Consider the following 115,343-nt stretch of genomic DNA (forward strand, 5'->3'; position numbering starts at 1 on the left):
AGGAGTTGTCGTTAATGAAGATTCAAAAGCAAATTTAAAACCTATCGTTGGCGTAACTGTAAAATGGTTAGATGGTCCAGCATTGAGCACCAAGACCAATGATAATGGTGTATTCAAAATCAAACACGAAAAAGGAAACCAAAGATTAATTTTGTCGCATACCGGAATGCAATCTGATACTATATTGGTAAAAAATCTTCACGATGTATTAGTTGTACATGCTCAAAATAATATACTTTCAGAAGTCATTGTTTCCAGGAATCGTAAATCAAACTATATCAATGCTTTATCACCAAATAGGCTTGAAGTGATAACAGCAAAAGAACTTTTTAAAGCCGCGTGTTGTGATTTAAGTGAAAGCTTTGAAACAAATGCCTCTGTTGATGTCGTAAGTAACGATGCTGTAACAGGTAGTAAACAAATACAAATGCTTGGCTTAAGTGGAATTTATACACAATTAACGGTAGAAAACTTACCTGGCCCTAGAGGATTTGCAACCCCACTAGGGCTAAACAGTATATCCGGAACTTGGATAAATTCAATCAACATTAGTAAAGGGATTGGTTCTGTCGTAAATGGTTATGAAAGTATGGCAGGTCAAATCAATGTAGAATTAAAGAAACCCAATGATACAGAGCGTTTATATTTTAATGCCTATGCTAATAATATGGGACGTACAGATATAAATCTAAACGTAACACAAAAGCTAAATGATAAATGGTCAGTAGGTTTATTATTACATGAAAACTTTATGTATAATAAAAACATGAACTTTAGCAAAAATGGCTTTAGAGATGTCCCTGTAGGGAATTTATTTTCAGGAATAAACAGATGGCATTATGAAGATAGTCAAGGTATTATCGCACAATTTGGAATTAAATATCTCAAAGATGACCGTACAGGAGGACAATTAGATTTTGATAAGAAGTTAGATAAAGGAACGACAAACAGATATGGTTTAGGCTTTGACAATCAACGCATAGAAGGCTTTGCAAAAATAGGATATGTATTCCCCGAAAATAAACTTCGTAGTATAGGCTTGCAATTAGCAGCTTCTAACTACCGACAAAATAGCTATTTTGGACAAACTACATACCTTAATAAACAGACAAATGGCTATGCTAACTTAATATTCCAAGATGTAATTGGTAGTGTATTTCACAAGTATAAAGTTGGTGCTTCTATAAGTTACGATGATTATAATGAAGATATAAATATCTACAACTTCAAAAGAAAAGAAACAGTTTCTGGTGCATTTGCAGAATATACTTTTAGTCCTTCTGAGAAATTTGATGCTGTGTTAGGATTGCGCCAAGATTATAATTCTTTGTATGGTTGGTTTACAACACCAAGAGCTGTACTACGTTATGCTCCAAATCTAGGAACAACTCTTCGCTTCAGCTCTGGCAGAGGACAAAGAACAGCCAATATATTTGCGGAGAACATGAGTTTATTTGCTTCAAGTAGAATTATAGATTTAGCAAATATCGCCAATAAAGAAAATGCTTATGGTCTTAAACCCGAAGTATCTTGGAATACAGGGGTTAGTATTGACCAAAAAATTCAATTATTTAATAGAGAAGCAGGTTTCTCTATGGAATTATTTCACACCAATTTTAAAAATCAAGTTATCATAGATTTAGAGAATCCAAGAGTGGTATCATTCTATAACTTAACTGGTAAATCTTTCTCTAATAGTTTACAAACAGAATTTCGATTTATGCCAATAAAGCACCTAGAAGCTAAATTTGCCTATAGATTGTTAAATGTAGAAACTGACTATGAAAATGGGCGCTTAGAAAAACCATTAATTGCTAAGCATAGAGGATTTATGAATCTAGGATACAGTTTACACAGCGGATGGAACTTTGATTACACATTAAATATAGTAGGTAAAAAAAGGCTTCCTTCAACGGTAGACAATCCTATTGAATACCAAGTAGCCACTTATTCAAAATCGTATGCTACGATGAATGCTCAGGTGTCAAAGAGCTTTGGTATAGATAAAAATTTCACTGTTTATCTTGGAGTAGAAAATCTAGGTAACTACTACCAGAAAGATCCTATCTTAGCAGCTGAAGATCCATTTGGTCCCTATTTCGACACCAATTTACTTTGGGGCCCATTAGTAGGGAGAATGTTTTATTCTGGAATTAGATATAATATTAAATAATAAAAGGGGCTTAAAGCCCCTTTTCTATTTTAATTAATTCCTTATATAATTGACTTGTAGGTAAGCCCATCACATTTTCGTATGTTCCATTGATATGTGCTACCCCAATCCTACCTATCCATTCCTGAATTCCATAAGAGCCAGCTTTATCAAATGGTTTATATTTATATACATAATAATCTATCTCTTCGTCAGATAGTGTATTAAAGACAACTTCAGTTTTACAAGTAAAACTTCTTATAACATTATTAAATAATATAGCTACTCCTGTATACACTAAATGTACATTTCCACTCAAGTCTTTCAAAATACTTTTTGCCTCATTACTAGTAAGTGGTTTACCTAAGACACGTCCTGTCGAATCTACAACCACAGTATCTGCAGTGATTATAAGTTTATCGTTAAAGGCTATTGTATTAAAAGCTTGTAATTTCTTCAATGCTATAAATTCAGCAGCATCTTCAGGTAAAATATCATGAGGCATAGACTCATCTATACTTTTTACAAGCACTTTAAAATCTAGATCCAAGGCACTCAATAACTCTTTACGCCTAGGGGACTGTGAGCCCAACACAATAGGGAATGTTTTAATTTTATTCAATAACATTGTCTATTTTATATGCTTGTAACTAATACATCCTTATGCCACTTATCTTGCAACTTTAGCATTTTTTCGATTATCTCACGAGCTACCCCTTCTCCTCCTTTTTTGGTAGAAACATAATCGGATAAATATTTGATTTCTTCAATCGCATCAGCAGGAGCAATTGCTACGCCAACTTCTTTCATACAAGCATAATCAGGCATATCATCTCCGATAAACATTACATCTTTACGATCAATATCGTATTTTAACAAGAGCGTATTTAGTAGCGTCAGTTTATCTGATACGCCAATATGAATTTCTTGAACGCCCAGATTTTCAAAGCGCTTAACTACCCCTAGGGATTTTCCTCCAGTAATAACAAAAATCAATACATTTTGTTTTACAGCATATTGGATAGCATAGCCATCCTTTACATTAAAAGAGCGTAGCTGTTCACCTTGTTCATTCACTAAAATATCACCATTTGTCAGGACACCATCCACATCCAAGACGACGCATTTTATAGTTTTTAAAGTCGTATATATCATAATAATACCACAAAGTTAAGTATAAATTATAGGAATAAACAGCTTAATATTACTCATATTAGCCACTATATTATCGACTTAAACCAGAAAAATCACAATTGTGTCAGAAAAAGGTTGTTTCTGCAACTTTTAGTGTATAAAGTATTGACACGTGTCAATTATTGACGTACCTTTGTATTAACAAATCCGAAGTAATATTCAGAATTGTTACTAGAATAGTCTTTTCATAATTTAGGTTTATAATTGGTTAGTAGCAAACCTTGGCGCCCATCGTCAAGGTTTTGTTTTTTACTACCTTCCAGATTTATAAACTATTATTTACTTCTATCGTTTCCTTTAGGATTAGAAATACTAGATCTCATATCAGTGTCAGCTTGAATATTTTGCATTTTATAGTAATCCATAACCCCAAGATTACCATTCCTAAATGCTTCTGCCATAGCTAATGGAATCTGTGTTTCAGCTTCTATCACTTTCGCTTTAGCCTCTTGTGCTTTAGCACGCATTTCCTGCTCATAAGCAACCGCCATCGCTCTTCTTTCTTCAGCTCTTGCATTTGCAACTTTAAGATCAGCTTCAGCTTGATCCGTTTGCAATTTGGCACCAACATTTTCACCAATATCAATATCAGCAATATCAATCGATAAGATCTCAAATGCAGTACCTGAGTCAAGTCCCTTTGACAAAACAGTTTTCGAAATACGATCAGGATTTTCTAAAACTTGCTTATGACTTTCAGAGGAACCAATCGTGGTTACAATTCCTTCTCCGACACGAGCTAATATCGTTTCTTCCCCTGCACCACCAACCAATTGGTTAATGTTAGCACGAACAGTTACTCTAGCTTTAGCAATCAATTGAATCCCATCTTTTGCTACTGCAGCTACAGGTGGTGTATTTATGACTTGAGGATTAACGGATAATTGCACCGCATCAAATACATCTCTACCTGCTAAATCAATTGCCGTTGCAAGCTTAAAATTTAGTGGAATATTGGCTTTATCAGCAGATATAAGTGCTTTTATAACTTTATTCACATTTCCTCCGGCCAAATAGTGAGTTTCGATTTCATTAGATGTCAATTTTAAACCAGCTTTTGAAGAAATGATCATTGCATTAGTAACCAAAGAAGGTGGAACTTTACGCAAACGCATCAATACGAGGTTTAACAGACTAATTTTAACGTTTGACAATTGTGCCGTAAACCACAAATTGACGGGGAGTAAATAAAGCAGTAGAAAAAATGCTATTATTCCACCTACTATAGTAATTATTACAGAAATTTCAGGGTTCATACTAAGAGTTGTTTATATATACCTACTAATATATATATATTAAACCATAAATCGGACCCCAAATGAAATATCTTAAGATAAAAAAAAATATATTATCATATTTTTATCCCTCCTAAAAGCAAACTTCAGTAATTACATTATTAAATGTAATCTAGTTTAAAATATAATTTCGTAACTTTATTGATCAACAAAATAACTTTTATTTATGAAAAAATTATTCATCATTCCTGCCTTAGCTCTAGCTATATCTTTTGCTTCTTGTGGAGGTAACACTACATCATCTACTACAGATAATCAAAATGCTACTGAAGAAACTGTAGTAACTGAAACTGCTGAGACTATTCCTGGTTTAGAAAATGTAACTATTTCAAATACATGGACTGTAGAAGGAAATGATCAAATGAAATTTAACACACAATTAATACGTGTAAAAGCTGGTGAAGATGTAGTATTAACGTTAAAAAACACAGGTACTATGCCAAAAGAATCAATGGGTCATAATTTAGTAGTTTTGACACCAGGAGTTGACTTAGCTACATTTGGTGGTGAGGCTGCTGCTGCTGCTGCTAATGAATATATACCACAATCATCATTATCATCAATTATAGCACATACCAAATTATTAGGCCCTGGTGAAGAGGATAAAATCACATTCAAGCTAGATAAAGGCACATACGATTATATTTGTAGTTTTCCAGGTCACTACGGTGTGATGCAAGGAAAAATAGTTGCAGAATAATATAAATAACTACAAGAAAAGGCACATTTAGTGCCTTTTTTTGTGCGTATAAGTTAGGTTAACTTACTAATAACTGTTAACTTTGTACAAAAAAATATAAAACAGCAATCATGCAATACGACGTTATAGTAATTGGTAGTGGTCCAGGTGGTTATGTATCCGCTATCCGTTGTGCTCAATTAGGTCTTAAAACAGCCGTTATCGAGAAATACAGCACTTTTGGAGGTACATGTTTAAATGTAGGATGTATTCCTTCAAAAGCACTTTTGGATACCTCAGAGCACTTTCACAATGCAGCACATGCATTTGGTGACCACGGTATCTCCTTAAAAGATCTTAAAATTGACGTTAAAAAAATGATTGAGCGTAAAAATGATGTTATCGCTCAAAATACAGCAGGTATTACTTACTTATTCAAAAAGAATAAAATTGATTCTTTTGAGGGTTTAGGTTCATTTGTAGATAAAAATACCATCAAAATCACCAAATCTGATGGATCTACCGAACAAATCACTACAAAAAACGTAATTATTGCTACAGGTTCTAAACCTACGGCATTACCATTTTTACCTGTTGATAAAAAACGCATTATAACTTCAACTGAAGCTTTAAATTTAACAGAAATCCCTAAACACTTAATCGTGATTGGTGGCGGTGTTATTGGTTTAGAATTAGGTTCTGTTTATGCACGTTTAGGTGCTAAAGTATCAGTAATCGAGTATGCGAAATCTATCATCAGTACTATGGATGGTGGTTTAGGAAAAGAATTACAACGTGTTTTAAAGAAATCTTTAGGTATGGAATTTTTCTTAGGACATAAAGTAACAGGTGCTACATCAGAAGGAAAAACAGTTAAAGTGACAGCGGAAGACTCTAAAGGTCAAGCCGTAACATTCGAAGGCGACTACTGTATAGTATCTGTTGGCCGTGTAGCGTACACTAAAGATTTAGGATTAGAGAACATTGGTATTACAACAGAAGAAAGAGGTAATAAGATCACCGTTAATGATCATATGCAAACTTCAGTAGAAGGTGTTTATGCAATTGGTGATGTTGTTCGCGGAGCAATGTTAGCGCATAAAGCTGAAGATGAAGGTACTTATGTAGCTGAATATATCGCTGGACAAAAACCACATATTGATTATAACTTAATACCAGGTGTAGTTTACACATGGCCAGAGGTTGCTTCAGTCGGTCAAACAGAAGAGCAATTGAAAGAAGCAGGTAAAAAATATAAATCAGGTTCTTTCTCATTCAAAGCATCAGGACGTGCCAAAGCATCGGGTGACACAGATGGATTCGTTAAAGTATTAGCAGATGCTGAGACTGACGAGGTATTAGGTGTTCATATCATCGGTCCACGTGCGGCGGATATGATTGCGGAAGCTGTTGTTGCTATGGAATACAGAGCATCTGCAGAAGATATTGGCAGAATATGCCATGCTCACCCAACATATACAGAAGCAATAAAAGAAGCTGCTTTAGCTGCTACAGCAAACAGAGCAATTCACGCATAATAAGATTTTTACCTATATAAAAAAGGCAAGATCAATTCTTGCCTTTTTTATTCTTCAATAATAATCATATGAATTTTCATACTAGAAAATGGATAAAACCCGAAGATCTCAATCCTAATGGCTCACTCTTTGGTGGAACATTATTACGTTGGATCGATGAAGAAGCTGTGATATACGCTATAGTTCAACTAGGGAATCCACACGTGGTTACCAAATTTATATCTGAAATTAACTTTGTAAGCTCGGCAAAACAAGGAGATATAATTGAATTAGGTATTACAGCTACACATTTTGGCACGACATCGCTTACAATGCGCTGTGAGGTAAGAAATAAAATCACTCGAAAAACAATTCTTTCTATAGAAAAATTGGTATTTGTGAACTTAGATGCAGAAGGCAATCCTACTGCACATGGCAAAAAAGAAATTACCTATGCTTATATGAGCATAGAAACGAATCCGAAAAAAGAAAATAAATAAAATAATGAGCCTTTTATCCGGCTCATTATTTTATTATCTCCTACCCTTACATGAAAAATGTACAAATATTCTTTTCAGAGATATATCTCTTTATTTACTAATTGAGATACGAAAATTATTTATTTCTCGCCTTCTATTACCTTTTTGAGGTCTATTTCCACCCAAAAAGAAAATATTGGTATTAATGAAACGACGAAATATTTTAGCACTCTGCTAATCTTCCAATTAAAACTTTGCCAACACATTAATAACAATATAACAAATACCACGACAAGAAAACCATGAATGGAACCTGCTATTCTAACAGTTCCTAATCTAATGTCCTCCGGCACTTCCATAAAACGTGGCAAAATATACTTTACGGGCATAGCTACAAAAAAAAGTATAACGGTAGATATAGCTTCCAATAGCGCAATAAATCGAAAAATTCGTAACATAAATGATTTTAGTTGTTTGCTTGTAAAAATAAACCAATAAATGAGATACACCTAATTAAGACTACAATATTTACCACGAATTGACAAAAGATACTATTGCTGAATACCACGACTAGTAGTTAACTAATCAATCTAAAAAGCATAGCGCATAAAATTTAAGGTAAAACCAACATTTGATAAGCAATAAATCTTGCCATTCGCTCATGCCCTAGTGTATTTGGATGAAGAAGATCATTATCTTTATCTGCAAAGAAAATAGCATTGGATTCCATCAAAGGTTGCAGATTTACAGCGCCAAATAAGTCAACCACAGGAATAGACCACTGCATAGCTGCTGACTTCAATGCGTGCACATAATCGTCTATAAATAAACCTTCTGCATTTGCGTGTCGTTCATCAGGCTGAACATTATATAGGCTAAACTGCGCAAATCCTCTATGCATAGGAGTCAATACAATTATTTACTGCTCGGGAAATTTAGATTTAAGATAATGAAATACCGTATTAATTCGCCCATAATAGGACTCATGATTTAAGGTAAATGTCCTCCTCTTACGCTCAACACGATTACCATTATGATTTACAAATACATAATCCTCTTTAAATAAAGTGCCTAAAGGTACACTTGAGTTAAAATCATTTGTACCTGCAAAAAGCACAATAGTAGATAAACTATCAATGCCATCAGCTACCAGTGCTTCCGATTGCTGTAATAAATCCTTCCAAGTATGACCACTTTTACCATAGACATATGGCGCTATTGATAACCAATCAACTAGATACTCCCAATATAAATAATTAGTACCTATACGTTTTTTATCCGTTATTGAATCTCCCAGAAAAGCAACTTTCCTACCATTCCATTGGCTATTATATAATCTATTCTTTTCTTGTGACGATAGAGGTATTGAAGAAACAGCTTGTGCTAACACATACTGGCAACTCAGTAACCATAATAGTATATTTACTAATATTCGCATATTATAGGCTATTTTATTAATTAGGTATCACTAATATAACAAAAGTATCTACATAAATATTAAGTAGTAAAATACATATAAAAAATCATAAACAGACTTTAAGTATAAAAACTGTAATGAAGGCTATAACCACTAAAAAATAACAACACTGACATAAATTTATTTGTTTTAGTCATTTAGCATAAGCATAATTCTCGGTAAGATAAAAAAAAAGTGTATTTTTGGATAATTAATACTAACATAGAAATTAAGATAAAAAACTATATGAACTACGACATCATTGTGATTGGAAGTGGCCCAGGTGGCTACGTTGCAGCTATCCGTGCTGCTCAATTAGGTTTTAAAACTGCCGTTGTAGAGCGTGAAGCTTTAGGCGGTATTTGTTTGAACTGGGGTTGTATTCCTACCAAAGCGTTATTAAAAAGTGCACAAGTATTTGAATACTTGCAACATGCCGAAGAATATGGCATTAAAGTACAAGGTGGTGAAGCTGATTTTGGAGCAATCGTAAAAAGAAGTCGTGGTGTTGCAGAAGGCATGAGTAAAGGTATCCAGTTCTTGATGAAAAAGAATAAAATTGACGTCATCATGGGTACTGCTAAGATCAAAAAAGGTGGCAAAATAGAAGTTAAAGCAGCTGATGGCAGCAGCAAAGAATATACAGCAAAACATACTATTCTTGCTACTGGAGCACGTTCTAGAGAACTTCCTAACCTTCCTCAAGATGGTAAAAAAATAATTGGCTACCGACAAGCAATGAACCTACCTACACAACCAAAATCATTAGTAGTGGTTGGATCAGGAGCGATAGGTGTTGAATTTGCCTATTTCTACAATACTATAGGTACAAAAGTTACTATCGTAGAATTTATGGATAGAATAGTACCTGTTGAAGATGAAGAAGTGTCAAAACAATTAGAAAAATCACTTAAAAAATCAGGAATAGATATTCTAACCAAATCAGAAGTAACTTCTGTAGATACATCAGGAGCATTATCAAAAGTTACTATCAAGACTGCTAAAGGTACAGAAACAATCGAAGCTGAAGTTGTATTGTCAGCTGTAGGGATCATGCCAAATATTGAAAATTTAGGGCTAGAAGAAGTAGGAGTAAAAGTAGATAAAGGACGTGTGTTAGTAGATGATTACTACAAAACTAATATCGATGGTGTATACGCTATAGGTGACATTGTCAAAGGTCAAGCATTAGCACACGTAGCATCAGCTGAAGCCATTACTTGTATTGAGAAAATTAAAGGTTTACATGTAGAACCTATCAATTATAACAATATACCTGGATGTACTTACTGTTCTCCAGAGATCGCTTCAGTTGGTTATACTGAAAAAGCTGCTAAAGAAGCAGGATATGAAATCAAAGTTGGAAAATTCCCTTTCTCAGCATCAGGCAAAGCGTCTGCAGCAGGAGCAAAAGATGGATTCGTAAAAGTTATATTTGATGCTAAATATGGTGAATTCTTAGGCGCTCACTTGATTGGTGCAAACGTAACAGAAATGATTGCTGAAGTAGTTGTAGCTCGTAAATTAGAAACAACTGGTCATGAGATCATAAAATCTGTTCACCCACACCCAACAATGAGCGAAGCAATTATGGAAGCTGCCGCTGATGCATATGGCGAAGTTATTCACTTATAGTCAATAAATAACATTATATAATAAAAATCCTGAGTAAAAATTACTCAGGATTTTTATTATTATATATTTTCTCTTTACTACCTACGACCAGTGTATATATTATAAACAACTCCAACTGTAGCATTTAATAACCCATCGAAATTTCTTCCTCCCACTTCACCATCTACCTTATCTCGGAAAAATGAACCTGTAATATCTAAACTTATAGCAAAACCATCATTTAATTTATAGGTTTGTAAAACACCTAAATTAGGAGAAAAGCTAGTACCACCTTGTTTGTTGGTCGCTGAAATAAATCCTAATCCTGCATAAGGTATTAAGTGATACGCTCTATCAGGATCATAACCATAGGCATCATTTGTAAAATCAAACATGAAATCAGCATGAGCGGTAAAATAATTAAACTTTTGATACCACAAATCGTCTTGAGCACGATACAATACTCCTGTTGATAATCCATTTGTTCCACCATATTGTGTAAGCCCTTTCATCTGACCAAACCTAGCATTTACACGTACAGCAAACACATCGTCAATCCACTTTCCACCAGATGCATTGATTACATATGATATCCTTTTACCCACACCAATTTGTTTATCATGATCTCCAAAATAAAGACTTGGCCCTACTCCTATGCTGGCAAACCAATGATTTTGTTGATAGCCTTTTGCCCTAACCTGATAGAAGGAGGGTTTATTTTTCTCGGTATCATCTTTCTTTAATTCATTGTTTGCATAAATTGATGTGATAGACATCCCAGCAATAATAATGATTGTGAAAAATACTTTCATAGTATAATATAATTTAAGATTATTTTTTTGTGTCTTAAAGTTTAAAAAATAATTAATAAAAATAACAAATATTAACTTAAAACCAATAAATTTTCGTAAATATTTTTTATTCAAAGTTAAGATAATTTATAAACAAATAAAAACGATTATTGTTATATATTAATCACTACGAATTTTAAAAAAATACAATAACAAATTTTTACCTTCGTATCTATGATGTTGAAAGCAAATAATATTCAAAAATCTTACGAAGAACTACCAATTTTAAAAGGAATAAATTTGGAAGTAGGTAAAGGAGAAATAGCATCTATTGTTGGCGCATCTGGAGCAGGAAAGAGTACGCTGCTACACATTTTAGGTACTTTAGATAGACCAGATAGCGGTGATTTAGTTATAAACGGTATAAGTATTAATAATCTGAACGAAAAAGCATTAAGTGCATTCCGAAATGAACATATTGGTTTTATATTTCAGTTTCATCATTTACTACCTGAATTTACTGCTTTAGAAAATATCTGTATTCCTGCATTTATTAAAGGTCTTTCAAAAAATGAAGCTGAAATGAAAGCACATGAGCTATTAGAAATGTTAGGCTTGAGGCATCGTGCCAATCATAAACCGACTGAGTTATCAGGAGGAGAACAGCAGAGGGTTTCAGTAGCTAGAGCGTTAATTAACAATCCAGCTATAATATTAGCAGATGAACCATCGGGTAATTTAGATACGGAAAATGCCACATCCTTACATAATCTATTTTTCAATTTAAGGGACACAATAAAACAAACATTCATCATCGTGACACATAATGAGGGATTAGCAAATATCTCTGACAGGATTATTAATATCAAAGATGGTCTTATAATTTAATTTATTTTAATGAACAATATACTTATTACTGCAGGAACTACGTCATTAGCGTTTAAAGTTAAAAACCTAATAGCCAACGATTTTAATGTTTCATTAGGTACTGCAGAAGAAATACCATCTATATTTGAAAAAAACTATATAAAACTACCTAAGGAATCTTCAAATAGTTATATAAATGAAACATTAAAAACATCATTAGATAATAGTATTAATTATTTATTACCATTAACAATAAGTGAAGCTTTAATACTAAGTCAAAATATAAGCTTATTTGAAGAATATGGAATCACGATATTAATACCTCCATTCAATGTATTAAATTCAATAATTACAACAAATTTACCTGATAAGGAGATGAACTTATCCTTATTAAATAATGGCTATGACTTCATCAAACAAAAGCAAACACCTTTAACTATTAGTGGATTAGGTATTTTATCAGATTCAGAAATTGATTTTATTTTAGTTATTTTGTAAAATGAAGGACTTCATAACTTATGATAAAGAAATGTATCTATTTGATTTAGATAACATTATATTCCCTAAGCGAGATTATTTAGTTCAAGTATACTATTTGTTTGGTAGCTTCTACGAATTTACGGAAGGAAAGGCTACAGCGAATGAAATAGCGCAATTTATGTCAAAAATATACGACCATCATGGAGAGGAGCACGTATTTGGGGCCACAAAAATAATGTTCGATATAGATGACAAATATGAGGAAAACTTTAATAGGCTACTCGCTAATGCACAATTACCGATGAAATTAGAAGTAATACCTCATTTCAATGAATTACTGCTTAATCTAACTGAAAACAACAAAAAAATAGCGATTCTAACAAAAGGAAACCCTATTGAGCAACTCAATAAAATTAGATTCATCGATTGGGAATCCATAAATCTAAAAAAAGAGACATTAAAAATATATTTTGTCGATGAACTAGAATTTAGATCTCTTGATCCAATAGAATTCATTGCTACTGAACATGGTATGGAGTCTAATCAAATAAATTATATTAACCAATTATAAAAAATTAAAATATGAGACTACCTTTATCAAGGATTTTATTTATTATCCTCATATCTACAGTAACTATATTTAATTCTTGTAAAAAGAATACTCCTACTCCAGAAATAGATCCGTATGCAATTGATAAGTCGCAGACTTATTTATCCAACAATTATGAAAATAACTTAAGAGATTCAATATGGTATTATTACAAAATATTATCATTGTGGCAAGAAGTTATTCCACCCACTAATACGGCAGAACTAACTAAGCTGGACGAATTAGGCTACATCCGTAATAATTATACGCAGTATTTTAATACTGGAGATGATGTATTAGAATATCTCAAAAGTTTGACAAAAAATAGATATCCAAATCGTACTCCAGAGTCAAATTATGATTGGTATAGCTTTCTTGACAGAGGTGGTTCTGTAAGTTCTGGTATCCAAGAAAATGCTACTTCTGGATTAGGTATGTCTGTTTTTTATTTACAATCAGAAACTAGTGGTACGAATGCTGATTTATACATCAAATATATAGAGACAAATTCATCTGCATTTGACGCTGGACTCCAAAGAGGAGACCAGATAATTAGTATTAATAATGACACAAAGTTAGATTATGATTACCAAAAATCTATGGACTTCGTTCCATTAAATGGTTACTTAAATTCCAATTCAATTACTATCAAAGTACGTAAAGCGAACGGAAATATAGATGAAAAGACACTTCGCTATAAAAATTTTACTAGTAGTCCAATTCTTGCTAGCAAAGTCATACCTCTCAAGTCTAAGAAAGTAGGATACTTTCTTTTTAATTCATTTGCAAGTATTAGATATAGGGGTTCTATTACATCATTTTATACTGATATTCAAAATGCTTTTTCAAACTTTGAACAACAAGGAATCAGTGATCTGATTATAGATTTAAGGTACAATGGTGGCGGTGATGTTGAAACTGCTGAATATTTTGCTAATCTAATTGCTCCCGCGAAAGAAAGCGGTAAACTGATGTATTCGTATACTGTTAATAATACGATTAAAGAATGGGGATGGCTGAATGAAGGAGATGAATTTGCACCTATCAAATTTCAAAAATCAGGTAGTTTGAATATAAATAGTATATATTTTCTAGTTTCTCCAAATACAGCATCTGCAAGTGAGCTATTAATTAACTCATTAAAACCTGTTATGCCGACCTACCTAATAGGAACGTATACGGTGAATGACAATAACGTTACGGTTGCAGACAAGACTTATGGCAAACCCGTTGGATTTTTCGGTTTACCAGTTGTAAATGATAATCTCGAGTTATATGTTACCTCCTTCAAAATGTATAATAGAAGTGGTGAAGGCGATTATTTCGACGGATTAACAACACATAACAATGTATGGGAATTTCAAAATTTTGAAGATTTTGGTAATGAAAATGAATCTATGTTAGCATCAGCTTTAAACCACATTGAAACAGGTTCATTTACGAGCACTTCTTTAAAAGCGACTTTAAAAAGTAATAGTACAAAAATCAGTAGTAAAGAAATACCAAACACAAAATCTAGTAACATCAAATCAGGTATGTTTAAGTTTAAAAAGCAAAAATGAGAATAATTAATTATCTTTGGTTATCCTTATATAAGTAATTATTTCTGTATGAATAAGCCGGGCAAGCCAACTACTATAAAGGAAATAGCCAGAAAGTTGAAAATTTCGCCTTCTACTGTCTCAAGAGCATTAAATGACCATCCTAGCATTGGATTAGTAACGACAATGCGTGTAAAAAAGATGGCGGAAGAATTAAACTACGAGCCTAATCAAACGGCAATTTTCTTTAAACAACGGAAGACCTTTACAATAGGTGTAATTCTTCCTAAATTATCTGAACCTTTTTTTTCTTCTGCGATCAGCGCAATAGAAACAGTCGCTGAAGATAAAAACTACACCGTTCTTCTTGGTCAATCATTAGATGATGCCGAAAGAGAATTAAAAATTATTAATACCTTTAAAAAGCATCGCGTTGATGGAATATTAATGTCATTAGGTAAAAATACAAGTGACCTTAGCTTTATCAACATGCTAGAAAGTGCTGAAATACCTGTTGTATTTTTTGACTGTGTACCCCCAATATCCAATATCAACAAGGTGTATTGTGAATTGAATTCAGGAATAGAAGAAGCTATCACAGCATTTATAATCAGAGGGCACAAAAATATAGCACTTATCAATGGTCCTGAAAGATTATTAGCAAGTATGGAAAGAACATCTTCTTTCAAAATGATACTTGAAAAAAACGGCCAGAAATATAACGATGATTTCGTTGTCCATACCGATCTAACTGAGGAAGGTAATATTGCTGCTATGGAAAAATTATTAAATCAATTTGAACGCCCCTCAGCAGTTGTTTCATTTAATGATTTTGTGACGTTAGATATCATTAAATTGGCACGACAAAAAGGATTAAACATTGGTCAAGACATACATTTTATAAGCTTCGCTAATTATCCGTTATGGAATTATATGGAGAATCCTCCATTAGGTAGCATAGAACAATATCCTGGGGAACAGGGGAAAACTGCTGCCGAAATATTATTTCACATATTAGATACTAAAGAAGAGATAGAACCTCGGGAGGTTATTTTTAAATCAAAATTAATACTAAAATAAAAGGCTATTACCCGCATTGGCATGAAGTAGCTTAATAATACAAAAACGGCAAGTCTATGTGTAGACTTGCCGTTTTTGTAGGAAAAATAAAATACTAGTTTTTAAAAATCGATTTTATTTTCCCCAATATACCTTCATTTTTTTCTAATTCATAACCATAGGTATAACCATAACCGTAACCATAACCATAACCATAACCATAACCTTGAGAATTTTTAGAAATACCATTCAACAAAACTGCCATATTACTTAATTTTTTACTGGTATAAATAGCCTCAATTTCAGGAAGTTGACGTTTATCCAGTTTTCCTGATCGAATCACAAATATGGTCAAATCTGATACCCTATCAATAATATATGCATCTGCGATAATCTCAACAGGAACACTATCAATAACTATATAATCATATTTTCCTCTCAATTCAGTTATTAACTCGTCCAAGCGATTCGTTATTAAAAGCTCTACAGGATTGGGCGCTATCATACCAATAGGTATAATATCTATATTTTCACCAATATCAGTTTTATAGATTATCTCATCTAAGGAGACTTTGTGATTTGCCAAATAATGACTAATCCCCTTATTAACAACAACCTTAGATCTATTGGAAAGCGTACCTTTACGTAAATCTAAATCTATCATTAATACAGATTTATTTAGATATGATAAAGTCGCTGACAAATTTAAAGCATTAAATGTTTTACCCGCACCAATATTAGAAGAAGTTATAGAGATAACCTGCGGAGGAATATTATTTAATGCCATAAAACTAATATTAGTTCTAAGAATCCTAAAAGCCTCTGTTAATTGATCTCTTCCATGTGCAGATACAGAGACCGAACTTCCTGTCTTCTTTGAAAGTCCCAATTGCAAAGGAATATCTCCTAAATAAGGGATAGTCAACTCCTTTAAAAGATCACCTCTACTACGAACCTTAGTATCAACAATTAACCTAATTAATAAGATTACAATAGGTAACAATAATCCTATAACCAGCCCTAAGCCGACTTTCGTAATCTTATCTGGAGCAATTGGACTACTCACACCAGTAGCTGGATCAATAATCTTAATATTATCATCACTCATTGCTTGATTGAGGGAATTCTCTTCTCTTTTATTCAACAAAAATAAATACAGATTCTCTTTAACTTTCTGTTGCCTTTCTACAGATAGGACAATTCGTTCCTTAGCAGGTACTTTAATAGCTTTATTTTTAGCTAGATCTTCTACTTTACGAATGGAATTTATTTTTATGCGAAGTCCTTTAATATTATTTTCTAAAGTACGTATTAAATTTTCCTGCATAACTAATAAACTAGCATCCAAATCTATAATAACGGGATTTGAGGAATTAGTATTTCCTAATAATCTATTCCTTTTCAAAAATACAGTATTATATTCGGTAATTAAGCTTTCCAAATTAGGTTCGACCAATCCGGTATTACTAGGTATTAAGCTCACATCCTTGATAGATTTAGCAATATACTGCTGCATCAATTCCATTAAAGCTAAAGTAGATTCTAATTCATCAGCTTGACTTTCGTAACGATTCATTTCGCCAATAGCTATTCCCCCAACAGAACGAATATCTTGTCCTTTATTAGAGGTCTTAAAATTCTGTAATTCTTCCTCTACACCAGAAAGTTCTCTTTCAATTATATTAATCCTTTCACGGATAAAATCAGCCGTATTTTTACCAATACTATTTTTATCCTGTAACGAAAATTCATTATAAATCTGAATCAAATCATTCAATATTGCAGCTGCTCTCTTAGGGGATGAATCTTCCATTGAAATTTGTAGTAAAAACGCATCATCACCCATTTGTAGAATAGTCAAATTACCTAAAAAATATCCTACTAAACTTTCAGTAGTAGATTTTTTAATTTTCACAAAACTAGCTTTAGACGGATTAATAGTGTTTGTATTTGAGACAAACTTTAATCTGCCAACTGGGGTGGTTACATCATTATTAAGCAAGCAAATTATTTCTTTTGAATTAGAGTCTCCATTAAAATTTGAAACCTTTATTTTATTTTCACCTATAATTTCTACATCCAATGAAAAACTCTCATCTGAATATGTACTATCTAACTCTAACAAGACTGGGGAATCTGTATATAACTCTACATCTCGTAAACCTTTCTTTTGGGTATAACTAATTGACGCAGAAGCACGCTCAATCGTTTTCCGCATTAATTGCTTTGATTTCAATTGTAAAATCTCATTTGCAATATTTACCATATTTATAGATGACCCTGCTCTCGTAATAGAAGTACTACGTGTATTTGACGGTGACTTTATCATCACTGTCTGGGATTGTCTAAATATATAATTGGATGTACTATAATCATAGTAAAATATGCTGACAAAAATTATCAGAGATAATACAATCCATTTCCAATGAAATAAAATATACTTGATTAGATCAAGAACATTTATTGATTTACTTTCATTTTTACTGTCCATTGTTATCTTTTAATTAAAGCTATACTTGTAATTGTCATAGAAATTACGCCTAAAAATATACCCATAACCTGCCATAGAGACTGTGTCCCTGGTGATATTAATTTATTTTTTTGAGGTACATATACGATATCATTTTGCAGAAGATGATATCCTTCTGTGTTAAACATATCATACTCTTCCATATTTACGATTAGTAACTTTCTTTCACCATTCTGTTCTCGAATTACCTTAACTTTAGTAGCATCAGCATGTAAATTTAAACCTCCTGCCTGAACAATAGCTTCTAATAATGTTATCTTACCATCTGTTACATTTAAAACAGAATTCTCAACAGTCCCCATAGTCATGATTTTAAAATTCAAAAGATTCACTTTTACGAGAGGATCTTCTATATAATTATTATCTTTTATCATTTTTGAAATAAGTTCTTTTATTTCTTCCATTGATAAACTTGATACTTTAATTTTACCAAAAACAGGAAAATCAATATTTCCATCACTATCGACCAAATAACCATTTTCAAAAGAGTTTTCAGCGTTAACACCTTTAACAATTTCAGATTCTAGTGTTAAAGAATATCCCCCCAACTCTGTGTTAAAAGGAGCGGCTAACTCTCTATCTTTTGAATAAATCTTTATTGATAAGCGATCATTGGGTTGAATCTTTAATGCTTCGGAAACCTTAATATTATATAAAGAATCTGGGGTCATATTTTTTACATATTGAACTTTTTGCATCAGACATGATGAAAAAAAGAATGGCCCTAATAAAATTAAAAAAAGTAATATCCTATTCATAACTTGTATTTTTTAACTTAATTCCATTAAAAGAAATATATGCAGCCTCTGGGCTTACATCACAATCCATCATACCTATCGGCACAACTTCAATTATTGATTCAACTGTATCTACCATATTATTAAATATTGTCTTATTCCATCGAATCGCTGAACAACTAGGTAATAGCATAATCAATGATTCAGTATTTTTCTTTATTTCAAATTTATTTATTTTCGCTTGCTGTAACCTGATGAAGCCCCGTAATCGTACTTTCAAATTACGGTAACAAGCCGTCTTCCCACTCCATGGTGTTCCATATATAAAAACCTCATTATTGTCAAAGATTCTAATCGCAGGATTATCATCGTTTAATAAATTGAAATCAGTAAAATTTTTAAGCCAAAGTTGGCTATGTGTGCTTTTACCAGTGCCACTTTTCCCTAAAAAGGCATAAGCTTCCACACTATTCCTTTCGACTACAGAAGCGTGTATCATGATTGTTTTGTAGGCAATTACCGCCTGCCCAAAAGCAACCATTATAAACCAACCTATCAATGAATAGGAATCCTCTTCCGAACTCCCTAAATAGATACTAGAATACTTAAACTCTTTAGTACTATTCATACATATTTTTGAGGCTTCCAAATTGCTCTTCATAGTAGTAATATAATAACTATCACTCTCTTCAAAGCTAAAACCATCTCCCCAAATCGGTGAATTATTAGAAAGAACTTTTAGCTCTCCAAGCACTTCAGGAATTTTATCAAAGCATATAGATACATATAATATAGGCGCTGTATCTATTTCGTTTTCTTCTATTAAAAAATCTTTAAAACTTGGGATATATTCTTTAAGAGAAAAGTTTGCTGGAACTTTTATAGATAGAATATGATCTGCTATTTTAAAAAAGATATTATGTGTCATATATCAAATTAATTCATGTAATATTTATGACTACAATAGGCTGCTAAATGCAGGTCATGCGTCACAAATACAAATATTTTATCCTTACTAAGGATTTTCAAACGCTCCATCAATCGTATAGAAGTATCTTTATCTAATGAAGAAGTAACTTCATCAAAAAGCCATATTGAACTATTTCTTAGGAGTGTTCGTGCAATTGCAATCCGCTGCGCTTGACCTTCGGATAAACCATAGCCAGATTCACCTACTAATGTATCCAAGCCATCGGGTAGATCATACACAAATTCTGAGCAAGAATTAAATAAAGCGGTATGAATTTTATCTTCAGAAATATGCATATCACCTAAAAGCAAATTTTCACGTATTGTAGCGGAGAATAATTTATCCCCCTGCGGAACATACCCAAAACTTGAGCGATACTTTGGACTCAACTCCACAATATTATGCGCTAAATGAAGCTTTATTTCTCCTTTTTGTGGTTTTATAACAGATAGTAATAATCTTATTAAAGTAGTCTTACCCCTACCGCTAGCACCTACTATAGCTGTACTCTCTCCTTTGACTAATTTAAGATTAACATCTTCTAATACATTTTTGTCATCATATCTAAAACTCAGATTCGATATTTCTAACATTTGAAAATCTTCCGTTGCTTGGTGAGGTATTAGAATAATATCCTTGACACTCTCAACTACCTCATGTACACGTTCTAACGAAACACGAAAGGAAACAAAGCTTGGCAAGAAACTTAATAAACCCAACATAGGTCCCTGCACCCTACCTACCAATTGTAAGAAAGCAGTCATTGTTCCAAATGATATTGTGCCGGCATGGAGACCAACTACGCCCCATACAAAAGTCAATAAAAATCCTCCACTACCTATAACTTTTACAATTGATTGAGAAAGTATAGAAAAGTTCAAAACATTAGTCTTTAACAGCAAAATATCAGCTTGTGTACTATTCATTTTTGATAATCTTTCATGCTCTATGCCTAGTGTCCGAATTAACATCCGAAATTTTAAATTTTCATTAATTATATGGCTTAAAGTCCCTTCTTTAGATTTTAAAGATTTATTTAATTCCCTAAATTTCTTATAATACAGCTTAGAGAGTAGTAATAATGGTGTAATCACTAATATTATTAAAGCTAATCTTTTATCCATCAGCCACAAAACACTTAGCGATGCTACTAATCTAATAATGGTAAGCGTAAAATTAGGAAACACCTGAGTGATCATTTGGATAACTTCAGTAACATCCTTTTGCATCCTAAATTGAAGATCACCAGTACTCCATTTTTTGATATAATCCCAACTTCCATACATCTGCGTTATGCTGATTTCATTCTGTAAATCCCTCAACATCCTCATTTTTCCTATTTCATTACTTTTAGTACTAATCAATTTAAATACTATACCTATTGCTATCATTGCTATTGACCAATACAAGGAATTCATCATATTTAGTTTTTGCCCTGCTACAGCAAAATCTATTGCGCGCTTCGACCAAATAACAAACATCAATGAACTAGCAATCAGTAACAGCTCGGCGCCATAAAAGAGTATAAAAGATATTTTATAATTCTTTGATAGTTTATAACACCATTTCAACTGATATAATAATCCTGAACTAACCAATACGTAATGCTTTAAATCTTTCCACAAAATGTACTATTGGAAAACTCAAAGCTTCATAAGGAGCTAATAAAAAATAGGTCCTAAAAGAATATAATAATTTCTTAGATTTGTTTTTCCTTATTATTAAATTGTCACTATTCTTAGTATTAAAGTTTTCATCAAAAAATCCAAAATTACCTGTTGATAAGATTTCTTCTGCCATCCATTTAGATGTTGTATATGGCTTGATTGCAAAAGGAAGGCTTTTTTCGGGAAGTCCTAAATAATTTACTAATAGATGATGTAATACATGAATCCATTTGATAATTCCTATATCTTCATAAATCTTATGAAGCCATTGTTTATCATATTTTGTTTCCAATTTTGCATATAGCACAGCCGAGTCACAAAATTGCCTAAGCCCAATACCAAATGATAAAAGATGCTTTAGTATATGTAAATTAACCTGCAGAATATTAATATTAGGAGGTAGAATATAATATGAATCTACTTTACCTCTATTCTTTAAAAAATCATTCTCTACATTTTTTAATCTATAGCGCGCAAATGGATTAAAAACATCAAAAAGTTTTGTGTGGTGTTCCACTTCACACTGTTTCCAATAATAATTAGAACTATCTATTGTAGGTTTACTAATAAGAATATTTTGATTACTAAGCGCTTCTTCAACTAGCTTGCTATCATTTTCATTATCAAAATACCAATCAATATCACCACATACTCTATGTTTGGGTTCTACATAGTAGCTAGCGACGCCCTGCCCTTTAAGCAAAATCGGTTTAACGTTTAAGCTATTAAAAAATAACACTTGTTCTTCAATGCAATTATTCATCTTCTTATTCGTTATTTCTATTCTATTAACTTTTACAACCCAAGTCAATAGAATGATCCGAGAAGGTAAATTATCTTGAGGTAAATTTTGTATACCATCATAAACTATTCCTTCCACAGTCTGCGCTACCGCAATATTGTATAACAAATTCCACTCTGTGTCCGTAAGAGGAAAACACATAAGATTATCAACGGGAGTACCCCATAATCCTGATCTTAATAAAGTAAAAAATGCTGTTACAACATTACTATCTAACATATAACTAACTTTCTAATAAATCTTCTTTAGAGAAATTCTCAATTAAAATAGTCGCATCCATAAGAGCTTGACTAAACTCGACATCATAATTATCAAAAATAACACCTGCAATTACCTGAATATCAAACTCTATACCCTGCAGTTCATTCCATATAAATGCAGCTGTTTCGTTCAATGTATATACTTTAGACATATCTACTACATCTTGACTAGGGTCAACAATTACATGCTCATCCCCCATCTTCCTTAATATTAGATCACTCCTTAATTTCATTCTATTTTCATTTAAATAACTTAGCATAAACTTTCCTAAGGGGTCTCAAACAGTACCATATGACTCCTAATAATCTAGAATAAATACTTGTCAAACTGATTACTCTATTAGATCTAAATAATTTAACTGCTATTGCTAATATATTTATAGCTTCAATTTTCTCTATTTGACTTAGATTATTATCACCTGCAATAAAAACACAGCTATTTTTTTTTCGAATGACCCTGTGTAATACATAAGCTCCATTATATTTGGCAAGTATTATATCACCGAGCTTTATCGTAGAAAAGCTGATATTTGTTAACAAAATAGCATCTCCATCAAACAAAAATGGCTGCATACTAGATCCTGAGATATTAATTTTAACATGTTTACCATTCTTTATCAATTCAACAACTGATCCTAATAGAATATCATTTGATAACTTTATTGCGTTGGTTACTTTTTGTTGCTCCATATAGATATCGGCATTTAAATTTACAAAAATTAAAAATACCTTTCGTTGAATAAGTTAAATTTTAATCCTTAAGCAAGAGTGTGGTTGTTTTTTATTGCTGTAAAACATTATCATACAAACACATACACCTAACAACCATTGAATTTCTTGTAAATAAAGTTTCATACCTTTCAAGACTAGATTTAGAAATTCTATCATAAAAAACACGATCTGTACTTAATTTTATTAAAGCCTCAGCAATTGCCTTTTCGTCACAAACAGGTACATTAATTCCCGAAACATTATTTTTATTTACCCAACTCACCCCAGAAGCTTCTATATCAGTAGAAATAATTGGTTTTGCACATGACATTGCTTCTATCTGAACTATAGCAAAAGCCTCTGTCTTCAAAATCGAACTCAGCACAAATGAATCACAAGCTTGAAAATAAGCATATGCTTCTTCATCAGAAACAAAGCCTAATAGCTCCACACGATCATTTAAATTCAGGTCGTCAATCAACTTTTGTAAAGAATCGTGTAACGGGCCTTTACCACCTATCATAATCCTATAATTATCCTCTAAAAACTGTGCCGCTTTTATCAAATATTCAAAACCTTTGTATTCAACCAACCTTCCTAATGAAAAAACTAAAAATTTACCTTTATTTTTAGCTTTTATTTCATCCACTAATTGTGAATTAGAAACTATAGGATTTATGCCGATTGGAATATAATCTGTTTTTTGTTTAACATGCTGAAGAAATGGAGACCTATCTACATAAACAGGAGTAGTTCCGACAATGATATCAGCTCTGTTGATTAACCAGGATTGAAGCGGGCTATATATTTTTAATAGGCTTTTTTGCTTTAAGATATCACTATGCCAATGCAATACAACCTTGCCTTTATATCCAGCAAGGAAAAGCGAAAGAGCTGCCATTGGATCGGGATGATGAATATGTACTATATCATAATCCTTGGCTATTTTCCTTAACTTACTGATCATAGATGGGGCTAACATAGTGGCCGCAAATTTGACCTTAGTAGGAACTATTATCACTTTAGCGAAAGAATTAATAACTAAGTCACCTGCGGGATAATCTTCTGTGGATGCACATAACATATCGCAATTAATCCCGCGCTGAGCCAAGCCCAACATTAAATCATACATTACCTTTTCAACTCCACCCCGTATAGGGTAAAATTTACCTAATTGCAATACTCTCATTTAAGCTAATAAAAAATGAATTATTTTAATAAAATTGAAAACAAATCTTCCCAAGATTTGACAACAGGCCCCTTAATTGATTTCCGAGGGATAGGTTTTAAAAAACTGGAATCCCCATTTATCAGATTTCTCATTTTATCTGCCAAATCACGTTCATCAGTTGGCTCAAAAAAAGCCGTATATCTAGCGCCTTCTGCTGTCTCGTGGGCATACGGTAAATCTGCAAGAAGCATAGGCTTATTCAATTGACTATATTCAGAAATTGGTAATCCCCAAGATTCAATTTTAGAAGGAAAAATTAAACAATTTGAATCTTCATACAATTTAAATAGGCTATCTTTTGGCATAAAACCTGTAAAATGCAAATTTTCTAAATGCCCCCAATTCTTAAACAACCAATTGGCATACTTATTCTCATTACCTTTAACAGTTATAGATACCTTAAAGTTTGAAATATTATACTCTTTTATTAAAATATTTACCGATTTACAGATAATTTCAAAATTCTTATGACTATTAGGGGACCCCGCAAATACAAAAGAATACATATCATTTATTACGGTTTCAGATTCTTCCATAAAACCTAAAAGAGGAGATTCAGGTCGAGCAACAATAATTTTTGACACTGGTACGTTAAAAATGGTATGCATAGCTTGTCTAAACCAATCCTGCTGTACTACTAAGTAGTTATTTTTATGAATATTTGTTCGGTAAATAAATTTGGTGAAAATTGCAAATAGCGCAATCTTTGGAGCGAATATTAAGTCATGTAATCTCCATTTATAATTAAAGTATGAATTATGACAGTACACAGCCCTTCTCTCTGCTTTTACAGTAGGAGAAGTATCGTGCAAAGAAAACCAAAGATATACTGGATTTAAGCTCTTTGATATGTTATTCATGGAGACATATTCATACCACAATCGATTAATCCATTTCTTTTTTGGCCATTGTGTCTCGATATATTCAATATTAGGGTAATCAACAAGGTTTTTATCAAACACAACAGCTACAATCTTGTATTCTCCATGGTCGGCTAATTTAGACAAATAGCTTAAGCATTCCCTTAAAATCGCTAATGTACCCGCTTCCACTAAATTGACGGCTGATATAACAATAAGTTTCTTATCCATATCTAATAAAGTAAATCATCAAACAATGAAGTCCATCTTTTCATGATTTCATGCTCAGAAAAAGATGCTGAATTTAGTTTAGATTTTGTCCCCATCAACTTTCTTAATTTTTGATCTTGAATCAAATGAATTAACTTTTGAGCGATTGAATTAATATCTCCTTCAGCTACCAAATATCCATTAACACCATCTTTTATTATATCACTTGGTCCGCATTTACAAGCATAAGATACTAGCGGTAATCCACAGTTCTGTGCTTCTAAAAGCACCATTGGTAATCCTTCATAACGTGAAGTCATCGCTAAGATGGAGTGTGTGAGGTAAATATTTTCGATATCCCTTGTTGGTTCCTGGAGAAAGATTACATCTTCCAATCCAGAATCAAAAATCATTTGTTCAAACTTGTTCTTTAATGGTCCATGACCATAAATATTTAAAATCCAATCTGGATTACTTTTATAAACAATTTGCCATGCCTTTATTAAATCATCAAAACCTTTTTGGTAATCATAGCGGCCTACTGCAAGAACTTTATTGTTTTCTAATAGTGCAATTTTATCGGTCACAAAACTATTAGCATTCGGAATGACAACAATATTTTTCAAATCACCCCAATATGTTTTATCTTCATTGGTAAGTACAACGAAGCGGTCATAATTTTGTACATCTCGTATATCGTTTCTACTTCTGTACCTATCTACCCATTTCAAAAGACCTTTCCTACCATATTGTAAGCGTTTATATCTTGAAAAATGAATTTCTAAAATTTTTTTACTCCCATCTTTAATCTTATACAAAAAAGAGGAATCATTATCAAACATAGAAATTACTATATCAGCTTTAATTTCAAGAAGCTTTTTTTGTAAAATTTCTTTATGGTTACTTTTCTTTTTAAAATAAGAAATGATCTTACCCAACACATTACGACTAACGCTATCCGTATAATTAATACCGAGATCAATACATTCAATCCTACGATCCAATTCAAAATAGGGTGAACGATTCTGTTGATCTGTCGTTATAATAACAATAGAATAGCCTTTTCTAACTAAAAAGTTAGCCTTATTCGCGAGAACCCTTTCCATTCCACCCGAATTATAAGTCCCAAGAATACTATATACTATTTTCATCTAACACCTCTAATTCTTGTTGAGCATCTTCACTTGTAGAAAAGCTATCAATACAATAAAACAAAGCAAAGACAAAAAATATATCAGTTGCTACTTTTAACCAAATAATAAAAGATAAGGCACCTAGAATTAAAAACAGAACTCTATATTGAGGTACCTTAATCATAAATGCAAAAGAATTATAGATAAATAAAGACGCAAATGTGCTAAAACCAATCAAGCCACAATACAAGATAAAACGACAATAACCAATATCAGTACTATACACAAAATTACCAAATATACCAGTTCCAATTAACCATTCTTCTCTTGTAGTCGGCCAAATCCACATTTCTGCATTTAATTTATCTGTAGAAGAAGTCCTCCATACTCCGACTTCGTACCAATTGAAAAAACCCTCAAATGCAAAGCGTATACTTAAACGATATTCAAGACTTGTATTATATATATATACTGCGAAGCCAACTATAAAAACTACGACAATTAAAAAAATTAGTGCTCTTTTGAAGGAATGATAGTATATGATTTTATTAAAGATATCTGAATAAAATATTAAGTAAACAAAGCCTATCCCTGCCCCTATTACTGTAGTTCGTGAGATCATATTCCCAATGATACCTATTATAAAAAAAGATAGTAAAATCAAAAAATACTGTTTGGTATTTGCTTTGACAGCTTTATCATGAATTAATAAATTCGCCGCCATAATTAACACAATTGAAAAACGTACACCTGCATTATCCAGTGATGCACCAATACCATACAGTCGATCAACTTTACCCAAGAACTCTTGCCCCTGTAAAAACACACTATCGACAATCATCTTAAAAGCATGGAAATTATCTATCGCGAGGCTTAGAAAACATTGCGTTACACATACGGCAATAAGATAAAAAGTTAATTGCCGAAAACTAAACTCCCCATAGAAAAATCGAAAAAACCACGCTACAGCATATGCCCCACCAAGCCATACGAAGAAACTAATGATATACGTCGCATAAGAATAATCATTTGTATGATTAAAATCTGCAGCATAAAGACATATCACAGAAAAAAAACCAGCTATAATTGTCGATACAAGAAGATTATAACTAAACTTTAATTCTGATAATTTGAAGTTATCTAATAGGAACACTAAACATCCAAAAATAGCCAATAACATTTTCGTATTTATGGACGGTGGTAAAAATGTAAAACCTATTGGAAAAAAATAAAAACTAACTATTGTTCCTAAAAATATTTTATTAAATAAACCCATTTGTTATTTATAAATAATACCATACATAACTTTTATCACTAAAAAATAATGTAATTTAACAAACCAAAACTGCTTTTTACTCGCCATTAATTGAAGAATCTTAATTCTTTTTGAACATAACTCGTTCTGTAAACTGTAAGAATTAGACTCTGAAAACCAATTAAGCCACTCTTTGTACTGCTGACTATTATTAGATATCAATAAAGGTAATTTGATATTTAATTTTAAAAAATTAAACAAAACACACCATTTTTCACTATTACTGAACCTATTAAAATATTTATCTATTTCTAAAAAATTATGCACCACCTCTTGTTTATGTTTTTTTGAATAAACCTTTGTTAGTGATTCTAAATTGGACTGAGCATAATAGTATAAAGGTTCACTTACCATAGCTATAGAACTAGCATGCAACAATAATTTAAACATCACCATCATATCTTCACCCATATTTTGGCCTGAATAAAACGTTATATCATGCTTGCGATATAAATCTGTTCGCACTAAAAACAACCATAAATTCCATCGCATCACTCCTTTACACATATATTCAATTGCATGATCAGTTGTTACTGGATTAGGTTGGTTCATTATACGTCCATTCTTTTCAAATTGCAAAACCCAACTACAACCAACAATATCAGCATTTGAAGAAATAGCTTTATTAACAAGCATATTAATAGCATCATTAGCTAAGAAATCATCCGCATCTAAATAGTAAATATATTCACCTGTTACTTCCGACAAGCCCGTATTACGTGCGGCAGCAACGCCTTTATTAGCACTATGTTTGAGAATTTTGATTGTATAAGTAGGATTTGAATTCAGCATATCTTCCTTAAACTTCATCAAAACTAAAGCACTATCATCTGTACTAGCATCATCGATAAATATAATCTCTAAAGATTTATATGATTGTGATTGCAGGGATACCAAAGATCTATCCATAAGATGAGCTGCATTATATACAGGAACAATTATAGAAATAAGCGGTAGTTTCATATCTTAATGATTTATAAAAAAAAACACTTAACAACTGTTAAAATAATCTGCTGTAAACAATCAGTGTCTACAGTAGATTGATACTCGATATCATAACCAAGTTCATTTATAAGCTTACCACTCATAGCCACTTTTCCCTCTCCTCGCAATAAACGATTCATACTCCAAATCAACATGACCAATATCAATGTTTTGTATACTAAAATCACATAAGTCATAGTCTAGCACAGTAGCCGTAGTTCCTAAAGAAATTAATATCAAATCATATTTCTTAACAAGAGCTTGACAGGCTTCAAGTAACTGTGGGTATTTTTTATATGCATTTTGTGATAGAGTAATACTTCTATGAATAGATTTAGACTTTGCGAATAAGTCATTACCTACACCTAATTTACTCATTTCCCCTTCTACAATTAATATTTTCTTTTCATTCCAAAGAACTTTCATTCGATCAAAAAATTTCTGTGTACAGCTATGGTCTTTAAAATCCATATCAGGTCTTGTGACACTAACATATGTTTTCTTAAAATCGAAATATTGTATATATTTTTTATAGAGAATTACAACAAATTGTTTCCAAAAATATTCACAATCAACATTAAATCCCTTCATGGTATTTAATCCTAGCGGCAATGCAATAATGCAATTTGAATTATCGCTGACAAGAATCTCTTTTAAACGCTGTGGTAAATCTATATTGATTTCTTGACATCCGATATACTCAGTCTTTCCAAGCAAATGAAATTCTCCATGACCATAGCGTATTATTGATTTTCCAGAATTAATTAATAAGTCCAATGTTTCTTCATTTGATATAATTTTTGGGAACGGAAAAATCACTTTAAAAAAAGTATAGCGGAGATACACGGACCATTTTCTAAATATATTCATATAAAAGATCTAATTATGTGTTACTAACATATTTAATTAAGTGATTTACAACCTCCATTTTATTACTTGAAAATTTTCGTGCAAAGAGAAGATTTGAATCTTTCAATTGTTCAAAATCTTTTCCCTCCCATTCTATAATCATGTTATTATTCCATCCTATCATACGTTGACTACCTTGGGCTTCATCATCTATATTAAAGACATTAGCTTTAAAGACAGAATTCCAACATAAGGTTTGAATAAAAATCTCGTCAGCACAAAAAGTATTTTTATAAATCTCCAATACGTTATCCTTTTCTTGAATAATCAATTCCAAAAAATCATGGGTAATACTAATCCATTGTGTTCCTTTCTTGAAGTCTATATCCTTATTTCTACTAAACCCAATTAAGTACTGTAATCGAATCGAAACTGCACGAACTATCTTTTTTATTAATCCTACAATACTTGTATCGGCTCTAAAATCATGAGGAAACAAATGAAATTTACGAACCTTTCGTTCCATATCTATGGTAATATCTTGTTGATAAAACCCCACAAATTCCTTACCCTGATTTTTCCTGAAAAAATCATGAATATAATCCTGACTTTTCAATGGCATGTCAACACCAGACAGCAAATGATAATAATCAAAACCTCCTATAGCATGGGCTGCTTCAAATAACTTATACTCCGCTTCCACAACAGTTACATCCCCCCAACTAACATCCACTCTATCCTCCAATATACTCATTGCAGCATTATGCACTTGCAAATTAGGTTTAGCAATCACTTTTTTATCAAAATGAATAAAAATATGATTGCGACTATCGTCTATGGAACGAAGTAAGAAGTCTAGAACTTCAAATTGATTATGAGCCAAAATTAAATAGGCATGTTTCATGATGACGATTTTAGATTAGAAATGATTTTTAAGACTAAATCAAAATTAGATTTGGAAAACTTACGAGCGAATAAGCATCCAGAATTTTGGAGATAAGAATAGTCACTATCTTGATATATTCGAGGACTTACACTATTGAAATCACATTTCAATAACTTATCTGTATACATTATACTAGGTCTCAAAGGTGATCTTTCTAATTCACTAGAAATAAAAAACTCATCACAACAAAAAGTTAAAGCATATTTTTTTACAATACTATTTTTATGCTGAATAAGGTAGTCAATTGCATCATAATTCAAGCTCCCCCATTGTGAAGCTTTATGAAAATCAAACTCCTTATTTCTTTTAAAGCCGAAAATATCTTGTACCTTAAGCAAGACAAGCCAGCACAATTGGTCTATTCTTTGAATAATACGATTTGGGTGGATAAAGTTCTTTATGAAAAAATGATACCTTTTCATTTTCATGCTTACTTCCCTTTCATTGGTCGGCATTTTCATCAAAAAATTATTCACTTTATGCTTATCAAAATAAGCATGCAAATAGTCTTGATTGTATAAAGGCAAATGAACCCCTGAAAACAAATGAAAGAATTTATAATTATCAGTATACATGGCTTTTTCCATCAAATTATACATCGCTTTCATCTGTGACACATGTCCCCAACGGACATCTACTCTATGTTCCAATATATACAGTTTTGCATTTTCCACCTTTAAATCAGGTAACCCCCTCAGCTTCTTATCAAAATGTATAAATATATCATTACGGCTATCGTCCAGAGAAGATACCAAACATTGAAGTACTTCAAACTCATTATGTGCCATTATAAGATAAGCATGCTTCATATTACTTTCTTTTTAATTCACGATACATACGATGTACGCCATTTATTGCAAGGCTACCTAACCAGGTACTACTTACCCAACCTATTAAACACAATTTTCTACTAAGTTCCCATTGTTTTCTAATAGTATAAGGAAGTTTGAAATAATACTTCCACCATTCACCAAATCGTATTGTATATTTTTCCCAAGGCTTAGTTCCTGTGTAGTGAATATTACCTCTATGATGGACGTCATTCCAATCCTCGATTGTATAAATTTCCATAAATTCATTTTTATAAGAAGAAATAAAAAATGTTCTTATACTATTCCAATAGGGTTTTAATGCATATACATGATTTTTGCAAACAATATTCAGTACATCTTGGTCAGGAAACTGAAGATAAGGAACCCTAGACGCTTCCATAAATTTTTGTACAATTCCTTCTTTCCTCAACAATTCAAGATTCATCATCAAAAAACCAGAGTTAAAATACTGTCCATGAATACAACCTAATTGTACTACATAATCCTCCTGAAAATCTAATGGAGATTCATAAACTGCGGCTAAATAATAGGATGACAAATCTAGATCATTATATAAAACAGCAAGATCATTTTGAACTACAAAATCACAATCGATATAGATAATCTTATTTACTGTTGGTAATATATCTGGTAATAATAAACGATAAGAAGCGGCTATAGTATATCTTTCATCTACATAAATACCCTCTAACTTACCATCTAAATTAATAAATGTAAATCTTAATCTATCAGGATCCCAATTATTAAGCATATCAACTTGCTCAATGGAAAGATCTTGTGTCAAAAGACAATAAACGTTAAAAGTTTGACTTTTGTTTGAATTGCTAAGTACAGACTGAATCGTCGTGCATGCTGGCACGAAATAATTAGGTGTAAATGCTAATACAATTGCTATTTCTGTTTGATTTTCCAATAATTATATTTTTTTTCACTAAATACATTAAACAATTTGATTACCCAATAAGGTAATGTTGCAGCACCAATCCCACACACTTAATATCTTATAAACTAATACCATAGTCCTGGGATATCTTCTTTAATAGAAAACAATCCATTTAATCCAATTTTCTAATTTTAATATAACGTTTAAGTAGAAATATCTTTAACGATAAATTAGTAACACTCATTATCAAATACAGGACGCTATTCACCTTACCTCTTAATTCATGGGTACATATACTCATGTCTCTTACAAAAGGATCATTACCTTGCAGATCCTTCACATCACGTACTAACCCAAAAAAAATATAAAACCGCTGTGTTGATAATAAAATATGTGTTTGTTCATTAGTAAAACCTAAGTCAAGTACCGACTGAAAACTAACAGCATAAAAAGCCTTTTCATATGAAATATCTTTTTTAAAAGTATTCATAATTGAAGAGATATTATCCATTTGATAATGATAATAATTGGCTTCAATCACTTTTACACATTTCACATATTTAGCTATTCTAATATTCCAAATAAAATCTTCGCCAACTGTCAATTGCCGTGGAACCGACATCACCCAGTCATTAAATAATGATCGAATAAACAGCTTAGCCCATAATTCTTTTGGATATAACTGATCTAAAGTGTCAATCAGGTATTCGCTTTGATTGATAGTTTTATTAAATTTAGATCTTGTTATTAACACATCATTATCTCCAATAGCACTCAGCATAGCTTCTAAGGCATTAGGAGCTATCAAATCATCCGCATCGATAAAAGTAATATACTTCGCACGCGAATTTTCTACACCAACTTTTCTTGCTGCATTAGCACCAGCATTCTCCTGGGAAATTAACTTAAGTCGATTATCGCTATAGGTACTTACAACAGAAGATGTTTCATCCGTTGAACCGTCATTGATAATTATTAATTCAAAATTTTTGAGTGACTGACATAATACACTTTCTATCGTCTTACCTATACAATGAGCAGCATTATATGCAGGAAGAATAATAGATATAATAGCGGTTTTATTATTAATAGCTTCCATACTAATCTATTCGAAATAATTTAAAATACACAGGATAAGCGAAAAGCTTCATTAACAAGGCTACTTTCCATTGTATTGTAAGAGAGTAAACACTAAAAATAGTACGTAGATGCACAAGGTGTTGAAATACATTATTATGTTTATCAACAGTTGATCTAGTAGATCTATCCAATAATATTATTTTTCTCTCTTCTACACTCATTCCTAAACATTTATAAAACAGATAGTGATGATAAAATGCATCCAGTTTATCTAAATATAATTTTTTCTAAGTGAAGTAATATTATTAGATCTATGTCTATAATAATAGAGTTTCAAATTAGAAAGAACTATACTATTCCACAAATTTACAATGTGAAGTATTAACAATTTTATCTAAGCTGTCTATAATAGTTCCACGAATCCCACTGATATCAAGGCAAGAAATATTATTTGCAAACTTCTCTCTAGTATTATTTCTTAATGATGGATTATTTAGATTTTCAATAATTGTTACATTTATTAACCACGTATCCTGTACTTTGTGAGGATTAACATTCCAAAAATTATACAAATTAATCCCATTATAAGATGCTACATTTATATGGATACCGAAGAAAGCTTCTACTAAATTCTTGAATTTTCGATTCATCTGCATAGCGCTATAAAAAATCAATAATATCCATTTGATAGGTATCTCTAAAGTAGCTACGACAGGCTAACACATAACCGTCATTTCTCTTACCAAATGTATTTTCCTTCCACAGCGCTACCTCTTGCGAGTTAGGAATTATATATTGTAATTTTTGATTATTTTTAGTTAGCACAAACTTGACCTTTCCCTGATTAATCCAAGTACAAAACCATAACCAAACATCATCAGCTTTAGGCACTAAAGCTAAAAAAAGTTCCTTATCTAATACAGTAGTTTTAAATAATCCCCGACGGTAGAAAACACCACCTACCGCTTCAGTATAGAGTTGAGTATGCTCACCTAAATCAGTTTTAGAGCAATGAATCCAGTCATCATAAGTTCGAATAGCACCATTATCAGTAGTAACTATGACTGCCTTATAAGCAAATACATTAAATGCTGGATATTCAGCCGCAGAATGGACCAAATGACTTAACCAATCTTTATAATACACAACATCATCATCACATAGAACAATATCCTTCTCTTGCGAATACGCTTGAAAAACATAATAATATTTACTGTGACAGTAGTAATCAACCTCCATTTCAATCAATTCTACTATTCCATTATCATAGACACTCTTAAGAAAACTATTCGACTGAACAAGCAGCTTTTTGAATCCTTGGGGTACATATATATTCATTTTTTCAGGCAATAATGTACCATTCAGGATAGATAATATAGCATACTCAAAAAAGCTAATCCTTGGGCCATATGTTGTCATAGCAATGATAACATCTTTGGCACGAGGCTTATTGGTATAATTCATGAGGATATGTTCCTTATTTCGTAGTAGATACTCATATGTACCAGGAATGAAAGGACGTAATAACTTATTAAATACTAATTTTAATTTTTCTAACATCACTTAAATTATTTAAGGAAACAGCTTTTTTTTAATCCTTTTAATATAATATTGAATTACAAATGGTATATCTGATATTTTTTTTGGATAATTCCTATAGGATTTCAAAATACGAATCCGTTCATCCTTACCTATTATATATTCAATATTCACTCCATAATTACGTAGGTACAAAAACATCTCAATCCGATCCCATTTTGTTTTCAAACTATTCAATTGAATAAAATCTTCATACCAATGAAAAAAATCAACAAGTACCTCATAATAAATCACATATTTACTACTATCCGAACTAGAAGACACATTTATACCACTATCTCTCCAATACACATAACTACCTGGAATAGTATAAATCCCTTTATCTAAAGCTATCTGCATTACTGTTGCATTATCGGAACGCATAGCCATAGGGAATTCCACAAAACCTCCCAATTCCTTAAAAGTGTTGGTTTTGAAAACAAACTCAGGCATACGCGCATCAATTTTATCATGATATAATAGTTCAAAAAAATCAACAGATGTCAGCCGCTCAGGATATTCATTAGGTACCTTTAGCACATTACCATTTTTATCAATTATTTTGATATTAAAATGAAAAACATCAACGTCTATAATATCTAAAACAGCAAATAAATGCTCAATACAATTATTACCTATAATATCATCATCAGAAAACATGATGAACCACGGTTCATCGGTAATTAAATCTAAACATCTGTTCCATTGCCCTATTAAATCCTTCCCTCCTAAATTATCTTCAAAGCGATAATAAACGATATCAAGATCCTCTATACAGGGCTGAATAATAGCCTCCAAATCATCGGGACTGCAATCATCACCTATATAAACTGTAAATCTCTTATCCGTTTGATTTCGTAAAGATTCCAATGTCGCTTTTAAATAAACTGATTTATAAGCTGGGATAATAATTGCAAGATTATTCATTCTTTGTTTCAATTCTTTTCTTGGTACCTATCAAATTTTTGTTTACCATCTTTATCAATAATCCAAGAAGAAGATTTATGAACAGAGTTCATATAATAAATATTTTCATCTGTTAACGCATTTGGATTCAAATACCAACCACCATGCGTACATAAAAATTTTCCTGCCAATCGAATTGAAGACAAAAAATGTCCCTTACTTAAATTATAACCAGGCCTATACAGTGCAAAGGTAGTATCAACTTCAGCTAAAAAAACATCTTCTTCAATTTGTACCTCCCAAAATTTACGCTCCCAATCAATTACCTTTTCTTTTAAAGGATAATAATTAGGTATATCGTCTATCTCCAATGCAAACCCCACCTTAACAATTTTTTTATAATGACTAATTAGCATATATATCATCTTCCTTAAAAAGTCAGAAGGTAAATTAATATTTGGCACGATATCAGCATCCGTAAGTACATAGAATCCTTTACCATATTTTTTTAAATATTGTGGATCTTCAAAAAACACCATATGTCCCAAATTATCAGCCCTTCGTTCTATAACAACCTCATTTTTAATAGAACTATAATATGCTAACAAAGGAGGATACGTACTATTATTATCAATTATTATGATATTCTTGAATCCACGTTTTAATAAAAAACCAACTAATTGCTGTAAATAGAATAATTGATTGAAATTAATTATGATAATAGGGATAGAAAATTGATCAATTAATTGAAAAATTGTAGTAGGCTTAGATAATACAATATATAAATACCTAATTATATTTTGAAATAGTAACACAATTTTCGACATACCTATTTTTTAAATAATGCAAAAAAAGATTTCACTTTCAGAAAAACCTTAAATAATCGACTCCTATCCAAGTCTTCCTTAAAAGCATCTAATTCATTCAACCTGATATAGTCATCATAAAACAAAGGGAAGTATTTTTTCAAAGTAACATCCCGTTCCTTTGTAATCAAATCTTCATTTGAAGATTCCGAACTAATCCCGTCATTATAAAACACAGAAATCACTAAATCTATTGATTTATAGGACAAATTATAATTAACCAAACCTAAAAGAAACCATTTCCAATCCGAGACAATTTTCAAGTTTTCATCGTATTCTCCTACTGTTTCAAAACATTTCCTCTTTATAAAAGTATTTGGATGTCCCAAAGTATGATCAAATAGTAAATCAAATGTAACATACTTAGCAGAATTCCAACAAAAATCTCCCTTTTCAGGATCGGAAACTATCAGAGAACCTGAAATAATATCAGCCTGGTCCAATTCTAAAATTACCTTTTCTATAACATCTGCTGAATATAATATATCACCACTATTTAAGAAAAGTAAATATTCTCCTTTAGCGACTTTTATACCCTTATTCATAGCATTATAAATACCCTTATCAGGTTCACTAATCCAACAACTAATTTTCTGAGTATTTGATTCCAATAATTCTTTACTGCCGTCCGTGGATCCACCGTCAATAATGATATACTCAAAATCTTCATAGGTTTGCGAAAAAACACTATTCATTGTTCTTTCCAAACCATCTCGATTATTATAATTGATAGTAATGATTGTTAGACTATTCATTTAACATCACTTTTCATTAGCACATCTTGAACAAAATCATTCAAATGAACGGGTAAAAAACTATTTCCTAATGACGTTGAGATGAATTTAGCATCATGTTTAAAATTTTCTTCAAATAACAATGAAAAAATTTTATTACTTAATTCAATCGAATCAAAGTTTTTAACTTTATATCCATTTATGCCATTCACTACAAAATCATTTACGAATCCTACTTCAAAACCTATAACTGGAGTACCTGAAAATAGGGCTTGGGATACCATAACTGGGCCTGTATCAGCCAAAGAAGGACTAATGTACAAATCAGCAGCCTGGTAAAATAATGTCAAAAATAATAGATTATTAATAGTTGCTGTTTTAATCACATGAATATTAGAGAAATCCCAATTAAAGCAATCCTCAGTACCTAATAAATGAAAATACACTACCTTATCTGCTTCAATAAGTTTTTCATTTAAGTATAAAAAACTCTCATTTAGCTCCTTAAAACCCTTTCTTGGATCACTAATTGAATTTGCTCCTGCAGCTATAACTATAGCATCATCAGGAATATCAAATACTCTCTTAGCAATATCTCTCTTTTTAAAATTAAAAATGTTTGTATCTATAATACCATTAATAAATGGTGTAGGTTTTTGATCAGAAAAAAGAAAAGATGATTGAAGCTGACTTAAAGATTCGCCAGAAACAGCTATTGATCGAATACCATATTTTTCTACGGCCTTTCTTCTCAAAAGTAAATTATGAGATGCTCGATTCTTATTATTTGGATCTAGGATTGCAGGACAATTAGAACAATCCACTTTATAGCCATCGCAATCTAAAGAATAATGGCATCCTCCTGTAAGTGGAGCCATATCTGCCATTAAGACAAATACCAAAGAACTATACTTATTTGACAATTGGCCTAAAGTCTCAAAATTAATAAAATTACTCGTCCAAGAACCTATAATTATATCTGGCTTAATAGTAATATACTTCTCGAGTATTTCTTGAGTAATAAAAGACTTTGATTCATCCTCGTTATAGAAATAATATCGACTATCATATTTAGAATCACTTTTAAAAACATTTTGAATCTTTCTTTTTAATCGATTTATTAGTCGATCGAAAAAATTAGCCTGCTTCTTTTCAACTGGAATCTGTATAACAAAATCAGAATTACTTTTTTTATCAAGCACAAGCATTTGTACTTGATAACCTAGATTAATAAAAGTTTCACAAATTTTTAGATTAAAGGTACCAGCCCCTCCATAATCATAATATGATAATAATAAAATATTCTTCATTTTTAATTTATGATTTTGTAGAACGCGTAGATTGCTTTTATGACTTGATCTTGATTATCTTTATCCAATGCATAATAAAAAGGCAAACGTAATAGACAATCTGTATATCTATCTGAATTTGGAATATTTATCTCTTCATTATTTTTCAAGTAGAACTCACTCTTATTTAAGCTTAGATAATGAAATACTGGATAAATGTCTTTTGCTTTCAAATCAGAAATTAATGCACTTCTTTCTTCATATGATCGGCAAAGGATATAAAACATATGCGCATTATTCGTTGCATAAACCGGTTGCACAGGCAGTTGAATGCAACCTAGCTCTTGAAGATACTTAAGCTCATCATAATATTTATTCCAAATACTTAGTCTTTTACTCTGTATTGCCTTCAAATTTTCTAATTGAGCATATAAAAATGCTGAAATCAATTCAGAAGGTAAAAATGATGAGCCAATATCAACCCAACCATATTTATTTACTTCACCCCGAAAAAATGCAGATCTATTTGTTCCCTTTTCTCGTATTATTTCGGCACGCTCATTATATCGACTATCATTAATTACTAACATTCCCCCTTCTCCTGCAATAATATTTTTAGTTTCATGAAAAGAAAAAGCAGCAAAATGACCTATCGACCCTAATGCTTTTTTTGTACCATCAAAAAAAGTATAATAACTGTCAATAGCTTGCGCAGCATCTTCAACAACAAAGATTCCAAACTCATTTGCTAACTTCATTATACCTTCCATATCGCATGATACACCTGCATAATGAACTGGAACTATAACTCTTGTTTTAGAAGTGATATGCTTACTGATCTCATTTACATCTATATTAGGATTATTCCCACAAGAATCGACAAAAACAATTTTTGCACCCCTTAAAGCAAATGCATTAGCTGAAGAAACAAAAGTATAACTTGGAACAATAACCTCATCTCCAGGCTTAATGTCACAAAGAATAGCTGCCATTTCTAACGCATCAGTACAAGAAGTTGTCAAAAGTACCTTTTGGAAATCATAATTTTTCTCAAAAAATTCTTGACATTTCTTTGTAAAAATTCCGTCACCGGAAATCTTACCAGACTTTACTGCTTCCTCAATATACTGTAACTCCTTGCCTATTATAAATGGCTTATTAAATGGTATCATGTAAACCTAACTCTAAATTTATTTAATGGAAGCAAACTCTCTTTATTATCTACATAAGATGCTTCAACAATTTGCAATAACCCTACTTTACAAACAACAGTAGGCAATCCTTGATTAATAAAAATTATTTTACCTGGGGTACGATTCTCGATAACAACATCAGCTACTTCAACAACACTTATTAAGTTAACAATTCTATCACCATAATACATTTTGGCATAATTAAAAGGATACCCACAAGCATCAACCTTTCGGCAAATCTCAGATGCAGATTTATTCCAATCTATAAAATAATCAGACTCATCTAACCAAAGAGAATATGAAGATTGCAAATCTTCCTGCTTCTCCCCAACCAATGGTTGATTATTAATAATTTTTTGAAATAGGAAATTTATTATTTCAACATACAATTTGGAAACAATTTCAATTGCTTTAGCAATCTTCATTGGATATTTAATCTCAATACTTCTTTGTGCAATAATATCTCCTTTATCATATTCTTCACTTGCAAATAACGCCGTAACACCAATTTTAGGCTCACCATTAATCAAACTAGACACTAATGGTGCAAAACCTCTGTATTTAGGCAATAAAGAGTCGTGAAGAACAATCAAATTCTCTTTAAGAATCAACCATCTCCAAGATACAGCGATGTACCAATCTGCAGTTTGGTCTTCATATACTGATTCAGAATTATAGAAAAATCTAATCTTAAAATCTACACACAAAGACTTAATCTCTTCACTATAATCATTTTCAACATTTTTATCTTTACCAATGCAAACAAAACTTATATGAGTATAGTGTTGAAACGCACAAATTGAATTAAGGGTTTGAAACCCCTTCTCTGTCATTAAATATAAGCCTACTTTCTTTAACACCTTTCAAACAATTTTTATAAAAAAAACTTTACATATTAACTAAGTATTCCATAATATTGGGGAAACAATAATTCCATTCTCAGTATCACCATTTAGTGATAACTCATTACCAATATCAACTATATTAAACTGTCCCCCACCATCAACAATATCATAGATCTCAACCCCTGGATTATCTAAAGCCACAGCAAATTTATATGTATTTGGGACTAAGACATTACCTTTCAACATTCCACTAAATACATTTACCCCATACGTAATATTTTTTCTTTGAATAAATATTACATTATCATACTTATCCAAGACAGATAAATTAACACGAGCATTAATATGTTTACGTAATTCAACTTTAATGTCAAAATAAATATCTTCTAAATGAGAAAACTCATTGGTCATATTCATTTTACTATTCAGAATTCTAATATCTAAAACCTGCGCTGCCTTATTTACATCTTCCTTGTACAAAAACTTGGAATTCGAATTAGTACTAAATGAAACATACAAATCTAAAATTCTATTTACACTACCCTGCTCCTGTAATGTCCCGTTATTCATTAGAATTCCTGTGTTACATAATGTTTTTACAGACGCCATATTGTGACTTACGAACAAAACAGTCCTTCCTTCTCCTTTAGACACATCTCCCATCTTACCCAAACATTTCTTTTGGAATTCAGCATCCCCAACAGCTAATACTTCATCTACAATCAAAATCTCAGACTCCAGATGTGCAGCTACTGCAAAAGCTAATCGAACGTACATACCTGAAGAATAGCGCTTAACAGGGGTGTCAATGTAGCGCTCAACTCCAGCAAAATCAACAATTTCATCAAACTTTCGCGCAATTTCACGTCTTGTCATACCTAAGATAGCTCCGTTCAAAAAAATATTTTCACGTCCTGTCATCTCTGGATGAAATCCAGTACCAACTTCCAACAAGGAAGCTATACGACCTTTCACCTTTATATTTCCTGTGCTTGGCTTGGTGACCTTGGACAGAAGTTTTAATAAAGTGGATTTACCAGCGCCATTTCGACCTATAATACCTACCGCATCCCCCTGCTCTATTTTAAAATTAATATCACGAAGGGCCCATACATAATCTGAAACACCACTCGTTGTCCTATCATTACTTTCACCTATCCTCAAATAAGGATCATCTTTTCCTCTTATCTTATGCCACCACCGATTCAAATCATGTGACAAAGTTCCTGTACCAACTTGCCCAAGACGATATTGTTTCGATAAATTCTCTACTTCTAATGCAATATTTTTCATTACAATCTGCCTTGAAATTAAATTGTATCCATAAAACTCTTTTGAACTTTATTAAAAACCAAAGTTCCAATTATCAACATAATTGATATAAAAACAATAGAATAAATTAACATCCCGCTATTAAAATCTCCAACACCTAAAAAACCATACCTAAAACACTCAATTATTGCGGTTAATGGATTAAGAAGTATAATATCCCTATATTTCTCATTCATTGCTGAAACTGGATAAATTACAGGAGTAGCATACATAAACAACTGAACTCCAAAAGTTAACAACATTGTCATATCCTTGTACTTCGTGGTCATGCTACTAAAGATCATACCAAGTCCTAAGGCAAATCCTGCCATCAAAACTATCAATATTGGAGTCATTAATACCCACAAATTAGGATGCAATTTCCCTATATAACTGTAATAGATAACAACTGCGATAAACAATAGAAATTGAATTGCAAACTGCATCAAATTTGATGTCACCACAGCCAATGGCATAATAAGCCTAGGAAAATAGACTTTACCAAAAATATTTGCATTTGTAGTAAATACGTTAGCTGTTTGATTGAGACTATTCGAAAAATAATTCCACATTACAATCCCCGAAAGATAAAACGCCACTTGAGGTGCCCCATCTGTAGATAGACCAGCTAAATTTCCAAAAACGAATGTGTACATAATCGTTGTGAAAATCGGATTAACAAAAAACCAAATTGGACCTAAAATTGTCTGCTTGAAATAAGTTACAAAATCACGCTTTACTAATAATAGTAAAAGATCACGATAACGCCATACTTCTTTTAAATTCAAGCTTAACAAACTTGAATGAGGTTCAATAACTTCGGTCCAATTTTCAGCTTCACTTAAATGTTTACTATCCTCCATTTTGAACATTATATATTAGTACTTTTTAAATCTTCTTGCACCATTTCTTTTACTAAAGCCTTTATGTCATACTTAGGCTTCCAACCCAATACGGTCTTAGACTTTGTAGGATCTCCTAAAAGAAGGTCTACTTCTGTAGGTCTATAATATTCAGGATCTACCCGTACTACGACCTTACCAATCTCAAGCTGAAAATCAGGATTTGAACAAGAAAGAACTTTGGCGACTTCATTTTCATTACTACCTACAAATGCTAATTCAACACCTATCTCCGCAAAAGATAATCGTACAAAATCACGTACTGAAGTAGTTTCTCCTGTAGCGATGACAAAATCTTCGGGATTTTCTTGTTGCAAAATCAACCACATCGCTTCCACATAATCCTTAGCATGGCCCCAATCTCTCAAGGCATTCATATTCCCCAAATAAAGGCAATCTTGCTTACCTTTAGCAATACTGGCTACCGCCATCGTAATTTTACGTGTCACAAATGTTTCACCACGTCGTGGTGATTCATGATTAAATAAAATACCATTACACGCAAACATATTATAGGCCTCTCTATAGTTCTTGGTAATCCAAAAACCATAGATTTTAGCTGCTCCATACGGAGATCTAGGATAAAACGGAGAAGATTCGTCATACATCCCATTCACATTCTTATTCTCCGCTAATCCACCATACAACTCAGAAGTAGAAGCTTGATATATACGTGTTTTCTTCTCTAAACCCAAAATACGTACAGCCTCTAAAATCCTAAGCGTCCCAATACCATCTACATTAGCTACATATTCGGGCATATCAAAGCTCACTTTAACATGCGACATAGCGCCTAAATTATATATTTCATCAGGTTGCACCACTTGAATAATCCGTATTAAATTCGTTGAATCTGTTAAGTCACCGTAATGCAACTTAAACCTAACATTCTCTTCGTGCTGATCGATATACAAATGGTCTATTCGTTGTGTATTAAAAGAAGAAGCTCTTCTCTTGATACCATGTACCTCATAACCCTTGCTTAATAATAATTCTGCCAAATAAGAACCATCTTGTCCTGTTATCCCTGTTATTAATGCTCTTTTCATATATAATAGGTATTTTAACCTAAATCAATTTTATTTACCAAATTCTGCATTCAACATTCTTCTCAAGCCTTCTTCCATCGTAAATGGCGGGACAAAACCTGAAGACATCGCTTTGGTAGAGTCATACTTCGTAACGGCACAAAACTTTTTCACCCTCACCGAAGATACATTCAACTTTTTACCTGTCACAAATGCCAGTACATCGAATCCATATCCAGCGAGCATACCTAACCAATACGGAATCTTTACGGAAGGGATATTTTTCCCTAATATCTTTCCTGTATGATACACTAAATCCTTGGTGTTAAAATCTGGTTTATCTACATAATTATAGATATTATATCCATCTTTTTTTTCGAGTATTAAAAACTCAATAAAGGCAACTATATTTTGGATATAAGACATAGATTTTTGGTTTTCACCGCTACCAATCATTAAAAATTTTCCCGAAGCGATTTGCGAAAGAAGGTTAAAAACATTGCCGCGATTACCTTCACCGAATATTACCGTAGGTCTTACTATATTAACATTCAAATCGGGATTTAGTTTATGCCAATCTTGTAAAACTTGCTCTGCTTGCCATTTACTTTTGCCATAATGATTAAAAGGGTCAGCAGGGAAATTCTCATCCGGATTATCTTTATCAAGTCCATAAATAGCTACCGAACTCGTAAACACTAACCTTTGTACATTTTTTTCCTTCATTGCCTGTAGGGTATTCTTCAATCCTTGTACATTAACATCATAATATAAAGAAATAGGAGAAACGTCATCCCTATGCTCAGCAGCTAGCAAAACGACTACATCTACCCCATTCAACTCGAAAGATAGTTTATCTTGATCCAACACATCACCTATTACAGTAATATTTGGATACACTGTACTATTATTTTTATCTATATTCTTGAGATCAAAAATCCCTGATGCTGACAATACATCAATTAACTTTGTACCTACAAAACCAGAACCACCAATTATTGCAATATTCATATTTAAGTTTCTAAAAAAAATAGTTTATTTCTTTTGATATTTTGTTTCAACTACCCTATTGAATATATATGCTATAACCAACCAAGCCATAAAATTCAACATCAAAAGCAGATTATTACTTATATATTGGACGAGTACTATATTAAATATTGCATAAAAAATAGAAAACATGATAATAGATATCATCACCGATCTATGTGACATTCCCGCACGGATTAATTTATGATGCAAATGGTTTCTATCGGGTTTAAAGATTGGCTGTTTTGTTAAAAACCTTACTACCATTACCCTAGCCACATCAAAAACAGGAACTATTAAAACAGAAGCGGCCACAATAATTGCACCTTCAGAAAATGGTTTTATTGCCGGCTCATACATAGAAAAACTAATTGCTAAAAAAGCAATAGTATAACCTAAAGTCATACTTCCTGTATCTCCCATAAAAATCCTTCGTCTTCTTTTTGAAAATCCTACAACATTGAAGTAAAAGAAAGGTAAAAGCACACCAATCGTTATAAATGATAACAGCGCATGTATCCAAGCCTCATAATAGGCAAATAAAACCCCAAAAAACAAGCATGCCACCGCCACTAAGCCTGAACATAAACCATCTATACCATCTATTAAATTTACCGCATTAATGATTAATACGGTAATGAATATGGTAAATGGTACTCCGATCCAAGGGGACAATTCTACCATAAATCCCAAACCATACAAATTGTTAATCCATAATCCAGATAAGGGAAAAAAACTAGCTACAAACAGCTGTACATAAAATTTTTTCTTATTACTCAAACCGATCAAATCATCTGCTACACCTATCAAATACAGTATTACCAATCCACACATCAACATAATAAACATTGGAAAAACAACCCACGTGGTAATGTTCAAATTGCCAATTAATTGTGATACTAGTGGCACCTTGTAAATAGTAACAACAGAAATCGCCAATACACAACACTGAATAGGCATAAATGCAACACCACCCAATCTAGGTATGGAAGTTTTATGAAGCTTCCTTATCCCCACAGGATCAAAAAGCCTCTTTCTATACGTAACTAATATTACGTAAGGAATGATTACACTCCCTAAAAAAACAGCTACTAAAAATGGTAATAATAGAATTAAAAACTGCATAATAAAGATCAAATATTAATACTATTTGTTATACAAATCAGTCAAAAGTATCAATATATTAATTAAGAATTAAAAAATCAAAACTCATACGTACACATAAAAAAACACTTGGATACGTAAAAACGAGTTAAGAAGGAGTACAAAAAATAATTCGAATTAAAATTTAGACAAAAAAATAAAAATAATTAACCAAAACACAATTTATTCATTTCCCAATAAGTAATTTTCCACAAACGTAAAATAAACATCTTTTAATATTACTTTATTGTCTCTATCTAATAAATAAATAGTCGGATATGCTTGTATATTATATAATGACTCTTTCAATATCATTTTATGAGTATCAATCCCATTCATCCAATTTGAGGGTATTTTCGAATTATATTCTTCCCAATTCTTCAAATTCCCTATCGGATCAATTGCTAAAAGGATCATTTTTTTTTCAAAAATTTCTTTATTTAGGATATCACTTTGCTTCATTTCATTTAATGTTTCATTACAGTGTGAACACTTAGGATCATAAAATATGATAAGTTTTCTATCTGCGATGAAGCTCGACATACTTTTCTTTTGCCCCTCCCGATTAATAAAATAAAAATCAGCTGCTTGTTCACCTACTTGATTCTTCTGTACTAACTCTAATATTAATTGATCACGTTTTTTATCATTATCATTTAATAAATCTGAATTTTGGTAGGCCTGTAATACCTGTTCAAAATAAAGGTCATTGCGCATTGGGCTATTAGGATGATACAAGTATGATGATATTTTTTCTTTCAAAAAATAAAAGAAAACAGGCTCGTTCTCCGTTCTTTCAATTAATCTATTCAATGATGACTCAATATCAATAGAGCTATTACTTGGAAATGCAGACAAATAATCAACTAAAGATTGTTCAATCATATCAGGATATTGCTCAACTTCACTTTTTGTAAACTTGTACTTTATCCAAATAACATCTAAACCATTTAAACTATCTAAAGCTGAAAATGTAGACCCATTACGAGCACTTTTCTCTTTATCCCCACTTTTACACGAAAAAACAACAACAAAAATAATTAAGAATATAGGTTTAATAACAAATTTCATAAATAAATTAACTCGCAAATATTACTTTGCAATTATAATGCCTTTTTTCTAAATAATTTATTTTCACGAATTATTTTCAACACAAAAATAGTTCTTTTATTAACAAAAACGTAAATAATTATCAACAACAAGGAATCTTAGACCAACCTAAATACCTATTAAAAGTTGACTTATAGGTGATAATAGCTATAGATTCAGCATTTTGGAACGTTCCAAAACGCAGTATAGAATAATTAAAAAATAAATTAACATATTTATTAAAAAGGAATAAAAAAATATTTAAAAACTAACTATTATTCCTTTTGGAGTAAGGATTTTACAATACACGTTATAGATTTAATAATTAAAACAGAAAATTATCAAATCTATAGTAGTAACAAAGCAGCCATTAACACATAGCTATCCGCTAATTATATTATTGTATTTTGAGGGCGCCCTTTGCTGTAATTCGATTTACTTCATCCATTACAATCATAGACTTTACAGATTTACTAGCAACAGTACGAGTTGCTTTATTTGAAGCCTTTTCTACCACACCTGCATAACTTAAGGCTGCTGCAATCATTCGCTCCTCTTTAACCGCAAAATCTGTGAATATATAATCAGTTACATTGGTCTTATCAGCTGCAAGCCCTAACCAATAATCTGACTGCCCATTAGCATTCAAAAGCCTAAATGAAGTCACCCATAGACCTACTTTATTCATTATTTTTTGCTCAAAGAACCCCACTGGCTTACCAAAAGTACTTGTTCCTTCGGCAACTATTTTAACATTCATATAAGGCTTTAACACATTGATGAGCATCTCTGCTGCTGAAGCAGTATTATTAGAAACTATAAAACAAACATTATCTAATTCCAATTTATTATTTTTCGAATAATAGACGTCTTTGAATGTACTACTAGCTGCGTTTTTATTTTTACTTAAGTAAGTATTCAATTCATATGACAACATTAACTTATTTTGACCTGATGAATTAATTATTTTATCGGCAAAATAAACTGCAGCATCGACATAGCCCCCCCCATTATACCTTAAATCGACGATCAAGTCTTTAACATTTTTGGAAGCAAAGTCATCAAAAACACGATCTAAATTACTTTTATTTGCATTATTATTTTCAATTTGTTCAAAAGAGGAATACGCTACATAACCGACATTTTTATTAGCAAATTCAAATACCGTATCGGACAATAAAGGATCTATCTCATACGTACTAAAGCTCAAATCGTGGTCCTCTGTTTGATTATTTACTTTTTGGATTTTTATTTTCATTGAAGCCCGCGTCAAAGAGGTACGTAACTCCGTCAAAATAGTATTATATTTCTCTCTATCCACTACATTGCACGTACCTGAGGAACAATCTACTACTATTTTAGTATCAATACCATTAAGATTTAACACCATATCAGACCGATTTAGTCCTGCATTATCTGCTGGTGAGCCTCTTTCAACCATATACAAGAAAGGATACGCTGTTTGAGAATCTATGGCCCCCCATTGAAAAAACAAACCGTAACCATCATTATTATCCATTTTTAATTTGGCATTAGAACCGACAGTAGTAGAAAGATCAGAGAAATAAGAAAACCTATCATACTGTCCACCATAATTTGAATAAGGGGCATATGATGGTGTAAAAGCCTTCAGTCTATTCAAGACATTCTGCTGTGACGTTATAGTATCTGTGAATTTTGAAATATCATCATATTTTGGAACTGACTCTTCCCAAAGAGAATACAACTTATAGTAATAATAAATACTGTCTTTAATCAATTGCTCATCTGTTCTTGACTGAGAACTATCTGGTGTCGTAGGATGATCTATATCTTTTTTACAAGAAAATAAAAAGATTGAATGGACAAATACTATAATTACAAAACTATATCTATTAATCATACTTATTAAAAATCGTTAAAAAAAACAATCTACAAATTTAATTCCCAAAACGCAAAATATTCTTTATAATTAAAAAAATTACAGCATAATACTATGTAAAGAATTAACAGCATATTACCTATAAATACATGTTTGACTTCATTGAATAAACACAAAACAATAGCATAACTTAGGCCAATTATTCCATTCTTGCCAAAAATTAATCCTAAAAGAAGCTTTATACCTTTGTCATCTCACATAAAAATCTTATTTTTACGACAAATTTTTGATCAATGAACATTCACGAATATCAAGGAAAAGAAATACTTAAAAGTTTTGGTGTTAGAGTCCAAGAAGGAATCGTTGCCGAAACTCCTGAGCAAGCTGTAGAAGCTGCAAAAAAAATGAAAGAAGATTTCAACTCGGATTGGGTTGTTATTAAAGCGCAAATTCATGCAGGCGGCCGTGGTAAAGGTGGTGGTGTTAAATTAGCTAAAAACCTAGAAGAAGTATCACAACGTGCTACAGACATCATCGGTATGCAATTAGTTACTCCTCAGACTGGCCCTGAAGGTAAAAAAGTAAATAAAATTTTAGTAGCACAAGATGTTTACTATCCTGGAGAAAGTGAAACAAAAGAGTTTTATGTATCCGTTTTATTAGATCGTGCTTCAGGTCGTAACATCATCATGTATTCTACAGAAGGTGGTATGGATATTGAAGAAGTTGCTGAAAAAACTCCTCATTTAATTTTCAAAGAAGAAATTGACCCTAAAGTTGGCCTACAAGGTTTCCAAGCGCGTAAAATTGCTTTCAATTTAGGTTTATCAGGTGCTGCACACAAAGACATGGTTAAGTTTGTTGCATCTTTATACAAAGCATACGATTCTATCGATGCTTCGATGTTTGAAATCAATCCTGTATTAAAAACATCTGACGATAAAATTTTAGCAGTTGATGCTAAAGTAAATTTAGATGAAAATGCTCTTTACCGTCATGCTGAAATTGCAGCAATGCGCGATGTAACAGAAGAAGATGCTACAGAAGTGGAAGCTGGCGAATCAAACTTAAACTACGTTAAATTAGACGGTAACGTAGGATGTATGGTAAATGGTGCTGGTTTAGCTATGGCGACGATGGATATCATCAAAATCGCTGGTGGCGAGCCTGCAAACTTCTTAGATGTTGGTGGTACTGCAAATGCTGAAACAGTAAAAGCAGGTTTCAATATTATCTTAAAAGATCCTAATGTAAAAGCTATATTAATTAACATTTTTGGTGGTATCGTTCGTTGTGACCGTGTTGCTCAAGGTGTAATTGATGCATACAATGAAATAGGTAATATTCCAGTTCCTATTATTGTGCGCTTACAAGGTACAAATGCTGCAGAAGCTAAGAAATTAATCGATGAATCAGGTTTAGAAGTATTCTCTGCTATTTTATTGAAAGAAGCTGCTGAGTTAGTAACAAAAGTTTTGGAAAACAAATAAGTTTTCTATATCCATAAAAAAGGGTTCTATTGAAAAATAGAACCCTTTTTTTATATAATAATATATTTGTACAATTATATATTCACGGCCATCCTAGCTAGTGGGGCTATATCTTGACCTACAAAATCACCTTTCAAGTACTTTTGGTAACCCGCAATCGCGATCATTGCTGCATTGTCAGTACAATATTCAAACTTAGGAATAAAGACATTCCATTTATATTTCTCTCCCATTTCTAATAGGGCCGTTCTCAATCCAGAATTAGCAGATACTCCACCAGCTATAGCTATATCTTTTACACCTGTTAATTTAGCTGCCTTTTTTACTTTGTTCAAAAGTATGGTAACGATTCGCTGTTGTACAGAAGCACATATATCATGGAGTCGCTCGTCTAAGAAATTTGGATTTTTCTTGACCTCATCTTGTACTAAATATAAAATAGCAGTCTTCAGCCCTGAAAAGGAGAAGTTTAAATCTGCAATTTTTGGTTCTGGTAGTTGGAAGGAATTAGGATCTCCTAATTGTCCATACTTGTCTATCAAAGGTCCCCCAGGATAAGGTAGATTTAATATTTTTGCCGTTTTATCAAATGCTTCACCAGCAGCGTCATCCAATGTTTGACCTATCAATTCCATCTCAAAATAGTCTTTCACCAATACAATTTGGGTATGACCACCAGAAACCGTTAAACATAAAAAAGGAAATGACGGTTTAGGATCGTCAATAAAATGAGCCAAAATATGCGCCTGCATATGATTAACCTCAATTAAAGGTATATTTCTAGCTAAGGCAAAAGACTTAGCAAACGAAGTTCCAACTAAAAGTGATCCTAAAAGACCAGGTCCACGCGTAAAAGCTACCGCATCTACATCATTTTTCGTAATTTTGGCTTGGACAATTGCCTGATCAATAGTTGGAATAATATTTTGCTGATGCGCACGTGATGCTAATTCGGGGACAACCCCTCCATACTTAGCATGTATAGCTTGAGTAGCAATAACATTTGACTTAATAAAACCATCTATACATATAGATGCTGATGTCTCATCGCAAGACGATTCTATTCCAAGGATAATTGCCATTTAGAATTATTTGTAATTAAAAAACATACAAAAGTATCAAAAAAATACTAAAAATATCGTTAATAACCCTGAGTAGCTTGTTGGTACTCGTGCTGCTAATTACTGTAGCACTACAGTTTGCTGTTATACAAACTTTTGCTACCAAACGTGTTGCTACGTATTTGTCCGAAGAGTTAGAAGCTGATATTACTTTAGACCGCATTTACTTCAAACCTTTCACGACATTAGAATTAATAAATTTCAGATGGAAAGATAAGAATGGAACATCCATAATCGCAATTGAATCCCTAGAATCTAACTTTTCATTCACACAAATCCTTAATAACAAATTACAGATTAAAGAATTAACCGTAGAGAAAGGATATGTAAATCTAGAGATCTATAAAGATAGCACCAACTTTACGACAATAATCAATTATTTTAATCCAAAAAAAGATAAAAAGGGTAAAAAAAGTAACATTCTTACGCTAGAACTAAACCGAATAGAACTTAAACAGAATGAATTAAAGATTGTTGATCACACCTACAAACATCATAATAAAGGAGTTGATTTTTCAGACTTAGCCATCACAGAATTTTCTGCAATATTTGATGATATCAGTTTAGATTCAACTATGCAGGCGAATATTTCTAACTTTTCATTAAAAGAAAAGTCCGGACTGATCATTCGGAAACTTGAAACAGAAGCAAGTTACGGTTCAAAATCTATGGAGTTTAAGAACCTATATCTAGCGACAAATAAATCTATCCTACAGGATTATCTTAAATTGGAATACGACAGTATTGAATCCTTCGGTAATTTTATCAATGATGTACATGTAAAGGCAAATTTACGTAGCTCAAAGATATCTTCTAACGATATTGAATACTTTGCTCCTGACCTTAGAAAGGTCGTTTTTGAGGCGGCTATTCAAAAAGCTAATTTATCAGGTACAGTAGCTAATATTGTTGCTAAAAACGTTCAATTAAGTACGGCTAAGAACACAGAATTACTTGGTGCTTTTACCATTAAAGGATTACCAAAAATTAATTCTACTGTTTTTAATTTTAATATCAAAAAGCTAAAAACGTCAGCGAAAGATGTTGACTATTTAGTAGCCAAACTATCAGATCAAAAAACATTTAAATTACCTCAGCAATTATCATCATTTGATGATGTAATATTCAATGGTTCTTTTGTCGGTTTGTATAATGATTTCAATGTAAATGGAAATTTTAACACAGCACTCGGCAACCTTGCAACAAGTACCAAAATAAATATAAAAAATCCCCTTTCTTATAACGGGAATATTAGTTCAGATCATTTTTTTGTAGGTACATTAATAGATAACAATACAATAAACAGTACAGCATTTAATTTAAAATTCAATGGATCAGGGCTTAAAATTGATGATCTATCCTTAAAGTTCGATGGTAATATAAATAATATAAGTCTTCAAAATTACACCTATGAAAAACTATTACTAACAGGTAACTTAGATAAAAAAATACTCGATTTAAAAGGGCAAATTGTAGATAACAATCTAGATTTAAACTTTACGTCAATAATAGATTGGCAACAACAAAACCCAACCTACCTGCTAAATACTAAGGTAAATTATGCTGCACTCAACAAGCTACATTGGGTCGATAAAGATAGTATCGTTATCAATAGTGCTACAATAAACACAAATCTAGTTGGGAGCTCATTAAATACCATAGTAGGACACTTATATGCTGACTCTATTAAAATGAGTACTACGAAAGGTGATTTTAAAATCAACAGCGTTGATTTTAATGCAGATGGTGACGAGAAAAATCGCTCCTTAAGTTTGCAATCCGATGTCGTAGATGCACAAATAAATGGCAATATAGACCTTAACACCATAATCCCGTATTTTAAGTCTTTGGCGATGCGTTATGCACCTGCAAGTGCTATTGCAACGAGTGCATACAATTCACAAAATTTCAATTTGGATCTAACCATTAAATCTTTTAAGCCAATCGCGGCATTAATTGATCCAAATTTGAGTTTGGACGATGGCACTTACTTAAATGCAGACTTTTCATCCGACAACTACACAGCAAAATTTATTGCCTTTAGTCCCAATGTCGTCTACAAAGGGATGAAGCTAACTAATCTTTCTATAGAAGAAATGGCCGATGACAAAGCTTTTTCGTTAGATGTGATGGCAGATAGGTTAAATTTTTCAGATAGTACGTACATCAATAAAATTAATATTAATAATAAGCTTGCTAATGACAGTCTACACTTTACTATTGAGATGTCAGAACCTGAAGCTACAAATTATCTTAATTTAAATGGCAACATTCACTTTGCACATAATGCTCCGGCGTACATTAAATTTCAGCCTTCATCAATTATTATAAATCGTGAGCAATGGCGATTGAATAGGGATGCAACACTCCGTATTTCGAAGGGTAAAATTTATATTGATAACCTACTTCTGAATCAAGGGCAACAACAGGTAAAATTTGATGGTATAGTTTCCAATGAAAATGATCAATTAAATGTACTATTTGACAAATTTAGCTTAACCTCATTAAACGGAATTACAAATCCAGTAGGCATAAATTTGAAAGGTTTATTAACAGGTAATGTACAGCTAAATTCATTATTAAAAAATCCTTTTGCATCCGCAAAAATTAATACAACACCGATCCTATATAATGGGTTACCTATTGGCAAACTAGACCTAAATGCCAACTACGATCCATCTATAGGTATAGCAGAAATAGATTTGAACTTGTTCGACGATATCAAAAGAGGAATTTCAGTGCATGGGAATTACAACTTCTTTGATAAAGATGAACCGTTGAATATGAAAGGAAAGCTTAGTAATCTAGACTTAACTATCTTTCAGCCCTTTCTACGGAATTTAATAACCAATCTCAAAGGCCGAACCGATGCTGATATTAGCATCAATGGTTCTCTAAATAATCCTAAAATATCAGGATTAGGAAGATTTTTCAAATCGGAATTTACCGTTAATTACCTTAATACGCTATACAGGTTAGATAATCAAATCGCACTTGTAGAGAACAATTCTATTATTTTACAGAATTTTGCTATCCATGATACAAGAGGGCAACAAGCAAAAGCCAATGGTATCATAAATCTATCTAAAGTCGCAAATCCGTATTTAGATATCGATACATATGCTGATAACCTGATGATTCTAAACACCAATTTTAAAGACAACAATCTATATTATGGTACTGCTTATGCTACGGGCAATTTTAAATTTAAAGGATATACCTCCTCAATAGCGATAGATATCGATGCGAAATCAGAAAGTGGAACTGTGATAAACATCCCATTCAATAGCGCAATGAAAGTATCAGATAGTGATTTTATCTATTTTATAAGTAAAGATTCAACGGAGAATAAAAAACGAGAAAGAAGGACCTTTTTCAATGGTCTAACCATGAATATGGACTTCAACCTTACTCGAGATGCTGAAGTGAATCTTCAGACCAATTTAGGTTCCTTAAAAGGTAATGGAAATGGAGCCATCAGCATGAAAATATCAAGTCTTGGTGACTTTGAAATGTTTGGTGATTATGTAATCAATAATGGAAAATTTCACTTCACAGCACAGGATTTTATAAACAAATATTTTGACATCAAAGAAGGAGGAACTGTGAGGTGGACGGGCAATCCTAGCGATGCTATTATCAATATAAACGCATTGTATCAACAAAGAACGGCTATTCGCCCACTTTATAATGCTGCAGGTCGCGCCGGAGAAGATGAGCGCGTATTGGCACAAGCAGATATGTTGATCAAAGGCACCTTAGAGCAACCAGATATTTCATTTGATTTAAATTTCCCGCAAAACCCATATATAAAAGATCAATTACAAAGTTATTTGAGCGACGCAAACAACGTAAACCAACAAGCTCTTAGTCTTATTGTTAGACGTAGTTTCACTCCGAGCTCGACAGATCAAATTGGTAAGGAAGTTAATAATACCCTATTATCTGCAGGAGCTGAAATTGCCTTCAATCAGCTTAACAATATTATTTCGCAATCATTGAATGTGAATTTCTTTGATCTTAATATTCGTTCCTTCAATGATGCATCTGCTTCGGTAAGGTTATGGGATGACCGATTAGTTCTGACAGGAGGAATCGCTGATCGTACAAATTTTCAGGCAACAGATCTTACCTTTTTTAGACAAGGTATTACTACTGATGCAGAACTTACTTACCGATTACGCAAAGATGGTAGCTTGATGGTACGCGCATACAACAGACCTTATACACGTAATTTCTTATTACGCTCCAGTGATTCGGATTACATAAGTGCACTTGGTTTAGTTTATCGCCAAGAATTCAACTCATTGCATGAATTTTGGCGACGCATGTGGACATGGGGACCTTTAAATAATGAAGGTCAAAAACCAGAAAAGCAAAATAAGAACAAGAAGTAGTAGCTTATAAATATTTGTCTACTAAATAATGCCACTCCTCTTTTAAGGTTCCTTTAAAGACTACCTGCTTAGCTCGATTGTACCAATACTGGGCATTCCAGAGATCACCTTCTACACGATGTAGATAACCATGAATATGTGCTGAATCGTAATCTTCCAAATGATCGACTAGCTGATGAGCCTTTTCCCAGTTACCTTTAGCTTCCCACCATAAAGCTTCTAAAGGAATAGATATACCAGCAGGAGGAGCATGATTGCTTAATGTGGCTTGAAAGTCATTGTTTTTCATATTTAAAAATACAGAATTACGTTGGTTGTTTCTATGAAAAAATATAAACGGATACAATAAAATACTATAGGTTATTTTAACAGTATATAATCCCTTTTCTCTTTAGGAATAATGGGCAATAAACCATCAAAATTATAACGAATGCCATTATATTTAAAACCAAATACCATTATAAGGTAAACGCTCGACATTTTATTATCGAGCGTTTACCTTATATACATTATATTTCCTATTTAAACTTACCTGCCAATGCGGCTAATTTAGTTGCCATATCAGTTTCAGGCATTGTACTATTGCGGTCATCGCGTTTTTCGGAGCGCTTGCGTGGTGCAGCCTTTTCATCCGTCTTCATCGTCAATGCTATACGGTTACGCTTCTCATCCACTTCAGTTACCGTCACCATTACGTGCTGTTGTACCTTTACTACTTCATGCGGATCAGAAACAAAACTATTAGACAATTGGCTCAAGTGTACTAAACCGTCTTGGTGGACACCGATATCTACAAAAGCACCAAAATTAGTGATATTGGTAACGATCCCAGGCAATTTCATTCCTACTTTAAGGTCACTTACTGCATTAACCCCCTCGGTAAACGAGAAAGCTTCGAATTGCTCACGCGGATCCAACCCTGGCTTTGCCAACTCCGCTATGATATCTGTCAATGTAGGTAAACCTACTTCGTCAGAAATATATTTTTTAAGATCTATTTGTTTACGTAGTTTTTCATCTGTAATTAATTCCGCCACATTGACCCCCAAATCTTTAGCCATCTGCTCCACCAAAGCATAGCGCTCAGGGTGTACTGCAGAAGCATCTAAAGGATGCTTAGCATTGCGAATACGTAAAAATCCTGCTGCTTGCTCAAAAGCCTTATCCCCAAGACGCGGTACTTTTTTCAATTCACGACGTGAACTAAATGGCCCATTCTCCTTACGGTAATTGACGATCTGCTGTGCTAATGCAGGGCCTAAACCAGATATGTACGATAAGATTTGTTTTGACGCCGTATTCAACTCTACACCGACAGCATTCACACAAGAGATCACAGTATCATCCAATGATGCCTGCAGTTTATTTTGATCCACATCATGTTGGTATTGTCCTACCCCGATAGATTTAGGATCTATCTTTACGAGCTCTGCCAAAGGATCCATCAGACGACGTCCAATAGAAATAGCCCCACGTACCGTTACATCATGATCAGGAAATTCTTCACGTGCCGTTTCGGAAGCCGAATAGATCGAGGCCCCACTTTCATTGACCATTACGATCACAACATTATTCAGTGCTAATTTGCGCACAAACTCTTCGGTCTCCCGTCCTGCAGTACCATTACCAATAGCAATTGCTTCCACATCATATTTAGAAACTAGATATTTTATGGTACGCTGTGCTTCTGCTAAACCACCAGCACCGTTGTGTGGGTATATAGCTGTATTTTCCAATAAATTACCCTGCGCATCTAATACTACAGTCTTACAGCCAGTACGGAATCCAGGGTCCAATGCTAAAAGGCGCTTTTGTCCTAGCGGAGCAGCTAATAACAATTGACGAACATTATCAGCAAATACTTTGATAGCTTCTTCATCAGCACGCTGACGCGTCATCACACGGATTTCCGTTTCCATGGAGGGCTTCAACAAGCGTTTATAGCCATCAAAAAGAGCCAATTCTACTTGTTTAGCGGCTTCATTATTTCCTTTAATATATAATGCTTCCAGTTTAGGCATTACCACTTCTTCTTCAACCTGAATATCTAAATACAGTAATTCTTCTTTTTCGCCACGACGCATCGCCAATACACGATGTGAAGGTGCTGTATTTAAAGATTCAGACCATTCAAAATAATCTTTATACTTCTGTGCTGCTTCTTCTTTACCGGGAATCACACGCGAAACGAACTTTCCTTTATCTACAAAAACCTTACGTACAGTTGCTCGAACCTCTGCATCTTCGGCAATCGTTTCGGCTATTATGTCACGTGCGCCAGCCAATGCTTCTTCAGAAGTTTTTACCCCCAACTCTTCGTTTACAAAATCAATAGCCTTAGTATCGATATCATTAGATGATTGCTCCAGTAAAAAATCTGCTAAAGGTTGTAGCCCTTTTTCACGCGCTACCGAAGCTTTAGTTTTACGCTTAGGTTTGTAAGGCAGATATATATCTTCCAATAGCGACATGGTCTCTGCAGCTTTTATAGCAGCTTCCAATTCTGCTGTTAACTTACCTTGATCGTTGATAGATTTCAAGACTGCATCTTTACGTTTATCTAAATCACGCAATTGTTGAGCACGATCCCGAATCGACGTTATTTGCACCTCATCCAAACTACCTGTTAATTCTTTTCGATAACGTGAGATAAAAGGAACAGTTGCCCCCTCATCTAATAAACCTAATGTTGTGCTGACTTGTTTTTGAGTTATAGACAACTCATTGGCAATAATAACTTCGTGTAGCATATAAAAAATGTCTTCGAATAGAAAAGCTGTTAGAGGTACCTCTAACAGCTTTTCCTTTTATAAATAAATAATATTAAGCTTGTTTAGTATCTGATGGCTTAGCCGTTGCAGCATCAGGTTCTATATTTTCTGAATTTTCTACTGTTTTATCCGTTTCGTCTGCAAAATGATCATTATAACCATATTTATAGTACTCCGAGTCATCTGCAGGATGTCCACCAGGATTGTGTTGATATGTATTTTCTGGAGCAGAAAAATTAGGGAACTTTTTCTCTTGTACTGCCTCATCAGTAGCCGTTGCAATTTGTTCCTCTACATTCTCCACCGAAACTGGCTCAACAGTAGTATCGTTACTATTATATACTGGAGCTTTATCTTCTACAGTAACATCAAGATTCTTTTCAAAAGAATTTATTTGATCGGAAATTTCACGTTTAATACCATCTGAAGCATCTTTAAACTCGCGTATCCCACGACCAAGACCTCGTGCTAATTCTGGTAATTTTTTTCCGCCAAATAATAGTAATATGACAATTACTATTAAAATCATCTCTTGTGTACCTATGTTTAAAAATGCTAAAGCCATTTGTATTATATTTTAAATTAAGCTAAGGTAAGTGTATTATCTTTTTTCAGCAACAGTATTGTGTAAATATTTAGACACATTAAAATTAGAGTTTTCTAATAATGAAACTCGTACCTTTGTCAATTCTAAAAAATTCTATGTTTAGTTATCTAAAAAAAAATAAATCTTTCTACCTAAGCACGTTAGTATTAGCAGGTCCTATTATTATATCACAAATAGGTCACACATTAGTACATACTGCAGATTCTATGATTGTAGGACATTTTATAGGTACAATTTCCTTAGCAGCAGCCTCATTAACACACTCTGTTTTTATGGTCGTCTTAGTATTAGGATTAGGAATTGCATATGGACTAACACCATTGATAGCACAGGAAAATGGGAAGGACAATAAAGAAGAATGTGCTAAACTATTATCTAATAGTTTTTGGATAAATCTAGTAACGGGTATTGTTTTATTTTTCCTTGTTTACTACGGTTCTAATTATGGGATGGAACATGCAGGTCAGGACCCTGCTGTAGTAAAAGAAGCCAAGCCTTATCTGTTTATATTAGCATTATCTATCGTTCCATTAATGGTTTTCAATGCTTTTAAGCAATTTGCTGAAGGATTGGGATTTACCAAACAAGCGATGCAGATCACAATCTGGGGAAATGTCTTGAATATTGTATTAGCCATCATCTTCGTTAAAGGATATTTTGGGATTACCCCAATGGGTATTAGTGGTGTTGGTATTGCTACATTAATAGATAGGATCTTAATGATGCTCGCAATGATGTTCTTTGTATTACGCTCAAAACATTTCAAAAGCTATCTTCAGCACTTTAAATTGGCATCAGTACAGTTGCACCGCATCAAATCTATCCTAAAGATAGGCGCTCCAGTCGCTTTTCAGTATGTATTTGAAATTAGCTCTTTTGCGGGAGCTTCGCTGTTAGCGGGGAAAATAGGCGCTTTAGAACAAGCTTCGCATAATGTAGCTATAACATTGGCCTCGATGACTTATATGGCTGCTAGTGGTATTGCTTCAGCTTCCACGATAAAAATAGGAACAGCATATGGTAAAGGTAATTTAATTCGTTTGCAAAAATTTGCCAAAATCTCCTATCAATTGGTAATTGTAGGGATGATCCTTACCGCTACAATATTTGCCATATTTAATGGATATCTACCCTATTTGATTACCAAAGACCAAGAAGTTGTTTTCTTAGCCGCACAGCTGATTATCATTGCAGGGTTATTCCAACTATTTGATGGAACTCAAGTGGTAGGCTTAGGAATTTTAAGAGGTATAGGAGATGTAAATATCCCTACTGTTCTCACCTTCTTTGCCTATTGGGTCATTGGTATTCCAGCAGGATATTTTATGGGAATTACCTTAGCATGGGGAGTTACGGGTATTTGGTACGGTCTTACTTTTGGTTTGTTTACTTCGTCTATTTTACTCAATATCCGTTACAAATATGTAATTCGTCAAAAAATGAAATTAAAAGTATTATAATAACTAGGCACAATTCAAAGCACCATCCAGATGAAGAAAGGGGCTTAGATATGGAATATTGAGATTAGCACCTCTAAGAATAAACCATATCCCCATAATCAAGAATAATAAAGGTAATATAGTCGTAAATTTTACCTTTATTATTTTCATAGAATAACTACTTGCCAAGGAGAATATAATCATCAATGGTAAGGTTCCAACGCCAAAGAGCATCATAAATTGTGCTCCTCCCCAAACCGTATCTGTATTCATAGCCGATGCTAAAGCCATATAAACCATGCCGCAAGGTAATATGCCATTCAATATCCCTGCAACGAAAGATCCTCCAGGTTTGTACAACCATTTACCCATGGCACGCGCAAATGGCTGTATAGCATTGGTCTGCCATCGAACTAAAAGCGTTGATTTTTTAGCAAAAAAATACATTAAGGCAAATAAAATTAATAAGACGCCCGTGATAATAGAAAAGGATTGCTGCCATCCTTGAAAAGAAGCTACATTTCCCAATATCCCTAATAAAGCCCCCAATACTGCGTACATAGAAATTCTACCCAATTGATACAATACTTTATTGAACACTTGCATCCAAGAAAACTGTTGTCCTCCCTGTAGCGCAATAACCAAAGGTCCACACATTACAGCACAATGAACACTTCCAAAAAGTCCCATAAAAAATGCTAAATAATGATACGACATATACTAATTGATATAAATAGACTGATTATCCACGTATTTTTTATTATTGCTCTCCCAATTGATCTCCAAGGCCCAATTGCCTTTCGTCAAAGTGGCCACAGGTAGTTTATATACATTGGTACTGGTAAAAAGTGGGATCACTTTATCTAATGAGCCATCTGAAGGTCTTTTAAGGTTTAAGTTTCCTTTTATCTGTTGCGATTTGAATACTATAGATAGCGTATCATTCAATATTTGAATTGTAGGTTTGGCATCATCATCCTGCATATTTTGCTTACGATCGTATACATCATCATAACTCAATCCTTTTTCATAATAATCATCTTCTTCAAGCGTATCTGTATCATTAGATACCATGTATATGGCGGCACATACGATAAAAATCATAAATGTACCCAAACCCAATACTATTTTCGTTCCCCAATTCATAAACAATATTTTTAAGCCCCTGGAGGCGATATAAATGTAGTTTTCAATGTTTCTATCACTTTATTATCAGACTTTATCAGTACTTTGATATCTGTTTTATATTTCTTGACATCTTTAGGGTTACCAATAATAAAAAAGCTCATCTTAGCAGCGCCATCCTTTTCTAAATTGGATATGGAATTAACCAGTTGAATTTTAAAATTATCACTTTGTGGTTCTATTTCAAAGCTGATATCTTTACCACTTTTATTGAGAAGCTCTAAATTATATAGATTGCTGACAGTACCATCATCTCTCATTTGATAGGTACTTCCTGTTGCGCGCAATAAAGAGCCACCAATAAGAGATCTATTAAAAATCATAAATACAAAACCTACAGTAAGTATTACTAATACTACAGCATATATATAGTGTCTAGTTTTACTTTTTTTGAAGTCTTTTTTACCTTCAACTTGACCTAAAGAATAAAAACCAATCAAACGCTTAGGCTTACCAATTTTATCCATGACGGTATCACAAGCGTCTACACATGCTGTACAATTGACACATTCTAATTGTATACCATTTCTGATATCTATTCCTGTAGGACATACATGTACACAAAGTCCACAATCTATACAATCCCCTTTTGGCGTATCATCATCTTTACGCTGCTTACCTCTAGGCTCCCCTCTTTTCTCATTATAGGCTACCGTTAAGCTTTGATCATCCAGTAGAACCCCCTGAAATCTTCCATATGGGCATATCGTAGTACATACAATTTCACGCACAAAAGCAAAGACAAAATAAAATAGAAGGGTAAAGATAATAATAGCTATAAAGCCTGTAGTATGTTGATCTATAGGGTCAGAGATCACCTTAAAGAGCTCATCTATACCTATAATGTAAGCCAAAAATATATTAGCTATAAAGAAGGATATGATTAAAAATATAGTATGCTTCAATAGCTTCTTAATAGCACGAGAATCTGTATTAGGCCCACTATTAAGTTTCTTTTGCTGTGTCCAATCTCCTTCTATCCAATATTCTATTCTACGAAACACCAATTCCATAAATATAGTCTGTGGACAAGTCCATCCACACCACACACGCCCAAATATAGCAGTAAATAAAACTATACCGACTAGAATAATCAACATCCCAAAGACGAAAATATGAAGATCTTGCGGAAAGAATATATTACCAAATATAGAAAACTTACGTTCTATGATATTAAACATTAAGAAAGGATTACCCCCAATCTTAAGAAAGGGGGCTCCAAATAGAAACAGCAATAAACCGTAGCCTACCCACTGGCGCAAATTATAAAAATTGCCAGAAGGTTTTTTAGCATATACCCATTCACGTTTTTTACCTTTTGAAGGCAATACACGATCGATACTATTGACATCTGTTTCCATTACTATTTGTATAATGTATAAATAAGATTAATTTACAACTGTAGAATCAGCTTCAACACTTGCTGACTCCGATTCATAAGCTGCTACTTCAACACCTTCAGGTGCTTTTGGATTTGCAGGCTTGGTATCACGCAAGCTGACCACATAACTCGTTACTTCAGCAATTTGTCCCGGTGTTAGGGTTTGCTCCCATGGTACCATTCCTTTCTCAGGAACACCATATTTTATGGTCTTAAATATATCCTTGACTTCACCTCCGTGTATCCAAAATCTATCTGCCAAATTTGGACCTATACCACCTTCACCGTTAGCGCCATGACATGCGACACAGTTGGCCATGAATAACGTTTTTCCAGCAGCTACAAAATCAGCACTAAATACAACCGAATGTTCATCAATTTGATTGGCTTGCTTCGCTAAATATTCTTTCTTCGCTATTTCGGCTTTTTCCATTTCTACGACATATTCTTGGTCTTGATTCAAACCCCAACCAAAAACTTGATAGATCAATAAATAACAGAGTCCAAACAATATAGTAGAATAAAACAATGCATTGAACCACATAGGCACCGGATTATCCAACTCACTAATACCATCGAACTTATGGTCCATCATGAGGTCTTTTTCCTCTTCTATGGGACGCAATCCAGCTATATTCAACCATCTTTTGTTCCATTTCGATTTTCTCTCTTCATGCTGTTTTATTTTATTTTCTTCTTCCTTCAAAATAGCATCTGGCATTGTAATACGAAGGATAGATTTCAGTGCTTTATTTACTACTAACGCAGAAAATAAAAGAACCAACATGACTACCAGTAGTGATATGATAAGGATATTATTGTATAAATTGACTCCTCCAAAAGACCACGAAGTACTTTCGACTACTGGTTCTATTGCTATTAATAATGTCATCATAATTTCTTATCTTCATCAGTTTGACCATTAAATTCCGTTTCAGAATCATCTAAGGGAATTCCTTTCATATAGTTTACAAAGTCCTTCTTCATAAAGAATAGCATTATGCCTACTGTAACAAAGAATACTATGAAAATCCAGAGTGATGCAATTAAATACATCTCATCACCCTGTAAGTTTGTTATTTGCTTAAACATAGTCTTTAACGTTATAATTAATGTTTAGTACGCTTGGTCTACTTTAGCAGCATCATCTGCTTTAGCGCTTGCTTTAATATCTGTACCTAATCGTTGTAAATAGGCTATCAATGCTATAATCTCTTTATCAGCACTCACCTTTACATTACTAGCAGCTAGATTTTCAGCTATTCCATTTGCTTGCTTTTCTAAATCTGCTAATGCATTATTCACTTCTTCATTCGTATAAGGAACACCAAGAAGACGCATTACATTTAATTTTTCAACTAAAGTACTATTGTCTAATGTTTGTTCTATAATCCACGGATACGCTGGCATTATACTTCCTGGCGAAGTGATCGTAGGATCCAACATATGATCATAGTGCCATTTGTCAGGGTATTTACCTCCTATACGTTGCAAATCTGGGCCAGTTCGTTTAGACCCCCATAAGAACGGTCTATCGTACACAAATTCTCCAGCCTTACTATATTCACCATATCTTGCGGTCTCCGAACGGAAAGGTCGTATTGTTTGAGAGTGACAATTCACACAGCCCTCACGGATATACAAATCACGTCCTTGCAACTCCAAAGCGGTATATGGCTTTACACTTTTTATCTTAGGAATATTACTAGATATGGTAAACGTAGGAATCATCTCTACCATACCACCGATCAAGATAGCCACCAAAGCTAATACCATAAATAAAATAGGCTTACGCTCTAATCTACGGTGCGTAGAACGCTCAACAGTAGTTATAGGTTCTAAAGCAGGTGCTTCTGCAGGTTCGTTAGCTAGCAATTTACCCGCTTTCATGGTTTTAACTAAGTTGTAGGTCATCAAGATTACACCAAATAGATATAATGCTCCACCGATGGCACGCATCATATACATAGGAATAATCTCCAATGTAGTCGTTAAGAAATTCGGGTATTTCAACACCCCTTCAGGTGTAAACTCTTTCCACATCAACCCTTGTACTACAGCAGCCCAATACATTGGAATAGCATAGAACAAAATACCTAATGTACCTATCCAAAAGTGGATGTTAGCTAATTTCTTAGAATACAGTTCTGTTCTATAAATGCGAGGTAACAACCAATATAGAACCGCAAAAGTCATAAACCCATTCCATCCTAATGCACCTACGTGAACATGTGCTACGATCCAGTCTGTAAAGTGGGCGATAGCGTTTACTTGTTTTAGTGAAAGCAGAGGACCTTCAAACGTAGCCATCCCGTAAGCTGTCAATGCGACAACCATAAATTTCAATACGGGCTCAGAGCGTACTTTATCCCAAGCTCCACGCAATGTCAATAACCCATTGATCATACCACCCCAAGATGGAGCGATCAACATGATAGAGAATACTACTCCTAGGGATTGTACCCAAGAAGGTAATGAAGTATATAATAAGTGGTGAGGTCCTGCCCATATATATATAAAGATCAGTGACCAAAAGTGTAGAATACTTAACTTATAAGAGTAGATCGGTCTATTGGCCATCTTAGGCAAAAAATAGTACATCATACCCAAAAATGGTGTTGTCAAGAAAAAAGCAACAGCATTATGACCATACCACCATTGTACTAATGCATCTTGAACTCCAGCGTATACATAGTAACTTTTCCAGAATGCTACAGGTACTTGGATAGAGTTGACAATATGCAATACCGCTACGGTAACAAATGTCGCTATATAGAACCATACCGCGACATACATATGACGCTCTCTACGTTTGATAATTGTTCCAAACATATTGATACCAAAGACTACCCATACTATCGTAATAGCAATATCTATAGGTAATTCCATCTCTGCATATTCATGTGATGTCGTGTAGCCCAATAATAAGGTTACTGCAGAAGCAACAATTACTAATTGCCAACACCAGAAATGTATTTTCCCTAATACATCACTATACATACGTGCTTTGAGAACACGTTGTAATGAATAATAAACGCCCATAAAAATAGCGTTACCCACAAATGCGAAGATTACCGCATTAGTATGTACCGGACGAACACGTCCAAATGTAGTGTACTGCGACATAAAATTCAGTTCTGGCCATACTAGCTGCAAGGCTACAAGTAGGCCGACTGACATGCCGACAATCCCCCATATAATTGTGGCGATACCGAAATCGCGCACAATCTTGTTGTCATAATTAAATTGCTCTAATTGCATTGTTCATCATATTTGTTTTCACTGTAAAACTACAGACAAGCTAATGACAATCTAATGACATACAATTCGAATAAATATGACGTTAATCACTACTTTCTTTATTGGAAAGATTATTAACTAAAAAGGGGTTGGAAATAAAATTTCCAACCCCTTATCCTAAAAAAATAAATTTAAATATTATATCCGTATTGATTAGGATTTTCAATAACCTCCTTTACAGATATCAATTTATAAACATAGGAACCGGTCTCTGCATTAAGACGTAAGCGATAATAATCGTCTATACCTTGACGCTTTATAGAACCTCGTAAACTTCCGCCACCCACATTATAAGCAGCAGCTACTAAAGTCCAGTCCCCAAATTGTGCATATAAACTTTTTAGATACTTGGCAGCGGCATGAGTAGATTTTTCAAAATCTAATCTTTCATCAACTTGTCCATTGACACGTAAGCCATATAACCTAGCAGTGGCCGGCATAAATTGCCAATATCCTCCTGCTCCTTTATGCGAAGTTACCTTAGGATTTAAGCCACTTTCGACAAGAGGTATATACTTAAAGTCATCCGGTATATCATAAGATTTCAAAATCTTAGATATTTTTGGCAGATACTTATCTGCTTTTTCATGCATCTTTAAGGATTGCTGCTTTTTAAAAGAAAATATTGTTAAATATTTTCCTAATTTTTGTTTCACTGACTTCCTTTCTGTAGGTACAAGTTCATCAGCAAAACTCAAAGAGTTCAATTTCTCTTCTCTTACGATACCAGACGTGCGATCTCTCTTCATCCGTTCGGCATGTTCAATTATCATTTTCTTATATGGATCATCGAACGAATCCACTTTTGTGTTTGAATACAACTTCGATAAAACTATTATCGAAAAAATTGCGCTAATACATAATACTCTTTTTCTAACCATTCATTTCCTTAATGTTATTCTATCCACGATAACTATCGATCAAAAAATAACTTGGTCCATTTCTGAGGACGCAAATGTATAAACTATAAGACTAAAAAACAAACAGTTACAATTCATGATTTTTCAGGTCTATGTCATAATCGATGTTTAAACAGCAACTAGCTATGATTTACCACATGAAAAAAAAAATAAATAAACAAGTTTTTTGTGTAACTTTGTACCTCAATTTTTATACAAAAACATGCCATTCAATAATCAAAGGAACAGTCGTGACGACAAGTCCAAAAGACCAAGAAGTAACTCAGAAAGCTTCAATTCAAAAGGTGGTTCTGGTAGAAAATCTACTAGTAGCAGAGGAGATTCATTTGGAAAATCTTCTTTTGGCAAAGACGACAAAAAGACATTTGGTAAATCTCCTTTCTCAAAAGAAGGAAGTGGAGAAAGAAGACCATTCAATAAAACATCAAACTTCTCGAAAGAAGGATCTGGTGAAAAAAGATCATTCGACAGATCATCCAACTTCTCAAAAGAAGGATCTGGTGAAAGAAGACCATTCAACAAATCATCAAACTTCTCAAAAGAAGGATCTGGTGAAAGAAGATCATTCGACAGATCATCCAACTTCTCGAAAGAAGGATCTGGTGAAAGAAGATCATTCGACAGATCATCCAACTTCTCAAAAGAAGGATCTGGTGAAAGAAGACCATTCAACAAATCATCAAACTTCTCGAAAGAAGGATCTGGTGAAAGAAGACCATTCAACAAATCATCAAACTTCTCGAAAGAAGGAAATGGTGAAAGAAGATCATTCGACAGATCATCAAACTTCTCGAAAGAAGGATCTGGTGAAAGAAGACCATTTAACAAATCATCAAACTTCTCAAAAGAAGGAACTGGCGAAAGAAGATCATTCGACAGATCATCAAACTTTTCGAAAGAAGGAAATGGTGAAAGAAGATCATTTGACAGATCATCAAACTTCTCGAAAGAAGGATCTGGTGAAAGAAAACCATTCAACAGATCATCTAGCTTCTCGAAAGAGGGATCTGGTGAAAGAAGATCATTCGACAGATCATCAAACTTCTCGAAAGAAGGAAATGGTGAAAGAAGATCATTTGACAGATCAAGAGGAAGCGACTTTAAATCAGACAGCAATTTCAAAGGCGAAAGAAGATCTACAGCAACACCAGAATACCAAGAGCAACGTGAAAACAATGACTTTAAATATTCTGCAAACAGAAAATTCAGACCTGCTAATAAGCCTGCAAATAAACAAGTAGAGGACGATGGATTAATCCGTCTGAATAGATATATCTCTAATGCTGGAGTGTGTTCACGTAGAAAAGCGGATGAACTTATCGGTGCAGGTGTAGTTACTGTAAATGGCGAAGCTGTTACAGAATTAGGCACACGTGTAGATCCTGCAAAAGATGATATTCGTTACAATAACGAACGTCTTAAGCGTGAGAAAATGGTTTATATTTTATTAAATAAACCAAAAGATTACATCACGACTACGGATGATCCTCAAGAGAGACGTACGGTGATGCAATTGGTCGCTAAAGCTACAAAAGAGCGTATCTATCCTGTAGGAAGATTAGATAGAAATACTACTGGATTACTACTATTAACAAATGATGGTAATTTGGCAGACAAACTATCCCATCCAAAAAATGGTATTACTAAAATGTACCAAGTAGAATTGAATAAAAACTTAGCACAAGGTGACTTCAATAAAATTCAATTTGGATTGGAATTAGAAGATGGTTTAATTAAGCCAGATGATATTAGTTATGTATCTGGAGCATCAAAGCGTGAAGTAGGCATTCAAATTCACTCTGGAAAGAACCGTATTGTACGTCGTATTTTCGAATCATTGGGTTATGAAGTCGTAAAATTAGATCGTGTAGTATACGCTAACTTAACGAAAAAAGATCTTCCTCGTGGCCGATGGAGATATTTAGAAGAAAAAGAGTTAATACAACTAAAACATTTGATTAAATAATACTTGCTAAAGTCTCGAAAATATCGAGACTTTAGTTTTATATAGCTTTGATGATTTTATCATTAAGATTTGTATTTTTATAGCGTATAAGTAAATAATTATGACGGACCCAAAAACATTAACATCAGTAGCTGAATTTCACAAAACTTTTCAGCACCCAATATTAGATACACCACAAATTCCTGCAGAAAATAGATGCAACTTACGTGTTTCATTGATTGCGGAGGAGTTAAAAGAGTTAGAGGAAGCTATTCAAGCGAAAGATATTGTAGAGATTGCAGATGCACTATGTGATATCCAATATGTCTTGTCAGGTGCAGTTTTAGAATTTGGATTAAAAGACAAATTCAATGCTTTATTTGAGGAGGTACAACGCTCAAACATGAGTAAGGCTTGTAAATCTATCGAAGAAGCTGAAGCTACGATGAAATACTACAAAGAGGAAAAAGGTGTTGATTCGTACTATAAAGAAGTAGATGGTTTATACTTAGTATTTCGTGAAGGCGACCACAAAACATTAAAATCTATTAACTATTCTCCAGCAGATCTGAAATCTATTGTAGAGGGTTAATAAAATAATATAGCATAAAAAAGCCAGACCCCTAAGGATCTGGCTTTTTTATTTTAAAAATTACTATGTAATTAGTTACCTGTTGGATTTTGTGTCAACGTACCAGGATAAGAATTTATCGCACTCTGCGGAATGTAATAAATTACTCTAAAATCAGTAGGTTGAATATCCTCAAATTGTTTGTGAGGACCTGGGTATCTCCTTGTCAACGGTTCTCCATTTCTAAATACATCATAACTACGTTCTGCTTGATAAGCCAATTCCAATTGTCTTTCCTTATCAATAAGCTTACCTGCATTACTCGCGTCTAATGTTGAATAAGCACCATTTACAATAGAACGTGTACGAATGATATTTAAATCAGACAATGCAGCATTGTAATTACGCAGTTTAGCATAAGCCTCTGCTCTATTTAAATAAACTTCTCCTAAACGGCTAATAACCGGAGAATGTAAATGAGAATCTTCACCTTCACGTGAAGCCTTAGTAATATAAAATTGTGGGTAAACTCTATTTAAGGAAATAAAATTATCAATCACACCTTTATAAGTTTTACCATCTTTATAATTGATGGTATAAATCCCTTGACTCGCATCTACGGGAACTAGCGGATATGTTGTCGCCCCTTCTTTTGCAAGAATCGTTGTACCAGAACGAATAATCGTATCTTGAACATAGTTCAATACATCTACCCCATCTTCTTTTACAAAACGGAAAACTTCAGTATAACTACCATCTTTTTCATTCTTTCTATAGGTAGGCTCAATAAATGCAGCACGTGCATCTACCATCTTATAGCTTTCTGGTCTCCAGTCATTACGGCCTGTTTCATTAAGCAAGTCGATATATTTTGCGCTGGCATACATTTCTCCCCAACCCATGCCGCCAATTACACCGTACATACCTCCTACGCCATAATAATGATCATAGCCTGAAAACTCAGAGGCAACACGCTTGATAGCAAAAATTGTCTCATTGTTATTCTCTGGTGTAAAGGTATTGTACTTCATAAACTGATCACGAGATAATAAGCTATATTTTCCCGACTGAATCACTTTATCAGCATAATCAACAGAAAGCTGTGCATATTCAGCAATTGGATTAGCATATGTACCACTCATGTACAAATAAACTCGAGACAACATCGCTTGAGCTGCCTCTCTTGAAGCGAATATCGCAGAACCTTTATCTGTAGTAATTAATTCTTCTGCTTTCTTTAAATCACTTAAAACCTGCTCATACGTTTCTTTCACTGTAGAACGATCAGGAAGATTTAAGTTATTTACAACATCATCAGGTGTACCATTAACAATTGGTACGCCAAGATTCGTTTCAGGGGATTGGTAATACGGTTTACCATATGCTCTTACCAAGTAGAAATACATCATTCCTCTTAAGTAATAACATTCACCTAATTTACTATCAATCTCAGGGCTCTTACCTTCTTCAATTAATTTAATAATATTCGAAGCTTGTGCTATCAATTTGTATCCAGAATCCCAAAACTGGGTTAATCTATAGTTATTTGGAGTACGCGCATAAGAAATAAACTCGTAAAAGGCATCCGTAGAAGAACCACGAATCATCATATTATCACCAGCATACTCCCCTGCTCTATGCATAGGGTCAGACCATGATTTTAATTGTGCATATGTACCATTCAATAAAGCATCTAAAGACGCCTCTGGGTTGGAAGTAATCGACTCAGATTCCAAAGACCCATATGGTGTTCGGTCTACTTTACATGCTGTAAATGAAGCCGAAGCTAAAAGAATAAACAATATCTTTTTCATAAAATTATCTCGCTACGTATTAAAATGAAACATTAAGACCAAATACATACTTACGTACAGCTGGATAAACACCAGGACCTGTAGAGTTCAAAATAGCACCTCCATCACTTACCGGAATTTCTGGATCTACACCAGAATAGTTTGTCCATATAAACAAGTTTTCACCAGAAAAGAATAAACGTAGATTTTTAACTTTATACTTCGTCAGGTCAAAAGTATAACCAAAAGTCAATGAACGTAATCTCAAGAAGTCGCTATTCTCAATATATCGGGAAGAAGCAGAATTTCCTTTATCTTGATTATTATATTTAGCAATAGGATGTGTTGCTATGTCACCCGGTTTTTCCCATCTTGACCAACCATCTTGCAATTTCATTTGATTTCTATCGGTATAGGTACCATCAGAATCATATTCTTGACGTGCATAATTATAAATTTGCCCCCCTATTGAGTAACCAAACATAGCAGAAAGGTCGAATTTCTTGTAACTCAAACTAGTATTGATTCCACCAAATAAATCAGCCGAAGCTTTACCCATTTTCTCTTGAGTTGCTTGCGCATAATTCGATGTGGTTTCACGCGCTGTTTCATTACCTGCTGCATCTCTTGTTACCTTGTACCACATTGGAGCACCTGTGTCTACATTGACACCTGCCCACTCTGGAAGATAGTATGTATCTACTGGCAAACCAACTTGTAAAATACGATTTGCAGAACCCGCAATTCCTAATGCATCGCCAACAATCACAGGACGTGACACATAAGAACCATCAGCTTGCTTAGTTTTGTATATATCTGTCAATTTATTAACATTGTGACCCAGATTTATATCTACACTCCACAACCAGTCTTGATTTCTAACAACATCAGCCCCCAAAGTAAGCTCAATACCTTTGTTATTCATTTTTCCAATATTTTTCCAAACAGATGTCACACCCGTTAAGCCAGAAATAGGAACTTGGAAGAGAATATTTTTAGTATTTTTATTATAATAATCAAAATTAACACGAAGGCGATTATTTAAGAATGCAGCATCTAAACCGATATCTGAAGTTGCTGTTTGTTCCCAAGTTAAATTTTGATTACCGATCTGACTTATCAATGCGCCTGGAGAGGTATTGTAACTCGCCGCTGTGGAAACAGAATACAAATCAAATTGTGGATATAAAGCACTTGGTCTATTACCCACTGTACCATATGAAGCTCTTAACTTCAGATTATTTACCCAATCAAATTGAAACCAATCTTCTTTGAAAATATTCCATCCTCCACTGAAAGAATAGAAACTACCGGATTTCTTACCAAAATTTGAAGCTTCATCGCGACGGAAAGATCCTTGAACTAAATACTTCTCATCGTATGAGTATTCGGCATTTGATAAATAAGACTGTGTAGCCCATTCGCTAATTCCACCTTTAGTACGCTCTGGCAACGCTACTACATCTAATACCTCAAATCCAGGAATAAAACCTGTTCCATATACATCTAAAGTTTTGTTCCAATAGTCATTAAATTCATAAGCTACAATACCATTTACAGCATGCTTGCCCCAGTTTTTCTTAAATCGTAAGATTTGGTTGGTATAACGACGAGAATATTCCGAACGATAATCACTCAATCTTCCCTCCACACTAATACCTCCATTTGATCGAGGATCAGTATAACCACTAGCTGTATATGTATTATATCTATAACTATTGACAGAAGAAAAAGTTAACCAATCAGTCAATCGAATATCAAAATCCATATTACCACTGAATTCATAGTTAAAGTTTTCACTATGATCCCATTGCAAGTCATACAGGTAATTGGTATTTTGAGCATTGACCCATCCACTATAACGGTGAGGTACTAAACTACCATCTTCATTATACGGGCTATCCCAAGGCAAATTAGAATACATCGCTGTAGTCGAATATTGTCTATCATCAACAGCTCTACGTGAACCATAAATCATCGGCTTTACGGTCAACCATTCAAATGGCTTGTATACTGTATTCAAGCGGAAATTATAACGATCATAATTGTAACCTTTAACCGCTCCAACTTCATCATAATAACCCAAAGACATGAAAGATTGTAGTTTTTCTGTCCCTCCTTGTAAGGAAACATTATGATTTTGTACAAAACCTGTCTTTGTAGCTAATTTCCACCAATCAAAATTACTATCTCTTAAATCCGTATTCCAACGTGAAAACTTAATTTCATTAGCATTTGCAAAAGATGCATAGTAATCATACAACTCCGCGCCATTCATCACTTCTAGATTTCCATTATTAAGACTATTGAAACCCATTCGTGTCGAAAAATTCAAAGTCATAGCTCTTGCAGAAGGGCGCTTTGTAGTAACCACTACTACACCATTAGCTCCTTGGGAACCATATATGGATGTAGATGCTGCATCTTTCAATACCGTTAGATTTTCGATATCATCTGGATTGATCTCCCCTGGATTAGAGCCTACAATTACACCATCAATTACCCATAATGGATTGGTTGTACCATTAATAGAAGCTTGTCCACGGATTACTACCCCACCTTTAGAGCCCGGTCTGCCTGCTCCGGGTGATACATACACACCAGCGGCTTTACCATTAAGCATGTTCTCAACGGATGGTGTAGTGACATCGCGCAGTTTAGAACCACTTACAGACTGCACAGCACCTGTTAAACTTTCTTTTTTCTGTTGAATACCATAACCAACAACAACAACTTCCTCTAATGCCTCATTCGATTCAGTCAATGTTACATTCATTACCGACGAAGAAACAACTTTTTCTAATTTATCATAACCGACAATACTAAAAACAAGCGTTTGACCATTGGCTGCTTTAATTGAGAAGGCGCCTTTCGAATCTGTAGAGCTCGAAATTGAAGGATTTTCTTTTACGGTAATCGTAACTCCACCAATAGGGCCATCGGAACCAATAACATTTCCTGAAATTAAATTTTGATTTAAGACATTAACTTCCCTAGCCATATTCTCATAGGCATAAGAAAAATTAGGAGCAACCAGACCTAATAGAAGGGCTATTGCTAAAGGAGAGGTTTTGCCCAAAGTATAGGCCTTGGTATCTCTTTTTATCATATGTAATTTAGTTTTAAGCGATTTAGCCTTTAGTTGATTACAGCTACATCGCCGTAATATTACTTTAAAAAAATCTAAAATTAAAATTAGTTACATATGAAACTATTCGATTTATTATAACCTATTAATATGCAGTTAATTATATTTTAACAATAGTTTAACAATAATTGCAAAAAAAACTATTGTTGTAACAATTATTTCTATAGACACAAAAAAAAGCCTCACACAAAAGTGTAAGGCTTAATTTTTAGTAGCGGGAACCAGACTCGAACTGATGACCTTCGGGTTATGAGCCCGACGAGCTACCACTGCTCCATCCCGCATTATATTTTAAAAAGCTAAGCGGCACTTAGCTTTATTTTAGTAGCGGGGACCAGACTCGAACTGATGACCTTCGGGTTATGAGCCCGACGAGCTACCACTGCTCCACCCCGCATTGTATTTTGAAAAGCTAAGCCTCGCGCTTAGCTTTATTTTAGTAGCGGGAACCAGACTCGAACTGATGACCTTCGGGTTATGAGCCCGACGAGCTACCACTGCTCCATCCCGCATTGTATTTTTAAAAAGCTAATCGGCACATAGCTTTATTTTAGTAGCGGGGACCAGACTCGAACTGATGACCTTCGGGTTATGAGCCCGACGAGCTACCACTGCTCCACCCCGCATTGTATTTTTATAAAGCTAAGCCTCGCGCTTAGCTTTATTTTAGTAGCGGGAACCAGACTCGAACTGATGACCTTCGGGTTATGAGCCCGACGAGCTACCACTGCTCCATCCCGCATTATATTTTATATGTCAAAATCTTTGTTTTAATACTAAAATCAAAGATTATTTACTTCCTTAATTGGAGCACAAAGATATTATTTGTTTCTTTGTAAAACAAATAAAAAGGAAAATAATGTCGCACAAAGCAGGATTCGTAAGTATCATAGGTAAGCCCAATGCAGGTAAGTCTACGCTAATGAATGCTTTAGTCGGTGAAAAAATGTCAATCATCACCCCTAAAGCACAAACAACTCGCCATCGTATTATGGGTATTGTCAATGATGAAGATCATCAAATTGTATTTTCAGACACTCCTGGAGTCATTGTTCCTAAATATTCTTTACAAGAATCGATGATGAATTTTGTCCAAGGTTCTTTAGTAGATGCTGATATTATTCTATTTGTTACAGACATCAATGAGAAGCATGATGAGAATGATGTTATAGAGAAATTATTAAACACTACCGCAAAAGTAGCTGTGTTAATCAACAAAATTGACAAATCATCAGAAGAAGAGGTATTTGCAAAAATTGAATATTGGAAAGAAAAGCTTAATCCAGAGGCTATTTTTGCTATGTCCGCATTATTAGGATACAATGTACCTCCTGTAATGGATTACATTAAAGAGCGCTTGCCGATTCACCCTGCTTATTATGAAAAAGATGAGTTAACGGATAAATCTATGCGCTTCTTTGCTTCGGAAATGATTCGTGAGAAGATTTTCAAATTATACGACAAGGAAATTCCATATAGTGCTGAAGTAATAGTGACATCGTACAAAGAAGAGCCTAACATCACGAAGATAGCAGCAGAAATCATTGTTGAGCGTGACTCACAAAAGAATATTTTGATTGGCAAAGCGGGATCTATGATCAAGAAAGTAGGAACATATGCACGCCAAGATATTGAGGAATTTATTGGTGGAAAAGTATTTTTAGAGCTTTTTGTGAAAGTCATTCCTGATTGGCGTTCCAAAAAGAACCACTTAAAAAGATTTGGTTACGAAGATTAACTATAACCTGATTAAGTCTTTAAAGAAATGAGGGCATCCCCATAAAGGTTGCCCTCATTTCTTTATAAAATATAGTCTATCAACAAAACATTTATTGAAAACAAGTTGTTTTCAACAATAAACTTAAGAATGATTCATAGCTACCTCCTAATTGCTATCAGTGTAATATTCACGGTCATGATGTTGGTTCTTTTAGGTCAAAAACTTAAAATTGCCTACCCTATATTTTTGGTTATCGCAGGTCTTATTATTAGCATGATTCCTAATATGCCACATATAAAAATTGATCCTGACTTTATATTTTTAATATTCTTACCGCCAATTTTATTTGAAGCCGCTTGGTTTACGTCATGGAAAGATTTCCATCATTACAAGAGACAAATATTTTCGTTAGCCTTTGGTTTAGTATTCTTTACGTCTATCGTAATCGCTTATTTTTCCAATTATTTTATAGCAGGAGCGACATTAGCATTAGGTTTTTTAATCGGGGGCATCAATTCTCCTCCAGATGCTGTTGCGGCGACATCAGTTCTAAAAAATCTAAAAATCCCAAAAAAAATAACGAGTATTTTAGAAGGGGAAAGCCTTATTAATGATGCCTCCAGTTTGATTGTTTTCAAATTTGCGCTTGCAGCTATTGTCACTTCAAATTTTGTGTTTCAAGATGCTGTGGAAGAATTCTTCAAAATGGCAATCGGTGGTATTGGCATAGGTTTAGTGATAGGATTGGGCTCCGGGTACCTATTGCGTTGGATTCCCTCAAACACTAATGTAGATACAGTAATCACTATATTGGTCCCTTACTTTGTGTATATCAGCGCGGAATATTTCGATTTTTCGGGAGTACTGGCCGTCGTAGCATCAGGCCTGATGATGTCCTATAACATACGCTACCTAACACACGCTACACGTATTCAAGCAACGAATATTTGGTCTGTATTGATCTTCTTAATAAATGCTTTCATTTTTATCCTGATAGGCCTTGAGCTGTCTACGATTACCGCAAACATGCCTACACATACGCTGTATCATGGCATCAAATATGGCGTTATACTAAGTATATTATTGTTGACTGTTCGCATTGTGTACTGTTTTTTCACGGCATTTGCACCTTGGTATCTATCTAAAAAGCGAAAAATCGTTGAACAAAAACCGAATTGGAAAGATTCTCTTGTCATAAGTATGGCAGGAATGCGCGGTGTCGTATCATTGGCAGCAGCACTTTCTATCCCTACATTAATAGAAAATGGAGCACCATTTCCACATCGCAATTTTATATTATTCATCACATTCGTTACCATATTGATCACTTTAGTAGGCCAAGGATTACTATTACCATTGATCTTAAAACTATTAAAATATGAAAACAACAACAGTAACCTTACACTTGAAAAGCAAGAAATAGAAATCCTTACCCAGCTAAAACAAAGTTCGTTAAGCACCATTCAACAATACATGACAGATACCGACAATCCTAAAGATTATATCAGGTACTATCATAAAAAATTAGAAAATGAACTTACATTATGGGGGCATAAAAAAGAATGGACAACATCCACAGAAGTATTTATGCACAATAAAAAAGAGAATAAAAAGATTACTTTACTGTTGATTCATCAGGAACGCAAATTATTAAATCAATTAAAAAAAGATAAAAAATACGACGATGAGCTGTTACGTAAAATAGGGAGACAACTGGATTATAATGAAATACAAATAACAGGATTTGAGTAATTCATCAGCTATCAACATGCCCATACTAACTCTTTTCTTCTTGAAAATAAGTACGCAGCGCTTGTATCTGCTTCAGATTTAACACTGTTTTTAGCTCTTCATCAGATAGCGCTTTTATGCGCTTAACAGACTTGAAGGTGGTCAACAATTTTTCGACGGTTACTTTTCCAATGCCAGGAATATTATCTAAATCCGAAACGAAAGTCTTCCTACTTCGCTGGTTACGGTGAAAAGTAATACCAAAGCGATGCGCCTCATCACGTAGGTGTTGGATAACTTTCAATGTCTCTGACTTTTTATCCAAATATAATGGATACTGATCTCCAGGATAGAATAATTCCTCTAATCGCTTAGCAATACCGATCACCGTTAGCTTCCGCTCTATACCTAATAGCCTTAGGCTTTTCAATGCAGCCCCTAACTGCCCTTTACCGCCATCAATAACAATCAACTGTGGTAATTCCTCCCCTTCATCCAACAATCGCTTATAACGACGATAAACAGCTTCTTCCATCGTTGCAAAATCATTAGGTCCTTCTACAGTCTTTACATTGAAATGCCTATAATCTTTTTTGGATGGTTTTCCATCTTTAAATACGACGATCGCAGAAACAGGAAAACTACCTTGGATATTGGAGTTATCAAAACATTCGATATGCCTTGGTAAGGTATTGAGACGAAGGTCCTTTTGCATTTGTAGAAGCAGACGCTCTGTCTTTACTTCTGGGTTCAATTTTTCGTAATGCAATAGCCTTTCCTTTTTGAAGTAAGCGACATTCTTCAACGAGAGATCCAATAGCTTGCGCTTATCACCCAATTTAGGGACATTTAATTTGACTTCTTCCGGCAGGCCCTCAATTTCAAGTGAGAAAGGCACAATAATTTCCCTAGAAACACTCTTGTAACGATTTCTAATCTCAGGGATAGCTATTGCAAGCAATTGCGCTTCGGATTCATCAAGACGTTTTTTCATTTCGAGCGTCTGAGTTTGGATCACGACACCATTCATGACCTTGAGGAAATTGACAAAAGCGTAAGATTCGTCAGATGCAATACTGAAGACATCCAGATTCGTGATAGAAGAGCTTACGACCGTGGATTTACTTTGATAATTATCCAATTTATCCAATTTGCCCTTCAATAGGTGCGCCTCTTCAAAATTCAACTTACCTATAGCTTCATTAAGTTGTTCCTTTATCTTGTTGGTTACGACAGAAATCTTTCCATTCAAGATATCTTTAATATCTTCTAAATTTTGATCGTATTTCTCTCGTGATTGCAATCCTTCGCAGGGACCATTACAATTACCAATTTGATACTCTAAGCATGTTTTGTATTTGCCCTTGGCAATATTATCTTGGGACAAGTTTAAAGCACAAGTGCGCAGCGGGAACAATTCACGTATGGTATCTAATACCACATGCATCATCCCTACGGAGGCATAAGGCCCAAAATATTTGGAGCCATCTTTGATATATCGGCGAGTCCAAAATACACGCGGAAAAGGTTCGTTTTTAATCACAATCCAAGGATATGTCTTATCATCCTTAAGCATTACATTGTACCGAGGTTTGTGCTTTTTGATTAGATTATTTTCCAATAACCAAGCATCAATCTCTGTGTCCACAATAGTGAAAGCAATGCGTTGAATCTTACGAACAAGAACACGTGTCTTTGAATTAAGCTGATTTTCATTGACAAAGTAAGAAGAAACCCTATTTTTAAGATCCTTTGCTTTACCAACATAAATCAATACGTCATCCTTATCAAAATATTGATATACTCCCGGCTTATGCGGAATCCTTTTTAACTCTTCTTTGTAATCGAAAATAGCCATAAAATAAATCGGACAGCAAATTACAAAAATAGGCTGTCCGAATGATCTAAATATTGTAAAAGGTACTAAAAACCTAATCTTTCTTCTTGTTCCGTTTGAATTGTTGGCTGCTGCGACTCCGTCGAATACCCTTCATATTCGCCTACATATTGCGAACAATCCATCTCTCTTGTCATTCCTCCTGGAGGCTTAGGGAAATCATCTTTCGAATAATGAAGTGATTTATCATCGTAAACTTTACGCATATATAATCCAAATATAGGTAAAGCTGCTGCTGCACCTTGCCCGTACTGCATATTACTAAAACTTATCCCTCTATCTTCAGCACCAGTCCAAACCCCAGTTACCAATTGTGGTGTAACACCAATAAACCAAGCGTCGGAGTTGTCATTCGTTGTACCTGTCTTGCCACCAATTGGATTCGTCAAGCCACCATACTCTTTGCGACGTAAACGTGAGGCAGTACCGCCATCCACTACGCCTTTCAGCATATCCACCATTATATAGGCAGACTCACTGTTTAGCACCTTCTTAACCTCAGGTGTACGCTCGTAAACAATAGCGCCATTTTTGTCTTCGATACGAAGTATCATCGTAGGCTCTACCCAAGTACCATGATTTACGAATGCAGAATAAGCGCCTACCATATCAAAAACAGAAGCATCATATGCTCCTAAAGCGATAGAAGGGTAATTAGGCACATCTGAAGTAATACCCATCTTGCGTGTCAATTCAGCAACATTGGCAGCACCGACTTCATTGATAACAAAGGCTGTAGCAAAGTTTTGCGAATATTTCAATGCATTCTTTAATGTAATTGGGCTACCACCTTGTGTGGTACCACGCGGCGTCCAGTCGCCATAAGTTTGCTGAAAATTAGGTACTGTATAACAAGGAGAATAAAAATTATCTATCGCCACGGCATAGGTAAACGGCTTAGCTGTAGAACCTACCTGACGTGTCCCTTGTTTTACCTGATCATACTTATAATGTTCAAAATTGACCCCACCAACCCATGCTTTCACATGACCTGTTTGCGGTTCCATTGACATCACAGCATTACGAAGGATTAATTTATTATATTTAATCGAATCTAATGGCGTCATTAATGTATCAATGTTTCCTTTCCAAGTGAATATTTCCATTTTCACCTTAGTATTAAAAACTTTCTTAATATCCTCCTCCGAAGCACCATCTTCTTTCATCTGTATATAACGATCTGAACGCTTCATTCCAGACTCTAGCAATTTCTTTCTATCTGCAGTAGCAAAAGCATTTTTATTGCGCCATTGCTTGTTAAATTCACGCTGCAAGACCATCATCCATTCTTTCTGCGCCTCCTCAGCATACTTCTGCATATTATAATTGATGGGTGTATAGATTTTTAATCCATCCCTATCCAAATCATACGGCGTACCATCAGGCTTGGTAATAGCGAGACGTTTGAATTCTTTTTTTATTTCATCTTTCAATGAAGCTCTAAAGTATGCGGCCAATCCTTCACCGTAAGTAGAAATATTTAATTTTAATCCTATCGGTTCGTTCTTTGCTTTTTCATATGCTGCGTCCGTCAAGAAATCAGCATCACGCATATTTAACAATACTTGGTTACGTCTTGTTAATGATTTCTCTTCATTGCGTACTGGTGAATATAAGGTAGGTCCTTTTAACATCCCTACAAGAATCGCCGCTTGTTCAGCGGTCAATTTATCAGGTGTTGTACTAAAGAAAGTCTTTGCTGCTGATTTTATACCGAATGTATTTTTATACCCAAAATCTACCGTATTAAAATACATCATTATAATTTCATTTTTGGTATAATTTCTTTCCAAACGAACTGCTGTAATCCATTCTTGCAACTTTTGCATAATCCGTTTGATAGGATTACGTTCACGTTTCTCGGAGAATAAATTTAGTGCTAACTGCTGTGTAATAGTACTCCCACCTTGTTTATTTCCTGTCAAAGTATGAAACACACTTGTTAATGTACGTGAATAATCGATACCGGAGTGATCATAAAAGCGCTTATCTTCAGTAGAAACTAATGCTTCGATCAAAAATGGTGATAGCTCACTATATTTTACATTGGATCTATTTTGTAAGTAATAAGTTCCTAAGACCGTATTATTATCGGTTAGAATCTCCGACGCAAGATTACTTTTAGGATTTTCTAAATCTGCAAAACTAGGAAGTTCTCCAAATAGCCCCAATCGAACACTCGTCAAAATCAGTGTTACAAGCACTACTGTTCCAATCAAAATAGACCAAAAAACACGTGTATAACGACTGATATCTTCTGATGTAAGTTTATTTTTTTTTGACTCTCTCTTCATTATTGAATACTCGAATTCTATATTGTTCTTTATTTATCAATAAACTCTAAGCTATTATTCACTCAGAAGTCTATCTTTTTCAATCACAAAGGTATTATAAATAATTTGAGGTATATTCATTATTCTATGGATAGAATAAAAAAATCTCTTTTATATGATATAATACGGTGCGAAGTTCCGAAAAGTATCAACAAAAATCAATTGATTTCTATCTTTTATTTATTTTTAAGTATCTTATTTTTAACAAAAAAGAAAACATCCAACTACTAAAACTCTATAATCATAAAGAAGTACCACAACCAAAGGACAAAAACAAATTTAACAAAAACACTATTTTCTTTTCATAACAAAATAAGGAATCCACAATTAGTGAATTATACAGATTAAAGGAACAAAATGAATTTCAAAAACTAAATAAATAACTTTTACTTACATTTGAATGTCAAATTTAAGGTATGCAAAATAAAAAGTCCTCGGGACTATTCTTCATATTTATAACTGTCGTAATAGATGTTATAGGTTTAGGTATAATTATTCCAGTAATGCCTAAATTAATTCAAGAATTAACTGGAGGTGATTTAAGCGAAGCTTCGCGCTATGGTGGATGGCTTGTTTTTACATATGCAATTACACAATTTGTTTTTGCTTCCGTACTGGGTAATCTAAGTGATAAATATGGTCGAAGACCTGTTTTATTAATCTCCTTGATTGGTTTTAGCCTTAATTATCTATTAATGGGAATTGCACCTACCATTGCTTGGTTATTTGTAGGTAGGTTCATTGCTGGCATAACAGGAGCCAGTTATACTGTTGCAGCGGCCTACATAGCTGACATAAGTACGCCGGAAAAAAAAGCACAAAATTTTGGCTTATTGGGCGCTGCATTTGGCTTGGGTTTTATAATAGGCCCTGTACTAGGTGGCCTTTTGGGCCATTTTGGAGCCAGAGTACCTTTCTATGCTGCTGGAGTACTATGTTTCGTCAACTTTCTGTATGGTTATTTTATTGTTCCAGAATCGCTAAAGCCAGAATTACGCCGTCCATTTGAATGGAAATCGGCTAATCCTATTGGAGCTTTTATACACATCAAATCACACCCTATCATATTGCCGCTTATAGCGTGTATATTCCTGATCAATATGGCTTCTCATTCTGTTCAAAGTACATGGTCATATTATACATTAGAAAAATTTGGTTGGGATGAGAAAATGGTTGGTCTATCCTTGGGATTTATCGGTACATTACTGATGATCGTACAGGCAGGATTAATTCGAGTGATAATACCAAAAATAGGAACAGGCAAAGCTATAATAGCTGGAATAGTTATCTATATGATTACTTTTCCACTCTATGGTTTGGCTACTGCGAGTTGGATGCTATATGCCATAAGTGTGCCTTATGTACTAGCAGGTATTACTGGCCCAGCACTACAAAGTCATATTTCAAATTTAGTTCCCCAAGATGAACAAGGGCGGATACAAGGTGGCATAACATCAGTTATCTCGCTCACTGCGATATTAGGACCTATAATAATGACAAATCTGTTTTCTCATTTTTCAAAAAAAACAGATTTGTCATTATATTTTCCAGGCGCACCATTTATATTTGCTGGCATGTTAGCTACAGTAGCCTTGTTTATAATCATAAATTATTTCCGTAAGAAATAATTATTTTTGTATTAAACAAACAGCATAAGCGACTACTCCTTCTTCTCTACCTACAAACCCCATAGTTTCATTGGTGGTAGCTTTTATAGAGATATCATCGATATCGATATTTGCTGCTTCGGCAATTTTCTCCTTCATTGCAGCAATGTAAGGTTTGATCTTTGGTGCCTCAAGACACAGCATTGCATCAATATTCCCCAAAGTCCATCCTTTTTGGGCAACTAAACGAACACATTCTTTTAGCAGCAATAAACTACTAATCCCTTTCCATTTATCATCTGTATTTGGGAAATGATAACCAATATCTTCCAAATTAGCTGCTCCCAATATAGCGTCACAAATAGCATGTACCAATACATCTGCGTCTGAATGACCAAAAGCGCCAGAATGATGTTCTAGAGTAACTCCACCTAAAACAAATGGATGCCCTTCTTTCATTTGATGAACATCAAAACCAAATCCTACCTTAATTTTCATGAATATATAATATTGAAATACGAACAAAGATGCAATTTATTACTCAATCTTGGCTATTTGGCAATTTTAACAAACAATAGCGATAATAAATTGTTTTATAAAAAAAATATATTTAATATTAAATAAATAATTATTAGATTTAAACATTATTGGACGCAATAGCTAATTATAAATATGAAATATTTAAGATGTCTCTTTATTTATGCATTTATTCTCTCAATAGCACCCCTCCTATTACTTTCGTGTAAAAGTAAAAGCAAACGTAATGGTGTTTCTGATAAAACAGGTGTGAGTTACAATGATCCATATAATGGTGGACTACAAATAAACCGAAAGATAAGGTCATCTGCAGGACCAGGTTTGATCGCTGTTGAAGGTGGTACTTTCGTAATGGGGGGTAGTTTGAATCAAGATTTAAACTATGATTATGACAATGTGAAAAGACGAGTAACCGTCGCTTCATTCTATATTGATGAGACGGAGGTTTCTAATGCCGATTGGTTAGAGTACCTACATTGGATATCACAAAATTATCCTGCTCAAAGTAGAGTGTATTACGATGCATTGCCAGATACATTAGTTTGGCGTAGCCCATTATCATACAACGAGCCTTACGTAAATTTCTATTTAAGACACCCTGCCTTTCAAGATTATCCCGTTGTAGGTGTGAGTTGGGATCAAGCGAACACTTATTGTGAGTGGCGTACAGATCGTGTCAACGAACATATATTAAGACAACAAGGAGTACTTATAGACTATAAAACGCTAAATGACCAAAAAGGCCAACAGAACCAAGCATTTAATACAGATCTATACCTAAATGGTCAAATCAAAGGAGCGGGAATCGATGGAAAAAATATGCCCAATGACAATCGAATAGGTACCGAAAAAGGTGCTAAACGAACCGTACGTATGGAAGATGGTATACTAAAACAACCCTACCGCTTACCAACGGAAGCAGAATGGGAATATGCCGCACTTGGATTAATAGGTAATTCTTGGGAAGGAACCGTTGAATATGGTAAAACATATCCTTGGAATGGTTTGGGTGTAAGAGATGGCACCAAAAGAAATCAAGGTAAGATGTTAGCTAATTTCAAAATCAATAGTGGTAACAATAGAGGTGTTGCCGGCGATCTAAATGAAGGAGGTGATATTACTGTATCTGTTAAAAGTTATATACCCAATGATATAGGCCTATACAATATGGCAGGGAATGTAAATGAATGGGTATCTGATGTATATCGTCAACTATCATATGAAGATTTTGATGATTTCAACCCCTATCGTGGGCATGTATTTATGAATAATAAATATGAAAATACAGAAACACGAGAATTAGCGAAAAGCGAAGATGGGAAAACCATTAAAATCCCTGCTATCTCTGGTCGAAAACAAACATGGGAGCAATTACAAGCGGCACAAAATACAGACCCTAACAGTACCACTTATCAATATGACGTAAGAGGCCATAATGATGAAACGAACAAGGAGTTATATGGAAAAACATCTTTGGTAAATGACAAATCAAGGGTATATAAAGGCGGATCATGGAATGATAGAGCTTACTGGTTAAATCCGGCGACACGACGACATATGCAACAAGATCAGTCGGATGCAATGACAGGATTTCGTTGTGCGATGACTATGGTAGGAAATGACTTTGGCCCAAGGAGATAAACTAATGGTGATTGCATTTATACCGATCAGCATTATTATTATTGTTCAATAGGCTTTTGCTATAATCATTACCCAAGTGGGGTAAACTAACTTATTCCATGAGAATCCTATTCACCCTGTAGGGTGTATTACAATTTTATTGTTTTTAAAAACCCTATAAAATACCGCTTTGAATAATTATTAGCGATTTATAGTTAATTTATCTGTAATATAATCTTTTAATAATTACCTTGATTTACTAGGTATTTTGACACATAGTACGTGCCCATGGGATATACTAAACCATCTAGAAATCGTTGTTCATGCATATGTCTTAAAGCGCTCAATACAGCCTTTCGATCCTTCATCAACAAACGATCAATATGATTATCTTGATAAATTTTATCTACTGAATTTTTGGGGTCATAGACCAATTGAATTAAATAATCGGATGGTTTTCTTTCCAAGATACCATAGACGGCTTCGTTACTAATTGCCAAACCGGCAATAATATTAGTTTCAGTGCATTCTACAGCAATGGTATTTACGCTATCTTGACTCGCCTGGAAAAGATAAATTTGATTCCATAACCTACCATATAATATTGCAGGATAATGTTTAAATTTATAAGTACCCCAAAAAGAAAATAGTGAATCTCTAAGGCTTTGAGAGCCGCCAAGTATATATAACAATTTGGAATAATGGCTATTGTCAAAGACAATACTAAACCGCAATACACTGTCTGGTATCAACTCCCTATTCTGAGTAAGGTACTTCGCCAACATCGTGTTGAAATTACGCATACCACCATGAAATTCACCATACGTACCCATATTAGGAAATGAGACAGTAGTGTCTATACTAATTTTCCAACTATCGGCAAAAGATAGTATCAAGGTATCTACAATAGGTACAGAGAAAACAGCTACTTCATATGCCATAGAATCCGCTATAACCGGACTCCCCTTTGCCAATTTTACTATCTGCTCCTTCAGCAAACAATTTAAATCTTTCGGGTAAAAGGAAACAGAATCTGCTAATTTCTTTATTACAAACCGATTGTCAACCTCTATTTTATGCCTATTGATAAAAGATTCAATCTTTATCAAAAACTGATTATACTCATTTCTTGATGAAGATTGAGCCAACAAATTCCCCTCTATACATAAAGCCATTAGTAGCAATAAATATTTTACCATATCCTAAAGATGCTAAAGTAAAAATGTTTCCACAAAAAAAGCCCAACTTTACAGTTGAGCTTTCTAATACTATATTCCTACAAAGAATTAAGCTTGAGGAGCATCCGTTACTGGAGCTGCAGGCTTATCATCCTTTTTAGGTTTGTCTTCACGTGGAGGACGAGGCAATAAAGCTTTACGAGAAAGTTTCATTTTACCTTGTTTATCTACATCTAACAATTTAACAGTTACCATATCACCTTCTTTGAATACACCGTCCATCGTTTCAAGACGAGTCCAGTCAATTTCAGAGATATGTAATAAACCATCTTTACCTGGCATGATCTCTACGAAAGCACCGAAAGCCATGATAGACTTCACTTTACCTTCATATGTTTCACCAATTTCTGGTTTTGCTACGATATTTTTGATACGTGTAGTTGCATCATCGATAGCTTGTTTGTTATCAGCAAAGATCTGAACGATACCTTTACCATCAACCTCTTCGATAGAGATTGTAGCGCCAGTTTCACGTTGCATTTCTTGAATGATTTTACCACCGGGTCCGATTACAGCACCAATAAATTCTTTCTCGATAGTCAATTGAATGATACGAGGAGCATGCGGTTTGTAATCTTCACGAGGAGCAGCGATAGTTTTCTTCATCTCACCTAAGATGTGTAAACGTGCTTCTTTAGCTTGATCTAATGCTTGCGTCAATACTTCCCATTTAAGACCATTGATCTTTAAGTCCATTTGACAAGCAACGATACCTTTCTCCGTACCTGTCACCTTGAAGTCCATATCACCTAAGTGATCTTCATCACCTAAGATATCGGATAAGATAGCGTATTTACCTGATTTCTCATCTGTGATCAATCCCATTGCGATACCTGATACTGGAGCATTCAATTTAATACCTGCATCCAATAATGCTAATGTACCCGCACATACTGTTGCCATAGATGAAGAACCGTTAGATTCTAAGATATCAGACACAATACGGATAGTATAAGGGTTTTCTGCGTCAGCAGGCAATACTTTCTTCAATGAACGCATTGCTAAGTTACCGTGACCAATTTCACGACGACCAGCACCTCTATTAGGTCTTACTTCACCTGTTGAGAAACCTGGGAAGTTGTAGTGTAATATAAATTTGTTGTAACCGTTGATGAAAGCACCATCGATCATTTGCTCATCATCTTTAGCACCTAAAGTAACTGAAGTCAATGATTGTGTTTCACCACGTGTAAATACTGCCGAACCGTGTGCTGCAGGTAAATAATCTACCTCAGACCAGATAGGGCGTACAGTACGCGCATTACGACCATCTAAACGAATTCCTTCATCCAATACCAAGTTACGTACCGCATCGTACTGTACATCATGGTAATATTTTTTTAATAAGAATTTCTTTTCTTCTGTTAATTCTTCTTCATCGAATTTAGCAAAGAACTCAGCGCCTATTTCAGCGAATTTCTCTGTACGTTCGTGTTTTGTAGAACCAGATTTTGCGATAGCATATACTTTATCATATGTAGCAGCAAATACTTCCGCTCTCAACGTTTCATCAGAAGGCTCATGACAGAACTCACGTTTGGTCTCTGCACCTACTAATTTAGCTAATTCTAATTGAGCAGCTACTTGTTTTTTGATAGCCTCATGTGCAAAAGCAATCGCTTCTACCATTTCTGTTTCAGAGATTTCATCTGATTCACCTTCTACCATTACGATATCTTGTGCCGAACCCGCAACGATAAACTCTAAAGTAGCTCTTTCTAATTGTGACAACAATGGATTAATGATTAATTCACCATCAATCTTTGCAACACGTACTTCAGAAATAGGACCATTGAAAGGGATGTCAGATACCGCGATAGCAGCTGAAGCCGCTAAACCAGCTAATGCATCTGGCATAATATCTTTATCAGCAGAGATCAAAGAGATCATTACTTGTGTATCTGCGTGATATGTTTCAGGGAATAATGGACGTAAAGCTCTATCTACTAAACGACAGATTAATACTTCGTAATCTGATAATCTAGCTTCACGGCGTAAAAAACCACCTGGAATACGGCCTGTAGCTGCGTATTTCTCTTGGTAATCTACTGACAAAGGCAAGAAGTCAACACCAGCTTTAGCTTCTCTATTCGAAACTACTGTTGCTAACAACATAGTGTCACCTTGTTTTAATACTACAGAACCATCAGCTTGTTTGGCTAATTTACCTGTAGACAACTCGATAGGCGCTTGGCCATGGCCCATCTCGATGCTTACTTTTTTTTCGTTATAACTCATTCTGTTTTAATTGTGATGCACTTTCCTCTTTATTAATACGATGCACCGAATTTTATGACTTAAAATTTTTCAAAACAAAGATAATCAATTTTTATAGTAAATATTCTTACTAAACAAAAAAAGCCACCCAAAAATGGATGGCTTTCTTTATTTTTCTAAAAGCTTATTTGATGATATCACGTAAACCTAGACCTTTGATGATCGCACGGTAACGGTTGATATCTTTTTTGTGCAGATAAGCTAATAATGAACGACGTTTACCTACTAACATTTGTAGCGAACGTTGTGTGTTAAAATCTTTTCTGTTTTTTTTCAAATGCTCTGTTAAGTGAGCAATTCTTTTAGTGAATAAAGCTACTTGTCCTTCTGCAGAACCAGTGTTTGAAGCAGTACCTGCAAATTCTGCGAAGATATCAGCTTTGTATTCTTTACTTAAATACATTCTTGAATAATATTAAAGTGATAAAAATTATTAATTAAGTGCAAAGGTAATGATTAAAATATCTAATATCAAATTTTAATCTTGTTGATACTATAGCGTATATAATGCTATATACGCTATAGTAAAAACATTATACTTTTACATATATTCCTTTTTTGTCCATATAATAACCTACCAACCACATCAACAGCATGTAAGAAAGGGCATAAACCAACGAGCCCATTTCTGGAGGACCAGGTACTGCAGAACAAATATTATTATAAAACCATGAAAATGCTGTCGTATATAACTGTTGACCATCCGCACCTATTCCATTCGGAATACGGAATAAGCCTACAAAACGAATAAGCACAGCACTCAATACATAAATAAATAAGGGGTTTTTACCAAATACATCAAAGAATTTTGTTAACCAATTTCGTACCCCTTGTACTTCGATATACCAGATCATAGTACCTATCGTAAGTATCCCTAAGCCTACCGTATATAATACATAAGAACTCGTCCATATCTTTTTGTTAATAGGGAAGCCTAACGACCAAGTCCAACCTAAAACCAATAAAATAAAACCTGTAACAAATAAGCCTGAGACCAATTTGAAATGAGGCTCATTAGAAGTAGGAACTTTTGTCCAAAGCCAATTCACCTGCCCTTGATTACGGATAAAAACACCTGTCAGATAACCGAAAACGACCTGTACAATAGCTGGTAACGTACTAGCTAAACCTTCAGGTTCAAATGGTACACCTTCACCTTTATACATATGGGCAACACCAATAATTTTCTTATCAATATCATTACCAAACCATCCCAGCATACTGTAAGGATCTTCGCCTCCTAAGAAATAACACATTCCCCAATAAGCAAATAGTATACCAGCCGAAGCCCAAATAATAGTTTTAGGTTTCAAATAAAAAGCCATTATTGAGGCAAAGAAATAAGCTATCGCAATGCGCTGTAGTACCCCCAATATACGTATTCCTTGCTCTGGATTGTCGGGACTAACCCAATGACGGAAAACTAGCTCCTCACCTTGCCACTTGACAAAAGGCCACCACATAATAAACAAACCTATCAAAAAGATCAGAATGGTTCTTTTAATCACTTTCCGCCAAAATATAGCAGCTCCAGCCTCTTGTAATCGTGGCATTACAAATGCCATAGCATTACCTACAGCGAACAAGAAAAATGGGAAGACCAAATCCGTTGGCGTTACACCATGCCATGGAGCATGTCCTAGCGGAGCAAAAATAGTATTCCATGATCCGGGATTATTCACCATAATCATAAATGCTACTGTCGCGCCTCTAAAAACATCTAAAGAATAATAGCGTTGTTGTTTCATATTTAGATAATTTTTGCGAATATATTAATTATAGTTGTAATATATATTAATAAAAAAAGCTTAAACAAAACCCATCTTATTAAATATTTTAAAAAGTATTTGGAAGTTATATTAATATTTATTTAACTTTAACAAACCATTAACATAATATTATAAAACTTGAATTCTCCACAATCCTATATTTTAAAGGAACTCTATTACGAAAGTCCGCAATCGATTGCTTCTTTAAGCACTCGAATTAATAAAAGCGTACCTCTCGTTACTAAGACTATTCAACAGTTACTTGAAAAAGAACTTATTAAAGACAATGGGCTGGCACCATCCAACGGTGGAAGACGAGCGAACCTTTTTGCATTGAATCAAAAAAACCTTCCTTATATTTTATTAATTGCTATAGATCAACACAATATATACCTGTCGCTATTTAACTTTTCTAACACTGATGTTAAAAAAAATAAACAAATTTCAATTGCAGTAAATGAATCCACCTCCTTTACACGCTCATTGATTAGTGAGATTGACAATTTCCTTGTAAATATGGATATACAATCAATCACAGCAATAAGTATCACCATGCCAGGATTTGTAAATAATGAATTAGGGTTAAATACATCATATCCCAGTACGGATGATAGAAGTCAAGTACGCAAAATAATTGAAGATAAATATAATAAACCAACGTTTATAGAAAATGATTCTACTGCAATCGCTATAGCAGAGCACAAATTTGGCCTAGCTAAGGACATCAAAAATGTCTTGGTCGTAAACCTGAATTGGGGCGTAGGATTAGGTATGATCATTAATGATAAACTATTTAAAGGAAGTAGTGGATTTGCAGGTGAATTTAGTCATATACCCTTATCGAATACAAATAAGATTTGTTCCTGTGGCAAAAGAGGTTGTTTGGAAGTAGAAGCTTCCTTAGAAGCTGTAATATCCAATGTTATGGAGAAAATTAAAAAAGGCGACACCACAATTCTTTCTACGAAAAAAGAAATCGATATCAATGATATTCTCAGCGCCGCAAATAATGGTGATCAACTAGCTATAGAATCCATTGGAGCTATCGGATATACATTAGGAAAAGGAATTTCGACGCTAATACATATCATTAATCCAGAAAAGATTATAATCAGTGGATTTGGCGCTAAAATGGGAAAATTCTTAATGCCACAAGTCCAAAGTGCAATACTCGAATACAGTATACAAAGGTTGTCAGCAAATACAAAAATTGAAATATCAACATTAAATTCACCTCAACTCATCGGCACAATGGCTACGGCCGTCGGTAACTTGGATTGGAAATCAATAACACACAAAACAAATACCAATAAATTATGATTAATTTTTACAAAAAAGCAACTGGTATAGCGCTTTGTACTTTGGTAAGTGCATCTTCGTTATATGCGCAGCAAGCTGTAACAGGTATTGTTACAGGTGCTAATGGAGCGCTATCAGGTGTAACAGTATCTGTTGTCGGAACCAATAGAGTGACACAGACTGGTGCTAATGGTAGCTATAGTATCCAAGCTAAAAAGGGCGAAAAAATCAAATTCTCTCTTCTAGGCCATATCGCTCAAGAGTTAACGGTAAATGGTAATTCATTAAATACAACATTACAAGAAGATGCGAGCTCACTAGATGAAGTGGTAGTAACAGCTTTAGGTATTAAGAGGGAAAAAAAATCGTTAGGTTATGCCTTCCAAGAAGTAAAAGCTGACGAACTAATGGAAGCTAAAGAAAACAATATTGCCAATGCATTAGTTGGAAAAGTAGCAGGTTTAAATATCATCAAAGGGTCAAACGGGCCTGCCTCTTCTACAAAAATAGTATTACGTGGTAATAATTCATTAACTGGCGATAACCAACCCTTGATTATTGTTGATGGTGTACCTGTAAATAACTTTGTAGGGGCGACTAACAATGATTTTTGGAATCCAAGCACGGATATGGGAGGAGGTTTAGGAGATCTAAACCCTGAAGATATAGAAAGCATGTCTGTATTGAAATCTGGAGCTGCTTCTGCGCTATATGGATCAAGAGCAGGTAACGGAGCTATTATCATCACCACTAAATCTGGAAAATCGCAGAAAGGAACTGGCATTTCATTCTCTTCTACTTTAGGGCTTGAAACCTTATTCATGGTACCAGAATTACAAAGCTCTTTTGGACAAGGTAATAATGGCATAGGTGATCCACTCACAGCTAGTAATTGGGGCCCTGCAATAGCTGGATCCAACCAACAAGCTTACGATAATATTGGTAATTTTTTCAAAACAGGCGTCAGTAACACACAAAATATCTCTTTCCAAAAGCAATTAGGCGAAACTAACATCTATACCTCTGCAACTTATTTGGATGACCAAAGTAAAATTCCAGGGGCAACATTTAGACGTATCAACTTACTATCAAAAGTAAATACTACGTATGGACCAAACCAGCGTTGGATGACTGATGTCAAGGTTCAATATATGAATACTGCAGCGCAAAACAGACCATTATCAGGTCAGAATAATTCTAATGCTTACGCTACATTGTTCAGTATGCCTAGGACACTAAACATTCTAGATTATAAAGATGCTGTAAACCAATTTGGAGAGATGTTATGGTATACAAATAGTAATACTAACAATTCAATGAATCCATATTGGTTAGCCAAATATAAACTCAATGAAGATGATAGAGACCGTTTCTTGATGAATGCTAATGTTAAATATAAGCTTACAGACTGGCTAGATGCAGAAGCAAGAATTGGAACAGATATGTATACCACGAACTATACAAGCAGAACATATAGCGGTAGTCCATTAACAACAACTGGTCAATATAGTTTAGGTAAAAACACCTTTTCAGAAAACAACTTTATTGCTGCCCTACATGCTCGAAAGGAACAATTGGGAAATTCTAATTGGGGACTTAATGCTTCATTATTTGGACAGATAATGAAACAAAAAGAAACTAGCATAGGTGCATCTGCTGGTGAACTTGAAGTTCCTAATTTATTTACAATTAACAATAGTGTAGGTAACCCTGGTATTTCAGAAGGATTCTATGAAAAACAGATTAATTCTATTTATGCTACTGCAGAATTAAATTATAACAGTTACTGGTTTATTAATGTAACGGGAAGAAATGACTGGTCATCTGCATTAAGTCAAAAAAATCGCTCTTTCTTCTATCCATCCGTAAGTACATCATTAGTAATATCTGAACTGGTTGAAAAAAATGGAGGCTCATTACCAAATTGGTTAGGCTTCTTTAAAGTTAGAGGTTCATATGCCGCTGTAGGTAACGATCTACCATCATACAGATTATACAATGTTTATAATATTGGTAAAGATCCTAATGGAAATACCACAGCTAGTCGTAACCCTGTTAAATACAATTCAAATATTGTAAGTGAATTAATCAAAACATATGAAGTAGGATTTGATGCTAGATTATTCAATAGATTAGGAATAGATTTTTCATACTACAAGACGAATGCAACAAATCAATTAATCTCGTTACCAATGAACCCACAAAGTGGATACAGCTCTGAAGTTATTAATGCTGGTAACATCGAAAACAAAGGTATAGAGATCGTATTAGATGCTAACATAATTAAATCAGAAAATGGTTTCACTTGGGATTCTCGCGTAAATTTCTCTAGAAATATTAACAAAATAATTGCATTAACTGATGATGTAACCACCTATCCTTTAGGTGGTTTTGACAACTTAGCCGTTCGTGCAGTTACTGGAGAACTTTATGGAAATATTTATGGTACCAAGTATCAACGTGTAACAGATGAAAATAGTGAGCATTATGGAAAACTACTATTAAATGGTAGTGGATTGCCTCAAGCTACAGGTCAACAATTATTAGGTAATCAATCTCCAAAAGCACTTGCAGGATGGACAAATAGCTTTGCTTATAAGAATGTTAGCTTGAGTTTTCAAATTGATGGAAGATTCGGAGGTGAATTTTTTTCTGGAACAAACGTAAATCTACAAGCTAATGGTGCTGCTGCAGTAACTGCACCTAATGGCTTGCGTGAAGATTTTATTGTTGACGGGGTTATTGCTTCTGGCAATTCATATGTCGTAAATGATAAAACAGTCACACAACAACAATATTGGACACAAGTCGCTACCAGCGGTAACTTAGGTATAGGTGAAGCTAATATTTATGATGCTACAAATATTCGTTTAAGAAACATTAGCTTAAATTACAGACTACCAAGCTCAATTTTGAAAAATACTTTTATTCAAAATGCAAAATTTGGTTTCACGGTTAATAATGTTTGGATGATAAAAAGTAACGCACATGGAGTTGATCCAGAATCAGTATTCTCAATTAGTACAAATGCTACAGGTTTTGAAAACTTTTCTACGCCAACCTCTCGCTCTTACTTCTTTAATCTAACATTTGGTTTTTAATAATAAAGAATAAAAACATGAAAAATATATTCTCTAAAATAGCACTAGCATTAGCCGTAAGCACTAGCTTATACTCGTGTTCTAAATTTGACGAAATAAATACTCCCCCTACAGCAGCTAATGAGGATCAAGTACAAATTGAGTACTTCTTCAACAACTCCCTAATTGGTGCTCAACAAGATCCACACGTGGCAGAACGAGCATTTATCATATATTGGAAAACAGTAGGAAGACAACATTTCACTACCGGACTTGCTGGAGGGACAGCTAACGATGGATATAGCTCAGATTACTGGAGCTATGCATCAAGCTGGTTGAACCATGTAAATACAGGTATTCAAATTGCAAATAATCAAATCGAAAAAGGCAATGGTAAAGAGTATACCTCAAATATGATTCAAATTTCAAGAATTTGGCGGGCCTACTTAATGAGTGAACTATCAGATAATTTTGGCCCAATCCCTATCGACGCATTTACGGGTGAAAACCCTAAAGCTAATTCGGTGAAAGAAGTTTATTACTTCTTATTCGAAGAACTAAAAGATGCCACGAGCAAAATCAATACTAGCGTAGCTATTCCTTCGAATCTTAGCAAATTTGATGCAGCATACGGCTTCAATTATGACAAGTGGATTAGCTATGCAAACTCCATGCGATTGAGATTAGCAATGCGATTGTCAGAAGTCGATCCAGCTAAAGCTAAGGCTGAATTTGAAGAAGCAGTAGCAACGAACAAATTATTACTAACACAAGAACAAATATTCCAAGTAGCAGAAAAACCAGGATGGGATGCTTTAACAGGAGTGATGAGTCGACCATGGAATGGGCAAATTCTATCTACTACATTAAATAATCTATACCACAACTTAGGTGGTATAAAATCTGAAGATCAATTATCAACTGATTTTCACAGTGCGATTAAAGATGAAGATTATGCAGGTAAAAGAATGTTAGGGCATTATTCAAGCTTAAACAATGACCCTAGTGCGGGTTATTTCTTTGATGGATTACCCTATGCTATAGATCCTAGAGCCTATAAAACATTCTTTATTCCTGGAAATGTTACAAGTCCAATTTATCCGTCGTCCTATTCTCAAACATTATCCACTGTAATGAACTTTCTTCCTGCAGAAGGATTTAATACTGATACCTTAAAACTGGACACTAAAAATACTTGGAGCACATTAAATATAGGTGATAATGGGGAAAAAGGAACTCGAAATGGCATCAGAAGTACACAAGTCGGGCAAATTCCAGGATTATCAGAAAGCTTCCGTAGTAGTACAAACAAACGTGTTTTCTTTGCAAACTGGGAAACATACTTTTTGCTAGCTGAAGCTTCTCTTAAAGGATGGAATACCGGAACAACTGCACAAGCGGCATACGAAAATGGGATAAAAGCTAATTTTACGTATTGGGGGGTAAGTGAATTTGCAACAGATTACCTAGCATCTGAAAGCTATAATCGTGTAGGAACATCTGTCAAATTTACGCATATATCAGAACCTGGAGCATCACATACTGTAAAATATGTAGATGGTTACACTGGAACAACTGGTACAACGAGTATGCCATACCCCGTAAATAATATTTATCAAAACGGATCAGTACGTAATGACGCTTTAACAAAAATCATTACGCAAAAATACATTGCTAATATGCCATGGTTACCTTTAGAATCTTGGAATGATCAACGAAGATTAGGACTCCCTTTCTTTGAGAACCCAAGTGTAGAAAATCCGTTACCTAATTTACCTAATTTAACAACTAGTAACTATACTATTAGCAGCATCAAAAACTTCCCACAACGCTTACCATACCCTTCTACTTTTAGAGAAGCTGATGGTGAGGAATACAATAATGCAGTAACTTTATTGGGAGGAGCAGACAATGTATTAACCCCGCTTTGGTGGGCTAAGCAAAATTAATACAATATTTAAATTTAACAGAAAGCACCTCTTATATAAGGGGTGCTTTCTGTATATTTATAGGTATACTATTATGATGACAAAAATATTATTAACCTGCATACTTACCTTTATTACCTTGTCGAGTACTTTGGCGCAACATCGCGCTTCATGGATGGAACAAGATAGATTTGGTATGTTTATACACTGGGGCTTATACACTGCTGCTGAAGGGATGTGGAAAGGTGAAAAACTACGCTATCTCAACAACTATGCGGAATGGATTCGCTACCGCAATCGCATTTCTAAAGACGAATATGGACAATTGGCCAAACGATTTGTGTGGGATGAAATAAATCCCGAAGAATGGGTCATACAGGCTAAAAAAGCAGGAATGAAGTACATCATTATGACAACAAAGCATCATGATGGTGTAGCGATATGGGATACAAAAATTGGCACCTACTCCATCTCCAAGCTTGCAGGTGTAGATCGAGATATCATCAAAGAACTTGCTGAAGCATGTCGTAAGCATAATATGAAATTAGGTTTCTACTATTCGCATTGGATTGACTGGGAACATCCCTATGCATGGGATCACAATCAAGAGCTAACCGGTAGAGTCACAGATGCACAGTTTGATACCTACTGGCAAGATAAAGTAATACCCCAACTCAAAGAGCTATTAACCAATTATGGCGATATTTCCATCATGTGGTTCGATATGTGGATCCCTTATGAAAAATCGATTATTAAAAGGAAACAACTAGAACAAGTGGTACAACTCATTCGTGAACTGCAACCCAATTGTCTTATCAATTCACGATTGGGCCTTCCTACCGATGCAAAATATGTAGACTTTGAGACATTAGGTGACAATGTATTTGGCACTACGTATAGAGCGCATCCTTGGGAAACTCCTGGTACCATAGCACATTCGTGGGGATACAATGGACAGGAAAAAGAATGGAAATCATCAAGTCAAATTTTTGAATCTTTGATTTCAAACGTAAGCCTAAACGGCGGTCTTACACTTAATATTGGCCCGAGGGCAAATGGCCAAATACCTTATGAGAGCATAAATAGGTTAAATGAGATAGGGAGATGGTTGGATCAAAATGGCGAATCTATATACGGCGCAAAAGGATTACCTATGCGCGCTAATAATTTTGATTGGGGATATTTAACTTATAAACCTAACGAACAACAACCCCAAGTCTATGCGCATATCTTCAATTGGCCATTGGACAATTGCCTACGTATAACAGGTATCAACAATAAGCCTCAAAAAATCTACTACAAAAACAAGAGCACTAAAACGGAACTTACTTTTGACCATCAAGGGAGTATTTTACATGTAAATCTTCCGAAGGAATCCGCTAATGATATCGTATCAAATATTGTCATCGAATACAATGAAGTACTAGCTATTGATGATAAAATTGTACCCGAATCAACTTATGGAGGATTCGCTTTGAATAGCAACAACCTACTCCAAAAAGAAGATAATACGATCATAGCATATGATGGAAAACGTCCTTCTTATTTTCTTGCTAGTGGAGCACCATTGCTATGGGATGTATATTTCCCCAAAAAAGGCATTTACCATATTGATATATCAGCACATAACCCAACACACAAAAACGTAGCAGTAGAAATTACTATTGGTGAGAACACAATCAAAGCATTATTACAACCAAATGGTAAGGTAGTGGCAGAGCCAAATGAAAACAACTATACCGAAGAATTTGTTGACACCAATGTAGGGTATCTTAAAATTGATGAAATAGGAAAAAAGCCAGTAACAATAAAAGTAATCGATAATCAACCACTCTGGATAAATAGAATATGGATTACACGGTAAATCGCTATACTAGCGATTTACCGTGTAATATCACCTATTAGCTTCGGGAAGATTTGCTCTTCAAGGCTTGCACCTCTTCGGCTACTGCAGTATCTGTGCCATCAGTGATAGCTGATGAATGACAATATAACGCACCTGTCTCTTGTAGGATATGCGCTATATTAGTAGATCGCAAGCCACCGCCAGGCATAATAGTGATCCTCGTACCTGCCCATTCAACCAACTGTTTCAAATTAGATAATCCCTGGTTTACAGTAGGTTCACAACCTGACGTCAAAATAGTTTTAAAACCGCAGCTTATCACATCCTCCAACGCTATTTGCATATTCTGTACCGTATCAAAAGCACGATGAAAGGTACAGGGAAGAGGACTTGCTAAATCGACTAATTCTTTATTTTGAGCGGTATTTACGGTATTGTCAGCATTTAGAATACCAAATACCAAACCATCAACACCAAGCTCTTTAATAGCTAGGATTTCATTTTTCATCTGTTGAAACTCATCGCCTGTATAGACAAAGTCACCTCCTCTCGGACGAATCATCACATTCAAGTCTATATTGAGAACAGCACGCACCTCTTTTATATCCGCTATGCTAGGTGTAGTACCACCAACATTCATCTCAGCACATAACTCCACACGATCAGCACCATTTTGTTGTGCTATTATTGCCGACTGAATATTAAAACTCGCTATTTCAATTTTTGCCATTACTTAGCTTTCAAATAAGATTGTCCTTTAATCAGTTCATTGCCTCTGCCATCATATTTAGCGTAATTAAAACCACTATGTATACAGTAAGCACCGTACTCCCCCTTCTTGTTCAACGCTAAAAAACCAACTTGAATATTATCCAGGCTTTTACCTCTATTTTCAGTGAACTTTATGATCCTTTTTACGGCTTCTTCACATGCTTTTTGCGGAGAATGCCCCTGACGCATCAACTCTACAACCAGGTGGCTTCCTACAGTACGGATTACTTCTTCCCCATGTCCTGTTGCAGTAGCAGCGCCAATTTCATTATCTACATAGAGACCCGCACCGATTATAGGAGAATCTCCCACTCTACCATGCATCTTATAGGCCATTCCACTGGTGGTACATGCTCCTGAAAGATTACCATAGTCATCTAATGCAATCATACCTATGGTATCGTGATTTTCAATATTTACAACAGGTTCATATTTTGCGGTCTTCAGCCACTCTTTCCATTCCTTTTCAGAAGCTGGAGTCAAAAGATTTTCTTCGGGAAAACCTTGTTCTTTAGCAAACTGAAGAGCCCCTTCTCCGACGAGCATGACATGTGGGGTCTTTTCCATCACTGCTCTGGCTACCGAGATGGGATGTTTAATATTCTGTAATCCTGCAACAGAACCAATATTCGCATTATGGTCCATGATACAAGCGTCCAAAGTAACTATTCCATCACGATCAGGACGACCTCCATAGCCAACACTACGTTCGGAAGGATCTGCTTCAGTCAAACGAACCCCTTGTTCTACGGCATCTAAAGAAGTACCTCCTGCAGCGAGAATCTTCCATGCTTCTTCATTGGCCTTTAAGCCAAAATCCCACGTAGAGAGAACAATTGGTTTATTTATTTTTGGCTTGCCTATTGCCGCAAAACTATTCTGTGGAATTATAGCTGTAGCAATAGTCCCTAGGCCTATATTAACTAGAAATTTCCTTCTTGAATTCATATGCTCAAGATAGTAAAAAGACTGAATCACAGCAAATTCATCCAAACAAAAACGGAACCTATTGCTAGGTTCCGCTTTTACTATCTTCTACACAACTATATTGCTTGTGTTTTTTTGGCCAACCAAGCGGCTTCGACTTCGGTCAGCTGTGGCGACAATTGATCAAAAACCCACTGATTATAATTGTTCAACCAATCGATATGTGTTTTTTCTAATAAAGCTTTATTCACCAAATCAGTATCTATATAACAGATCGTCAATGTTTCAAAATCCATAAAATCACCAAAGATAGAACTATCATATTTCTTTGACAACACTAGATTCTCAATGCGAATACCATGTTTGCCTTCACGATACAATCCTGGTTCAATGGAAGTAATCATTCCCTCTTCAATGGCGATATCCACATTGGTAGGGTTAAATACATGTGGCCCTTCGTGCACATTCAAGAAAAAACCAATACCGTGCCCTGTTCCGTGGCCATAATTACGCAATGTCGCCCAAATAGGTCTACGTGTAATCGCATCTATTTGATATCCTTTAGATCCTACAGGATAAATCGCTTGAGAACCCTCAATGGTACCTTTTAAAACAATGGTATAATCATCTTGTTCTTCTTGACTAATATTACCTAAAGAAACAACACGTGTAATATCTGTTGTCCCTGTCTTATATTGACCTCCTGAATCTACCAACAATAAGCCTTCAGGTTTCAAGGTATAATTACTTTCTGGCGTAGCATGATAATGTGGCAAAGCACCGTGATCAAGATAACCCGCTATAGTATTAAAGCTAATATCTACAAATCCATCCTGTTCCGCACGAAAGCCCTCGAGCTTCTCTGCGATAGAGATTTCAGAAAGCGCTTCTGTATGAATAGATTCTTCCAACCATTTAAAAAACTTCGTCAATGCCACACCATCTTTTACCATCGTCTGACGGATGTGAGCGATCTCTGTTTCATTTTTAATAGCCTTCAATGAAGTCGAAGGATTGGTCTTTTCAATAATAGTATTTACGACCACAGGAATACTATCGTAAATCGCAAAACATGTGCGTTTAGGATCTATTAAGATAGACGTTGTATTTATACTCTTTATAAAAGAGAAGGCTTCATTGTACGTAGCCACCTTTACACCTTGTTTATTTAAGGTATCAATATCAGGCGCACTCAATTTATCAGGAGCGATAAATAAAATCACCTCTTCCGCAGAGACATAAACAAAGCTCAAAACTACAGGGTTACAAGGTACATCTTGTCCTCTAATATTTAGTAACCACGCGATATCATCTAAGGAAGAAATAAAATGACTCTCGGCTCTATTTTTTACTAATAGCTTACGAACATCCGCAATTTTTGACTCTGTAGATTGACCTGTTGTCTTCTCATCCAATAAAAAAGCTTTGACTTGAGGTAACTCAGGTCTATTTTCCCAAATGGGATCAAGTAAATCTACATGACCATTGATAACAAAACCTAATGGTTGTAATGTATTATTAACACTTTGTGCTACTAATAAGGAGGCTAAATTTCCATCAAAAGCAACACAAGAACCAGCATGCAATTTTTCACCTAACCATTCGGCATACTCTGCCGACCCTTGAGTTCTTAATTTGACAAGCTCAAAACCGGTACCTGCTAATTGTTCCGTCGCTTGAACAAAGTAGCGCCCGTCAGTCCATAAGCCTGCAAAATCGTGTGTAATTATTAATGTCCCTGCAGAGCCTGTAAAGCCAGAGGTCCATTCTATGCACTTATAACGATCGGGTAAGTATTCGCTAATATGAGGATCTGATGAAGGAATAATATATGCATCTATACCTTGCTCATGCATCAAAGATCTAATCTTTTTCAATCTATCTAAATGTACCATATCATTATATATTAATCGGTACTGCAAGTTAGTCATTTATTATTTTTAATGCCTAATTCAAATGGGTATCTACTGATTTTTTACACTATTTAACCCGTTTAAAGAATATGAAAAAGTATATTTGTTATACTTACAAGTTTATAAACATGAAAAAAATAGTAACCACTTCCTTATTAGCCATAATCGCATTAACGACAAATGCACAAACCATAAAGAATAAAATTGAGCAAAGCTTCAACACTTTTCTAGCGCAACCAGCTCTAAAAAATGGAATAGCCACTTTAGTAGTAGCAGACACTGAAACTGGAAAAACTATCTATGAAAAAAATAGCCAAATTGGACTACCTACAGCTTCTACCTTAAAAGTGATTACAGCAATTACAGCTTTAGATTTGTTTGGACCTGACTACACCTATAAAACGCAAATGTATTATACTGGAGCAATAGATAGCTTGGGTACCTTGCAGGGCGATATTGTCATCAAAGGTTCTGGAGATCCGACATTAGGAAGTAATCGTTACGCTAACACCAAAGAAGATGTAATTCTCAGCAAATGGAAAAACGCAATTCGTGCTGCAGGTATTGATAGTATAGCAGGCCGCATTATAGCTGACGATAGCTTCTTTCAGGGCAATAATGTTCCGGGAGGATGGATATGGACAGATATGGGCAATTACTACGGCGCTGGTATTTCTGGATTAAACTGGAGGGAGAATAAATCTGGTATTAATTTTAATGTCGGCACAATACATAAAGAAGCTGCAATAGCCAATACAACTTCAGACCTCTCGTATCTACAAATTATAAACAACGTAAAAACAGGCAATAAAGGTACAGGGGATAATGTATATGCTTACTCAGCACCATATTCAGAGAAGATTATTATTAAAGGTACATATGGTCTTGATCTAAAAAAAACAATAGAGATATCTATTCCTGACCCTGCTTATGACTTAGCTTTTCAATTGCAAAATTATTTGGCTCAAGATTCAATTTTTTTTGCTGATGGAATTACAACAGGGCAAAGAATCATTGATGCGGGAGAAATTATCCCTAAAAAAACAGCAGACTTGGATGTGCATATTTCTCCCAAAATGAGCGAAATTGTATATTGGTTTAATCAAAAAAGTATAAATCTATATGGTGAATCCCTATTAAAACTCATCGGTTACATCAGCGGAGGAAAAACTTCAACTTCGGAAAGTGCCAATTATATACAAAAATATTGGCTACAAAAACTGCAGATACCATCTAATGAATTAGACCTTATTGATGGTTCAGGATTATCACCGCAGAATAATGTCACTTCTTCTGCAATGAACAAAATCATGCAATACGCAGTTACTAGAAACTGGTATCCCACATTCTTAAAAAGCTTGCCTACCTATAATCAGATGACCATGAAAAGTGGCACTATCGGAGGCACTTTAGGATATACTGGATATCACCAAGCGAAAGATGGCAAAAAATATACCTTTACTATATTAGTATATAATTATAAAATGTCGTCATCAAACATGAGACAAAGCATGTTTCAATTACTCGATAATTTAAAATAAAAATTACTTTCTTCTAAATAAAATTAGAATATTAGCTTTGTGGATTAAATTTTTGACTTTTTTAAATAAACATGAGCAAACTAAACAGAAAAAAGGATGCCCTTGATTACCATTCAATGGGTAGACCTGGAAAAATTGCCGTTGTGCCTACGAAGCCATATAGTTCTCAAAGAGACTTAGCTTTAGCCTATTCACCGGGTGTAGCTGAGCCTTGTTTAGCAATAGCAGAAAATCCTGAAGACGCTTATAAATATACAACAAAGGGTAATTTAGTAGCAGTAATCAGTAATGGTACTGCTGTATTAGGCCTAGGAGATATTGGCGCTCAAGCCGGCAAACCTGTAATGGAAGGAAAAGGTTTACTTTTCAAAATATTTGCTGATATTGATGTATTCGACTTAGAATTAGATACGAAAGATGTAGACCAATTTGTAAATATCGTTAAAGCTTTAGAGCCTACCTTTGGCGGGATCAATTTAGAAGATATTAAAGCTCCAGAATGTTTCGAAATTGAACGTCGTCTAAAAGAAGAGATGAAAATCCCTGTAATGCACGATGACCAACACGGTACAGCAATTATTTCGGGCGCAGCATTAATCAATGCCTGTGAATTACAAGGAAAAAATATTGCTGATGTAAAGATCGTTGTAAACGGTGCTGGAGCAGCAGCAATATCATGTACAGCTATGTATGTAGCCGTAGGTGCAAAAAAAGAAAATATCGTCATGCTAGATAGCAAGGGGGTTATTCGTATCGATCGAGAAACATTAGATCATAGTAAGGCTGAATGGGCGACTACACGTGATATTCATACTTTAGCAGATGCTGTAAAAGATGCCGATGTATTTATCGGTCTATCGGCTGCAGATATATTATCAGCTGAAGTACTGAAAACTATGGCTCCAAATCCTATTGTCTTGGCCATGGCCAATCCTAACCCAGAGATCGCTTACGATCTAGCTATTGCTACACGCAATGATATCATCATGGGAACAGGACGTTCGGACTATCCAAACCAAGTAAACAATGTGTTAGGATTCCCGTATATTTTCAGAGGTGCATTAGATGTTAGAGCGACAGCGATCAATGAGGAAATGAAAATTGCAGCCGTAAAAGCTATCGCTGAATTAGCTAAAGAACCTGTACCCGAAGAAGTAAACATAGCATACAATACCAATAACATAAGGTTTGGCAAGGATTACGTTATTCCTAAACCTACAGATCCACGTTTGATTACTGAAGTATCTATTGCAGTAGCAAAGGCCGCAATAGCATCTGGTGTAGCGCGCAAAACAATAGACAACTGGGATGCATATAGAGAAGAGTTACGTAAACGCCTGGGCAAAGATGACGGTATCATGCGTCAGACCACAGCGCGTGCTAAAAATAACCCTAAACGTGTAGTATTCGCAGAAGCCGATAATTACAAAACGTTACGTGCCGCACAGATCGTGAAAGAAGAAGGTATTGCACATCCAATATTATTAGGTAACGGTACTAAAATCAAAAGCCTTATTGAGGAGTATGCTTTTGATCTAGAAGATGTAACAATCATCGATCCTAGAGAAGAAACAAAAACAGAACGTTTTGAGAAGTATGTAGAGCACTTATACAAAAAAAGACAACGTCGTGGTTTGTCTAAGTTTGATGCTACCCAACTGATGCAAAACCGCAATTACTTTGCAGCGAGTATGGTTGAATTTGGTGATGCTGATACCTTAATCTCCGGATTAACGAGAAACTATGCTTCTACGATCAAGCCTGCATTACAAGTAATCGGTGCCAAAGAAGGAAGCCGTATAGCGGGTATGTATATGATGTTAACACAAAAAGGACCTTTATTCTTTGGGGATACTACGGTAAATGAAAATCCTTCTCCAGAAGAATTGGCAGATATCACCGTATTAATAGAAAAAGCCGTTCGTCGATTTAATATAAGCCCTAGAATTGCCCTATTATCGTACTCAAATTTTGGTGCAAATGACGGACCTGTATCTTCAAAAGTAAGAGAAGCGGTACGTCTACTACACAAAAATAACCCTGATTTAGTGGTAGATGGCGAACTACAAGCCAACTTCGCTTTGAACAAAGATTTATTAGAATCTAACTTCCCATTCAGTACATTGAATAATAAAGCGGCAAATACATTAATCTTTCCTAACTTAGAGTCTGGAAATATAGCTTACAAACTACTACAAGAAGTAGGAAATGCGGAAGCCGTAGGACCAATTTTATTAGGCATGAACAAACCGGTTCACGTGCTTCAATTAGGTAGTTCGGTAAGAGAGATTGTTAATATGGTAACAATTGCTGTTGTAGATGCCCAAGAGCGTGAGCCATCAAAGTAATATTAATGTACGATTATTTTAATGGAAAATTAGTATTCAAAGCCCCTACCCATGTTATTCTTGAGGTAGGTGGCATTGGCTACTATCTACATATTTCTTTAACAACATATTCGCTGATTAAAGACCAAGAAAACTGTAAGCTATTTATCTCTTTTCAAGTAAGAGAAGATGCACATACGCTTTATGGATTTGCTACTGAAGGAGAGCGTCATCTTTTCAATCATTTAATTTCTGTTTCTGGCATTGGTCCTAATACAGGAAGAATGATGTTATCTTCTGCTACACCCGAAGAGATACAATCTGCTATTGTCAATGGACAAGTAGCGATGATTCAAAAAATCAAAGGGATAGGCCCAAAGACAGCACAACGTGTTATTTTAGAGCTTCAGGATAAATTGAAAAAACAAGGTGATAATGCCTTGATACCACTACCTCTTGCTAAGCAATCCGTTCCTGACGAGGCACTTTCCGCATTAGTGATGTTAGGATTTGGCAAAGCACAAGTTGAAAAGGTCTTAACCACATTAGTCCAAGCAAATGAAGGATTATCTGTTGAGGATTTAATCAAGCAGGCACTAAAAAAACTGTAACATATTAATTAATAGAAACTTAAATTAAGTATAAAGTAAATTAAATTCACTTTATACTTAATTTTTACGCATATTTGTGTCACTAACATTATGGCAAATATGTGTTGAAAAGAATAATCCCCATTATTCTACTATTGAGCATCCATGCATTATGCAATGCTGCAATTGTACCCTTTTGCTTGCCTTTAGACACCATAAAGACAACAAACAGCGAATATCCTACTAATTGGATAAAACCTATAACTATTTAAAACCCTAATTTTTCAAAACTATTTGGTGGCAACACAGTCTATTTAATACCAAAAGGAATCGTTGATATTAATATAGGCAGCCTAACCAACCGATATGAAAATCCTTTTCTGAATGAAAAAGCACGTAAACAATGGGCGATAGATTTCAATGAAAATATAAACCTCCACATAACGGCAAAAATCGGTGAAAGAGCACATTTTAGGACTAATTTTAATACCAAATCACAATTTGATTTTGAAAACCAAATACGCTTTGATTATATCGGTAAAGAGGATGACATCATTAAAAATATAGAAATTGGCACTGTAAATATGCCGCTCAGCACCTCTTTAATCCATGGATCAGAATCACTATTTGGCATAAAAGCACGAATTGGATATCGCAATTTCAATTTTACAAGTATTTACGCGCAACAAAAAACTAATAATAGAGAAATCGTCTTAAATAACGGTAGCCAAGAAGGAAAAATAGAAATATCTATTGCTGATTATGAAGATCGTCAACATTATTTTTTAGCACAATATTTTAGAGAAAATTATAACCAATCGCTACAAACAGCGCCCATCATCAATAGCGGCATCCAGATCACACATATCGAAGTTTGGGTTACTAACAATACATTTACACATGCTAGAGATATAATAGCCCTTATCGATCTAGGAGAGATATCACCATATAATCAGCATCTAATTACTAAATTAAATTCAAAGCTCCCTTCGTCTGGAATAAAAGGCCAAAATAATACTGAATTGTCAAACAATTTATTACAACTTGTAAGTAATACCCCAAAATCTACCAACAGCCTTGTTGATTTCTTTGCTTCAAGTGGCGGTAAAGATAATTACGCGAGATTAACACAGGCCAAACAATTAATAGAAAACCAAGATTATACTATACATAGAAAATTAGGATACCTCTCCCTTAACAGCCCTTTGCGCCAAAATCAAGTGTTAGCCGTATCCTACCGATATACCTACAAAGGTAAAATATATCAAGTAGGTGAACTAAGCATAGATAACCCTGTACTAGCAAATACCCCTTCTTTACTGTATACGAAACTATTACAAAATGAAATAATAGATACAAAACTCCCAACTTGGGATTTAATGATGAAAAATATCTATCGTTTGCAGTCTTCGAATATAGAGAAGTATAATTTTGATTTACAGATATACTATTCAGATCCTACGACGGGACTAGAATCTCCAATACTATACGAAGGACACAATAGCAAGAATAAAACATGGCTAGAAATAGTACACTTGGATCGTCTAACACAAAATAATGCTTATACTGCAGATGGGATATTTGATTGGCTACCAGGCATCACTATTGACGACCAAAAAGGAAGGTTAATATTTCCACAAATAGCACCATTTGGCAAAGATTTAACAGCGAACTTCACAGAGGCAGAAGATCAATTAATAGAAAAATATAGCTTTTACGAATTATATCAATTAACAAAAAGCGATGTTATCCAAAAATACACGAACAAAAATAGATTTCAAATTCGCGGCAAATACAAAACAGGAACAGCAAATGAATTTTACCTCGGTACTTTCAATCTACAGCCTGGCACGGTACGCATCTCCACTGCCGGAATTCTATTGCTAGAAAATACCGATTACATCATCGATTATACGATTGGCATATTAACAATTATCAATCCTTTACTACTAATTACGGGACAACCCTTGCTCGTGACCATAGAAAATGAAGCTATTTTTAGTGCCCAGCGAAAAACACTATTGGGAGCACGCTTGGATGTCGCCGTAACTAAAAATTTAGCTATAGGTGCTACACTCATGAGCCTCAGCGAACGTCCGCTAACAGCTAAAACAACCATCGGCAGCGAATCAATAACAAATACGTTGTATGGATTCGATATATCCTATACGAAACAATCTGCTTCACTTACCAAAATAGTAAATAAAATCCCTTTTTTACATACTGTAGATCCATCCTATATTCATATGTATGGTGAATTTGCCAAATCAATAACGCGAGTCAACAGCAAAGGAAACAGCGCACAAGCAAGCTATATCGACGACTTTGAAGGTAGTTTTAGTTATTTAGATATAAAATCAGCCGCAGGGTGGCAGATTGCTGCTACACCACAACATTTTAGTGAATCATCCCTTATCAATGACCTAGCATACGGTTACAACCGCTCATTATTAGCGATATATAGTATAGATCCCGTATTTTATCAAGGATCACGTTCAAATCCAAATGTAGATTCACAATATTTAATAGACAACAGATCTAGGCGCATTACGGAAAAAGAAGTATTCCCACTCAAGGAAGTAGCAAGAGGCACAGATGCTTTTCTATCGACCTTAGATATAGCTTTCTATCCTATGCTACGAGGACCTTATAATTTTAGTACTACAGGTATAATGTCTAATGGAAACTTCGATAATCCAACACAAAAATGGGGCGGAATATTCAAAAAAATTGAACAAACAGACTTCGAAGCACAAAATATAGATTACTTAGAGATGTGGTTAATGGACCCATCATTGACAAATAGCAACAAAGCGGGGGGCGATATGTATATCAATCTCGGTAATATCTCCGAAGATATTCTAAAAGATGGTCTCAAATCAATTGAAAATGGTATTTCGCCGATAGGCGATGAAAATATACTAGTAGAAACAGTATGGGGAAAAATAGCAAAAAACACCCCAATAGTACAGACATTTGAAAATAATGAACAAAGCAGAGCTTATCAAGATATAGGGCTAGATGGATTGAACAATGATCAAGAAAGATTATTTTATGCTTCATTTTTGACGCAATTGCAACGTAAAATCTCACCTGAGGCGTATGCAACATTACATAATGACCCTTCAACAGATGATTTCTTATATTTCAGAGGCAATCACTTTTCCCCTAGCATCAGTATCCTAGACCGCTACAAGTACTTTAATGGAACACAAGGAAATTCACGTACAGCAATGCAATCAGTTCGTGATTTTGGGGTTGCCAATTCTGCGAAAACACTGCTCCCCGATGGAGAAGATTTAAATAGAGATAATACCATGAATGAGACTGACGCCTATTATCAGTACAAATTATCCACACGTAAACAAGATATGCGGGTAGGAAGAAACTACATCGTAGAAGAACAAAGCTCTACAGTACAGATAATGAATAGAAATATAGCTGTAAAATGGTATAAAATACGCATCCCGCTCAGCTCTTACCAAAGTAAAATAGGCAATATTGAAAATTTCAAAAATATACGATTTGTAAGGATTTTCCTGACCAATTATGCGGATACAACTGTACTACGGTTAGCGAAAATGCAATTTGTGAAAGGTCAGTGGCGTAGATACAATGCACTAAACAATGCTGAATTGACTATTAGCGATCCCAGATTAGGAACCGCCGCTACAGATAATTCTACCATTGAAATATCAAACATTAACATAGAAGAAAACAGCCAACGCATACCAATACCATATGTAATCCCCCCTGGCATCAGCAGACAGATAGATTACACCAATAATAACCTAGCCATACAACAAAATGAACAAGCATTATCCCTAGAAATAAAACAGCTAAAAGAGGGCTATGGCAGAGCAGTATTTAAAAGTGCAAATTATGACTTTAGAGGTTATGGAAGAATAGAGATGTATGTACATGCAGAAGGCCCTATGCTAGCAGATGATGATGTCAATGTGTTCCTAAGAGTTGGAACAGATGATAAATACCATTATTATGAATATGAGCAGCCACTAGCTATCACCATCCCTGGTAGTACCTCCCCCGAAGCAATATGGCCCGAGCAAAACAACTTGAAAATACAACTTAACTATTTTCGAGAAGCAAAATTAGCGCGTCAAAACACCAATTTCAATGGATTACCATGGCCTATTGATAGGCCATTTGAATATTTAATAGCAGGTCATAAAATTACGGTATTGGGTACTCCTGACCTTACACAGATTAAATGCTTTATGATAGGCATCAAAAACCCGTTGAAGGATGCGATTTCAAATAAGAGCAATAGAAACCCTGTAACTGGTGTATTTTGGTTTAATGAACTGCGGCTGACGGATTATGACACCAAAGGAGGCTGGTCAGCTACGGTACGAATGGACTTAAAATTGGCTAATTTTGCTAATATTGCAATCACAGGGCGAAAATCAACCATCGGCTTTGGTACACTAAGCAAACGAATTACTGACCGTAATAATACGAATGAATTATACTATGATATTTCAACGAATGCTGAACTCGGCAAATTCTTCAATCCCCAATATGGAATTAGAATACCTTTTTACTTCAGCTTTTCAAAACTAATTAATACCCCTGAATATAACCCATTTAATCAAGACATCAAATTGAACCAATCACTAGTAGCTTTAAATAATAAGAAACAAGATTCTATACGCCGAATAATCCAAGAATATACCACTCGAAGAAGCTTTATATTTAACAATGTACGCAAATTACGCACCGATACGAAAAGACGGATAAAACCATGGGACATCGAAAATATAACCCTTAGCTATGCCTATAGTGAAATGCAGCTACGCAGCTATACAATAAAAGCTAATATCCATAAAAGCTATAGAGCAATATTAGATTATAAGTATACAAAAAGTACTGCAAACTACTACAAACCATTCAAAGGTATAACGAATGACAAATTAGCGATCTTCAAAGACCAGGGTTTTCAATTGCTGCCAACAATACTAAACTTTAGAATGGACATAAATCGTATATATAGTGAGAATACTTTCCGTAATAATTCAAATAACAATATACTACCTACCTATTATAATAAGAATTTCAATATAAATAGGATCTATGGTATCAGCTGGGATATTACACCTTCGCTACGCCTAGATTTCAATGCTACCAATTATGCTATCGTCGACGATCTCAAGGATAGGATTGATGGCATACAAGTAGATACGCTATGGAACAATTTTTGGAAACTTGGACGTACTATCGATTACAACCATATGCTTAATATCACTTACAATCTACCTATCTATAAAATCCCTTACTTGGATTGGATCAATATCTATTCGCGCTATGCTGCACAATTCAATTGGCTTAGTGACCCATTTAATGGCTTTCAAAATGGAAATATAAATCTGGGTAATAGCATCCAAAATAATCGAACAATTCAAATAAACCCAACATTAAACCTCTATTCATTTTACAACAAATTAAATTTTATACGAACAAATAATCCTAACGATACGCAAGGAATAGTACCTATCGTAATCCAATTATTAACCTCTATACGTCATATTAATGCTGCCTACACACAAACTCAAGGCGTATATATACCCGGATATTTGCCACAGACAAATATCCTAGGTTTTGACTTCAAGGCTAAGGCGCCAGGAATAGGTTTTCTAGTTGGAAGGCAAGGCAATAGTATAGAAAAAGCGATAATCAACAATTGGATAAGTACAGATACACTATTCAATCAGCCCACGATGACGACGTATTCCAAAAACTGGTCCGGTATTGTTCATATTGAACCAATAAAGAATTTGAAAATAGATGTAACTTTTTCGAGGGTACATAATTTCAATATAGCAATAGATCAATTTTATGATGTAAAAAAAGAACTATTTCAACAAGGCAAGGCGAATATAAATGGCAATTACACCATATCACAAATAGCACTACGGTCATCCTTTCGAAACAGTAACCAACTATATCAAGAATTCAAAAATTACAAAATAGAGATATCTCAAGAATTGGGATCGAAAAATATAAATTCTGTTGGATTAAAACCAGACGTATATGCGGATGGTTATAGCGCCAATCAGCAAGATGTAATTGTTAACTCATTCTTGGATATATTCCAACGAAAACAAAAAACTAGAATCAACAGAAAACCAACGCTCCCACTCCCCAATTGGCGATTAAACTATACTGGATTAATTGACTTATTATCTCTAGAAAATAGAATGCAGATGATAAACATATCCCATGCTTATCAATCCCAATATATCATCAGTGCCTACCAAGCAAATCCGTTATTAAAAGAAGAAAATGGAAACATATATTCTAGAGATTACCAAGACAATTTTTCGGCGATAATGGCATACCCATCCATAGCCATTGTAGATCGATTCGTCCCCTTGATCGGCATAAATATAAGACTGAAAAATGCATGGTCTCTAAATAGTGAATACCGCAAATCTAGGGATTTCAATATTAGCCTACAGAATAGCCTATTAGCTGTACAAGAAGAGAAATCCCTAATAATGGGGATAGGCTATAGAAAAACTAATATTAGGCTACCACTAACCAGATGGCCCAACAAAGGAAGAAAGAATAATATCAATATGAAGGCAGACTTTGCACTTAACCAACGAAAAACGTCGATTTTTCGGGAAGAGTTTACCCTAGCAGAAATTGCCGCGGGCAATAAAAGTATTAGTATAAATCCATCGATAGAATACAGTACAAATAGGTATTATAGTATTCGTATCTTTTACAATTCAAACAGGGTTCAACCGTACACATCGCAAAATTTTATTACCGCATATACCTATTTAGGTATAAATCTCCGTTTACAGTTT

At 34.3% G+C, this 115,343-nt stretch carries 87 protein-coding genes, 5 tRNA genes and 1 pseudogene (2 of these 93 cut by a window edge); 27 read left to right on the plus strand and 66 right to left on the minus strand.

Annotation, left to right across the window (positions count from 1 at the left end; translation table 11 throughout):
- On the plus strand, positions 1-2,173 hold the 3' portion of the coding sequence (locus IP023_RS05090; RefSeq protein WP_241789183.1) for a TonB-dependent receptor domain-containing protein. It extends 935 nt beyond the left edge of the window; 2,173 of the gene's 3,108 nt are visible here — the last part of the coding sequence; the start codon falls outside the window, past its left edge; its stop codon occupies positions 2,171-2,173.
- 10 nt (positions 2,174-2,183) lie between these two features.
- On the opposite strand, the gene IP023_RS05095 is transcribed toward IP023_RS05090, so the two are convergent.
- The 3 genes from IP023_RS05095 to floA all read right to left on the minus strand — a co-directional run bounded on the left by IP023_RS05095 (position 2,184) and on the right by floA (position 4,602).
- The gene (locus IP023_RS05095; protein WP_449618991.1) at positions 2,184-2,774 is read right to left on the minus strand and encodes a Maf family nucleotide pyrophosphatase; all 591 of its coding nucleotides are present in this window, start codon (positions 2,772-2,774) and stop codon (positions 2,184-2,186) included.
- Between the two features lie 14 nt (positions 2,775-2,788).
- Positions 2,789-3,307 (minus strand): KdsC family phosphatase, encoded by a 519-nt coding sequence (locus tag IP023_RS05100; protein WP_241789185.1) that lies wholly within the window; start codon positions 3,305-3,307, stop codon positions 2,789-2,791.
- Positions 3,308-3,621: 314 nt separating this feature from the next.
- On the minus strand, positions 3,622-4,602 hold the full coding sequence (gene floA / locus IP023_RS05105) for a flotillin-like protein FloA (RefSeq protein ID WP_241789186.1): 981 nt from the start codon (positions 4,600-4,602) through the stop codon (positions 3,622-3,624).
- A gap of 205 nt (positions 4,603-4,807) precedes the next feature.
- On the opposite strand from floA, the gene IP023_RS05110 reads away from it, so the two are divergent.
- The 3 genes from IP023_RS05110 (at position 4,808) to IP023_RS05120 (ending at position 7,337) form a co-directional block, all read left to right on the plus strand.
- Entirely contained in the window at positions 4,808-5,341 is a 534-nt protein-coding gene (locus IP023_RS05110) for a plastocyanin/azurin family copper-binding protein (protein ID WP_241789187.1), read from the plus strand.
- Positions 5,342-5,451: 110 nt separating this feature from the next.
- Positions 5,452-6,858 (plus strand): dihydrolipoyl dehydrogenase, encoded by a 1,407-nt coding sequence (gene lpdA, locus IP023_RS05115; RefSeq protein ID WP_241789188.1) that lies wholly within the window; start codon positions 5,452-5,454, stop codon positions 6,856-6,858.
- 68 nt (positions 6,859-6,926) lie between these two features.
- Positions 6,927-7,337 carry an acyl-CoA thioesterase gene (locus IP023_RS05120; RefSeq protein ID WP_241789189.1) on the plus strand — a complete coding sequence of 137 codons (411 nt, stop codon included), beginning with the start codon at positions 6,927-6,929 and terminating at the stop codon, positions 7,335-7,337.
- 119 nt (positions 7,338-7,456) lie between these two features.
- On the opposite strand, the gene IP023_RS05125 is transcribed toward IP023_RS05120, so the two are convergent.
- The 3 genes from IP023_RS05125 to IP023_RS05135 form a co-directional block, all read right to left on the minus strand.
- The gene (locus tag IP023_RS05125) at positions 7,457-7,774 is read right to left on the minus strand and encodes a DUF3817 domain-containing protein (RefSeq protein ID WP_241789190.1); all 318 of its coding nucleotides are present in this window, start codon (positions 7,772-7,774) and stop codon (positions 7,457-7,459) included.
- A 155-nt stretch (positions 7,775-7,929) separates the two neighbouring features.
- Positions 7,930-8,217, minus strand: coding sequence for an SGNH/GDSL hydrolase family protein (locus IP023_RS05130; RefSeq protein ID WP_241789191.1), 288 nt, complete (start codon positions 8,215-8,217; stop codon positions 7,930-7,932).
- An 18-nt stretch (positions 8,218-8,235) separates the two neighbouring features.
- Positions 8,236-8,754 (minus strand): SGNH/GDSL hydrolase family protein, encoded by a 519-nt coding sequence (locus tag IP023_RS05135; protein WP_241789192.1) that lies wholly within the window; start codon positions 8,752-8,754, stop codon positions 8,236-8,238.
- 264 nt (positions 8,755-9,018) lie between these two features.
- Here IP023_RS05135 and lpdA (IP023_RS05140) point away from each other — a divergent pair, with 264 nt between their 5' ends.
- Positions 9,019-10,407: a dihydrolipoyl dehydrogenase gene (gene lpdA / locus IP023_RS05140; RefSeq protein ID WP_241789193.1), complete on the plus strand. Its 1,389-nt coding sequence runs from the start codon at positions 9,019-9,021 to the stop codon at positions 10,405-10,407.
- Positions 10,408-10,484: 77 nt separating this feature from the next.
- Here the strand turns inward: lpdA (IP023_RS05140) and IP023_RS05145 are convergent, their stop codons facing one another.
- Positions 10,485-11,198: a hypothetical protein gene (locus IP023_RS05145; protein ID WP_241789194.1), complete on the minus strand. Its 714-nt coding sequence runs from the start codon at positions 11,196-11,198 to the stop codon at positions 10,485-10,487.
- A gap of 216 nt (positions 11,199-11,414) precedes the next feature.
- Between IP023_RS05145 and IP023_RS05150 the strand changes: the two genes are divergently transcribed.
- Genes IP023_RS05150 through IP023_RS05170 form a run of 5 tightly spaced genes read left to right on the plus strand, consistent with a single transcriptional unit; the run spans position 11,415 to position 15,734 of the window.
- Positions 11,415-12,065: an ABC transporter ATP-binding protein gene (locus IP023_RS05150; RefSeq protein WP_241789497.1), complete on the plus strand. Its 651-nt coding sequence runs from the start codon at positions 11,415-11,417 to the stop codon at positions 12,063-12,065.
- A gap of 9 nt (positions 12,066-12,074) precedes the next feature.
- On the plus strand, positions 12,075-12,542 hold the full coding sequence (locus IP023_RS05155) for an ATP-grasp domain-containing protein (protein WP_241789195.1): 468 nt from the start codon (positions 12,075-12,077) through the stop codon (positions 12,540-12,542).
- A 1-nt stretch (position 12,543) separates the two neighbouring features.
- Complete coding sequence (locus IP023_RS05160; protein WP_241789196.1) at positions 12,544-13,095, plus strand: HAD hydrolase-like protein; 552 nt, start codon at positions 12,544-12,546, stop codon at positions 13,093-13,095.
- Positions 13,096-13,106: 11 nt separating this feature from the next.
- Complete coding sequence (locus IP023_RS05165; protein ID WP_241789197.1) at positions 13,107-14,675, plus strand: S41 family peptidase; 1,569 nt, start codon at positions 13,107-13,109, stop codon at positions 14,673-14,675.
- A 48-nt stretch (positions 14,676-14,723) separates the two neighbouring features.
- The gene (locus tag IP023_RS05170; protein WP_241789198.1) at positions 14,724-15,734 is read left to right on the plus strand and encodes a LacI family DNA-binding transcriptional regulator; all 1,011 of its coding nucleotides are present in this window, start codon (positions 14,724-14,726) and stop codon (positions 15,732-15,734) included.
- A 94-nt stretch (positions 15,735-15,828) separates the two neighbouring features.
- On the opposite strand, the gene IP023_RS05175 is transcribed toward IP023_RS05170, so the two are convergent.
- From IP023_RS05175 to IP023_RS05330, 32 genes are all read right to left on the minus strand, one after another.
- Positions 15,829-18,042, minus strand: coding sequence for a GumC family protein (locus IP023_RS05175; protein ID WP_241789199.1), 2,214 nt, complete (start codon positions 18,040-18,042; stop codon positions 15,829-15,831).
- Positions 18,043-18,206: 164 nt separating this feature from the next.
- The gene (locus tag IP023_RS05180) at positions 18,207-19,001 is read right to left on the minus strand and encodes a polysaccharide biosynthesis/export family protein (RefSeq protein ID WP_241789200.1); all 795 of its coding nucleotides are present in this window, start codon (positions 18,999-19,001) and stop codon (positions 18,207-18,209) included.
- Positions 18,994-19,908 (minus strand): hypothetical protein, encoded by a 915-nt coding sequence (locus tag IP023_RS05185; RefSeq protein WP_241789201.1) that lies wholly within the window; start codon positions 19,906-19,908, stop codon positions 18,994-18,996. Before IP023_RS05185 ends, IP023_RS05180 begins: the two co-directional genes overlap by 8 nt.
- A gap of 8 nt (positions 19,909-19,916) precedes the next feature.
- Positions 19,917-21,575 (minus strand): ABC transporter ATP-binding protein, encoded by a 1,659-nt coding sequence (locus IP023_RS05190; protein WP_241789202.1) that lies wholly within the window; start codon positions 21,573-21,575, stop codon positions 19,917-19,919.
- The gene (locus IP023_RS05195; RefSeq protein ID WP_241789203.1) at positions 21,541-22,638 is read right to left on the minus strand and encodes a nucleotidyltransferase family protein; all 1,098 of its coding nucleotides are present in this window, start codon (positions 22,636-22,638) and stop codon (positions 21,541-21,543) included. The genes IP023_RS05190 and IP023_RS05195 overlap by 35 nt, the downstream gene beginning before the upstream one ends.
- A 4-nt stretch (positions 22,639-22,642) precedes the next feature.
- Positions 22,643-22,912, minus strand: coding sequence for a PqqD family protein (locus IP023_RS05200; RefSeq protein ID WP_241789204.1), 270 nt, complete (start codon positions 22,910-22,912; stop codon positions 22,643-22,645).
- Positions 22,913-22,919: 7 nt separating this feature from the next.
- Complete coding sequence (locus IP023_RS05205; protein WP_241789205.1) at positions 22,920-23,369, minus strand: S24/S26 family peptidase; 450 nt, start codon at positions 23,367-23,369, stop codon at positions 22,920-22,922.
- Positions 23,370-23,460: 91 nt separating this feature from the next.
- Positions 23,461-24,570, minus strand: a complete 1,110-nt coding sequence (locus tag IP023_RS05210) for a glycosyltransferase (protein ID WP_241789206.1) — start codon at positions 24,568-24,570, stop codon at positions 23,461-23,463.
- 29 nt (positions 24,571-24,599) lie between these two features.
- On the minus strand, positions 24,600-25,712 hold the full coding sequence (locus tag IP023_RS05215) for a glycosyltransferase (protein ID WP_241789207.1): 1,113 nt from the start codon (positions 25,710-25,712) through the stop codon (positions 24,600-24,602).
- A 2-nt stretch (positions 25,713-25,714) separates the two neighbouring features.
- Positions 25,715-26,797, minus strand: a complete 1,083-nt coding sequence (locus IP023_RS05220) for a glycosyltransferase family 4 protein (RefSeq protein ID WP_241789208.1) — start codon at positions 26,795-26,797, stop codon at positions 25,715-25,717.
- A 28-nt stretch (positions 26,798-26,825) separates the two neighbouring features.
- Positions 26,826-28,100: a hypothetical protein gene (locus IP023_RS05225; RefSeq protein ID WP_241789209.1), complete on the minus strand. Its 1,275-nt coding sequence runs from the start codon at positions 28,098-28,100 to the stop codon at positions 26,826-26,828.
- Positions 28,101-28,103: 3 nt separating this feature from the next.
- Complete coding sequence (locus IP023_RS05230) at positions 28,104-29,102, minus strand: glycosyltransferase family 2 protein (RefSeq protein ID WP_241789210.1); 999 nt, start codon at positions 29,100-29,102, stop codon at positions 28,104-28,106.
- Positions 29,103-29,216: 114 nt separating this feature from the next.
- Positions 29,217-29,993 carry a GT-D fold domain-containing glycosyltransferase gene (locus tag IP023_RS05235; protein WP_241789211.1) on the minus strand — a complete coding sequence of 259 codons (777 nt, stop codon included), beginning with the start codon at positions 29,991-29,993 and terminating at the stop codon, positions 29,217-29,219.
- Between the two features lie 13 nt (positions 29,994-30,006).
- Positions 30,007-30,876, minus strand: coding sequence for a beta-1,6-N-acetylglucosaminyltransferase (locus IP023_RS05240; RefSeq protein WP_241789212.1), 870 nt, complete (start codon positions 30,874-30,876; stop codon positions 30,007-30,009).
- On the minus strand, positions 30,873-31,727 hold the full coding sequence (locus IP023_RS05245; protein WP_241789213.1) for a beta-1,6-N-acetylglucosaminyltransferase: 855 nt from the start codon (positions 31,725-31,727) through the stop codon (positions 30,873-30,875). The genes IP023_RS05240 and IP023_RS05245 overlap by 4 nt, the downstream gene beginning before the upstream one ends.
- Before the next feature lies 1 nt (position 31,728).
- A complete protein-coding gene (locus IP023_RS05250; RefSeq protein ID WP_241789214.1) occupies positions 31,729-32,664 on the minus strand; it encodes a glycosyltransferase family 8 protein in 936 nt (311 codons plus the stop codon).
- Positions 32,665-32,806: 142 nt separating this feature from the next.
- Positions 32,807-33,733: a glycosyltransferase family 2 protein gene (locus tag IP023_RS05255; RefSeq protein WP_241789215.1), complete on the minus strand. Its 927-nt coding sequence runs from the start codon at positions 33,731-33,733 to the stop codon at positions 32,807-32,809.
- 334 nt (positions 33,734-34,067) lie between these two features.
- The gene (locus IP023_RS05260) at positions 34,068-34,364 is read right to left on the minus strand and encodes a hypothetical protein (protein WP_241789216.1); all 297 of its coding nucleotides are present in this window, start codon (positions 34,362-34,364) and stop codon (positions 34,068-34,070) included.
- A 10-nt stretch (positions 34,365-34,374) separates the two neighbouring features.
- Positions 34,375-35,274, minus strand: a complete 900-nt coding sequence (locus IP023_RS05265; RefSeq protein ID WP_241789217.1) for a hypothetical protein — start codon at positions 35,272-35,274, stop codon at positions 34,375-34,377.
- Positions 35,275-35,286: 12 nt separating this feature from the next.
- Positions 35,287-36,219, minus strand: a complete 933-nt coding sequence (locus IP023_RS05270; RefSeq protein WP_241789218.1) for a glycosyltransferase family 2 protein — start codon at positions 36,217-36,219, stop codon at positions 35,287-35,289.
- 8 nt (positions 36,220-36,227) lie between these two features.
- Positions 36,228-37,025 (minus strand): glycosyltransferase family A protein, encoded by a 798-nt coding sequence (locus tag IP023_RS05275; protein WP_241789219.1) that lies wholly within the window; start codon positions 37,023-37,025, stop codon positions 36,228-36,230.
- Between the two features lie 2 nt (positions 37,026-37,027).
- The gene (locus tag IP023_RS05280; protein ID WP_241789220.1) at positions 37,028-37,819 is read right to left on the minus strand and encodes a glycosyltransferase family 2 protein; all 792 of its coding nucleotides are present in this window, start codon (positions 37,817-37,819) and stop codon (positions 37,028-37,030) included.
- On the minus strand, positions 37,816-39,108 hold the full coding sequence (locus IP023_RS05285) for a glycosyltransferase (protein WP_241789221.1): 1,293 nt from the start codon (positions 39,106-39,108) through the stop codon (positions 37,816-37,818). Before IP023_RS05285 ends, IP023_RS05280 begins: the two co-directional genes overlap by 4 nt.
- A 2-nt stretch (positions 39,109-39,110) precedes the next feature.
- Positions 39,111-40,259: a dTDP-4-amino-4,6-dideoxygalactose transaminase gene (gene rffA, locus IP023_RS05290; RefSeq protein ID WP_241789222.1), complete on the minus strand. Its 1,149-nt coding sequence runs from the start codon at positions 40,257-40,259 to the stop codon at positions 39,111-39,113.
- Positions 40,256-41,140, minus strand: coding sequence for a formyltransferase family protein (locus tag IP023_RS05295; RefSeq protein ID WP_241789223.1), 885 nt, complete (start codon positions 41,138-41,140; stop codon positions 40,256-40,258). The genes rffA and IP023_RS05295 overlap by 4 nt, the downstream gene beginning before the upstream one ends.
- Before the next feature lie 39 nt (positions 41,141-41,179).
- On the minus strand, positions 41,180-42,418 hold the full coding sequence (locus IP023_RS05300; protein ID WP_241789224.1) for an ABC transporter ATP-binding protein: 1,239 nt from the start codon (positions 42,416-42,418) through the stop codon (positions 41,180-41,182).
- Between the two features lie 17 nt (positions 42,419-42,435).
- Positions 42,436-43,299: an ABC transporter permease gene (locus IP023_RS05305; RefSeq protein ID WP_241789225.1), complete on the minus strand. Its 864-nt coding sequence runs from the start codon at positions 43,297-43,299 to the stop codon at positions 42,436-42,438.
- Positions 43,300-43,307: 8 nt separating this feature from the next.
- Positions 43,308-44,387 (minus strand): GDP-mannose 4,6-dehydratase, encoded by a 1,080-nt coding sequence (gene gmd, locus IP023_RS05310; RefSeq protein WP_241789226.1) that lies wholly within the window; start codon positions 44,385-44,387, stop codon positions 43,308-43,310.
- Between the two features lie 30 nt (positions 44,388-44,417).
- Positions 44,418-45,377 carry an NAD-dependent epimerase/dehydratase family protein gene (locus tag IP023_RS05315; protein ID WP_241789227.1) on the minus strand — a complete coding sequence of 320 codons (960 nt, stop codon included), beginning with the start codon at positions 45,375-45,377 and terminating at the stop codon, positions 44,418-44,420.
- Positions 45,378-45,401: 24 nt separating this feature from the next.
- Positions 45,402-46,520 carry an MraY family glycosyltransferase gene (locus IP023_RS05320; RefSeq protein ID WP_241789228.1) on the minus strand — a complete coding sequence of 373 codons (1,119 nt, stop codon included), beginning with the start codon at positions 46,518-46,520 and terminating at the stop codon, positions 45,402-45,404.
- Positions 46,521-46,721: 201 nt separating this feature from the next.
- A complete protein-coding gene (locus IP023_RS05325) occupies positions 46,722-47,609 on the minus strand; it encodes a DUF5106 domain-containing protein (protein WP_241789229.1) in 888 nt (295 codons plus the stop codon).
- A 415-nt stretch (positions 47,610-48,024) separates the two neighbouring features.
- A complete protein-coding gene (locus IP023_RS05330) occupies positions 48,025-49,509 on the minus strand; it encodes a S41 family peptidase (RefSeq protein ID WP_241789230.1) in 1,485 nt (494 codons plus the stop codon).
- Between the two features lie 272 nt (positions 49,510-49,781).
- Between IP023_RS05330 and sucC the strand changes: the two genes are divergently transcribed.
- Positions 49,782-50,978: an ADP-forming succinate--CoA ligase subunit beta gene (gene sucC, locus IP023_RS05335; protein WP_241789231.1), complete on the plus strand. Its 1,197-nt coding sequence runs from the start codon at positions 49,782-49,784 to the stop codon at positions 50,976-50,978.
- 74 nt (positions 50,979-51,052) lie between these two features.
- Here the strand turns inward: sucC and tsaD are convergent, their stop codons facing one another.
- Positions 51,053-52,060, minus strand: coding sequence for a tRNA (adenosine(37)-N6)-threonylcarbamoyltransferase complex transferase subunit TsaD (gene tsaD / locus IP023_RS05340; protein ID WP_241789232.1), 1,008 nt, complete (start codon positions 52,058-52,060; stop codon positions 51,053-51,055).
- Positions 52,061-52,104: 44 nt separating this feature from the next.
- Here tsaD and IP023_RS05345 point away from each other — a divergent pair, with 44 nt between their 5' ends.
- A complete protein-coding gene (locus IP023_RS05345) occupies positions 52,105-56,496 on the plus strand; it encodes a translocation/assembly module TamB domain-containing protein (protein ID WP_449618992.1) in 4,392 nt (1,463 codons plus the stop codon).
- Between the two features lie 4 nt (positions 56,497-56,500).
- Here the strand turns inward: IP023_RS05345 and IP023_RS05350 are convergent, their stop codons facing one another.
- From IP023_RS05350 to IP023_RS15885, 3 genes are all read right to left on the minus strand, one after another.
- Positions 56,501-56,785, minus strand: a complete 285-nt coding sequence (locus IP023_RS05350; RefSeq protein ID WP_241789234.1) for a hypothetical protein — start codon at positions 56,783-56,785, stop codon at positions 56,501-56,503.
- A gap of 229 nt (positions 56,786-57,014) precedes the next feature.
- Positions 57,015-59,246, minus strand: coding sequence for a Tex family protein (locus IP023_RS05355; protein ID WP_241789235.1), 2,232 nt, complete (start codon positions 59,244-59,246; stop codon positions 57,015-57,017).
- Positions 59,247-59,319: 73 nt separating this feature from the next.
- Positions 59,320-59,832, minus strand: a complete 513-nt coding sequence (locus tag IP023_RS15885) for a Sec-independent protein translocase subunit TatA/TatB (RefSeq protein WP_317224533.1) — start codon at positions 59,830-59,832, stop codon at positions 59,320-59,322.
- Positions 59,833-59,969: 137 nt separating this feature from the next.
- On the opposite strand from IP023_RS15885, the gene IP023_RS05365 reads away from it, so the two are divergent.
- Complete coding sequence (locus tag IP023_RS05365; protein WP_241789236.1) at positions 59,970-61,334, plus strand: MATE family efflux transporter; 1,365 nt, start codon at positions 59,970-59,972, stop codon at positions 61,332-61,334.
- Positions 61,335-61,337: 3 nt separating this feature from the next.
- Here the strand turns inward: IP023_RS05365 and IP023_RS05370 are convergent, their stop codons facing one another.
- From IP023_RS05370 to IP023_RS05395, 6 genes are all read right to left on the minus strand, one after another.
- Positions 61,338-62,030 (minus strand): sulfite exporter TauE/SafE family protein, encoded by a 693-nt coding sequence (locus IP023_RS05370; RefSeq protein ID WP_241789237.1) that lies wholly within the window; start codon positions 62,028-62,030, stop codon positions 61,338-61,340.
- Positions 62,031-62,033: 3 nt separating this feature from the next.
- Positions 62,034-62,459 (minus strand): FixH family protein, encoded by a 426-nt coding sequence (locus tag IP023_RS05375; RefSeq protein ID WP_241789238.1) that lies wholly within the window; start codon positions 62,457-62,459, stop codon positions 62,034-62,036.
- An 11-nt stretch (positions 62,460-62,470) separates the two neighbouring features.
- Positions 62,471-63,859 (minus strand): cytochrome c oxidase accessory protein CcoG, encoded by a 1,389-nt coding sequence (gene ccoG / locus IP023_RS05380; RefSeq protein WP_241789239.1) that lies wholly within the window; start codon positions 63,857-63,859, stop codon positions 62,471-62,473.
- 27 nt (positions 63,860-63,886) lie between these two features.
- Positions 63,887-64,774 carry a cbb3-type cytochrome c oxidase N-terminal domain-containing protein gene (locus IP023_RS05385; protein WP_241789240.1) on the minus strand — a complete coding sequence of 296 codons (888 nt, stop codon included), beginning with the start codon at positions 64,772-64,774 and terminating at the stop codon, positions 63,887-63,889.
- Positions 64,775-64,995: 221 nt separating this feature from the next.
- The gene (gene ccoN, locus IP023_RS05390; protein ID WP_241789241.1) at positions 64,996-67,140 is read right to left on the minus strand and encodes a cytochrome-c oxidase, cbb3-type subunit I; all 2,145 of its coding nucleotides are present in this window, start codon (positions 67,138-67,140) and stop codon (positions 64,996-64,998) included.
- A 170-nt stretch (positions 67,141-67,310) separates the two neighbouring features.
- On the minus strand, positions 67,311-67,982 hold the full coding sequence (locus IP023_RS05395; protein WP_241789242.1) for a lytic transglycosylase domain-containing protein: 672 nt from the start codon (positions 67,980-67,982) through the stop codon (positions 67,311-67,313).
- Between the two features lie 319 nt (positions 67,983-68,301).
- Between IP023_RS05395 and IP023_RS05400 the strand changes: the two genes are divergently transcribed.
- Together IP023_RS05400 and IP023_RS05405 are read left to right on the plus strand one after the other, a co-directional pair.
- Positions 68,302-70,065: a pseudouridine synthase gene (locus tag IP023_RS05400; protein WP_241789243.1), complete on the plus strand. Its 1,764-nt coding sequence runs from the start codon at positions 68,302-68,304 to the stop codon at positions 70,063-70,065.
- A 100-nt stretch (positions 70,066-70,165) separates the two neighbouring features.
- Positions 70,166-70,636 carry a nucleoside triphosphate pyrophosphohydrolase family protein gene (locus tag IP023_RS05405; protein WP_241789244.1) on the plus strand — a complete coding sequence of 157 codons (471 nt, stop codon included), beginning with the start codon at positions 70,166-70,168 and terminating at the stop codon, positions 70,634-70,636.
- A 71-nt stretch (positions 70,637-70,707) separates the two neighbouring features.
- On the opposite strand, the gene IP023_RS05410 is transcribed toward IP023_RS05405, so the two are convergent.
- From IP023_RS05410 to IP023_RS05440, 7 genes are all read right to left on the minus strand, one after another.
- Positions 70,708-72,429: a RagB/SusD family nutrient uptake outer membrane protein gene (locus IP023_RS05410; RefSeq protein ID WP_241789245.1), complete on the minus strand. Its 1,722-nt coding sequence runs from the start codon at positions 72,427-72,429 to the stop codon at positions 70,708-70,710.
- 19 nt (positions 72,430-72,448) lie between these two features.
- On the minus strand, positions 72,449-75,517 hold the full coding sequence (locus IP023_RS05415) for a SusC/RagA family TonB-linked outer membrane protein (protein WP_241789246.1): 3,069 nt from the start codon (positions 75,515-75,517) through the stop codon (positions 72,449-72,451).
- 251 nt (positions 75,518-75,768) lie between these two features.
- Positions 75,769-75,840 (minus strand) — tRNA-Met (locus IP023_RS05420).
- Positions 75,841-75,881: 41 nt separating this feature from the next.
- Positions 75,882-75,953: transfer RNA gene (locus IP023_RS05425), tRNA-Met, on the minus strand.
- 43 nt (positions 75,954-75,996) lie between these two features.
- Positions 75,997-76,068: transfer RNA gene (locus tag IP023_RS05430), tRNA-Met, on the minus strand.
- Between the two features lie 42 nt (positions 76,069-76,110).
- Positions 76,111-76,182, minus strand: a tRNA-Met gene (locus tag IP023_RS05435).
- Positions 76,183-76,226: 44 nt separating this feature from the next.
- Positions 76,227-76,298: transfer RNA gene (locus IP023_RS05440), tRNA-Met, on the minus strand.
- 117 nt (positions 76,299-76,415) lie between these two features.
- Between IP023_RS05440 and era the strand changes: the two genes are divergently transcribed.
- Positions 76,416-77,294: a GTPase Era gene (gene era / locus IP023_RS05445; RefSeq protein WP_241789247.1), complete on the plus strand. Its 879-nt coding sequence runs from the start codon at positions 76,416-76,418 to the stop codon at positions 77,292-77,294.
- Between the two features lie 129 nt (positions 77,295-77,423).
- Positions 77,424-79,028 (plus strand): Na+/H+ antiporter, encoded by a 1,605-nt coding sequence (locus IP023_RS05450; protein WP_241789248.1) that lies wholly within the window; start codon positions 77,424-77,426, stop codon positions 79,026-79,028.
- 25 nt (positions 79,029-79,053) lie between these two features.
- On the opposite strand, the gene uvrC is transcribed toward IP023_RS05450, so the two are convergent.
- Both uvrC and IP023_RS05460 read right to left on the minus strand, forming a co-directional pair.
- Complete coding sequence (uvrC, locus tag IP023_RS05455) at positions 79,054-80,865, minus strand: excinuclease ABC subunit UvrC (RefSeq protein WP_241789249.1); 1,812 nt, start codon at positions 80,863-80,865, stop codon at positions 79,054-79,056.
- Positions 80,866-80,930: 65 nt separating this feature from the next.
- Positions 80,931-83,198, minus strand: coding sequence for a transglycosylase domain-containing protein (locus tag IP023_RS05460; protein WP_241789250.1), 2,268 nt, complete (start codon positions 83,196-83,198; stop codon positions 80,931-80,933).
- Positions 83,199-83,653: 455 nt separating this feature from the next.
- Here IP023_RS05460 and IP023_RS05465 point away from each other — a divergent pair, with 455 nt between their 5' ends.
- Positions 83,654-84,865 (plus strand): TCR/Tet family MFS transporter, encoded by a 1,212-nt coding sequence (locus IP023_RS05465; protein ID WP_241789251.1) that lies wholly within the window; start codon positions 83,654-83,656, stop codon positions 84,863-84,865.
- Here the strand turns inward: IP023_RS05465 and ispF are convergent, their stop codons facing one another.
- Positions 84,866-85,342, minus strand: coding sequence for a 2-C-methyl-D-erythritol 2,4-cyclodiphosphate synthase (gene ispF, locus IP023_RS05470; protein ID WP_241789252.1), 477 nt, complete (start codon positions 85,340-85,342; stop codon positions 84,866-84,868).
- A gap of 174 nt (positions 85,343-85,516) precedes the next feature.
- Here ispF and IP023_RS05475 point away from each other — a divergent pair, with 174 nt between their 5' ends.
- On the plus strand, positions 85,517-87,022 hold the full coding sequence (locus IP023_RS05475; protein ID WP_241789253.1) for an SUMF1/EgtB/PvdO family nonheme iron enzyme: 1,506 nt from the start codon (positions 85,517-85,519) through the stop codon (positions 87,020-87,022).
- A 218-nt stretch (positions 87,023-87,240) separates the two neighbouring features.
- Here the strand turns inward: IP023_RS05475 and IP023_RS05480 are convergent, their stop codons facing one another.
- From IP023_RS05480 to IP023_RS05495, 4 genes are all read right to left on the minus strand, one after another.
- Entirely contained in the window at positions 87,241-88,200 is a 960-nt protein-coding gene (locus IP023_RS05480; RefSeq protein WP_241789254.1) for a hypothetical protein, read from the minus strand.
- A gap of 87 nt (positions 88,201-88,287) precedes the next feature.
- A complete protein-coding gene (pnp, locus tag IP023_RS05485) occupies positions 88,288-90,477 on the minus strand; it encodes a polyribonucleotide nucleotidyltransferase (RefSeq protein ID WP_241789255.1) in 2,190 nt (729 codons plus the stop codon).
- A 163-nt stretch (positions 90,478-90,640) separates the two neighbouring features.
- A complete protein-coding gene (gene rpsO / locus IP023_RS05490; RefSeq protein ID WP_241789256.1) occupies positions 90,641-90,919 on the minus strand; it encodes a 30S ribosomal protein S15 in 279 nt (92 codons plus the stop codon).
- Positions 90,920-91,049: 130 nt separating this feature from the next.
- On the minus strand, positions 91,050-92,264 hold the full coding sequence (locus IP023_RS05495) for an acyltransferase family protein (protein ID WP_241789257.1): 1,215 nt from the start codon (positions 92,262-92,264) through the stop codon (positions 91,050-91,052).
- Positions 92,265-92,423: 159 nt separating this feature from the next.
- Here IP023_RS05495 and IP023_RS05500 point away from each other — a divergent pair, with 159 nt between their 5' ends.
- The 4 genes from IP023_RS05500 (at position 92,424) to IP023_RS05515 (ending at position 100,456) form a co-directional block, all read left to right on the plus strand.
- A complete protein-coding gene (locus tag IP023_RS05500) occupies positions 92,424-93,605 on the plus strand; it encodes an ROK family transcriptional regulator (protein WP_241789258.1) in 1,182 nt (393 codons plus the stop codon).
- A complete protein-coding gene (locus tag IP023_RS05505) occupies positions 93,602-96,685 on the plus strand; it encodes a SusC/RagA family TonB-linked outer membrane protein (protein WP_241789259.1) in 3,084 nt (1,027 codons plus the stop codon). The genes IP023_RS05500 and IP023_RS05505 overlap by 4 nt, the downstream gene beginning before the upstream one ends.
- A 17-nt stretch (positions 96,686-96,702) precedes the next feature.
- The gene (locus tag IP023_RS05510) at positions 96,703-98,613 is read left to right on the plus strand and encodes a SusD/RagB family nutrient-binding outer membrane lipoprotein (RefSeq protein WP_241789260.1); all 1,911 of its coding nucleotides are present in this window, start codon (positions 96,703-96,705) and stop codon (positions 98,611-98,613) included.
- Between the two features lie 73 nt (positions 98,614-98,686).
- Entirely contained in the window at positions 98,687-100,456 is a 1,770-nt protein-coding gene (locus IP023_RS05515; RefSeq protein WP_241789261.1) for an alpha-L-fucosidase, read from the plus strand.
- Positions 100,457-100,493: 37 nt separating this feature from the next.
- On the opposite strand, the gene IP023_RS05520 is transcribed toward IP023_RS05515, so the two are convergent.
- The 3 genes from IP023_RS05520 to IP023_RS05530 all read right to left on the minus strand — a co-directional run bounded on the left by IP023_RS05520 (position 100,494) and on the right by IP023_RS05530 (position 104,031).
- The gene (locus IP023_RS05520) at positions 100,494-101,168 is read right to left on the minus strand and encodes a copper homeostasis protein CutC (protein WP_241789262.1); all 675 of its coding nucleotides are present in this window, start codon (positions 101,166-101,168) and stop codon (positions 100,494-100,496) included.
- Positions 101,168-102,157: an isoaspartyl peptidase/L-asparaginase family protein gene (locus IP023_RS05525; RefSeq protein WP_241789263.1), complete on the minus strand. Its 990-nt coding sequence runs from the start codon at positions 102,155-102,157 to the stop codon at positions 101,168-101,170. The genes IP023_RS05520 and IP023_RS05525 overlap by 1 nt, the downstream gene beginning before the upstream one ends.
- Positions 102,158-102,252: 95 nt before the next feature.
- Positions 102,253-104,031 (minus strand): aminopeptidase P family protein, encoded by a 1,779-nt coding sequence (locus tag IP023_RS05530; RefSeq protein WP_241789264.1) that lies wholly within the window; start codon positions 104,029-104,031, stop codon positions 102,253-102,255.
- A 146-nt stretch (positions 104,032-104,177) separates the two neighbouring features.
- On the opposite strand from IP023_RS05530, the gene dacB reads away from it, so the two are divergent.
- The 4 genes and pseudogenes from dacB to sov form a co-directional block, all read left to right on the plus strand.
- Positions 104,178-105,590 (plus strand): D-alanyl-D-alanine carboxypeptidase/D-alanyl-D-alanine endopeptidase, encoded by a 1,413-nt coding sequence (gene dacB, locus IP023_RS05535; protein ID WP_241789265.1) that lies wholly within the window; start codon positions 104,178-104,180, stop codon positions 105,588-105,590.
- Between the two features lie 71 nt (positions 105,591-105,661).
- Positions 105,662-107,938: an NADP-dependent malic enzyme gene (locus IP023_RS05540; RefSeq protein WP_241789266.1), complete on the plus strand. Its 2,277-nt coding sequence runs from the start codon at positions 105,662-105,664 to the stop codon at positions 107,936-107,938.
- A gap of 5 nt (positions 107,939-107,943) precedes the next feature.
- The gene (gene ruvA, locus IP023_RS05545; protein WP_241789267.1) at positions 107,944-108,528 is read left to right on the plus strand and encodes a Holliday junction branch migration protein RuvA; all 585 of its coding nucleotides are present in this window, start codon (positions 107,944-107,946) and stop codon (positions 108,526-108,528) included.
- 266 nt (positions 108,529-108,794) lie between these two features.
- Positions 108,795-115,343, plus strand: a pseudogene (gene sov, locus IP023_RS05550) (T9SS outer membrane translocon Sov/SprA); its annotated part runs 6 nt beyond the window's last position; the annotation flags it as partial.

Source organism: Sphingobacterium rhinopitheci (assembly GCF_022627575.1).
Taxonomy (GTDB): Bacteria; Bacteroidota; Bacteroidia; order Sphingobacteriales; family Sphingobacteriaceae; genus Sphingobacterium; species Sphingobacterium rhinopitheci.

Excerpts from the sequence above, each read along its gene's own strand:
- IP023_RS05100 (WP_241789185.1), bottom strand. The coding sequence starts at position 3,307 with ATGATATATACGACTTTAAAAACTATAAAATGCGTCGTCTTGGATGTG.
- IP023_RS05515 (WP_241789261.1), top strand. The coding sequence starts at position 98,687 with ATGATGACAAAAATATTATTAACCTGCATACTTACCTTTATTACCTTG.
- lpdA (WP_241789188.1), top strand. The coding sequence starts at position 5,452 with ATGCAATACGACGTTATAGTAATTGGTAGTGGTCCAGGTGGTTATGTA.
- IP023_RS05265 (WP_241789217.1), bottom strand. The coding sequence starts at position 35,274 with ATGTTAGAAAAATTAAAATTAGTATTTAATAAGTTATTACGTCCTTTC.
- IP023_RS05405 (WP_241789244.1), top strand. The coding sequence starts at position 70,166 with ATGACGGACCCAAAAACATTAACATCAGTAGCTGAATTTCACAAAACT.
- IP023_RS05120 (WP_241789189.1), top strand. The coding sequence starts at position 6,927 with ATGAATTTTCATACTAGAAAATGGATAAAACCCGAAGATCTCAATCCT.
- IP023_RS05215 (WP_241789207.1), bottom strand. The coding sequence starts at position 25,712 with ATGGATAAGAAACTTATTGTTATATCAGCCGTCAATTTAGTGGAAGCG.
- IP023_RS05300 (WP_241789224.1), bottom strand. The coding sequence starts at position 42,418 with ATGAAAAATATTGCATTAGAAGTAGAGAATTTATCGAAACAATATCGT.
- IP023_RS05165 (WP_241789197.1), top strand. The coding sequence starts at position 13,107 with ATGAGACTACCTTTATCAAGGATTTTATTTATTATCCTCATATCTACA.
- IP023_RS05530 (WP_241789264.1), bottom strand. The coding sequence starts at position 104,031 with ATGGTACATTTAGATAGATTGAAAAAGATTAGATCTTTGATGCATGAG.
- IP023_RS05245 (WP_241789213.1), bottom strand. The coding sequence starts at position 31,727 with ATGAAGCATGCTTATCTTATAATGGCACATAATGAGTTTGAAGTACTT.
- IP023_RS05225 (WP_241789209.1), bottom strand. The coding sequence starts at position 28,100 with ATGGGTTTATTTAATAAAATATTTTTAGGAACAATAGTTAGTTTTTAT.
- IP023_RS05230 (WP_241789210.1), bottom strand. The coding sequence starts at position 29,102 with ATGAAACTACCGCTTATTTCTATAATTGTTCCTGTATATAATGCAGCT.
- IP023_RS05355 (WP_241789235.1), bottom strand. The coding sequence starts at position 59,246 with ATGCTACACGAAGTTATTATTGCCAATGAGTTGTCTATAACTCAAAAA.
- IP023_RS05255 (WP_241789215.1), bottom strand. The coding sequence starts at position 33,733 with ATGGAAGCTATTAATAATAAAACCGCTATTATATCTATTATTCTTCCT.
- IP023_RS05280 (WP_241789220.1), bottom strand. The coding sequence starts at position 37,819 with ATGAATAGTCTAACAATCATTACTATCAATTATAATAATCGAGATGGT.
- IP023_RS05135 (WP_241789192.1), bottom strand. The coding sequence starts at position 8,754 with ATGCGAATATTAGTAAATATACTATTATGGTTACTGAGTTGCCAGTAT.
- IP023_RS05125 (WP_241789190.1), bottom strand. The coding sequence starts at position 7,774 with ATGTTACGAATTTTTCGATTTATTGCGCTATTGGAAGCTATATCTACC.
- IP023_RS05200 (WP_241789204.1), bottom strand. The coding sequence starts at position 22,912 with ATGAAATTAAGGAGTGATCTAATATTAAGGAAGATGGGGGATGAGCAT.
- ccoN (WP_241789241.1), bottom strand. The coding sequence starts at position 67,140 with ATGCAATTAGAGCAATTTAATTATGACAACAAGATTGTGCGCGATTTC.
- IP023_RS05145 (WP_241789194.1), bottom strand. The coding sequence starts at position 11,198 with ATGAAAGTATTTTTCACAATCATTATTATTGCTGGGATGTCTATCACA.
- uvrC (WP_241789249.1), bottom strand. The coding sequence starts at position 80,865 with ATGGCTATTTTCGATTACAAAGAAGAGTTAAAAAGGATTCCGCATAAG.
- IP023_RS05465 (WP_241789251.1), top strand. The coding sequence starts at position 83,654 with ATGCAAAATAAAAAGTCCTCGGGACTATTCTTCATATTTATAACTGTC.
- ispF (WP_241789252.1), bottom strand. The coding sequence starts at position 85,342 with ATGAAAATTAAGGTAGGATTTGGTTTTGATGTTCATCAAATGAAAGAA.
- IP023_RS05315 (WP_241789227.1), bottom strand. The coding sequence starts at position 45,377 with ATGAATATTGCAATAATTGGTGGTTCTGGTTTTGTAGGTACAAAGTTA.
- IP023_RS05130 (WP_241789191.1), bottom strand. The coding sequence starts at position 8,217 with ATGCATAGAGGATTTGCGCAGTTTAGCCTATATAATGTTCAGCCTGAT.
- IP023_RS05155 (WP_241789195.1), top strand. The coding sequence starts at position 12,075 with ATGAACAATATACTTATTACTGCAGGAACTACGTCATTAGCGTTTAAA.
- IP023_RS05260 (WP_241789216.1), bottom strand. The coding sequence starts at position 34,364 with ATGAATCGAAAATTCAAGAATTTAGTAGAAGCTTTCTTCGGTATCCAT.
- IP023_RS05400 (WP_241789243.1), top strand. The coding sequence starts at position 68,302 with ATGCCATTCAATAATCAAAGGAACAGTCGTGACGACAAGTCCAAAAGA.
- IP023_RS05285 (WP_241789221.1), bottom strand. The coding sequence starts at position 39,108 with ATGAAGAATATTTTATTATTATCATATTATGATTATGGAGGGGCTGGT.
- IP023_RS05195 (WP_241789203.1), bottom strand. The coding sequence starts at position 22,638 with ATGTTAGATAGTAATGTTGTAACAGCATTTTTTACTTTATTAAGATCA.
- IP023_RS05540 (WP_241789266.1), top strand. The coding sequence starts at position 105,662 with ATGAGCAAACTAAACAGAAAAAAGGATGCCCTTGATTACCATTCAATG.
- IP023_RS05170 (WP_241789198.1), top strand. The coding sequence starts at position 14,724 with ATGAATAAGCCGGGCAAGCCAACTACTATAAAGGAAATAGCCAGAAAG.
- IP023_RS05350 (WP_241789234.1), bottom strand. The coding sequence starts at position 56,785 with ATGAAAAACAATGACTTTCAAGCCACATTAAGCAATCATGCTCCTCCT.
- IP023_RS05240 (WP_241789212.1), bottom strand. The coding sequence starts at position 30,876 with ATGAAACATGCCTATTTAATTTTGGCTCATAATCAATTTGAAGTTCTA.
- IP023_RS05185 (WP_241789201.1), bottom strand. The coding sequence starts at position 19,908 with ATGACACATAATATCTTTTTTAAAATAGCAGATCATATTCTATCTATA.
- IP023_RS05275 (WP_241789219.1), bottom strand. The coding sequence starts at position 37,025 with ATGTCGAAAATTGTGTTACTATTTCAAAATATAATTAGGTATTTATAT.
- IP023_RS05175 (WP_241789199.1), bottom strand. The coding sequence starts at position 18,042 with ATGATAAAGTCACCGTCAAATACACGTAGTACTTCTATTACGAGAGCA.
- IP023_RS05450 (WP_241789248.1), top strand. The coding sequence starts at position 77,424 with ATGATTCATAGCTACCTCCTAATTGCTATCAGTGTAATATTCACGGTC.
- floA (WP_241789186.1), bottom strand. The coding sequence starts at position 4,602 with ATGAACCCTGAAATTTCTGTAATAATTACTATAGTAGGTGGAATAATA.
- IP023_RS05370 (WP_241789237.1), bottom strand. The coding sequence starts at position 62,030 with ATGTCGTATCATTATTTAGCATTTTTTATGGGACTTTTTGGAAGTGTT.
- IP023_RS05235 (WP_241789211.1), bottom strand. The coding sequence starts at position 29,993 with ATGAATATATTTAGAAAATGGTCCGTGTATCTCCGCTATACTTTTTTT.
- IP023_RS05460 (WP_241789250.1), bottom strand. The coding sequence starts at position 83,198 with ATGAAGAGAGAGTCAAAAAAAAATAAACTTACATCAGAAGATATCAGT.
- IP023_RS05305 (WP_241789225.1), bottom strand. The coding sequence starts at position 43,299 with ATGGAGGATAGTAAACATTTAAGTGAAGCTGAAAATTGGACCGAAGTT.
- IP023_RS05150 (WP_241789497.1), top strand. The coding sequence starts at position 11,415 with ATGTTGAAAGCAAATAATATTCAAAAATCTTACGAAGAACTACCAATT.
- IP023_RS05505 (WP_241789259.1), top strand. The coding sequence starts at position 93,602 with ATGATTAATTTTTACAAAAAAGCAACTGGTATAGCGCTTTGTACTTTG.
- IP023_RS05110 (WP_241789187.1), top strand. The coding sequence starts at position 4,808 with ATGAAAAAATTATTCATCATTCCTGCCTTAGCTCTAGCTATATCTTTT.
- IP023_RS05375 (WP_241789238.1), bottom strand. The coding sequence starts at position 62,459 with ATGAATTGGGGAACGAAAATAGTATTGGGTTTGGGTACATTTATGATT.
- IP023_RS05160 (WP_241789196.1), top strand. The coding sequence starts at position 12,544 with ATGAAGGACTTCATAACTTATGATAAAGAAATGTATCTATTTGATTTA.
- era (WP_241789247.1), top strand. The coding sequence starts at position 76,416 with ATGTCGCACAAAGCAGGATTCGTAAGTATCATAGGTAAGCCCAATGCA.
- pnp (WP_241789255.1), bottom strand. The coding sequence starts at position 90,477 with ATGAGTTATAACGAAAAAAAAGTAAGCATCGAGATGGGCCATGGCCAA.
- IP023_RS05320 (WP_241789228.1), bottom strand. The coding sequence starts at position 46,520 with ATGCAGTTTTTAATTCTATTATTACCATTTTTAGTAGCTGTTTTTTTA.
- IP023_RS05415 (WP_241789246.1), bottom strand. The coding sequence starts at position 75,517 with ATGATAAAAAGAGATACCAAGGCCTATACTTTGGGCAAAACCTCTCCT.
- IP023_RS05365 (WP_241789236.1), top strand. The coding sequence starts at position 59,970 with ATGTTTAGTTATCTAAAAAAAAATAAATCTTTCTACCTAAGCACGTTA.
- ruvA (WP_241789267.1), top strand. The coding sequence starts at position 107,944 with ATGTACGATTATTTTAATGGAAAATTAGTATTCAAAGCCCCTACCCAT.
- IP023_RS05495 (WP_241789257.1), bottom strand. The coding sequence starts at position 92,264 with ATGAAACAACAACGCTATTATTCTTTAGATGTTTTTAGAGGCGCGACA.
- IP023_RS05475 (WP_241789253.1), top strand. The coding sequence starts at position 85,517 with ATGAAATATTTAAGATGTCTCTTTATTTATGCATTTATTCTCTCAATA.
- rpsO (WP_241789256.1), bottom strand. The coding sequence starts at position 90,919 with ATGTATTTAAGTAAAGAATACAAAGCTGATATCTTCGCAGAATTTGCA.
- IP023_RS05410 (WP_241789245.1), bottom strand. The coding sequence starts at position 72,429 with ATGAAAAAGATATTGTTTATTCTTTTAGCTTCGGCTTCATTTACAGCA.
- IP023_RS05330 (WP_241789230.1), bottom strand. The coding sequence starts at position 49,509 with ATGATTAATAGATATAGTTTTGTAATTATAGTATTTGTCCATTCAATC.
- IP023_RS15885 (WP_317224533.1), bottom strand. The coding sequence starts at position 59,832 with ATGGCTTTAGCATTTTTAAACATAGGTACACAAGAGATGATTTTAATA.
- IP023_RS05525 (WP_241789263.1), bottom strand. The coding sequence starts at position 102,157 with ATGAATTCAAGAAGGAAATTTCTAGTTAATATAGGCCTAGGGACTATT.
- lpdA (WP_241789193.1), top strand. The coding sequence starts at position 9,019 with ATGAACTACGACATCATTGTGATTGGAAGTGGCCCAGGTGGCTACGTT.
- IP023_RS05270 (WP_241789218.1), bottom strand. The coding sequence starts at position 36,219 with ATGAATAATCTTGCAATTATTATCCCAGCTTATAAATCAGTTTATTTA.
- rffA (WP_241789222.1), bottom strand. The coding sequence starts at position 40,259 with ATGATACCATTTAATAAGCCATTTATAATAGGCAAGGAGTTACAGTAT.
- IP023_RS05385 (WP_241789240.1), bottom strand. The coding sequence starts at position 64,774 with ATGATGACATTATTAATAGCAATAGAACCAGTAGTCGAAAGTACTTCG.
- gmd (WP_241789226.1), bottom strand. The coding sequence starts at position 44,387 with ATGAAAAGAGCATTAATAACAGGGATAACAGGACAAGATGGTTCTTAT.
- dacB (WP_241789265.1), top strand. The coding sequence starts at position 104,178 with ATGAAAAAAATAGTAACCACTTCCTTATTAGCCATAATCGCATTAACG.
- sucC (WP_241789231.1), top strand. The coding sequence starts at position 49,782 with ATGAACATTCACGAATATCAAGGAAAAGAAATACTTAAAAGTTTTGGT.
- IP023_RS05180 (WP_241789200.1), bottom strand. The coding sequence starts at position 19,001 with ATGAATAGGATATTACTTTTTTTAATTTTATTAGGGCCATTCTTTTTT.
- IP023_RS05205 (WP_241789205.1), bottom strand. The coding sequence starts at position 23,369 with ATGGAGCAACAAAAAGTAACCAACGCAATAAAGTTATCAAATGATATT.
- ccoG (WP_241789239.1), bottom strand. The coding sequence starts at position 63,859 with ATGGAAACAGATGTCAATAGTATCGATCGTGTATTGCCTTCAAAAGGT.
- IP023_RS05480 (WP_241789254.1), bottom strand. The coding sequence starts at position 88,200 with ATGGTAAAATATTTATTGCTACTAATGGCTTTATGTATAGAGGGGAAT.
- IP023_RS05510 (WP_241789260.1), top strand. The coding sequence starts at position 96,703 with ATGAAAAATATATTCTCTAAAATAGCACTAGCATTAGCCGTAAGCACT.
- IP023_RS05520 (WP_241789262.1), bottom strand. The coding sequence starts at position 101,168 with ATGGCAAAAATTGAAATAGCGAGTTTTAATATTCAGTCGGCAATAATA.
- IP023_RS05220 (WP_241789208.1), bottom strand. The coding sequence starts at position 26,797 with ATGGAAAGGGTTCTCGCGAATAAGGCTAACTTTTTAGTTAGAAAAGGC.
- IP023_RS05325 (WP_241789229.1), bottom strand. The coding sequence starts at position 47,609 with ATGAAATTTGTTATTAAACCTATATTCTTAATTATTTTTGTTGTTGTT.
- tsaD (WP_241789232.1), bottom strand. The coding sequence starts at position 52,060 with ATGGCAATTATCCTTGGAATAGAATCGTCTTGCGATGAGACATCAGCA.